The organism is Nocardioides astragali (genome assembly GCF_024436375.1).
Taxonomy (GTDB): Bacteria; Actinomycetota; Actinomycetes; order Propionibacteriales; family Nocardioidaceae; genus Nocardioides; species Nocardioides astragali.
The window spans coordinates 335,395-450,737 of the sequence record NZ_JAFMZM010000005.1 but is presented as its reverse complement, the minus strand read 5'-3'; the positions used below and the strand labels follow the sequence as shown (position 1 = coordinate 450,737).

The 115,343-nt window shown below is 68.4% G+C and carries 89 protein-coding genes and 3 pseudogenes (1 of these 92 running past the window's edge); 34 read left to right on the top strand and 58 right to left on the bottom strand.

The features are described 5' to 3' along the window. Positions 1 to 25: 25 nt before the first annotated feature. Positions 26 to 1,332: pseudogene (locus J3P44_RS19140) on the bottom strand (ISL3 family transposase). 162 nt (positions 1,333 to 1,494) lie between these two features. On the opposite strand from J3P44_RS19140, the gene J3P44_RS19135 reads away from it, so the two are divergent. Continuing rightward, complete coding sequence (locus tag J3P44_RS19135; protein WP_015882578.1) at positions 1,495 to 2,001, top strand: DinB family protein; 507 nt, start codon at positions 1,495 to 1,497, stop codon at positions 1,999 to 2,001. A 49-nt stretch (positions 2,002 to 2,050) separates the two neighbouring features. Here J3P44_RS19135 and J3P44_RS19130 read toward each other — a convergent pair. Further along, a pseudogene (locus J3P44_RS19130) lies at positions 2,051 to 2,252 on the bottom strand (ISL3 family transposase); the annotation flags it as partial. A 322-nt stretch (positions 2,253 to 2,574) separates the two neighbouring features. Here J3P44_RS19130 and J3P44_RS19125 point away from each other — a divergent pair. The 5 genes from J3P44_RS19125 (at position 2,575) to J3P44_RS19105 (ending at position 8,095) form a co-directional block, all read left to right on the top strand. Beyond that, positions 2,575 to 4,425 carry a glycoside hydrolase family 15 protein gene (locus J3P44_RS19125; protein ID WP_255892061.1) on the top strand — a complete coding sequence of 617 codons (1,851 nt, stop codon included), beginning with the start codon at positions 2,575 to 2,577 and terminating at the stop codon, positions 4,423 to 4,425. A gap of 395 nt (positions 4,426 to 4,820) precedes the next feature. Next, positions 4,821 to 6,251, top strand: a complete 1,431-nt coding sequence (locus J3P44_RS19120; protein ID WP_255892059.1) for a dihydrolipoyl dehydrogenase family protein — start codon at positions 4,821 to 4,823, stop codon at positions 6,249 to 6,251. Next, complete coding sequence (locus tag J3P44_RS19115) at positions 6,251 to 7,327, top strand: MBL fold metallo-hydrolase (protein ID WP_255892057.1); 1,077 nt, start codon at positions 6,251 to 6,253, stop codon at positions 7,325 to 7,327. The genes J3P44_RS19120 and J3P44_RS19115 overlap by 1 nt, the downstream gene beginning before the upstream one ends. A 5-nt stretch (positions 7,328 to 7,332) precedes the next feature. Next, on the top strand, positions 7,333 to 7,647 hold the full coding sequence (locus J3P44_RS19110) for a hypothetical protein (protein ID WP_255892056.1): 315 nt from the start codon (positions 7,333 to 7,335) through the stop codon (positions 7,645 to 7,647). Positions 7,648 to 7,807: 160 nt separating this feature from the next. Further along, the gene (locus J3P44_RS19105; protein WP_255892055.1) at positions 7,808 to 8,095 is read left to right on the top strand and encodes a hypothetical protein; all 288 of its coding nucleotides are present in this window, start codon (positions 7,808 to 7,810) and stop codon (positions 8,093 to 8,095) included. Between the two features lie 744 nt (positions 8,096 to 8,839). Here the strand turns inward: J3P44_RS19105 and J3P44_RS19100 are convergent. Further along, positions 8,840 to 9,973 carry a M48 family metalloprotease gene (locus J3P44_RS19100; protein WP_255892054.1) on the bottom strand — a complete coding sequence of 378 codons (1,134 nt, stop codon included), beginning with the start codon at positions 9,971 to 9,973 and terminating at the stop codon, positions 8,840 to 8,842. A gap of 219 nt (positions 9,974 to 10,192) precedes the next feature. Between J3P44_RS19100 and J3P44_RS19095 the strand changes: the two genes are divergently transcribed. Both J3P44_RS19095 and J3P44_RS19090 read left to right on the top strand, forming a co-directional pair. Further along, positions 10,193 to 10,558, top strand: coding sequence for a hypothetical protein (locus tag J3P44_RS19095; RefSeq protein ID WP_255892053.1), 366 nt, complete (start codon positions 10,193 to 10,195; stop codon positions 10,556 to 10,558). Position 10,559: 1 nt separating this feature from the next. Next, the gene (locus J3P44_RS19090) at positions 10,560 to 12,119 is read left to right on the top strand and encodes a hypothetical protein (protein ID WP_255892052.1); all 1,560 of its coding nucleotides are present in this window, start codon (positions 10,560 to 10,562) and stop codon (positions 12,117 to 12,119) included. Positions 12,120 to 12,244: 125 nt separating this feature from the next. Here J3P44_RS19090 and J3P44_RS19085 read toward each other — a convergent pair whose 3' ends face one another. The 4 genes from J3P44_RS19085 to J3P44_RS19070 form a co-directional block, all read right to left on the bottom strand. Beyond that, positions 12,245 to 12,610 (bottom strand): DUF8462 domain-containing protein, encoded by a 366-nt coding sequence (locus tag J3P44_RS19085; protein ID WP_255892051.1) that lies wholly within the window; start codon positions 12,608 to 12,610, stop codon positions 12,245 to 12,247. After that, positions 12,607 to 13,053, bottom strand: a complete 447-nt coding sequence (locus J3P44_RS19080) for a hypothetical protein (protein WP_255892050.1) — start codon at positions 13,051 to 13,053, stop codon at positions 12,607 to 12,609. The genes J3P44_RS19085 and J3P44_RS19080 overlap by 4 nt, the downstream gene beginning before the upstream one ends. Then, positions 13,050 to 13,370 (bottom strand): ATP-binding protein, encoded by a 321-nt coding sequence (locus tag J3P44_RS19075; RefSeq protein WP_255892049.1) that lies wholly within the window; start codon positions 13,368 to 13,370, stop codon positions 13,050 to 13,052. The genes J3P44_RS19080 and J3P44_RS19075 overlap by 4 nt, the downstream gene beginning before the upstream one ends. 64 nt (positions 13,371 to 13,434) lie before the next feature. Then, a complete protein-coding gene (locus J3P44_RS19070; RefSeq protein ID WP_255892048.1) occupies positions 13,435 to 13,776 on the bottom strand; it encodes a hypothetical protein in 342 nt (113 codons plus the stop codon). Positions 13,777 to 14,008: 232 nt separating this feature from the next. Here J3P44_RS19070 and J3P44_RS19065 point away from each other — a divergent pair, with 232 nt between their 5' ends. Further along, on the top strand, positions 14,009 to 14,431 hold the full coding sequence (locus J3P44_RS19065; RefSeq protein ID WP_255892047.1) for a hypothetical protein: 423 nt from the start codon (positions 14,009 to 14,011) through the stop codon (positions 14,429 to 14,431). 40 nt (positions 14,432 to 14,471) lie between these two features. Here the strand turns inward: J3P44_RS19065 and J3P44_RS19060 are convergent, their stop codons facing one another. The 7 genes from J3P44_RS19060 to J3P44_RS19030 all read right to left on the bottom strand — a co-directional run bounded on the left by J3P44_RS19060 (position 14,472) and on the right by J3P44_RS19030 (position 18,848). Beyond that, positions 14,472 to 14,732, bottom strand: a complete 261-nt coding sequence (locus tag J3P44_RS19060) for a hypothetical protein (RefSeq protein ID WP_255892046.1) — start codon at positions 14,730 to 14,732, stop codon at positions 14,472 to 14,474. A 278-nt stretch (positions 14,733 to 15,010) separates the two neighbouring features. Continuing rightward, on the bottom strand, positions 15,011 to 15,652 hold the full coding sequence (locus J3P44_RS19055; RefSeq protein ID WP_255892045.1) for a thermonuclease family protein: 642 nt from the start codon (positions 15,650 to 15,652) through the stop codon (positions 15,011 to 15,013). A 451-nt stretch (positions 15,653 to 16,103) separates the two neighbouring features. Next, positions 16,104 to 16,259, bottom strand: a complete 156-nt coding sequence (locus J3P44_RS19050; protein WP_255892044.1) for a hypothetical protein — start codon at positions 16,257 to 16,259, stop codon at positions 16,104 to 16,106. 13 nt (positions 16,260 to 16,272) lie between these two features. Further along, complete coding sequence (locus tag J3P44_RS19045; RefSeq protein WP_255892043.1) at positions 16,273 to 17,307, bottom strand: DUF4192 domain-containing protein; 1,035 nt, start codon at positions 17,305 to 17,307, stop codon at positions 16,273 to 16,275. 14 nt (positions 17,308 to 17,321) lie between these two features. Beyond that, positions 17,322 to 17,711: a single-stranded DNA-binding protein gene (locus tag J3P44_RS19040; RefSeq protein WP_255892042.1), complete on the bottom strand. Its 390-nt coding sequence runs from the start codon at positions 17,709 to 17,711 to the stop codon at positions 17,322 to 17,324. A gap of 239 nt (positions 17,712 to 17,950) precedes the next feature. Further along, positions 17,951 to 18,406, bottom strand: coding sequence for a hypothetical protein (locus J3P44_RS19035; protein ID WP_255892041.1), 456 nt, complete (start codon positions 18,404 to 18,406; stop codon positions 17,951 to 17,953). Positions 18,407 to 18,533: 127 nt separating this feature from the next. Further along, on the bottom strand, positions 18,534 to 18,848 hold the full coding sequence (locus J3P44_RS19030; RefSeq protein WP_255892040.1) for a hypothetical protein: 315 nt from the start codon (positions 18,846 to 18,848) through the stop codon (positions 18,534 to 18,536). A 309-nt stretch (positions 18,849 to 19,157) separates the two neighbouring features. Here J3P44_RS19030 and mobF point away from each other — a divergent pair, with 309 nt between their 5' ends. Continuing rightward, on the top strand, positions 19,158 to 25,073 hold the full coding sequence (mobF, locus tag J3P44_RS19025) for a MobF family relaxase (protein WP_255892039.1): 5,916 nt from the start codon (positions 19,158 to 19,160) through the stop codon (positions 25,071 to 25,073). 1,719 nt (positions 25,074 to 26,792) lie between these two features. Here the strand turns inward: mobF and J3P44_RS19020 are convergent. From J3P44_RS19020 to J3P44_RS19010, 3 genes and pseudogenes are all read right to left on the bottom strand, one after another. Beyond that, a pseudogene (locus J3P44_RS19020) lies at positions 26,793 to 28,051 on the bottom strand (acetate/propionate family kinase). Positions 28,052 to 28,280: 229 nt separating this feature from the next. Next, a complete protein-coding gene (locus J3P44_RS19015) occupies positions 28,281 to 28,865 on the bottom strand; it encodes a DUF5709 domain-containing protein (RefSeq protein ID WP_255892038.1) in 585 nt (194 codons plus the stop codon). Positions 28,866 to 29,008: 143 nt separating this feature from the next. Next, a complete protein-coding gene (locus tag J3P44_RS19010) occupies positions 29,009 to 29,356 on the bottom strand; it encodes a UBP-type zinc finger domain-containing protein (protein WP_255892037.1) in 348 nt (115 codons plus the stop codon). A gap of 274 nt (positions 29,357 to 29,630) precedes the next feature. Between J3P44_RS19010 and J3P44_RS19005 the strand changes: the two genes are divergently transcribed. The 11 genes from J3P44_RS19005 (at position 29,631) to J3P44_RS18955 (ending at position 39,684) form a co-directional block, all read left to right on the top strand. Beyond that, positions 29,631 to 30,356 (top strand): alpha/beta fold hydrolase, encoded by a 726-nt coding sequence (locus tag J3P44_RS19005; RefSeq protein ID WP_255892036.1) that lies wholly within the window; start codon positions 29,631 to 29,633, stop codon positions 30,354 to 30,356. Positions 30,357 to 30,475: 119 nt separating this feature from the next. Next, complete coding sequence (gene nhaA / locus J3P44_RS19000; RefSeq protein ID WP_255892035.1) at positions 30,476 to 32,377, top strand: Na+/H+ antiporter NhaA; 1,902 nt, start codon at positions 30,476 to 30,478, stop codon at positions 32,375 to 32,377. Between the two features lie 145 nt (positions 32,378 to 32,522). Then, on the top strand, positions 32,523 to 33,701 hold the full coding sequence (locus J3P44_RS18995) for a CE1758 family FMN-dependent luciferase-like monooxygenase (RefSeq protein ID WP_255892034.1): 1,179 nt from the start codon (positions 32,523 to 32,525) through the stop codon (positions 33,699 to 33,701). Next, on the top strand, positions 33,698 to 34,708 hold the full coding sequence (locus J3P44_RS18990; protein WP_255892033.1) for a helix-turn-helix transcriptional regulator: 1,011 nt from the start codon (positions 33,698 to 33,700) through the stop codon (positions 34,706 to 34,708). The genes J3P44_RS18995 and J3P44_RS18990 overlap by 4 nt, the downstream gene beginning before the upstream one ends. After that, a complete protein-coding gene (locus tag J3P44_RS18985) occupies positions 34,705 to 34,980 on the top strand; it encodes a DUF2630 family protein (RefSeq protein ID WP_255892032.1) in 276 nt (91 codons plus the stop codon). Before J3P44_RS18990 ends, J3P44_RS18985 begins: the two co-directional genes overlap by 4 nt. 122 nt (positions 34,981 to 35,102) lie before the next feature. Next, on the top strand, positions 35,103 to 35,702 hold the full coding sequence (locus J3P44_RS18980) for a molybdopterin-dependent oxidoreductase (protein ID WP_255892031.1): 600 nt from the start codon (positions 35,103 to 35,105) through the stop codon (positions 35,700 to 35,702). Continuing rightward, complete coding sequence (locus J3P44_RS18975; protein WP_255892030.1) at positions 35,672 to 36,418, top strand: FAD-binding oxidoreductase; 747 nt, start codon at positions 35,672 to 35,674, stop codon at positions 36,416 to 36,418. The genes J3P44_RS18980 and J3P44_RS18975 overlap by 31 nt, the downstream gene beginning before the upstream one ends. Next, on the top strand, positions 36,415 to 36,708 hold the full coding sequence (locus tag J3P44_RS18970; protein ID WP_255892029.1) for a DUF6510 family protein: 294 nt from the start codon (positions 36,415 to 36,417) through the stop codon (positions 36,706 to 36,708). Before J3P44_RS18975 ends, J3P44_RS18970 begins: the two co-directional genes overlap by 4 nt. After that, positions 36,705 to 36,992: a GNAT family N-acetyltransferase gene (locus tag J3P44_RS18965; protein WP_255892028.1), complete on the top strand. Its 288-nt coding sequence runs from the start codon at positions 36,705 to 36,707 to the stop codon at positions 36,990 to 36,992. The genes J3P44_RS18970 and J3P44_RS18965 overlap by 4 nt, the downstream gene beginning before the upstream one ends. A gap of 104 nt (positions 36,993 to 37,096) precedes the next feature. Further along, positions 37,097 to 38,770 carry an FAD-dependent oxidoreductase gene (locus J3P44_RS18960; protein WP_255892027.1) on the top strand — a complete coding sequence of 558 codons (1,674 nt, stop codon included), beginning with the start codon at positions 37,097 to 37,099 and terminating at the stop codon, positions 38,768 to 38,770. A 53-nt stretch (positions 38,771 to 38,823) separates the two neighbouring features. Then, positions 38,824 to 39,684, top strand: coding sequence for an alpha/beta fold hydrolase (locus J3P44_RS18955; RefSeq protein WP_255892026.1), 861 nt, complete (start codon positions 38,824 to 38,826; stop codon positions 39,682 to 39,684). 308 nt (positions 39,685 to 39,992) lie between these two features. Here J3P44_RS18955 and J3P44_RS18950 read toward each other — a convergent pair whose 3' ends face one another. The 3 genes from J3P44_RS18950 to J3P44_RS18940 all read right to left on the bottom strand — a co-directional run bounded on the left by J3P44_RS18950 (position 39,993) and on the right by J3P44_RS18940 (position 42,293). Continuing rightward, on the bottom strand, positions 39,993 to 40,601 hold the full coding sequence (locus J3P44_RS18950) for a sulfite oxidase-like oxidoreductase (protein WP_255892025.1): 609 nt from the start codon (positions 40,599 to 40,601) through the stop codon (positions 39,993 to 39,995). Positions 40,602 to 40,677: 76 nt separating this feature from the next. Next, a complete protein-coding gene (locus tag J3P44_RS18945) occupies positions 40,678 to 41,346 on the bottom strand; it encodes a sigma-70 family RNA polymerase sigma factor (protein ID WP_255892024.1) in 669 nt (222 codons plus the stop codon). Then, a complete protein-coding gene (locus J3P44_RS18940) occupies positions 41,343 to 42,293 on the bottom strand; it encodes an alpha/beta fold hydrolase (protein ID WP_255892023.1) in 951 nt (316 codons plus the stop codon). Before J3P44_RS18940 ends, J3P44_RS18945 begins: the two co-directional genes overlap by 4 nt. A gap of 274 nt (positions 42,294 to 42,567) precedes the next feature. Here J3P44_RS18940 and wrbA point away from each other — a divergent pair, with 274 nt between their 5' ends. From wrbA to J3P44_RS18920, 4 genes are all read left to right on the top strand, one after another. Further along, positions 42,568 to 43,170 carry an NAD(P)H:quinone oxidoreductase gene (gene wrbA / locus J3P44_RS18935; protein WP_255892022.1) on the top strand — a complete coding sequence of 201 codons (603 nt, stop codon included), beginning with the start codon at positions 42,568 to 42,570 and terminating at the stop codon, positions 43,168 to 43,170. Between the two features lie 723 nt (positions 43,171 to 43,893). Beyond that, positions 43,894 to 46,749: an ATP-binding protein gene (locus tag J3P44_RS18930; protein WP_255892021.1), complete on the top strand. Its 2,856-nt coding sequence runs from the start codon at positions 43,894 to 43,896 to the stop codon at positions 46,747 to 46,749. A 344-nt stretch (positions 46,750 to 47,093) separates the two neighbouring features. Next, the gene (locus tag J3P44_RS18925) at positions 47,094 to 49,847 is read left to right on the top strand and encodes an ATP-binding protein (protein ID WP_255892020.1); all 2,754 of its coding nucleotides are present in this window, start codon (positions 47,094 to 47,096) and stop codon (positions 49,845 to 49,847) included. A 5-nt stretch (positions 49,848 to 49,852) separates the two neighbouring features. Continuing rightward, positions 49,853 to 52,627 (top strand): ATP-binding protein, encoded by a 2,775-nt coding sequence (locus tag J3P44_RS18920; RefSeq protein WP_255892019.1) that lies wholly within the window; start codon positions 49,853 to 49,855, stop codon positions 52,625 to 52,627. Positions 52,628 to 52,648: 21 nt separating this feature from the next. On the opposite strand, the gene J3P44_RS18915 is transcribed toward J3P44_RS18920, so the two are convergent. From J3P44_RS18915 to msrA, 4 genes are all read right to left on the bottom strand, one after another. After that, positions 52,649 to 52,981, bottom strand: a complete 333-nt coding sequence (locus J3P44_RS18915) for a hypothetical protein (protein WP_255892018.1) — start codon at positions 52,979 to 52,981, stop codon at positions 52,649 to 52,651. Positions 52,982 to 53,023: 42 nt separating this feature from the next. Next, positions 53,024 to 54,550 carry an amidase gene (locus tag J3P44_RS18910; RefSeq protein ID WP_255892017.1) on the bottom strand — a complete coding sequence of 509 codons (1,527 nt, stop codon included), beginning with the start codon at positions 54,548 to 54,550 and terminating at the stop codon, positions 53,024 to 53,026. 163 nt (positions 54,551 to 54,713) lie between these two features. Beyond that, entirely contained in the window at positions 54,714 to 57,167 is a 2,454-nt protein-coding gene (locus J3P44_RS18905; protein ID WP_255892016.1) for a phosphoketolase family protein, read from the bottom strand. Positions 57,168 to 57,255: 88 nt separating this feature from the next. Beyond that, entirely contained in the window at positions 57,256 to 57,771 is a 516-nt protein-coding gene (msrA, locus tag J3P44_RS18900) for a peptide-methionine (S)-S-oxide reductase MsrA (protein ID WP_255892015.1), read from the bottom strand. A 300-nt stretch (positions 57,772 to 58,071) separates the two neighbouring features. On the opposite strand from msrA, the gene J3P44_RS18895 reads away from it, so the two are divergent. Next, the gene (locus J3P44_RS18895) at positions 58,072 to 58,617 is read left to right on the top strand and encodes a carboxymuconolactone decarboxylase family protein (RefSeq protein ID WP_255892014.1); all 546 of its coding nucleotides are present in this window, start codon (positions 58,072 to 58,074) and stop codon (positions 58,615 to 58,617) included. A 526-nt stretch (positions 58,618 to 59,143) separates the two neighbouring features. Here J3P44_RS18895 and argS read toward each other — a convergent pair. Then, positions 59,144 to 60,871, bottom strand: a complete 1,728-nt coding sequence (gene argS, locus J3P44_RS18890; RefSeq protein ID WP_255892013.1) for an arginine--tRNA ligase — start codon at positions 60,869 to 60,871, stop codon at positions 59,144 to 59,146. Between the two features lie 411 nt (positions 60,872 to 61,282). Continuing rightward, a complete protein-coding gene (locus J3P44_RS18885) occupies positions 61,283 to 62,299 on the bottom strand; it encodes a magnesium and cobalt transport protein CorA (protein WP_255892012.1) in 1,017 nt (338 codons plus the stop codon). Positions 62,300 to 62,486: 187 nt separating this feature from the next. On the opposite strand from J3P44_RS18885, the gene J3P44_RS18880 reads away from it, so the two are divergent. Genes J3P44_RS18880 through J3P44_RS25825 form a run of 3 tightly spaced genes read left to right on the top strand, consistent with a single transcriptional unit; the run spans position 62,487 to position 65,158 of the window. Further along, the gene (locus tag J3P44_RS18880) at positions 62,487 to 63,029 is read left to right on the top strand and encodes a gluconokinase (protein ID WP_255892011.1); all 543 of its coding nucleotides are present in this window, start codon (positions 62,487 to 62,489) and stop codon (positions 63,027 to 63,029) included. Next, a complete protein-coding gene (locus J3P44_RS18875) occupies positions 63,026 to 64,507 on the top strand; it encodes a GntP family permease (RefSeq protein ID WP_255892010.1) in 1,482 nt (493 codons plus the stop codon). The genes J3P44_RS18880 and J3P44_RS18875 overlap by 4 nt, the downstream gene beginning before the upstream one ends. A 15-nt stretch (positions 64,508 to 64,522) precedes the next feature. Then, positions 64,523 to 65,158, top strand: a complete 636-nt coding sequence (locus tag J3P44_RS25825; protein ID WP_372496651.1) for a cupin domain-containing protein — start codon at positions 64,523 to 64,525, stop codon at positions 65,156 to 65,158. Between the two features lie 170 nt (positions 65,159 to 65,328). Here the strand turns inward: J3P44_RS25825 and J3P44_RS18870 are convergent, their stop codons facing one another. The 3 genes from J3P44_RS18870 to J3P44_RS18860 all read right to left on the bottom strand — a co-directional run bounded on the left by J3P44_RS18870 (position 65,329) and on the right by J3P44_RS18860 (position 67,401). Beyond that, positions 65,329 to 65,712 (bottom strand): cupin domain-containing protein, encoded by a 384-nt coding sequence (locus J3P44_RS18870; protein ID WP_255892009.1) that lies wholly within the window; start codon positions 65,710 to 65,712, stop codon positions 65,329 to 65,331. 20 nt (positions 65,713 to 65,732) lie between these two features. Next, positions 65,733 to 66,554 (bottom strand): alpha/beta fold hydrolase, encoded by an 822-nt coding sequence (locus J3P44_RS18865; protein WP_255892008.1) that lies wholly within the window; start codon positions 66,552 to 66,554, stop codon positions 65,733 to 65,735. Between the two features lie 118 nt (positions 66,555 to 66,672). Beyond that, entirely contained in the window at positions 66,673 to 67,401 is a 729-nt protein-coding gene (locus J3P44_RS18860) for an alpha/beta fold hydrolase (protein WP_255892007.1), read from the bottom strand. A gap of 312 nt (positions 67,402 to 67,713) precedes the next feature. On the opposite strand from J3P44_RS18860, the gene J3P44_RS18855 reads away from it, so the two are divergent. Next, a complete protein-coding gene (locus J3P44_RS18855; RefSeq protein ID WP_255892006.1) occupies positions 67,714 to 69,288 on the top strand; it encodes an MFS transporter in 1,575 nt (524 codons plus the stop codon). Between the two features lie 77 nt (positions 69,289 to 69,365). Continuing rightward, complete coding sequence (locus J3P44_RS18850) at positions 69,366 to 70,286, top strand: DUF5996 family protein (RefSeq protein ID WP_255892005.1); 921 nt, start codon at positions 69,366 to 69,368, stop codon at positions 70,284 to 70,286. 136 nt (positions 70,287 to 70,422) lie between these two features. Here J3P44_RS18850 and J3P44_RS18845 read toward each other — a convergent pair whose 3' ends face one another. After that, positions 70,423 to 71,619 carry a TerC family protein gene (locus J3P44_RS18845; RefSeq protein ID WP_255892004.1) on the bottom strand — a complete coding sequence of 399 codons (1,197 nt, stop codon included), beginning with the start codon at positions 71,617 to 71,619 and terminating at the stop codon, positions 70,423 to 70,425. A 1,430-nt stretch (positions 71,620 to 73,049) separates the two neighbouring features. Here J3P44_RS18845 and J3P44_RS18840 point away from each other — a divergent pair. Further along, entirely contained in the window at positions 73,050 to 74,402 is a 1,353-nt protein-coding gene (locus J3P44_RS18840) for a TRM11 family methyltransferase (RefSeq protein WP_255892003.1), read from the top strand. Here the strand turns inward: J3P44_RS18840 and J3P44_RS18835 are convergent. The 5 genes from J3P44_RS18835 to J3P44_RS18815 form a co-directional block, all read right to left on the bottom strand. Continuing rightward, positions 74,399 to 76,252: a hypothetical protein gene (locus J3P44_RS18835; RefSeq protein ID WP_255892002.1), complete on the bottom strand. Its 1,854-nt coding sequence runs from the start codon at positions 76,250 to 76,252 to the stop codon at positions 74,399 to 74,401. The two genes, J3P44_RS18840 and J3P44_RS18835, sit on opposite strands and share 4 nt — an antisense overlap. After that, positions 76,249 to 78,738, bottom strand: a complete 2,490-nt coding sequence (locus J3P44_RS18830) for an ATP-binding protein (RefSeq protein WP_255892001.1) — start codon at positions 78,736 to 78,738, stop codon at positions 76,249 to 76,251. Before J3P44_RS18830 ends, J3P44_RS18835 begins: the two co-directional genes overlap by 4 nt. Positions 78,739 to 78,823: 85 nt before the next feature. After that, positions 78,824 to 82,138 carry a DUF499 family protein gene (locus tag J3P44_RS18825; RefSeq protein ID WP_255892000.1) on the bottom strand — a complete coding sequence of 1,105 codons (3,315 nt, stop codon included), beginning with the start codon at positions 82,136 to 82,138 and terminating at the stop codon, positions 78,824 to 78,826. 34 nt (positions 82,139 to 82,172) lie between these two features. Then, positions 82,173 to 84,932 (bottom strand): DUF1156 domain-containing protein, encoded by a 2,760-nt coding sequence (locus J3P44_RS18820; RefSeq protein WP_255891999.1) that lies wholly within the window; start codon positions 84,930 to 84,932, stop codon positions 82,173 to 82,175. 137 nt (positions 84,933 to 85,069) lie between these two features. Further along, positions 85,070 to 88,480, bottom strand: a complete 3,411-nt coding sequence (locus J3P44_RS18815) for a DUF8742 domain-containing protein (protein WP_255891998.1) — start codon at positions 88,478 to 88,480, stop codon at positions 85,070 to 85,072. 95 nt (positions 88,481 to 88,575) lie between these two features. On the opposite strand from J3P44_RS18815, the gene J3P44_RS18810 reads away from it, so the two are divergent. Next, positions 88,576 to 91,218 (top strand): DEAD/DEAH box helicase, encoded by a 2,643-nt coding sequence (locus tag J3P44_RS18810; RefSeq protein ID WP_255891997.1) that lies wholly within the window; start codon positions 88,576 to 88,578, stop codon positions 91,216 to 91,218. Between the two features lie 15 nt (positions 91,219 to 91,233). Here the strand turns inward: J3P44_RS18810 and J3P44_RS18805 are convergent, their stop codons facing one another. From J3P44_RS18805 to J3P44_RS18730, 16 genes are all read right to left on the bottom strand, one after another. Further along, complete coding sequence (locus J3P44_RS18805; protein WP_255891996.1) at positions 91,234 to 91,554, bottom strand: hypothetical protein; 321 nt, start codon at positions 91,552 to 91,554, stop codon at positions 91,234 to 91,236. Between the two features lie 134 nt (positions 91,555 to 91,688). Then, positions 91,689 to 91,901: a hypothetical protein gene (locus J3P44_RS18800; protein WP_255891995.1), complete on the bottom strand. Its 213-nt coding sequence runs from the start codon at positions 91,899 to 91,901 to the stop codon at positions 91,689 to 91,691. Between the two features lie 145 nt (positions 91,902 to 92,046). Further along, positions 92,047 to 92,250, bottom strand: a complete 204-nt coding sequence (locus J3P44_RS18795; protein ID WP_255891994.1) for a hypothetical protein — start codon at positions 92,248 to 92,250, stop codon at positions 92,047 to 92,049. Between the two features lie 168 nt (positions 92,251 to 92,418). Next, positions 92,419 to 93,117 (bottom strand): hypothetical protein, encoded by a 699-nt coding sequence (locus J3P44_RS18790; protein ID WP_255891993.1) that lies wholly within the window; start codon positions 93,115 to 93,117, stop codon positions 92,419 to 92,421. Beyond that, complete coding sequence (locus J3P44_RS18785) at positions 93,114 to 94,592, bottom strand: type IV secretory system conjugative DNA transfer family protein (protein ID WP_255891992.1); 1,479 nt, start codon at positions 94,590 to 94,592, stop codon at positions 93,114 to 93,116. Before J3P44_RS18785 ends, J3P44_RS18790 begins: the two co-directional genes overlap by 4 nt. Beyond that, positions 94,589 to 95,191 (bottom strand): hypothetical protein, encoded by a 603-nt coding sequence (locus J3P44_RS18780; RefSeq protein WP_255891991.1) that lies wholly within the window; start codon positions 95,189 to 95,191, stop codon positions 94,589 to 94,591. The genes J3P44_RS18785 and J3P44_RS18780 overlap by 4 nt, the downstream gene beginning before the upstream one ends. A 76-nt stretch (positions 95,192 to 95,267) precedes the next feature. After that, entirely contained in the window at positions 95,268 to 98,411 is a 3,144-nt protein-coding gene (locus J3P44_RS18775; protein ID WP_255891990.1) for a VldE C-terminal domain-containing protein, read from the bottom strand. Positions 98,412 to 98,432: 21 nt separating this feature from the next. Next, entirely contained in the window at positions 98,433 to 99,980 is a 1,548-nt protein-coding gene (locus J3P44_RS18770; RefSeq protein ID WP_255891989.1) for a putative type IV secretion/conjugal transfer ATPase, read from the bottom strand. After that, positions 99,980 to 101,485 carry an SCO6880 family protein gene (locus tag J3P44_RS18765; protein WP_255891988.1) on the bottom strand — a complete coding sequence of 502 codons (1,506 nt, stop codon included), beginning with the start codon at positions 101,483 to 101,485 and terminating at the stop codon, positions 99,980 to 99,982. The genes J3P44_RS18770 and J3P44_RS18765 overlap by 1 nt, the downstream gene beginning before the upstream one ends. Positions 101,486 to 101,549: 64 nt before the next feature. Next, positions 101,550 to 103,607: a type IV secretion system protein gene (locus tag J3P44_RS25615; protein ID WP_308212279.1), complete on the bottom strand. Its 2,058-nt coding sequence runs from the start codon at positions 103,605 to 103,607 to the stop codon at positions 101,550 to 101,552. Further along, positions 103,604 to 104,401 carry a hypothetical protein gene (locus tag J3P44_RS18755; RefSeq protein WP_255891987.1) on the bottom strand — a complete coding sequence of 266 codons (798 nt, stop codon included), beginning with the start codon at positions 104,399 to 104,401 and terminating at the stop codon, positions 103,604 to 103,606. The genes J3P44_RS25615 and J3P44_RS18755 overlap by 4 nt, the downstream gene beginning before the upstream one ends. 1 nt (position 104,402) lies before the next feature. Further along, entirely contained in the window at positions 104,403 to 105,278 is an 876-nt protein-coding gene (locus J3P44_RS18750; protein WP_255891986.1) for a hypothetical protein, read from the bottom strand. After that, positions 105,278 to 105,571: a hypothetical protein gene (locus tag J3P44_RS18745; protein ID WP_255891985.1), complete on the bottom strand. Its 294-nt coding sequence runs from the start codon at positions 105,569 to 105,571 to the stop codon at positions 105,278 to 105,280. The genes J3P44_RS18750 and J3P44_RS18745 overlap by 1 nt, the downstream gene beginning before the upstream one ends. 38 nt (positions 105,572 to 105,609) lie before the next feature. Next, positions 105,610 to 106,458, bottom strand: coding sequence for a hypothetical protein (locus J3P44_RS18740; protein WP_255891984.1), 849 nt, complete (start codon positions 106,456 to 106,458; stop codon positions 105,610 to 105,612). Continuing rightward, complete coding sequence (locus J3P44_RS18735) at positions 106,455 to 106,676, bottom strand: hypothetical protein (RefSeq protein WP_255891983.1); 222 nt, start codon at positions 106,674 to 106,676, stop codon at positions 106,455 to 106,457. Before J3P44_RS18735 ends, J3P44_RS18740 begins: the two co-directional genes overlap by 4 nt. Before the next feature lie 61 nt (positions 106,677 to 106,737). Next, positions 106,738 to 107,688 carry a hypothetical protein gene (locus J3P44_RS18730; RefSeq protein ID WP_255891982.1) on the bottom strand — a complete coding sequence of 317 codons (951 nt, stop codon included), beginning with the start codon at positions 107,686 to 107,688 and terminating at the stop codon, positions 106,738 to 106,740. A 351-nt stretch (positions 107,689 to 108,039) separates the two neighbouring features. Between J3P44_RS18730 and J3P44_RS18725 the strand changes: the two genes are divergently transcribed. Further along, positions 108,040 to 108,933: a hypothetical protein gene (locus J3P44_RS18725; RefSeq protein ID WP_255891981.1), complete on the top strand. Its 894-nt coding sequence runs from the start codon at positions 108,040 to 108,042 to the stop codon at positions 108,931 to 108,933. On the opposite strand, the gene J3P44_RS18720 is transcribed toward J3P44_RS18725, so the two are convergent. The 7 genes from J3P44_RS18720 to J3P44_RS18690 form a co-directional block, all read right to left on the bottom strand. Beyond that, positions 108,908 to 109,492: a hypothetical protein gene (locus tag J3P44_RS18720; protein WP_255891980.1), complete on the bottom strand. Its 585-nt coding sequence runs from the start codon at positions 109,490 to 109,492 to the stop codon at positions 108,908 to 108,910. The genes J3P44_RS18725 and J3P44_RS18720 overlap by 26 nt on opposite strands. A gap of 217 nt (positions 109,493 to 109,709) precedes the next feature. Next, a complete protein-coding gene (locus J3P44_RS18715; protein WP_255891979.1) occupies positions 109,710 to 110,192 on the bottom strand; it encodes a hypothetical protein in 483 nt (160 codons plus the stop codon). A gap of 410 nt (positions 110,193 to 110,602) precedes the next feature. After that, a complete protein-coding gene (locus tag J3P44_RS18710; RefSeq protein WP_255891978.1) occupies positions 110,603 to 111,163 on the bottom strand; it encodes an IseA DL-endopeptidase inhibitor family protein in 561 nt (186 codons plus the stop codon). Further along, entirely contained in the window at positions 111,160 to 111,435 is a 276-nt protein-coding gene (locus J3P44_RS18705) for a hypothetical protein (protein WP_255891977.1), read from the bottom strand. Before J3P44_RS18705 ends, J3P44_RS18710 begins: the two co-directional genes overlap by 4 nt. A gap of 22 nt (positions 111,436 to 111,457) precedes the next feature. After that, entirely contained in the window at positions 111,458 to 114,718 is a 3,261-nt protein-coding gene (locus J3P44_RS18700) for a LysM peptidoglycan-binding domain-containing protein (RefSeq protein ID WP_255891976.1), read from the bottom strand. Further along, complete coding sequence (locus tag J3P44_RS18695; RefSeq protein WP_255891975.1) at positions 114,715 to 115,146, bottom strand: TadE/TadG family type IV pilus assembly protein; 432 nt, start codon at positions 115,144 to 115,146, stop codon at positions 114,715 to 114,717. Before J3P44_RS18695 ends, J3P44_RS18700 begins: the two co-directional genes overlap by 4 nt. Next, positions 115,146 to 115,343, bottom strand: partial view of a TadE/TadG family type IV pilus assembly protein gene (locus J3P44_RS18690; RefSeq protein ID WP_255891974.1) — the final stretch only. It continues 261 nt past the right edge of the window; the window shows 198 of its 459 coding nt (coding positions 262-459); its start codon lies beyond the right edge, outside the window; the stop codon is at positions 115,146 to 115,148. Before J3P44_RS18690 ends, J3P44_RS18695 begins: the two co-directional genes overlap by 1 nt.

Below are 115,343 nucleotides of genomic sequence, written 5' to 3'. Positions count from 1 at the left end.
GATCGTCGGTAGTCAAACCGGCTCTTCACAATCGAGGGTGTAGTTGGGGTCGGAAGCCGCCTGTCTCGAGTAGTGATCTGGCGATGTAGTTCGTCAGGTTGCGGAAGCCGAGGGCGGAGCCGCGGAGGTGTTCGAGGCGGCCGTTGATCGCTTCGGTGGGGCCGTTGGATGTGCCGGGCCGGTCGAAGTACGCGAGCACGTCGGCGGCGCGCTTGGTCAGGGTGCGGCCGAGCGTGATGATCTCGCTGAACGGGCTGGGGACGCCTCGGCTGATCGACTCGATCAACTGCCTCATCAGCTCGCGGCCCCGGGTTCGGTCGGGCTCACGGTAGGCGGCGATCATCCGCTGGTAGATGCCCCAGGTGGCTTCGACCTCGACGTGGGCGTCGGCCGCGAACAGCTCCGTCACCCGGTGCTGCTGGGTCTCGGTGAGCAGGTCGGCGCCGGTGTGCAGGGTGCGTCGCGCGGCATACAGTGGATCGCCGGTGCGGCCTCGGTGCCCGTGGGTGGCTTGCTGGACCCGGCGCCGGCACTGATCCAGGGCGTCGCCTACCAGACGGACGACGTGGAAGGGGTCCAGCACCGGCACAGCCTCGGGTAGCTCTTCGGTGGTGGCGGTCTTGAACCCGGTGAACCCGTCCATCGCGACGACCTCGATATTGTCGCGCCAGGACTTGTCCCGTTCGGCGAGCCAGGCCTTGAACGCCTGTTTGGAGCGGCCGGCGACCATGTCCAGAAGCCGCGCCGGCCCGGTGCCGTCGCGGATCGGCGTCAGGTCGATGATCACGGTCACGTACTTGTCGCCACGCCGGGTGTGCCGCCAGAGGTGCTCGTCCACGCCGATGACCTGCACGTCGTCGAAGCGGTGCGGATCGTCGATCAGGACCCGGCGGCCCTCGGCCAGGACCGCGTCGTTGGCGGTGTTCCACGAGACCCCCAGAGCGTCGGCGACGCGGGCGACACTCAGGTGTTGGCACACCAGGGCTTCCAGCGCCCACCACAGGCCACGTCGCGACAGCGTCGCCCGCGGCTCGGCGGCCCGCGACGTGTCCTGGCGCCACACGTGACCGCACCCGGTGCACCGGTATCGGCGGAGGCTGACCTCCAACACCGTGGGCCGCCACCCGAACGGCTCGTGCGCCAACCGCCGGACCACCGTGTCCCTGGCCGCGCCCTGGCATCCGCAGCGACGACACCATCTGTCGGGCTCGACAACCCGGCACCGGAGAATCGCCCGATCGGGCTCCACCGCTGCCCGAGCACTTCGAGCCCGAGATCATCAAGACGAGCGAACGTGGTCAGGTCAGGGCGGGCGAAGGTAGCGTCAGACACGTCGAGGTCTTCCAGATGGACGGCATAGTCACCTCCATCCTCGGGAGACCTCGACCCCTACCCGGCCACCGACGCGCCGACCGGACTACACCCTCAACTGCGACTGCGAAGAGCCCAAATAGCCCCCGGTGCGAGGGTCGGCCCGCGTGCTACGTTCCGGCCATGACTAGACCCAGTGAGATCCTCGGCAGCGTGGTCGCCGCCAGCGAGCGCGAGCAGCTCGAGACGTTCCTGGATTACCTGCGCGACGCCGTCGTGCGCAAGGCCCGCGGGGTGTCGGAGGAGGACGCCCGGCGCAGCCCGGTGCCGACCGGCACCAACCTCGGCGGCCTGATCAAACACCTGCGGTGGGTGGAACTGGGCGGGTTCGCCGAGCAGATCGGGCAGATCCCCGCCGCGGAGCTGCCCACGCCGCCGTGGACCGACGCAGACCCGGAGGCCGACCTGCGGCTGGAGCCGAACGAGAAGCTCGACGACGTCATCGGCGCCTACCAGGCGGAGTGCGACCGCTCCCGCGAGATCGCCGCCCAGCACAGCCTCGACTACGCACCGCGGGGCAGGGAGCTGACGTTGCGGTGGGTGTACCTGCACGTGATCCTGGAGACCGGCCGGCACGCGGGCCACGCGGACATCCTGCGCGAGATGATCGACGGCAGCGTCGGCGACTGACGGCTCGCGGCGCGTCGTCGGTCCGTGTTCCGGTCGTCGGAGGCGGCGTTACACCGGTATCGGCGGAGGCTGACCTCCAACACCGTGGGCCGCCACCCGAACGGCTCGTGCGCCAACCGCCGGACCACCGTGTCCCTGGCCGCGCCCTGGCATCCGCAGCGACGACACCATCTGTCGGGCTCGACAACCCGGCACAGGAGAATCGCCCGATCGGGCTCCAACCGCTGCCCGAGCACTTCGAGCCCGAGATCATAGCCACCTCCATCCTCGGGAGACCTCGACCCCTACCCGGCCACCGACGCGCCGACCGGACTACACCCTCAACTGCGAAGAGCCGTCAAACCGGCACCCGCTTTCAGGCCTCGCGACCCACCGGACTTCTCGTAGCGGGCGCCCTCCCGAGCTTTTCTTCGGCCGTCCTGGCAGTGCCAGTGCCGTTCGACCGCGAGACGTCGGCGGATGACCCAGAACTCCCTTTGACCCGGGGGTCCACCAGGGAGATTCCGGACGCGACCACGCCCTCCACCGACGACGCTTGAGCTTGGCCATGAACCCAGCGAGAGAGCACCTGCCATGCCACGTCACATCGAGGACTACGCCCTGATCGGCGACCTACGTACGGCGGCGTTGGTCGGGCTGGATGGCGCGATTGAATGGCTCAGCCTTCCCCGCTTCGACTCTCCCGCCGTCTACGCGTCGCTCCTCGGAGAGGCCCAGCACGGCCAGTGGCGCCTTGCCCCCGCGGGCCAAGGGATCTGCAGCCGACGCCGGTACCAGACCAACACGCTCCTGCTTGAGACGGAGTGGACCACGGCTGATGGTGTCGTAAGGATCACCGACTTCATGGTCCCCGGCTCCTCCACACCTATGGTGGTCCGGATCGTGGATGGGCTGGTCGGCACCGTAGAGATGCGAACCCACATCGCACCGCGGATGGGCTACGGCAAGGACGCTCCTACGCTGAGCAGCACTCTCGGCTGTCTGGTCGCTACGGCCGGCAGCGACGAACTGTGGCTCACGAGCGATGTTCCTCTGAATGCAACCAACGCTGCCTGGACGGGCACTTTCACCGTCTCCGCGGCGGACCGAGTCTCCTTCACACTCGTCTACAACACGTCAGGCGAGCCCAGCCAGACGAATCCCGACGCTGAAGCCGCGATGATCAACACGGCGACCTTCTGGACCGAGTGGGTCGGCCGTTCGACCTATGCCGGTCGCTGGGAGACAGAGGTCAATGCGTCCCTCATCCTTCTCAAGGCCCTCACCTACTCGCCCACCGGCAGCATCCTCGCGGCCGCCACCACGTCACTGCCCGAGCTGGTCGGGGGGACCCGCAACTGGGACTACCGCTACTCCTGGCTGCGCGACGCCACCTTCACCCTCAAGGCGTTCCTTTCCACCGGCCACCTCGAGGAAGCCGAAGCATGGCGCGACTGGTTGGTGCACACCGTAATGGACGACCCATCTGCCATGCAGATCATGTATTCAGTCGACGGCGCCGGACACCTCCCCGAGCAGACCCTGGACTGGCTACCCGGACATGCCGACTCCACACCAGTTCGTGTCGGGAACGCCGCCGCTACTCAGCAGCAGAATGACGTCTGGGGTGAGGTTCTCGACATCCTGTCGACAGCCCGAGACGCCGGCGTACCGGATGCTCCGGAGCAAGCGAAGCTGGAAGCGGCCCTGCTCTCCCACATTGAGAGCCACTGGCGCGAAACCGACCACGGACTCTGGGAGGTCCGCGGACCCCGGCGACACTTCGCGCACTCCAAGCTCCTTGCCTGGGTCGGTGTCGACCGGGCCGTGAAACACCTCGAGCAGCAGCAGCCCGATCAGGAGAACCTGGGGCGGTTGAAGGCGCTGCGTCAGACCATCGCGCAAGAGATCTCCGACCGGGCATACCACCCGGGACGGCGTGCGTTCACTCAGTCCTACGGCTCCCGGCGCCTCGATGCCGCCGTGCTCCTGATGCCGCACTACGGCTTCCTCCCCTGGGACGACCCCCGGATGATGGCCACCGTTGACGCGATCCAAAGTGATCTGACACTTCACGGGCTCGTACTGCGATATGCCGTGACCGACGGGGGGCACAACGTTGACGGGCTCCCCGGCAGTGAAGGCGCCTTCCTGGCTGCGTCGTTCTGGCTGGCGGACGCTCTGCAGGGTCAAGGCCGTACCGAGGAGGCCACCGAGCTCTTCAAACGCCTGCTTTCATTGCGCAATGACGTAGGCCTGCTGAGCGAGGAGTACGACCCCTCGACGGCACGTCATCTCGGCAACACCCCCCAGGCATTCAGCCACGCCAGCTTGGTCATCACTGCGCTCAGCCTCAGCAAGGCGGGGGCCTCCGCGACGAGCTCCGCAACCTCCCGCGGCGGGATCCCCGAGCCGACGGTCGAATCACGTGCTGAAGTGGCCTAGTCTCCCCCACCCCAGGCACCGCACCTCGCCCGGTCCGGCTACCCCGCGACGGTCGACCGTGCGTACGCCGACCCGCGCGCCATGTACCTCACGGCACACACCTCTGGTCCAAGACGCCCCGCTACGACGGATATGAACACATTACGGTCCGGTCAGCACAGCGGACGCGTGCCACACGGCCAGCCCCGGCTATGCCATTCGATCACGGCCTCCCGGGGGCGGACCCGGGAGCTCCCGGGCGCGAACTCGCCCTCAGTTTTCGCAGACTGAGCCGGCAGCTCAAAGGCGTGGCCCCGTGGCCGTAGCGGTTTGCTGACGGCGCCCCGCTCCCGGAGCGTGACGCTCACAACGCTCGACCGCCGATGAACCCACTTTCGGCCCCAGGAGAGGACACCATGGCAAAGAAGGCATCGGCACGAGACCTGGGGCGCGACCACGTCAGCGGTCCCCACAGGGACTTCGACGCCATCGTGATTGGCGCTGGATCCCCCGGAGAACACTGCGCCGCAGCCATCGCCAGCGGAGGGCTTCGCGTGGCCATCGTCGAGCGAGAACTGATGGGCGGCGAGTGCTCATATTGGGCCTGCATACCCACCAAAACTCTTCTCCGCACCGGTGAGGCGCTCTCTGCGGCACGCCAGGTGCCAGGTGCCCGTGAAGCGGTCACTGGCTCCATCGACGCAGCCGCGGCCCTCGCCTATCGCGACTTCATGGTGTCGGACTACTCCGACGCGGGGCAGGAGTCATGGGCACTCAGCGCTGGACTAACAGTCCAGCGTGGAGAGGGACGGCTGACTGGACCGAACACTGTCTCGGTCGGCGGGACCACCTACACAGCCGACCACATCGTGATCGCCACCGGGTCTGCCGCCGCCATTCCCCCCGTCCCCGGGCTGGCTGCCCTGCCCGGCCTGATGACCAACCGTGAGGTCACCGCTCTCAAAGAAGTACCCGACCGGCTGCTCGTCCTGGGCGGGGGGCCAGTCGGTGTCGAGATGGCGCAGGCCTTCATTCGATTGGGGTCCTCCGTGGTACTCATCGAGAGAAGCCACCGAGTGTTGCCCGGCGAGCCAGGGCCCCTCGGCGAAGCGATCGGTCAAGCTCTGAGCGCCGACGGCGTGGAGCTCAAGCTCGGCCAGCCGGCCACCCATGCTCGGATGGCGGACGACGAGTACATCCTGGACTTCCCGGACGGCTCCCAGGTGACCGGTGACAGGCTCCTGGTCGCGGCCGGACGCCGCCCTCGCACCGCGGGCATCGGCCTCGAGTCGGTCGGCATCAAACCGAGCCCTCGCGGGATCCAAGTCGACGATCGACTGGCCGCTGGCCCCGGCTTGTGGGCCGTCGGCGACGTGACCGGGATCTGGCAGCTCACCCATGTCGGCAAGTACCAGGGCCGAGTCGTGGCCGACAACATCCTCGGCCACACCAGGTACGCCCACTACAAGGCCGTGCCACGCGTCATCTTCACCGACCCCCAAGCGGCAGCCGTCGGCGACGGCGAAGGAGCGTTCGAGGTCACGATCTCCTTGGCGGGAGTCGCCCGCACCGCGACTTACGCCCAGGACTATGCCGCCGGCGCGGGCTTCCTCACCCTCGTGTCGGACGGCGCCTGCCTGACCGGTGCCTACGCCGTCGGGCCCGAGGCCGGCGAGTGGCTGCAACAAGCGACCTTGGCCATCCATGCCCGCATCCCCATCGTGGTGCTGATCGACGTGATCCAGCCATTCCCCACGTTCTCCGAAGCATTCCTGCTGGCCATTCGGGACCTGGCCGCGCAGGTCCGCCAGGAACATGCCGCACCAGCGGCGTCGACCGTTGCCTGATGGCTGGGCCGCACCGCCCGACCCCCGATGCAATTACCAAGTCAACAAGAACACCAACAATTGGAGGACTCATGTCAACCACCACAACGCGAGAGCCGGGCACGACCGCCGAAGCCCGCTTCTCGCTTGATGCGGAGCACCACCGGTCTCGTCCCACCGCGCCGGTTCCCGAGAATGCGAAAGGCCCCGAGGTACCAGAGGAGGGATACGTACTCGACGAGATTGCTGACGGCATCTTCTGGATCGGCGACGGGAGCTACCAAACCATGTTCGTCGTCACCGACGAAGGCGTCATCGCCGTCGACGCTCCTCCGACCCTCGGACACAACATCCTGCGCGCCATCGACCGCGTGACGAACAAGCCGATCACACACGTCGTGTACAGCCACCACCACTCCGACCACTGCGGCGCGATGTCCATCTACCCCGAGCAGGCAGTCCGTTACGCCCAACGCGCCACCGCGCAGCGACTTGAGCTGCTGGCCGACCCGCACCGCCCACTGGCGACGAACGTGTTCGACGACGACGCAACCATCGACGCCGGAGACCACACCCTGCGCCTGTCCTACCCCGGTCCCAACCACAGCGAGGGCAACAGCTTCATCCACGCCCCCAACCAGAGAGTGCTGATGTTGGTCGATGTCATCTTTCCCGGCTGGGTGCCGTTCTCCAACCTCGCCCTGTCCGCCTTCGTGCCCGGGTACATCCAGGTTCACGAGCAGGCGCTGGCCTACGACTTCGACCACCTTGTCAGCGGCCACGTGACCCGAACCGGCACCCCGGAAGACGTTCGCGTGCAGCTCGAGTACATGACCGACCTCCGGACGACCGCTGAGGCAGCGCTGTCCAGCGTTGACCTTGCCAGCACGATGGCACCCGTCGACACCGACAACGCCTGGGCGGTCTTCCGTGCGTACCTCGACGCTGTCGCCGCGCAAACTGCCGACGAGATCGTCCCCCGTTGGAAGGACCGCCTCGGCGGAGCCGACGTCTTCACTCTTCCGAACGCTTGGGCAATGGCGGAGTCACTGCGCCTTGACCTCAACTCCCTCGGGCCTTTCGCCACGAAGCACTAGTCACCATGAAGGTCTTTCTCGTTGTGATCGTCGTAGGACTGCTGATAGTGGTCGTCGATCTGCTCGTCGGGATCGCGCACATCGTCACGGCGCCAGACGGCGGTAGTAGCGGCATCGTCGCGGCACATCGGGAGCTGCTCGCCCCGTTGATCGAGCCGCGACTCCCGGCCTCTGCCCACCGTGCGCTCGAGGCGCGCGCGATCGCGGCCGCCGGCATCACGTGCATGCAGGCCGCGACTGAGGAATGGGTGCGCCTACGAGGGCGTGCCGACATCGCCGAGCTGTACGACATTGCCGTACGAGCCGCTCGTCGTCCCTGAGAGCGGCAGGTCCGAGCTGCGCGGGATGGGGAACGTGGTCTTCTCTTGACAAAGGAACGAGATCGTTCCTCGCCATCCGGTTGCGTCCCGTTAGCGGACGTCACCCACAAGCAGGCACAGGGTCTTTCGCGCTGTCCGACGGTCCATGCACACTGGCTCGATGACCAGGCGCATCACACAGACCTTCCACGGCTGGGGGCAGCGCGACGTCGTAGTGACGCTCGCCGAGGACCAGGAGCACGCCGGTGAGCACAGCGGCCTCCTCCGCGCCTGGGCCGTCGACGATGAGACCGGCGACTGGTGGGCCATGTGCAACTACTACGTCGGCCCCGGCATGCAGATGCTCGGCTGGGTCCATCAGGACCACCTGCGCCCCGTGGTCGAACTCACCGACGGCGACGGTCTCGTGGCTGCGAACGTCGTTGCACTCCCTCAGCGCGACGCTTGACGCGCTTCCGCGTCTGAGGCTCAGTCGTTCCAGCATGACGACGGGGCTCGCCGTCATGGATCGCGAGTCGTCAGGCCCGCTACGGTAGCGCCCGCCGCTCCCCGCCGACCCGTGGTGCGCCCATCCCCCGTCGGCGTGCCTCCCCCTGTCGACGGGGAGCGGTCCGACTTGCGGCCGTCGCCAGACACGACAGCAAGTCGGGAGGCGAGCGCGCCCGTGCTCGAAGTTGTTGAATTCACGCGGGTTCACGCCAATGGCCCGACCAACTGCGCCTGGGGTGGGTCCTCGCTCAAGTCAAGGACATGCTTCGACGTCTCTGCCGTGCCGGTTGGCGTCGGATTCGCGCTCGCGGCCGGACGGCGATCGCCCCTTACACGGGGTGCGACGCGCTTTCAGCAGCGGGGTAGGTCGTTCCAGGTGAAGACGCGGTTTCTACTTGTGTCGGAGGCGCGTGAGGTGAGGGTGACGCGAGTTTGGTGGTTTGCCCAGGTCGGGTCGCTGCTGCTGGTCTTCGAGATGTTGCGGGTGACGCCGGGGTTGATCCACCCAGTCTTGGAGTAGGGGAGGTGCCACTCGCTCCAGTTTCCGCTGAAGTCGATGGCGCGCTGCTTGACGGTGGCCTTGACGACGTCGTTGTCGCGGGTGTTTCTGATGGCCCATCTGGTTTCGATGAACCCGGAGCTGGACTTGGCGCGGCAGGCCAGGATCTGTCCGCCGTCGTGCGACAGCAGTCGTTGTAGGCCGCTAGCCCGGCCCCCTTGGGCGCTGGCGGCCGCTGGCTTGAATGGCGCCAGAGCGGTAGTTGCAAGCACTGTGGCGAGTGCTGTGCACGTGAGGACGGGTGTGATGCGCAACGTGTTCTCCCCGAGATGGAGGGCCTAATCTGTCCGGTGCGTTCGACCCTGCCCCAGGAGCTCCCTGGGCAAACACCCTGTCGACCTGGGAGACGGCCGCGACTGCCTGCGCACCGCTCCACATGCGCCTTCGAAGAGGACCGGTAGAACGCGAAAATGCCCAGCGGTGCACGAGGTGCAGCTGCGGCCGTTGGGGCTGCACGGCGGTCTCCAGGCGCTGCATCCGCTCGAGGGTCATCGGGTGCCCGTATCGCCGCAGCAGACCTGCCAGCACGGGACCGAAGCCGAGCGAGACCACGAACTGGTCGGCCTCGGCCTCCGCGTGGAGCTCGATCCGCCGGCCGGCCGCCGGCACCAGATAGGTCAGCGCGATGACCGCGGCCCCGAGCAGACCGGCCCAGGCCCGGTCCTCGGCGACCGACTGCACCACGCAGATCACCCCCACGGCGCCGCGCAGCGTCCAGGCCAACCGCATGAACGGAAGCCAGGCGAAGGCCCGGCCGACGCCGCGGAACGTCGCGACCATCAGCCGCCACGGCGTCGTCGCCGCGAGCAGTGCGAGCTCCAGACGCGGCCGGATCGCTTGCCGCCGGCCGACCGCGTGAGCCAGCGCGGCGGCCGCCTCCGCGCCGGTCACACCGCCGCGGTACGTCGCCTCGACCAGCCCAGGGCTGACCACCACGGTGCGCCGGCCGATCGCCGTCGCCACCGGGGTGCTCGGTCGCTGGGTCCGGCGCACGAACAGCGCGCCGACGTCGAGACCGCGGCTGCCCAGCTCGGCCAACACCGGCGCCATCACCCGGAAATCGGCTTCCGTCGCCGGCCGCGACCTGGTCAACGCCGCGATCGCAGGCTCCTGCAGCTGCCCCAGCGCCAGCGCGACCAGCACGCCGCCAGCAGCCATGAACGCCACCAGGCCCAACGCCGGCGGGAGCAGAGCACACACCACCACGGTGAGGACGAAGCTCACCAGCAGTGCCGGCGCCAGCGTCACGGCTCTCAGCACGGTGATAGGGAACCTCATCTCGCGACCCTCCTCCATCTTGCAGCACTAGTGCGGATCTCTTGACTTTGATCGCGGTGATCGTCCGGCAACCGCCGAACGACATAGGCGAACGAGACCAGTTTGTGCCCAGGTGCCGACAGCACCCTGAGTTATCCACAGCCCGCCGCTCGGCGCAGCGGGCCGCAGCCGGGACGTGGGTTACTGGGCCAGACCGACCTCCGACTGAAAGGAACACCCGTGGACACCCTCCACGCTGACGGCACCTGGGACCGACTCGGCTCGATCGCGCAGCTGCTGCACCAGGCCGCTGCCCAGGTGTGGAGCGACGCCGACGAGGCCGCCCCCGACTCCCCGCTCCACGACCTCGGGCTGGGTGTCTACCTCGCGCACTCCCAGGCCAGCGCCCTGCTGCCCGACGACTACGAGCTGCCCGACGTCGAACCGCTCCCCGACCTCGAGGAGCGCACGCCCCTGCAGCTGCTCACCGCGGCCGAGGAGCTGACCCGCCCGCTACCGCTGCACCAGCCGGACCTCGTCCACGGCTCGCAGCTGGTCGTCGACCTGTGCGACCTCATCCGGGAAGCGGGCGGCCTTGGCTACTGAAATGGGTACTGACCTGCGCCTCGCGTACGCCGACATCGACGAGGAGCTCTTCGACGCCGACCAGATCCCGATGACCTCGCGCGACGTACGCAGCGTCGGCGAGATGCTCTTCGACGTCGACTATCTGGCTCGCCAGCTGCTCATGGACGTCGGAGGCGACGACGCCGGCACGCTGCTGCGGAGTTGGCCGACGATGGTCGCGGCCGCCAAGGATCTGTGGGCCTCGTTGCCCGGGCGTCGACCTGGCGTCGACGAGCGCGATCGGCCGATCACCAGCCTCTCCGCGCACGCCGCGACCATCGAGGCCAGCCTGACCGGCCGGACGGCCTGGCCAGGTCAGGGACCGACCGACCCCCGCGTCGACCAGATGACCCAGACACTGCTCGAGGCCGCAGCCCTGGTGCGCCGCTACGGCTCCCAGGTCCCCCACGAGCAGCCCGACGCCCACCGCGACCTCGAGGCGGCCCGGACCAGGATCATGCACGGGCTCTATCTGACCGCCCACGCCGTCAACGTGGCCCTGCACGACAACGGACGCGATCGCGTCAACGACGTCCGCGGGTCAGGTCGCCGCGTCCAGCTCGCCCAGCACCACTCCCCCTACGCAGTCGCGCCGACCGGGGTCTGGGTCGACCGCATGTCCGGGTGCGAGAACACCGCACGCGGCTACCTGACCGACCGGTTCGCCCAAGCCCTCGCCGGCGAGGCGATCCGGCCCGTTGACGATCCCGGCCGTCTCGCCCAGGCGCTGGCCACCTGGGACATCCAGTCCCACCGCGCCCTCGCCCACCACATCGAGCCGGCCAACGTCCTGCTCATCACCCGCACCCAGGGACTCATCGCCGGCGCGAGCATTGTGCTCGTCGATGCGGCCGCCACCGCCGGCATCCTCGTGCCCTCGGACCGCCTGGTGCCCGCAATCGCCGAAGCAGGCCGCGCCTGGGGCAACCTGGCCAGCCGCTGGGGCGACCTCGCTCCGTCAGGTGCCCGCCTCGAGGACCCACTGGCCCGCGCGGCCGCGGAGGTCCGCGCCGCGTACCGCCAGATCACCCACGCCACCACCACGCTGGCGACACCGCAGGTCATCGCCACCCGGCCAGGACTCCCCCAGGCCACCATGGCCACGCTCCGCGCGATCGAGGCTGGGTCCGAGCTCGCGCACGTCGTAGCCGAGAAGGCAGACGCACCCAACCTCGTCGGTCCAGCCCGCGCCCTATCCCGCCGAGCACACAACGACGTCGAGGCCGGGCTGGCCACCCCACCGACCGAGGGCGACGTCGTCTGGGTCTCTCCAGCCGACATTCTCGCCAAACGCCTGGTGCCGCTCCCCCAACCCGTTGCCGAGGCGCTGCGCTCCGCGGGCGACGCCACAACCGAGGCCTGCAGCACAGCATCCGCCATCGCCACGATCCACTCGCCGGGAGGCACCGTCGAAAGTGGGGCAGTCTCCGGATCCGCGGGATGGCAGGCGAGAGGGAAGGGGATCGTTCAGGCTCGGTCCCACACAAATGAGCCCAGGCCAGCGACGAGCAGCGCTCCACCGCGGCGGCACGCGCGCTGATCAGGAACTTCCTCGACAATCCATCCGCTGTGGTTCTCGGGCGGGCTTGGAAGTTGCCCTCATCTGCTGTTCCAGACGGCTTGGCGCGGATCAGGTGGCCGGTGGAAGCCGCAGGTCGTCGGGCCTCAGTGGCTGCTCGCCGCATGCTCGCGCAGGTAGTCGCGCAGGCCCGGGAGGGTGAAGTCGACCAGTCCGTGGCCGCGCGGCTCGATCACCTCCGCGGCGATCAGTCGCAGCCGGTACTGGCTGGCGTAGGTGGCGTCGACGCCGAGGCGGGAGGCGATGTCGCCCATGCGGCTCGGGCCGTCGTCGTGGGCCATGGCGGCGAGGAAGGAGCGGTCGACGGCGGAAAGGTCGGCCAGAGCGCTGGCGTGGACGAGCTGCCCGACCTTGCGGCGCGCCTGGTCGACGCCGCGGCGAGCTTGGTCGACGTCGATGGTCGCGGCGGTGCTGTCGGCCCGCCAGGCGTGCTGTCCGACGAGCTGGATCATGAAAGGGGTAGCCGCCGGTTCCGGCCACGGCGACCTGCAGGGCCAGGAGTGATGTCTCGGCCGGCATCACGGACGGGCACGGCGATCGCCGCGGCGACGTCCTCGGGCCGGACCGTGCGGAGGTGGCGCTGGTCGGCGCGGCGCAGGAACGTCGAAACCTCATCGGAGAGCAGGTCGTCGACAGCGGAGGGCAGGCCGGCCCCGACGAACGCGACGTTGCGGCACTCGCGGAAGGCATGCTGGATCGTGGTTCCGAGCTCGCGTAGATCGTTCAGGCCATTGCGGTGGACCTCGTCGACGGTGATGAGGACACCACCGCCGCCTCGCTCGGCCAAGAGGTCGGTCAGCAAGTTCAACTGGGACCGCAGCCCCGGGCGGGGAGTATGGCGCTCGGAGACCTCGCGGTCGGCGCCGAACCCGCCCGGGAGCGAGACGCCGGTCACGCGCGACTCGGTCTGGAGAGGATCGACTTCACTAGCAGGCGCGGCAGGTGCTCATGGGTGATCCGGTCGATGAGGTTCGGCGTCGCGGTCTCGGAGATCACCAGCCAGCCTTCCGCGCCGGCCACGTCCTCGTAGGCGTTGAGCATGACCGTCTTCCCTGTGCCGCGCAGCCCCGTGACCAACGTGGCGCGCTCAGGCGATCCGGGGCCTCCCCGAAGCCCCTCGCGGAAGTCGTCCAGGTCGGTATCGCGGCCGACCAGCAGAGGCGGACTGGTCCCGACGTCGAGGTGAAGGGGTTCACACCAGACACGTATCAACCTCTTTGAACGCTTTGAATATCGCCCGAGCTTTAGCGTCCTTTAAACCCTTTAGTCTTGCCCGTCAGCGCGGGATGCCCGTGCCGGGTGCGTTGGGATTGCCGCCCGCCAACGGCGACCGGGTCGAGAGCCGGCGACGCGCCGCGTCGTCGGGGCTCTCGGCCGACGGCTCAAGCTCATCGACGTCGAGGCTCGCGGGCTGCGCCGGCTGGGCGCTCTGGCTGAGGGAGTCGGCCAGGTCCTCGATGTCGGCTTCCAGCACCTGTTCGAGGAGATCGGCGATGCTCGTGGCAGAGCCGTCGCACTCGGCCACCAGTGCCTCGACCAGCTGATCGAGGGCGGCGTTGCCGCGGGCGGTGAAGGTGACAACTCCGGGGATCGGGTTCTCGGCTGGACAATGGCTCATGGGTCCACCTCGCTTTCCTGGTCACCTAGGTACGCACGAGGCCCCTGAGCGATCAACCATGACGACTGAATCGCGCCCAAGCCTCAACGCGATGTCGCCGAACGAACCCTTGACGCCCGCAGGCGACCAGTCTGCCGTCGTGATGCGCGGCGCGACGCGACGCTCGTGTTCGGGATCGGCGGGCTGGCTCTGGTCGCAGTCAGGATCCCGCTCCGGAGCTAGCCTTCTGACCATGTCCGAGTGGGTGACGCAGCGAGAGGCCGCCGGACTGCTCGGGGTACACGTCAGCTTGGTGCCGAAGATCGTGCGTCGGGGTGACCTCATGCCGAGGCGGGCGCGGCCGAGCTTGTCGCGAGACCAGGTACTGCAGCTGCGAGAGCAGCGGGCGCAGGCAGAACACGAGCGGGAGCGACGCCGGGCCAGCAGGTCTGAGCCGCGCTTCGGTCCACTGCCGCCGGACGACGACTACGAGTGGCTACCGGCGCCCGCCGCAGCGGCGGTCCTGGGGTGCTCGGTGGTGGCCCTGCGGGCGCGTGCCGTGCGTGGGCGGCTGCCGTCGACACTGGCGGGAGGACGGCGATGGTTCCGGCTCGACCACCTCGAGCTCGCGGTCCGTGCCGAGGTCGCGAAGCAGCGTCGCCAGATCTCGCCTTGAGACGCCCAGGACGAGCTCATGCCGCTTGGCCCCTGGGGAATCACTCCTCGTCGTCCGGTTTGGCCTCCGCCACCATTCGCGGTCGCGCTCCTCGAGCACTTCCTGCTAGCAGGCGCCAGTTCTCGTCGTCGTTGTACTCCGGCCGCGGCTGGCTCTCGCGTCCATCGTGCGCCTGCTCGTGATCGGGCGACACCTGGCGGAGCAGCCCTAGCGCCCGCAGCACCGGGAGGACCACCAGAGCGACGTCGTACCAGTGACGCAGGGCGTAGCGACGCCTGTCATCAGCGAGGACAGGTCTCACCGCAAGATCGACCGCGAACGCGGCCCATACCGTCCAGGACAGGAGGGTCAGGGTGTCCCGCAGGTCTGATTCGAGGGTGGGATCGACGACCGGCCAGGCGTAGGCCACGACGAACGCGGAGGCGAGCAGGACGAGCGGGATCTCGGAGTGCTTCTCCCAACGTTCAACACGAGTGACGTCGGCGAGTCTTTCATCGCCTGCCGGTCACGGTGCCCCATTGACGCAGCAGGCCCCGACTCGTTCGTGCCGAGTCGGGGCCTGCTTGTGGACGTTGAGGACTACCAGCAGCTTGCCCACAGGCCGCGGACGTTGCTGCGCGCGCTGGCGATCGCACGCACGTAGTCGCGGTCCCGGTTGACCGGCTTGCCGCCGAAGACGTAACGCTTGGTGTACCCGTTCCACGCCTGCCGGTAAGACAGATCGTTGTAGCCACCTTGGCGCTTCACGTAGCGCAGGAGTCGGCCGTACCGGTCCTTGGCGGCTTGGCTGGGGTCGGACACGAGGTGCACGGTCGACCGGACAGGGGCGAGCTTGCCGAGGTTGTCAGTGGCCTCGTCCGAGCCACAACGGCCGCGCTCAGGGGTGTTGATGCCGAGCATGCGTACGGACACGACGCCGCCGGTGCGGAGACGGACCTTCAGGGTGTCGCCGTCGACAATCTGCGTCACGTTGCCGGTCTCGCGGTAGACCTTCGGCGGAGGCGGGGTGGTCACCGGGTTCTGGGTGTTGGTGCCGCGACCGATGCACGGGCACGGGTTGGACTCGCAGGCGATTCCGTCGCCTTCACTATCAAGCCCGTGCGGGTCACTCTGGGGGCCGCCGTTGGCGAGGAAGAAGTTCTGGGCAGCCGCTTGGCTCGGGAAGTCCCCGCAGTCGCGGTCAACGACGGCCGTGGCCGGTGACTGCGCGAAGCTGGTCAAGCCCAGAGCGATAATGATGAGCGCGAGTGCTCGGATAAGTCTGTTGTGCACGTTTCCCCCACTGCTGGTCGGTCCTGCGGACTGTTGTCAACAGCACCCTGACACCAGCGGACGGTGGTTGTACGTGGTTCGGCAGAGTTCACCTCAGCGGGTGTGGCGCGTTTGGCTGAGTTCATCAGCCGTGAGGAAGTCGCTGAACTTGCCCGATTCGACGATCAACGCTCCTCGCCGAGGAGTGCGATAGCTGCGCCGTTGAGAAGCGAGAATCGATCCTCCTCCGACAGAGCCTCGGTCGTCCCCCGCTGCCCGAGGTATGCCGTCACCAGTTCGCGGACTCGTGCCTCGTCAAAGCGACGTCCCCAGGTGCTTTTCCAGATCCTCAAGCAGCTCGATGGTCCGAGCGTCGATCCATCGGCCGAGCTCTCCATCAGCGTCCTCGAAGTCGCGCGCGCTACTCATTCGTACCCCACAGAAGGGCGAGGTCGGGGTTGTGGACGACGTCGATGCGCCTACTGGGGTCGTACGCGGCGGGTGCCGGCACGACCAGGCGGCGCAGCTGTCGTTCCTTCGCACTCTGCCGCGTTGCGGTGTTGTCCTGCTCGTCCATCCGGGTGTCCTCCTCAGCGGCCGGGAGCCGGCCGGTCGGTGGTGGGCTGGGTCCGCGCGACGTCCCGCTGCGTGTGGTGGCCAGGCGGCTTCGGCACGAACGACTCGTCAAGCTCACTTGCGACCTCGCGCATCTGCGCCTGCTGGCGCTCCCACTCCCTGGGGTGCAGGCCGTTCTGCAAGGCCGAGGCGACGATGGCGGCCATGGAGTAGGGCTGGTCGACGGGCACTTGGTCGAGCGCGCACCAGGCTCTGGCGCCGTCGCCGTGCAGCCAGCTGGCGAAGCCGAGCATGGAGGCCGGCGCCGCGCGGACCTCGTCCGGACCGCGGCGGGTGAGGTCGGTCCAGATGGCCATGTGGGAGGTGGAGTTCTCCCGACTCATGTCATCCCAGAGCGCGTCCCGGGTGTTGATCGTCTCCAAGGCCACAAGCATCCGCGCACCGTCGACGTCGGAGAGTCGGTGGCCGTTGGCGTGGAACTGCTCGAGCCGGTCCAGCCCCCACGCTCTCTCCGCAGCGGGCGTGCTGGCCGCGGCCGCAGCCCGAGCCGCGGGGAGCAACTGGTCGATGGGCTCGCGGTCGCCGACCATCGAGGCGGCCAGGGACTCGCGGTTGGCGGCAGGCTGGGCGGCGCCGGTGAGCACGGTCGCAGCCGCGATCCGCTCAGCGGTCGACGGGGTCTGCAGCCCGGTCTGGCCGGTGTTGAACTCACGCCAGCGCTCGCCGTCGGACCACAGCCTGATGTGGGTGGTGATGCCGACGTCCTGGAGCCGGTTCGATAGGTGCTGACTGGCCAACTCGGCGCTACGGCGGTCCTCGGTGATGCAGACGATGGCCAGCCGGGCACCGGGCCAGGCGTGGCGGCCGTACGGGCCGCTGAGTGCGTCCCAAACCTCCTCGCGATCGGCTGCGGTCCGGGGCAGGTCGACGCGAGTGACCGGCAGCCCGGGTCGGAAGGGCGCCAGGACGATCGACTCCTCGGGCTTGAAGCCGAGGACGTGTGGCACCGCGGCGAGCAGCTCGTCCGGGGATTGAACGACGAGATTCATCGGAGCGAACCTCCTCAGCCGGCCGGGGCCGCGTGCGGGGCGCGGTCGATGCGCGCGGACACGTACCCGAGCGAGAGGTCGACCTCGCCGAAGCGGTTGTCGACGACCACGACGTCCTTGGTGCGCTTCTCGCCGGTCTCCTTGTCCGGCCAGCTCTCGGTGCGCTCGAGGCCGTGGACGAAGAGCGGGTCACCGGATCCGCAGCTGTCGTGTACGTGGGTAGCGGCCGAGCCGAAGATCTTGACGTTGTGGGCGGTGGGCTCGTCGCTGCCCCACTCCCCCTGGTCGTTCTGGATCCGGCGGTTGACCAGGATGCGGCAGGTGACGACCGGCTTGTTCTCCCGGGTGTGGTGCAGCTCCGGTGCCTCGGCCAGGTTGCCGGCGAAGGTGACGGTGGTGGACATGGCTTCCTCCTAGGTGACTGCGAGACGTTGATCGATCCCGCAGTCACCTAGGTGTCATCCAGGCCCGACAGCGATCACATCGGCCGAAGTCGTTTGCACCGCTCGAGCTCGGCTGGCGGGGCGGGAGATCACCCAGGCACGCAGACGCGCCACGGCCGGCTCTCGCGTTACCGGATCGGGGCGCTGGTAAGCACGCTCGGACGAGGTGCCGACACAACTGCCGGCGTCGTCCTCGCCGGCTACCGGGCACGCCGACGCCGCGGCGGTCGGTTACTGAGCTTCTGCGGGGGCGGCGGCAGATCGCGACCCAGCCGCCAGCGGGCCTCCTCGGCCGCGGCGATCACTGCCTCCTGGGCGAACGCCGAGCGGGCGAGCATCCGGCCGAGCTCCTGACGGTCGGCCACGAGCGCGTCTTCGACCGCCTCAATGGTCGACGCGGGCAGGTCGTGCTTCTTGTTGAAACTCTTGCGGGTCACGCTGACCAGGGCGGGATGCTTCTCACCCGCGGCCGCGAGTTCGGACCGCCGTTGCGGTGAGCGCCGGGCGTGGAGCTCGAGCGCCTGGGCGAGCCAGCCGACGAACGAGCCGGGTGAGTCGGCGTCGGTGTCCAGGTCTGCGATGTAGGCCGATCGTGCGAGGTCCCACACGCCGGGTTTCCAGTAGATCCCGACCGGGATCGTGGTCTGGCTCGTCACCTGATCACCCCCTGTTCTCGTCCGCCAGGCGTCATCCAGCCGACGCACCGGCACCCGCTCCTCCACGCCCAGCACGCGCGACCGCCGCAGCGTCGCCCGCCTTCGCGCCGTCACGCTCGCCGCCCTACTAGAGGCCGTCGTCGCCCTGTGGCTCACTGGCCAGCCGCCGCAGCCGCGTCGCCTCACGCACGGTGATCGTCTCGCCGCACCACTCGACGGCCTCGCCCAGGGACAGGCCCTCACGCTCGGTCAACTCCCGCAGCGCCTCACCGGCTCGCTTCTCGGTCTCGGCCACCGCCGCATCGCGCTCACCGATCGCGACCATGACCCGCTCGGCCAGGCCGATGACCCGACGCTCCCGCTCCTCGCGCTCGCGCCGCCGCCTCTCGGCCATCTCCCGCGCTGCACGCCTCGCCTGCTGCTTGATCGTCTGCTGACTCATCCGGTCCTCACTCGTGTTCGACGGACTCTGACAGTCACCTACGACATTGCCCCGACCCCGAGCGATCACCGAACCGCAGAAACCTTCAAACCCGCTCCCAGCTGATCCAGCGCAGCGCGTCCAGCCGCCCGATCTAAGCCCGACGCCCCGGCGGTCACCCCCGCCCCTCAGCGTCCCCCCAGATTCCCGCGACCGACGAAGTGCCACACACCTCTTGCATTCTCGGTTCGCCGAATAGAAAGAACAGAACAGAAATCCGCCCGAAAGTGATCGCCTGCCGCGCGCGTGCGCACGTAGGTGACCGTGACGATGAGCCTCCACAAGCTGACGGCGGGGTCCGGGTACGACTACCTGACCCGCCAGGTCGCAGCGATGGACGCCACCGACAAGGGCCACACCGGGCTGGCGAGCTACTACACTGAGAAGGGCGAGACCCCCGGCGTGTGGGTCGGCTCGGGCATGGAGGGCATCGAGGGACTCGCTGCCGACGACATCGTCACCGCCGACCACATGCAGAGCCTGTTCGGCTCCGGGCACCACCCGCTAGCCACCCAGCGGACCAAGGAGCTGGACCTGCGGATCGGCCGCGACAAGGCCGAGCGGCCCACCGAAGCGGACTACAAGACCGCGGTCCGGCTCGGCACCCCGTACAAGGTCTACGACAACGACATCAGCCCGTTCCGGATCGAGGTCGCCAAGCGATTCAGTGAATGGAATGAGGCCGCTGGTCACCCCGGCGACTACCCCGTCCCCGCCGCAGAGCGCGCCAGAATCCGCACCGGGGTGGGCCGTGAGTTCTTCCGCGCCGAGCACGGCCGCGAGCCCGCCGACGCCCGCGAGCTCGCCGCGACGATCGCCAAGCACTCCCGCCCCAAGACCAACGCCGTCGCCGGCTACGACCTGACCTTCTCCCCGGTCAAGAGCGTCTCGGTGCTGTGGGCGATCTCCGACCCGAAGACCGCCGCGGCGATCGAGCGGGCCCACCATGCGGCGGTCAAGGACGCGCTGGACTTCATCGAGTCCAAGGCACTGTTCACCCGCCGGGGCACCAACGGCGTCCGCCAGGTCGACGTCCGCGGCCTGGTCGCCACGGCGTTCACCCACCGCGACTCCCGCGCCGGAGACCCCGACTTGCATACGCACGTCGCCGTCGCCAACAAGGTCCAGACCCTCGACGGCAAGTGGCTGGCCATCGACGGCCGGCCGCTGCACAAGGCGGTCGTCTCGGCCTCGGAGACCTACAACACCGCGCTCGAGCGGCACCTGATCGACGCCCTCGGCGTCCGGTTCGAGGAGCGCTCGAACGAGGACGCCCGCAAGCGGCCGGTGCGCGAGATCGTCGGCGTCGACCCCGAGCTGAACCGCCGGTTCTCCAAGCGCCGGATCAACGTCGAGGACCGCCGCAAGGTCCTCGCCGCGGCGTTCCAGGCCACCCACGGGCGGCCCCCGACCCCGGTGGAGACCATCCAGCTGTCCCAGCAGGCGACGCTAGAGACCCGCGAAGCCAAGCACAAGCCCCGCTCGCTGGCCGAGCAGCGCGAGGCCTGGAACCGCGAGGCCGTCGAGGTGCTCGGCACCCCGCAGCGGGTCAAGCAGATGGTGCACGGCGCCCTCAACCCGAAGGGGGCGGCCCGCTCCCTGGCCGACTCGGCCTGGTTCGCCAAGACCACCGACCGCATCGTGGCCACGATGGAAGGCAGCCGGAGCACGTGGCAGTACTGGCACGTCTACGCCGAGGCCCAGCGGCAGGTCCGGGCCGCCAACATGCCCACCAACCAGGTCTCCCAGGTGGTCGACCTGCTGGTCAGCGAGGTCCTCGACGGCCACTCGGTGAACATGGCCCGCCCCTGGGACACCATCAGCGAGCCGGTCCAGCTGCGCCGCGCAGACGGGTCCTCGGTCTACACCCAGGCCGGGGCCGACCTGTACACCTCGAGCAAGGTCCTAGCCGCCGAACAGCGCCTGGTCGAGGCCGCCGGCCGCCATGACGGGTACGCCGTCGAGGCGTCCTCGGTCGACCTGGCGCTCCTTGAGTCGACCGCCAACGGCATCACCCTCAACGCCGGACAGGCCACGCTCGTGCGGGAGATGGCCACCTCCGGCGCCCGACTCCAGCTGGCGATCGCCCCCGCCGGATCGGGCAAGACCACCGCGATGCGAGCCCTGGCCAGCGCGTGGAGTGACGGCGGCGGCACCATCATCGGCCTCGCTCCCTCGGCGGCGGCCGCGGACGCCCTCCGCACATCAATGGGCTCCCAGATCGACACCCAGACCGACACCCTGGCCAAGCTCACGCACTCCCTCGATCAGGCCCGGCAGACCGGTACCGCGATGCCGGACTGGGTTGCCGGCATCGACTCCTCAACGCTCGTCGTGATCGACGAGGCGGGCATGGCCGACACCCTCTCCCTGGACGCCGCGGTCTCCTACATCCTCGAGCGCGGCGGCAGCGCCCGCCTGATCGGTGACGACCAGCAGCTCTCCGCGATCGGCGCCGGCGGCGTGCTGCGCGACATCCGAGCCACCCACGGCGCGCTCCAGCTGACCGAGCTCGTCCGGTTCAAGGATCCCGCCGAGGGCGCAGCATCGCTGGCCCTGCGCGAGGGCAAGAGCGAGGCGCTCGGCTTCTACCTCGACCGCGACCGGGTCCACGTCGGCGACCTGGCGACCATGACCGAGGAGGTCTTCGCCGCCTGGCAGGCCGACCGCGCCGCCGGCCTGGACTCGATCATGCTCGCCCCGACCCGCGACCTGGTCAGCGAGCTGAACCAGCAGGCCCGCGCTCACCGTCTGGACGGGATCGACCCGGCCGACGTCGCCAGCAGTGGCCCGGTGCGGCGGCTCGCCGACGGCAACGAGGCGTCGATCGGCGAGCTGATCATCACCCGCGAGAACGACCGCCGGCTGCGTACCTCGGCCACCGACTGGGTGAAGAACGGCGACCGCTGGACCGTCCTGGAGATCCACGACGGCGGCGACCTGACCGTCCAGCACACCCAGCACGGCCGCACCGTGCGACTGCCGAGCGACTATGTCGCCAAGGCCACCGAGCTCGGCTACGCGTGCACCGTGCACACCGCCCAGGGCGTCACCGCCGACACGATGCACGGCCTGGCCACCGGCACCGAGTCGCGCCAGCAGCTCTACGCGATGATGACCCGCGGCGCGCACGCCAACCACGTCTACCTCGAGGTCGTCGGCGACGGCGACCCGCACTCGGTAATCCACCCGACCCTGGTCCGGCCGCTCACCCCCACCGACATCCTCGAACAGGTGCTGGCCCGCGACGACGCGCAGCGGTCCGCGACCAGCCTGATCCGCGAGCAGGCCGACCCGGCTACCCGGCTCGGCGAGGCCTCCCAGCGCTACCTCGACAGCCTCTACGTCGCAGCCGAGGACCTGCTGCGCCACGAAACCACGACCGGCGTCGACGGCACCACGGTCAACATGGTCGACGCGCTGGACACCGCCGTCGAGACACTGGCTCCCGGGCTGTCCGATGAGGCCGCCTGGCCCACCCTGCGCGCCCACCTGCTGCTGCTCGGCGCGGCCGGCGAGAACCCCGTCGAAGCGCTCCGGGCCGCCGCCGGTGACCGCGAGCTGGAGAGCGCACGCGACCGGGCCGCGGTCCTCGACTGGCGCCTCGACGCCTCCGGGCAGCGCAACGCGGGCGCCGGCCCGCTCCCGTGGATGCCCGGGATTCCGGCACGTCTGGCCGAGGACCCGCACTGGCGCGCCTACCTCTCCAAGCGGGCGCACCTGGTCGAGCAGCTCGCCGAGCAGGTCCACACCCGCGCCGTAGAACAGGCCGCGCTGCCGGTGTGGGCACAGAACGGCATCCGCCCCGAGGCCGCCACGGTGGCCGACGTCGAGGTCTGGCGCGCAGCCATGCAGGTTCCCGTCGACGACCGGCGACCGACCGGCGCACCGCAGCTGCAGAAGGCGTCGGCGACGTGGCAGCGGCGCCTCAACCGGGCCGTCACCGGAGACCACACCCCGGCACTCAAGGAATGGCGTCAGCTGCTCTACTCGCTCGCCGCGCAGGTCCGCGACGACGAGTTCACCCCGCTCCTGGCCGAGCGGCTGGCCGCGATGTCGCGTGCCGGCGTCACGGCCCACGAGCTGCTGCGCACCGCCGCCGCACCCGATCACCCGGCCGGCCCGCTGCCCGACGAGCACGCCACGGCCGCGCTCTGGTGGCGCATGGCCCGCCACCTCACACCCGCGGTCGCCGCCCAGATCGGCGACGGCTCCCACGGCGAGAGCGTCACCACCGACTGGGCGCCGCGGCTCGCGGACCTGTTCGGTCCCGAGCGGGCCGCGAGCATCCAGGCCAGCACCTGGTGGCCGGCGCTGGTCTCCAACGTCGACCACGGCCTACAGCGTGGATGGCAGGTCGAGGCCCTGCTGGGCGCCGGACGGGCGCTTCCGAGCGACGGCTGGGAGGGCGTCGACGAGTGCCAGGCACTGGTCTGGCGGACCTCGATCGCGCTGGAGACCGCCCCCGACGAGCACGCGCACGAGTACCACTTCGAGGAGCCGCCCGCGGACCTGTGGGAGGGCATCGAGCCCGATCAGGCGATGTTCGTCGATCAGTCCCACGACATCCCGTGGCCGCTTGTTGAGGACCCCGGCACGGACCTCGAGCCCCCCGTCGACATGGTCGACGAGCACCAGGTCGACGCGCTCGAGGAGGACCTGGTCGACGTCAACGAGGACCAGTACATCGAGAGCGACCTCACGCTTTCCGCCTACATCCGCGACCTCGGCGGCACCCGGCTGGAGCCCACCGACGCCAACATCCGGCTCATGTACCAGCGCGCCGACGAGTGGCACTCCTCCCCCGTCACGCGTGAGCGCATGGTCGAAATCAACGAGCTCACGCAGACCTTCTTCGAGTCCCGGTTCACCGACTCGTGGGGCCGCGACTACCTCACCGGCCGGTTCGGCGTCGACCTCGCCGGCGACGAGCGGTTCCGCCCCGGTCAGGCTCCGGCAGGCTGGACCAACCTGGTCGACCACCTCCGCGGCCGCGGCATCAGCGACCCCGAGATGCTCGCCACCGGAGTCGCTGTGGAGGCAAGCACCGGCCGCCTCATCGACCGGTTCCGCGACCGCGTGATGTTCCCGGTGATCCACCAGGGCGAGGTGCTCGGCTTCGTCGGCCGCCGCCCCGACCTCACCGACGACGACAAGGCCGGACCGAAGTACCTCAACACCGCCGACACCCCGCTGTTCCACAAGGGCGCGCAGCTGTTCGGCGTCGTCGACGAACTGCTCGCCGAGGGCGCCGTCCCGGTGATCGTCGAGGGCCCGATGGACGCGGTCGCCGTCACGATTGCCAGCGCCGGCCTCTACCTGGGCGTGGCCCCGCTCGGCACGTCCCTGACCGATGAGCAGGCCACGCAACTGGCTGCCGTCGGCCGCGACCCGATCGTGGCCACCGACGCCGACCTGGCGGGGCAAGTCGCGGCCGAGCGCGACTTCTGGATGCTCACCCCGCACGGCCTGGACCCCGGCTACGCCCGGTTCCCCGCCGGACTCGACCCCGCCGACCTGCTCGCTCAGCTCAGCCCGGCCGCGCTCACCGCCGCAGTGGCCAGCGGCCAGCCCGCCTTCCGGTCCCTGGGCGACCAGCTCCTCACCGAGCGGCTCGACAACCTCGGCGCCGAGCAGGCACGGGCGGCCGCCATGCGCGTCATCTCGGCCCGTCCCAGCCGGGCCTGGGAGCCGGGCGTCAACCAGGTGCGGGCACGGCTGCAACTCTCCCAGCTGCAGGCCGGCCGGGACCTGCGCGACGCGGTCAAGACGTGGGACGCCGACCCGCGGAAGGCGGCCCTGGCCGAGCTGCACAAGAGCAGCGAGGTCCGAGCCCGACTAGCGGCCGCGGCCGACAAGACGCCCGCCGAGCGGTGGGAGCCGCTGGCCCGCGAGCTCGACCCGCGCCTGCTCGAGCAGGGCGACTGGCCGGCCACCGCAGCGATGCTGCAGCAGGCCCACGAGCACGGTCACGACGTCGGCGCCGCGACCCGCGCGATCGTCGCCGAGAAGCCCCTGGGCGACAGCCCCGCACGCGACCTGCGTTACCGGATCGTCTCCCGTCTGGAGATTCCGATCGACACCGGCGAGGGCACCGCGGAGCCGACCACGTCGCAGGGAGCAGCGCGCGACCGGCAGGACGTCAACCGCCCCCGGCCGCCGCGGCGCGGCACTCCGCGACGCTGACTGGCCGGACTCCCCGGCCTCGGTCAGTAGCCTTGCGCGCCCACTTCCCGGCCGATCAACGTGCCATGTCTGCCACGAAGCGACATCCTTGGCCTTACGACGCTCATACTCACGACGGGCGGATGACCCAGCGGCACCACCAACTTCTGGCGTCCCCGAGGTGAGCGCACTCGCCCACTCCGTCTGAACAATCGAGGCAGCGAACAGCTTTGGTGCGCGGCTTCGTAGATGGCATCACTCCGCGCGGTCAGTTCCAGCCCGCATACCCGAAACGTTCATTATCTTCGCCGGCCTGATCGCGTTGGCCCGATTCGCCAGTCGCGACGTCCTCGCCGGCCACTCGCTCCGCTATCAACCGCACGACGACCTGGGCTACCGCTACTCCCCCGTGATCGGACGACCGGCTGACAGCGGGGCCAACCGGTGGACACCGGACTGAAGACGAGCGGGGCGTTCGATGAAGAGTCTGGCGGAAGCCCGCCCGAGAAGGCCCGAGCCGTCGGCTCGCCAGACCTGACCGGCGCGGTCATCGCGATCCACATCGGGTGAATGAACGCGGACGCCTGACACCGGCGCGCAGGATCCGCTCAGCCGCCGCCAAGACACTCGATCGGGGTCGGTCGTCGTGGGTGCAAAAACCTGGAGCTGCAGCACGACATCGGCAGGGATGACGTTGCTCTTGGAACCCGCAGCGATGCTGCCGACGGTGCGCACCACCGAGTCTGCGGGTGCCACCTCGCGAGCCGCGATCGTCTGGAGTCTCACGAGATGATCGCCGCGTGCACCAACGGGTCGATCGCGGCGTGAGCATCGAGCGGTGCGCGCCACGCCCGTGGACGGTGGTCCGCATGCTGGCGGCGGACTTCGGACTGCCGCGCTTGCTGAAGCGAACCCGTCCCGGGCCAGTTCGAGCAGTACTACGACATCTAAGTCGGGGGTCTCGCTGACCTGCGACTAGGTGCCTGAAACGGCGTCTGACCTGCGAAAACGTCTTTCAACGTCTTCCAGCGTCAGGCGTCGTTTTCCGTTGTTGTGCGTACCCAGTGCACCCCACGCCGCAGGGTCTGGGGAGTGCGCATCCGACGTGTTGCGTCATCGGGAAGACGTACGTGACGCTGAGCGTAGTGCGATCCTTTGCGGGCGCCTGCGCTCATCAGGCCGAACGAGCCCGTGACCTGCGGTGTTGGCGTTCTGGACGCGCGCGGGCATCGGCGTCCAGTTGCGGGTGATTGCGAATCAAAGCGAGCCCAATCCGAGCCCTCCCTCCGACGGGCGCCTACGGTCGCAAACGTTCGCAGCGCGCGCACGAGGCTGCCCACCCTGCTAGGAGCCAGTTCGAGCTGACTTGAGCCATCTGATTGGGGGTTTCAGCCTCGGTCAGGAGTCGCCACAGATGGACCTGCCGAAACGTCTATCGTCGTCTTCCCTCGTCAGCCGCCGCCTTTCGTTGGTCCGCGGCCCCACTGCGCCCCAGGGATGGAAAGCCTCTCGCTGCGGCTCACGGAGTCGGTACTTGGGGATCGCGGCTACTGGGAACCAGGTGCCAATCGAGCCGCAGAAGGAGCAGTGAGGGCTCTGGGAACGCGAAGCGTCGATTGGTCAGACGTTGGCCTCGTTTCCGACACCTTGCGACCCTCGGAGGCGGATTGAACCGGAACCCTCTGGACACCAACTGTTGACAAGCCCCAACGGCGAGTCGTGCCCAGCCGCTGCGGCCGTTCAGACGGTGCCGTGTACGACAGCGAGTGCTTGGCGAGCGATTTCCCACTCCTCGTCCGTCGGCACTACGAGGACGGCCACGTCCGAGCCGTCCGCCGAGACCGCTCGGGCCTCCCGGGACGGGACCTCGTTGCGGGCGGCGTCGAGGACGATCCCGAGCCGCTCTAGGCCGCCCAGCGCCGCTGCCCTCAGCTCCGCGCTGTTCTGTCCGACACCGCCGGTGAGGACAACCGCGTGCAGCTCACCGAGCGCGGCGTAGTAGGCGCCGACGTACTTGCGCACGCGGTACGCGTAGACGTCGAACGCCAGAGCGGCGGATCGGTCGCCAGCGGCGCGCCGTTGCTCCAGCTCGCGGAAGTCGTTCACCCCGGAGAGACCGAGCAGTCCGGATTCGCGATAGAGCGCCCGGTCGATCTCGTCCAGGGACAGACCGAGCTGGCGGTGCAGGTAGCCGTGGATCGCCGGGTCGAGGTCACCGGATCGGGTGCCCATCACCAGCCCCTCGAGCGGGGTCATTCCCATCGACGTGTCGACGGACCGCCCACCGCGGATCGCGGCCGCCGACGCACCGTTGCCGAGGTGCAGCACCACGAGGTTGGTGTCCCCGACCGGTCGGCCCAGCAGCTCCGCAGCGCGTCGCGAGACGAAGGCGTACGACGTACCGTGGAAGCCGTAGCGCCGGATGTGGTGCTCCTCGCGCCACCTCGCAGGCACGGCGTAGGTGTAGGCGTGCTCGGGCATCGTCTGGTGGAACGCCGTGTCGAACACCGCGACCTGCGGCACCTCGGGGAAAGCCGCAGCGCGACCCGCAACCCCTCCAGGTTGGCGGGGTTGTGCAGCGGAGCGAGCGGGACGAGGCCTTCGACCGCATCGAGCAGGCGGTCGTCTACCAGCACAGGTTCGGCGAAGAGGTCGCCGCCGTGTACGACCCGGTGACCGACCGCCGCCAGGGTGTCGCGGTCGATCGGCGGGCCGCGGCGGTCGAAGGCGCCGAGGGCTGAGCGCAGCGCGTCCTCGAAGTCCGTGACGCGACGCTCGTCGGAGTGGTCCTGGCCGTCGACCGTGTGTGTGAGCCTCCCGCTGGTCTCGCCGATCCGCTCCACCGACCCGGACGCCTCAGCGACGCCAGTGACGCCGTCCAGAAGGCGGTACTTCAGCGACGACGACCCCGCGTTGAGGACCAGCACCCGCTCATTCACGTCAGCGCCTGCGCTTGGGCCATCACGGATGGCGATGGAGACCTTCCTGACGTTGACCATGTTGTCCTTGACAGCGACTGTGGCCTCCTGAGTGGTTCGTCCGGCGTCCCGCAGCTGGATGTAGGCGGCGTACCAGTCCCACGAGTTGTGCTGCGGAGCGATCTTCTCGAACGCTTGGCGCTCAACAGACGCTTCGTGCAGTCCGGCGAGCGACGACGGATCCATGCGAACCTCCCGGACTCGGGTGAGCGAAGTAGCAGCCGACGGGATCACAGGCGGCGCAGAGCGCTCACTCGAGGTCGTCGTCGATGATGTGCATCGCTGCTTCCTCGGCGCTCGCGCCTGCCCCGTCGATGCCGATGTCGAAGGCGACGACGTCCTTGTCCTCGTCCGGCCTGAGGCCTTCGTCGTAGGACGTGAGCCGTCCGGCTCGGAGCGCTCCGACCTGCCGGCCCCAGTACGGTTCCTGTCCGGCGGGGGCGCCGAACGGGTCGGTGTCCCACTCGTGCAGCACGGAGCGCTCGGCGATCGCTTCCCCGAGCCCTGGGTTGAACGCCGCCAGGTCGCCGGCGCGCTGCCCGCCAACCTGCATGCCTCGCAGGCCGGGAGTGGCTGCGCGCCATGCGTACGGGTCGGGTTCGAACTCCTCTTGGGCCAAGCGTTGCGCGAGCCTCTCCCCCAGCTCGGCTTCGTACGCGGTGTTCCCGAAACCTTGGCCACTGGACCAGCGATCTGGCGGGGAGTACCCCTCGTCGAGCGGTTCGCGCAACCCGCGGTCGTCGGAGAGGCTGTCACCGTAGGCCTGCGGCTGGTCCTCATCGTCGACGCTGTACCCGTGGTACAGCTCCGGACCCTCACCTGAGATCTCACTCATCGTCGTCTCCTTTGTCGTCACGACACTCAGAGCCGCAGGAGCGGCGTCCACCCCGGTCTGGGGTTCGCTCAGAGTTTCGGTGGCAGCCGCGGTCATCTGCATCGGTCATTCGACCGCCTCCGCCGTCCTCTCGAGAGGCCGTGTCAGTTCAGGTGCACCTGCCAGTCGCGAGGGACGCGGTCGGCGGGACCGGGCACCGGCTGCTCTACGGGCCGGGAGTGCGGCGGCGGAAGCGACGGTCCGGTGAAGACCCGGCTGGTGTCGTAGTCGTAGAACCAGTCCTCGCCGGGCTCGAAACTCTGGATCGTCCGGTGCCCGGTGGAGTCGGCGTGCGCCGTCGCGTGCTGATTGGGGGACGAGTCGCAGCACCCGATGTGCCCGCAGGTGACGCAGCGGCGCAGGTGCAGCCACCACCCCAGAGGGTTCCTGAGGTCGCAGTCGACGCAGCCGGTTCCGCTGGGCGGTGGCGCGCCTTGCCATGTGTCGGTCATCTGGTCCTCCTCGGCTCGACCTGGCGCATCACCCTTCATGCAACGACTAGGTCGGGACATCACCTGAAGGCGCGACTTCTCGCGATCAGGAACCAGCCGGCTGCGCTGGGATGCGTGAGCAGCAGCGGACGCGGCGGCTGGGTGCGATGCAGTCAATCTGCTGTGTTCAGGTGATGCGAGACACCCGTCGAAAGCCTTGGCTGGGCTGACCATCGCGAGCGTGTGCTGTCCCGGCAGCACCGCCCTCGTCGAGTCCCTACGAGAAGGACCACCCATGAAACCCACCGTCATCCTCGTCCACGGCGCGTTCGCCGAGTCCTCGAGCTGGAACGACGTCATCGACTTCCTGACCGCCGAGGGGCTGTCCACCATCGCGATGGCGAACCCGCTGCGCGGCATCGCCGCGGACGCCGCCGCCCTGTCCGACCTCGTCCGGTCCGTCGACGGGCCCGTGGTCCTGGTCGGGCACTCCTACGGCGGAGCGGTGATCACCAACATCGATCCGGGTGCCGGGGACGTGCTCGGCCTGGTGTTCGTGGCCGGGTACGCGTTGGAGGCGGGAGAGTCGTGCGCCGAGGCCACCAACCACTCCCCCGGCGGGAGCCTCGCCGAAACCCTGCAGCCGGTGGACCTGAGCGGCGGAGGCCGCGACCTGTACATCGCGCAGGAGAAGTACCACCAGCAGTTCTGCGCCGACCTGTCCGCAGACGTGGCCTCCCAGCTGGCGGTCACCCAGCGTCCCATCGTCGAGTCGGCGCTCGGCGAACCGGCCGGCGACACTCCGCTGTGGAAGACCGTCCCGAGCTGGTTCATCTACGGAGACGAGGACCGCAACATCCCGGCTGGCTCGCAGGCGTTCATGGCCTCCCGCGCGGAAGCACGCAGCACCGTGGTCATCTCGGGCGCCTCCCACGTCGTCGGCATGAGCCACCCCGCCCACACCGCTGAGGTGATCCTCGAGAGCGCCCACGCAGCCGAACACGCTGACCAGCCCGCCTAGCGCAGCAGCGCGCGCCGCCGAAGGGCGCGCAGGGGCGGCGCCGACGAGGACCCTGCGCAGGATCCGAACCTCAGGCCTCAGACCTCAGAGCTCGAACGCGGGAGGTGAGGAGACACCAGATGCCACCAGAGCGAGGATCCCCCGACGCCGGTGCGCGAATCCCCGGCGACTGGACGCGGCAGTCGCGTGCTCGCGCGAAGGACATGATGAACCAGGTGTCGGCGCCGGCCCGGGCCTACGTCCGCACCGAGTCGGCGAGCTCGCTGCTCCTGCTGATCTCCGCCGTGGCTGCGCTGCTGATCGCGAACTCCAGCTGGTCGGCGGCCTACGAACAGTGGTGGCACACCGACCTGGCCGTGGCCGTAGGGGACGCGACCCTGTCCATGGACCTGCGGCACTGGGTCAACGACGGCCTGATGGTGCTGTTCTTCTTCAGCATCGGCCTCGAGGTGCGCCGTGAGGCGTCGGTCGGTGAATTGCGGCGTCCCGGGCACGCCGGGCTTCCCCTGCTCGCCGGCATCGGCGGCGTGGTCGTCCCGGTCCTGATCTACCTGATCGTCAACCCCAGCGGAGACGCCGCACGCGGGTGGGGTGTCGTGGTGGGCACGGACACGGCGTTCATGCTTGGCGCTCTTGCGATCGTCGGGCCCACCTGGGCGACCCAGCTGCGTTTGTTCCTGCTCGCACTCACCGTCGTGGATGATCTGGTCGCCGTCGCCGTCATCGCGATCGTCTACAGCCACGACATCGACCCCGCCATGTTGTCGGTGGCAGCGATCGCGCTCGCGATGATGGCCCTCCTCGCCTACCACGGCACGTGGCGAGCCGGACCCTACGTCGGGTTGTTGCTGGTGGCGTGGGTTGCCACCGTGCTGGGCGGCGTGCACGCGTCGCTCACCGGAATGGTGGCAGGACTCCTCATCGCCGCGCGTGCACCCGATCCGCGCCTGGTCGAGGACGCACTGGAGCGGTACCGGTCGTTTCGACAGTCGCCGCTGCCACGCGCCGGGCGTCGTGCTCAGCTCGGGGTGCGGCGAGCCGTGTCCACGAACGAGCGGCTCCAGACCGCGCTGCACCCGTGGACCAGCTTCGTGATCGTCCCGATCTTCGCGTTCGCCAACGCGGGCGTCGACCTGCGCGACGGCGTCCTGACCGCCGCCCTGACCTCCCCGCTGACCTGGGGAGTGATCGCCGGGCTCGTGATCGGGAAGCTCGTCGGCATCGGCGGAGCGGTCGCGCTAGGCCTGAGACTCCGCCTCGGTGTCCTTCCCCAAGGGGTGCGCGTCGACCACATCCTCGGTGGCGCGGCGCTGTCCGGCATCGGGTTCACCGTGTCGCTGCTCATCGTCGGCCTGGCGTTCGACGACGCCGGCTCCCGGGCTGACGCGACCGTCGGCGTGCTGATCGCCGCCGTGCTGTCCACGGCCTTGGGCCGCTGTGTCTTCGCCGCCACCCGCCGCCGCCGCGGCATCGACTCGGCCGATCTTCCCCGACACCTGGACGAGCCGGTCGACCCCAGCGTCGACCACATCCGAGGCAACATCGACGCCCCGCTGACGCTGGTGGAGTACGGCGACTTCGAGTGCCCGTTCTGCGCCCGCGCCACCGGAGTCACCCGCGAGCTGCTGACCCGCTTCGGCGACGACCTGCGCTACGTGTTCCGACACCTCCCGCTCACGGAGATCCACTCGCACGCCGCACTGGCTGCCCGCGCCGCCGAGGCCGCCAGCCGCCAGGACGCGTTCTGGTCGATGCACGACCTGCTCTTCGCCCATCACGACGACCTCACCCTCGAGGTCGTGGCGAGCCTGGCCGCCGACCTCGACCTCGACGTCACCGCCTTCCTCGACGACCTTGACAGTCCCGACGTCGAAGAGCGCGTGGCACGCGACATCGCCAGCGCCGAAGCCAGCGGCGCCCGCGGCACCCCGACCTTCTTCGTCAACGGCCAGCGCGTCATCGGCGCCCACGACACGCAGACGCTGACTGCGCTGCTGACCTCTCACCAGAGCGTCGGCTGAACGGCACGTCACCGACTCGATGCAGTCGGTTGGCCGATGCTCCCGACCTGCCCCACAGGCGAGTCTCGAAGCACCCCGATCGGCCGGTGACCCCGCCTCGGCCGGTCGGGGCCACCACCCGCCACTGAGCGAGAAGAGGGACACCATGGAGTTCGGAGTGTTCACCGTCGGAGACGTCACACCCGACCCGACGACCGACCGGCTCCCCACCGAAGGGGAACGCATCGCCGCCATCGTCGCGATCGCGGAGAAGACTGAGGAAGTCGGCATGGACGTGTTCGCCACCGGCGAGCACCACAACCCGCCGTTCGTGCCCTCGTCACCGACCACGCTGCTCGGCTACATCGCCGCACGCACCCAGCGGCTCCGACTGTCGACCTCGACCACGCTGATCACCACGAACGACCCGGTCAAGCTGGCCGAGGACTACGCGATGCTGCAGCACCTCAGCGGTGGACGCGTCGACATCGTGCTGGGTCGCGGGAACACCGCCGAGGTGTACCCGTGGTTCGGCCAGGAGATCTCCAACAGCTGGAACCTGACGGTCGAGAACTACGCCCTGCTGCGCCGACTCTGGGACGAGGACGTCGTCGACTGGGAAGGCCAGTTCCGCCCACCGCTGCGGCAGTTCACCGCCACACCGCGGCCGCTGAACGACGAGCCGCCGTTCGTGTGGCACGGCGCCATCCGCAACCCCGACGTCGCCCGCCTCGCCGGCCTCTACGGCGACGGGTTCTTCGCCAACCACATCTTCTGGCCCGCCCGCCACACCCGGCAGATGGTCTCGCTGTACCGTCGAGCATTCGAGTCCGGCGGGCACGGCACCGCCGACCAAGCCATCGTCGGACTCGGAGGGCAGGTGTTCGTGCGCCCCCGCAGCCAAGACGCCGTCGCCGAGTTCCGGCCCTACTTCGACCACGCTCCCGTCTACGGGCACGGACCCAGTTTGGAGGAGTTCACCGAGCAGACGCCGCTGACCGTCGGCAGCCCCCAGGAGATCATCGACCGCACCCTGGGGTTCCGCGAGTACGTCGGCGACTACCAGCGCCAGCTGTTCCTCATCGACCACGCCGGCCTCCCCCTGGCCACCGTGCTCGAACAGCTCGAGCTCCTCGGCGAGCACGTGATCCCCGTCCTGCGGCGCGAGTTCGACGCCCTGCGGCCCGCCCACGTCCCCGACGCCGCACCGCCGCGGGGCGCGGCACCGCCGACCGAGCCGGCCGCGGGCATCGGCACCGACGCAGGCACCGACGCGGGCGCCGACGCGGGCGCCGAGACTGGCAAGGACACCGACGCTCAGCCGGCCGCGGCGGTGGGCACGTGAGCGCCACGGCCCGCCACTTGTACGCGGTGACGGCACCGGACGGCCCCAAGACGCGCAGCTGTGGGGTACGAGACATCGACTGGCAGCTCAAGGCTCTCCGCGACACGATCGAGCAGCGACACCGGCCCACCGTGCCCCTCAGGTCGGTGGAGACCCGCGCTTCGGGCCAACAGACCCCACTTGAGGCCCTGATCGACTGGGCGACCAGCGCCGGCGCCGCGGTGGCTCGCATCCACCGCGCCGACACGGAGACGTCCGTGACCGCGTTCGCGTCGGTGCTCTCGACCGGCCGCGCGCCCGTCATCTCCCCCGGATCGGTACGTCTGCTGCACGCGCTGCACGGCCGACGCGCCGCCCAGCTCCGCTTCCTCGAAGGACTGCTGCGACGCCACGCCCGCCATCGGGCCATCCTGATCGTCATCGACGACCGCACCAGCCTCGACCCGGACGCCGACTGGCTCGTGCAGCAGCTCGTCGGACTACTGCACGACGACGCGGTGACCTGGGTCCACCCCGCCCGTCTCCAGCCATCACCCGAGGCTCCCATCGCCCGCCGTGCCGCGAGCACCCGGCGTCCCTCTCGACCGCCCGCGCCCAGGAACGAACTGACGCCGGTCGGACTCCTACCGTTCGCCCCGGTGCGTCCGCCCCTGACCGGCACCGCAGGCCCGGCACAGCCACCCCGGTCAACTCCTCAGCACACCAGCCCGCGGCGCGACACCCCACACCCGCGCCATCCCCGACGCCCGCGGTTCGGATGGCTCGCTCTCACCGACACCGAGGTCCGCGTCGTGCGCCTGGTCGTGCAAGGCCACACCAACCGCGCCACCGCGGCTGCGCTGTTCGTGTCGGTGAACACCATCTCCACTCACCTGCGTTCCATCTACAACAAGCTCGACGTGAACTCACGGGTCCAGCTCACCCGCGTCGCGTTGCGTCACCTCTCCGAGGACGACCAGACGCTGACGGCCCTGCCCCAACGGATCGACGAGGGAGCACCCAGATGAACCCGGACCAGGAGAAGGCCCTCCTCGCACAGGTCGCCGTCCTCGTCGCCCGCGAGCGCGACCTGCGCGCCCACCTCGCGAGCCCCGGCGACACCGACAGGATCAACGAACGCGCCGCCTTGCACCAGCTCGAGGAAGAGCTGGACCAGTGCTGGGACCTGCTGCGTCAGCGCCGCGCGCTGAGCGCCGTGCACCTGGACCCAGACGAGGCGCACGTGCGCCCGGTCGCGCAGGTCGAGAACTACCTGCCTCATCCCGGAGCAGTGCAGTGACCTCCCGCCGTGCCGCAGGCCCGACCCAACACCGGCCACCCCGACGAACGGACAGCTGACTGACGCACACCACGACGCACCCCGTCACCCACACCAGCCGACGCAGGAGAGGAACGCGACCCATGACCATCACCGAAGGCTTCGTCGGCAAGGCCTCGCCCCAAGGCGTTGACCTCCCACCCGGCCAACACCTGGCACGCGGATTCCCGGTACTCAGCGCCGGACCCACCCCGCTGATCTCCACCAGCGCCTGGGAGTGCACCGTCACCACCACCACCGGCCACAAGCACGTCTTCGACTGGACACGCCTGCACCAGCTGCCGGCCGAGGACATCACCGTTGACATCCACTGCGTGACACGCTGGTCCAAGCTCGGCACCCGCTGGCGCGGCGTACCCGTCGAAGCGCTCCTCGCCGACATCGACGACCCGACAGCAGCCCACGTGATGGCCAGCAGCTACGGCGGCTACCGCACGAACATCCCGCTCGCGGACCTCCTCGGCGGCCGGGCCTGGCTCGTGTTCGAGTACGACGGCCAGGCGCTGTCCCCCGAGCACGGCGGGCCGGTGCGACTCCTCGTGCCGCACCTGTACCTGTGGAAGAGCGCCAAGTGGATCACCGGCCTCACGCTGATGGCAACCGACCAACCGGGCTTCTGGGAGTCGCTCGGCTACCACCGATACGGCGACCCGTGGCTAGAGCAGCGGCACTCCCGCGACTGACGTGGCTGCCCGCCACGATCAGTGACGTCCGGCGCGAATCCGCGACGGCCACGACGCTGCGGCTCGACGTCGACGACTGGCCCGGCCACGTACCCGGGCAGCACGTCGACCTGCGGCTCACCGCCCCCGACGGCTACTCCGCCGTGCGCCCTTACTCGCTGGCCTCGGCCGGCGGATCGGGAACAGTCGAGATCACCGTCGACACCACCCCGGGCGGCGAGGTGTCCACCTACCTCACCCAAGGCGCACGCCCCGGCCACCACCTCGAGATCCGCGGGCCACTGGGCAAGTGGTTCGTCTGGGACACCTCCGACACCGAGCCGGTCCAGCTCATCGGCGGGGGCAGCGGGATCGTGCCGCTCATGAGCATGTTGCGCACCCACGACGCCCAGCAGCATCCAGCGCAGATGCGGTTGCTGTACTCGCTGCCCAGCGCCGTTCACATGCTGTACCGCCCAGAGCTCGCCTCCCTTCACGCAGAAGGAACGGTGACCTTCCTGTACACCCGCCAACCCACCGCCGCCTCGACACGACCTCCGGGACGGATCACCGCAGACGACCTGCGCCAGCACGCCATCAACCCGGACCTCAAACCGTCCGCCTTCGTGTGTGGACCCACCGGGTTCGTCGAGACGGTCCTCACCCTCCTGGTCGGTTTCGGCTACGACCCCGAACGCATCCGCGCCGAACGGTACGGAGAAGGGAGCTCCACATGAACATCCCACGCGAGCAACGCCAACAACCCGGGTGGCACGTCGACGGCAACGGCCTCGCCGGCGCCATGTCCGACATCTTCGGGCGTGACATCACCGACGCCATGGGCGTGTGCAACTTCTGCGGCAACCGCGCCGCGGTGGCCGAGGTGCCCGCCTACAACGCCGGCCCCGGCGTCGTGCTGCGCTGCGCGGAGTGCGACACCATCTTGATGCGGTGGGCCACCACCCCCATCTCCACCTGGCTGGAGATGCCCGGGCTGCGGAGCCTCGAGATCGCGATGCAGCCATGAGCACCCGCATCGAGGACGTCGCCGACCGCAACCGCCTCGAGCTCTACGAAGACGACACCCGCGTGGGGGAACTGCACTACCAGCGCGCCCGCGACATCCTCGTCCTCGAACACACGGAGGTCGACCCCGACCAGCAAGGCAAGGGATACGCCGGGCAGCTCGTCCAAGCCGCGCTGAACCAGGCCAAAGGCGAACACCGCCGCGTCATCGTCGTGTGCCCCTACGCCAAGGCATGGCTGAAACGCCATCCCGACTACGCCGACCTCGACTACACCCACGCCTGAGTTCCGGGAGTCCCGGATTTGAGGCGAGAGCCCTCGCACTGCAGCGCCATCAAGGACCACCGCCTTCACCTTGAACACCGCCCGACCACCGAAAGGGGCAGCCCGTGAGACCCGCACACGAAGCCGGCGCGCAGCTCGACGACACCGATCTGGTGCGCCTGCGCGCCTACGGCACGTCCCATGAGGTGGCAGCCGGTGACATCCTGTTCGCCCCCGGCGAGCCGAACGAGAATTTCGTCGTCATCGAGACGGCCGCCGTCGACGTCGAACGACCCGGCACCCCGGACGCCCCCGCCGCGCTGTTGAGCACCCACGGGCCCGGACAGTTCCTTGGCGAGCTCAACCTCCTCACCGGACAGACGCCTTACCTCACCGCACGCGTCAGCCAGGCCGGGGCCGTCACCTTGATCGACAAGGAGGCGTTCGCGCGCCTGATGCGCGAGGACGCCCGCCTCTCCGATCGCATCCTGCGGATGTTCGTGGCTCGCCGTGCCTACCTGCGCAGCGGGGAAGGTGCGCGCAGCGTCGAGATCCTCGGCAGCCGCTGGTGCAGCGAGTCGAGCGCACTGCGGACCTGGGCCGCCCGCCAGCAGGTGCCGCACCTGTGGCTCGACGTCGACACCACAAAGGGCGCCGCCTTGGCCTCCGCCGTCCAGGCCGGGTCGCTCGACCTGCCGGTGGCGATCGCCTTGGGGCGCATCGAACGTAACGCCACCCCGACCTCACTGGCCGCGATGCTGGGCCTGCAAGCAGACCATCACGACGACACCGTGCGTGACGTGGTCATCATCGGAGGCGGCCCGGCCGGACTCGCTGCTGCCTTGTGCAGCGCGTCGGAAGGACTCGACACCCTGCTCTTGGAGGGCAAGAGCATCGGTGGCCAGGCCGCCGCTAGCGCTCGGATTGAGAACTACGTCGGCTTCCCCTCCGGCATCGCCGGCGGTGAGCTCACCAGCCGGGCCCTCGTCCAAGCCCACAAGTTCGGGGCGCAGGTCTCGAACCCGTGCGCGGTCACCGGGTTGAGTTCCGTGGACGGCGACCTGAGCGTCGAGCTGGAGAGCGGGTCGCGGGTGCTGACCCGCTGCGTCGTCATCGCCAGCGGCGCGCACTACAACACCCTGCCGCTTGACGACTGGACCCAGTACGAGAACACCAGCATCTTCTACGCGGCCACCGAGCTCGAGGCCCGCGCGTGCGCCGGAGGGCCCGTCGTCATCGTGGGCGGAGCGAACTCCGCCGGCCAGGCGGCCATCTTCCTCGCAGAAGCCGGCAGCAGCGTGACGCTGGTGCTGCGCGGAACCGATCTCGAGGCGCGCATGTCGCGCTACCTGGCTGGCCGGGTGCGCGCTCACCCCGACATCACTCTCAGCACCGCGACGAGCGTCACCGCACTCCACGGCAGCCGGTCCTTGGAGGCCGTCGACGTCCAGGACGCCTCAGGCACCGTGACGATGCTGCCGTGCGTGGGCCTGTTCTGCTTCATCGGCGCCTCACCCATCACGGACTACCTGGGCGAAGCCGCCCGCGACGCGCACGGGTTCGTGCGCACCGACCGCGACCTGCAGCCCCACGACCTGGGTGTGATGTGGCAGCTCATGGGTCGAGAGCCCCTGCCCTACGAGACCAGCATTCCGGGCGTGCTGGCCGTCGGGGACGTCCGCGCCGGATCGGTCAAGCGAGTCGCTGCGGCCGTCGGCGAAGGATCCGCTGCCGTCGCGTCGGTGCATCGCCTCCTCGCGTCCTCGGGTCACGCGCTCAGGCGACCCCAACCCGCCTGAGACTCCCTTTTCCCGTCGCGCGTCGCGTCGCATCAAGATTACGAGGACCACACATGCCGGTACCCAACGTCACCTACCACCATCTCGACCTGAGCGCGGCTCGAGTGTTCTACCGCGAATCCGTACCAGCTAGCGAGCGAGGCGCGACGGTGCTGCTCCTGCACGGTTTCCCGTCCGCCTCCCACCAGTTCCGCCGGCTCATCGACGCGCTGGGCGACCGGCATCGCATGATCGCCCTCGACTACCCGGGGTTCGGCCACACCGAGGTCAGGCCTGACTTCGAGTTCTCCTTCGACCGGCTCGCCGACATCGTCGAGGAGTTCTGCACCGCTCTCCACCTGGACCGCTTCGTCGCCTACCTGTTCGACTTCGGCGGTCCCGTGGGGATGCGGGTCGCGGAACGGCACCCCGACTGGTTCGCCGGCCTGATCGTGCAGAACGGGAACTTGTACGACGAGGGCCTGCCGCCCGAGACGCGCGAGTTCATCATGCTGGACCGGCGGGACCCGGCATCCGAGCCGGCGGTCCGTCAGCTCATGACTCTCCAAGGCACCCGGCACCAGTACGAAACCGGCGCCCACGAGGACCTCATTTCTCCCGATGGGTGGACGCTGGACCAGCACTTCCTCGATCTGCCTGGGCGTCTCGACGCCCAGCTGGACCTGGCCTTCGACTATCCGAGCAACGTTGCCCGGTACCCGGTGTGGCAGGAATGGCTGCGCCGCCACCATCCCCCGACTCTGGTGCTGTGGGGTGTCGAGGACCCGTTCTTTCCCGCAGATGGTGCGAGAGCGTTCACCAAGGACCTCCCGCAGGCACAGGTTCGGCTCTTCGACGGCGGGCACTTCCTCCTAGAGGACCACCTGCCCCAGGTCGCTCCCCTGATCGACGACTTCTTGAACACGGCCTGGTGAGAGCCGGACACCTCTCGCGCATCCGACGGTGACCGAGGCGCCGGTCGGTGCGACGCGCCCGGCGCCTTGATGAAGGTCCCTGCACTCTTCAAGCCAACCGCGAGTCGTCTTCGCGACGTCGCCTGGCTCTACTGCTGGCCCGGGGGCTACGGCTGTCACAGCTCGCTCCTGTGGAGCGTCGCTGCAGGGGTGGGCGGTGTGCGGACGCGGATCTGCGTCCTCGCAGCCTCAGCGGACCTGCGACGCTCGAGCGCCGCGCCGGCCCGCTCAGGCGCACGCCTGCTTGGGGTGGCCGGCGGCCTGGGACCTCACGAGGAGTGGTAGCGCTGCTCCTGCCACGGGTCACCGCGATCGTGGTACCCGCGCTCCTCCCAGAAACCCCGCTTGTCCTCGTCAAGGAGCTCCAATCGGTTCACCCACTTCGCGGACTTCCAGAAGTACAGGTGCGGGACCAGCAGCCGAGCCGGTCCTCCGTGCTGGGGAGCCAACGGCTTGCCGTCGAACTCCCAGACAACCCATGCCTTGCCGTCCGTCACGTCGGCCAGCGGCATGTTCGTGCTGTACCCGGTGCTCGAGTGAGCCAGCAGGAACGCAGCGCCGGAGGTCGGCTTCGCAGCGGCCAGCAGCGTGTCCACGCTGACTCCGGCGAACCTGGTGTCGAACTTCGACCACGTCGTCACACAGTGGATGTCACCTGCGTACTCAGAGCCGGGCAGCTCGTGGATCTCCGACCACGACCAGGTCACCGGCGACTCGACGGAGCCGTCGACCGTCATCGACCAGGCGTCCAGGTCGACCGCCGGTGTCACCTCGACGGCCAGGACCGGCCAGCTGCTGCCCGTGTCGTACTGGCCGGGAGGAAGCTTCTTCGCCGTGTCTCGACGGCGGCCAGCGAAGCCGGCAGTGAACTGAGACATGTTGGAACTCCTCATCAGTGCGGTGGTGGTGCGGGGCATCCGGGCCGGCCCTGTGTCGTGCGCGGCGCATGCGTCCTCACGCGACGTGGTCGGCGTGGTGTGACGACAGCTGTGCCTGCAGGCGGGCGTGAGCGCGGCACAGACGGCTGGCGACGGTGCCCCGCGCGACCCCTGTCATCGCGGCGATCTCTCGGTGGCTCAGTCCAGCCACGTCGGCCAGCAGGACGGTGTCGAGCATGGCTGGTGTCAGCGACCGCAGCGCCGCCTCGAGGTCGGGGTCCAGGTGACGAGCCAGCACGAGCTCATCGGGGCGTGGCCGCGAGCAAGTCGGCTCCGCTGCCGCATAGAACCTGTGCGGTTGCCGCAGGCGGTTTCTGCGCACCTGGTCGCGGAACAGGTTCATGGTGATTCGGTACAGCCAACCCTCCATGGACCCCCTGTCAGGGTCGAAGCGCGGCAGCGACCGGAGCACGCGCACGAAGACGTCCTGGGACAGGTCCTCGGCGGCGTGCACGTCACCGGTGAGGCGATAGGCCTGCCGAGGCACCAAGTCAGCGTGCAGGCGTATCGCCTTGGCCAGCAGGTCGGCATCGATCCGATCATCGGTCCCAGCTGTTGTCGGCGGCCGTGGGATCTGCATGTTGTCGGGCGCCGATCGGCTCGCGGGTCGGTCGGATGCGAGGTGGAGCAAAGTGCCTTGCTCTGCTGCGCTGTTCGGCGCGCTCGTGTGGTCGTGGTGGGTCATGGGGACCTCACCTCGTCCCGGTCGGCGTTGAAGGCTTCTGCGCCGTGCGCAGCGGCATGGCGGGCGATCGCCCGGACCTCCATCACCGCGCCGGCGAACACGTCGGGTGCCTCCTGCGGGAGGTTGTGCCCGGCACCGGGCACTTGAAGGTGGACCCGCGGACCGGTGAAGTGGGCGGCACCTGCCTTCCCGTCGGTGGCGGGGAAGTTGCCGTCTCGGGTGCCGTCCAATGTGACTGCAGGGACGGTGATGGGTGGCAGCGTGTCGAGCCGCGCTTGGATGTCGGCGTAGTCGGGGTGGCCTGGCGCCAGGCCGAGCCGGTGGCGGTATGAGTGCAGGACCACGTCGACGTAGTCCTCGTTGTAGAACGCGGCGACCGCCCGGTCCAGCATCTCGTCGTCGAACTGCCAGGCTGGTGAGTTCTTCGCCCAGATCACTTCCGCGACTCCGCGACGATCGGCGGCCAGGCCGGCAGCACCGCGGTCCGTGGCGAAGTACCAGAAGTACCAGAACCCGGCCTCCAGCCGCGGCGGAAGCGGTTTCTGTGCGGCGGCTAGGTCTTGGATGAGGTAGCCGTTCACGGACACCAGGCCGGCGCATCGTTGCGGCCACAACGCGGCTGCGATGCACGCGGCTCGACCGCCCCAGTCGAAGCCTGCGAGCACTGCCCGGTCGATCTCGAGGGCGTCCAGGAGCTCAAGCACGTCGGCACCGAGCGCTGCCTGCTCACCCGAGACGGCGGCCGTGCTGCCGCGTGACTGGGTGGGCCCGTGACCGCGCAGGTAGGGAGTGATGACGCGCAGGCCGCTGTGGACCAGTCGCGGGATCACGTCCACGTAGGAGTGCACGTCGTAGGGGAACCCGTGCAGCAGCAGGACCACCTCGCCATCCGGTGGGCCTTCTTCGACGTAGCCGACGGTCAGGGTGCGGGTGTCGATGGTGCGCACCGGTCCGAGACGAGGAAGCAGTGAGGGATTCCCGCTCTGAGCGGTGGCGTTGCCCATGGTGGCTGTCCTTCGACGCGAGGAGTTCTTGCGTCGAGTCTCGCCGCGGACGTCGTCGATGAGCGTCGGTCAATCGACTGCATACGCCGAGCTCCCGCACCCGTTGGTCGCGGCTACCCGGTGGGGGAAGTCAGATGACCGATGAAGGCAAGCGCGGTGGTCCTCAATGATCGGAGGGTCCCGTTCCGAACCTTCCGCTACGACCCGCGAGGTGCCCATGTCCGTCAAGATGGCAGTCGTCTACTACTCCGCAACCGGAGCCGTCCACGCAATGGCCAACGCCGTCGCCGAAGGCGCCGAGAAGGCGGGGGCGGAGGTCCGCGTCCGGCGCGCCCCCGAGCTCGCCGGGGAGGACGCGATCGACTCGAACCCGGCATGGCGCACCTTCGTGGACGCCACCAAGTTCTCCGTGCTCGAGGCGACCATGGATGACCTCGCGTGGGCCGACTGCTACGCGTTCGGCACCCCCACGCGATTCGGCCTCCCGGCAGCCCAGCTCAAGCAACTGCTTGACCGCACCGGGGGCCTGTGGCAGCAGGGCGCCTTCGTCGGCAAGCCGGTCACGTCGTTCACGTCGTCGATGAACACCCACGGAGGTCAGGAGTCGACGATCCTGGCGCTCAACAACGTGTTCTACCACTGGGGGTCCCTCATCGTTGCTCCCGGCTACACCGACCCGCTGCTGTTCGCTGCCGGCGGCAACCCGTACGGCACGAGCTCCACCAGCAACGACGGCCCGCCCTCCGATGCCACCTTGGAGGCCGCCCGCTATCAGGGCCAGCTGGTGGTCGACGTGACCCGGCGCCTCGGCAACGGCTAACGCGCCCAGGAATGCCGGCGCGGCAGGAGCCCTGTGCCCGGCGCCGCTCCCGCGCGTCCGTTGGAACGCAGCGTTCCAAGGGACGGGCTGCAATGCGCGACGGCGGCAGAGGTGACGGTCGTGGCAGCGTTACCGCCCATGAGCGCCCTGGCTGGAGTACGAGCAGTCGCGCGGGGGCGGCGACCCCAGGATGAGCCCGTGGTGCTCTTCCAGCGTGGCGACTCGCCGGTGACCTTCGACTACACCGTCGCACAGCTGCACTGCCTCGACCATGAGCGCCCACGTGTCCACTAGGTCAGCTGACCGTGCGCCCTTCAGAGCGGATGGCTCGCAACGCCGTCGAGTACAAGGCGCTGACCCCGCTGACCCCTCCGCTGGCCGACACCTTGCGTGGCCGTGGCAGGTCTGTCCCTTCGACCCGCCGTGGATGATGGACCTGTGAGCGGTGTGGCGTACCGGCCGTCAACCGGCCGCGATGCTCGCCTTCATCACCGCCGCAGCACGCTGACGCGCCCCGCGCGACGGACGACATGAACGGGCCGCCAATCCGGCACGATGAGTGCTTACAGGCAGAAGTGCAATGAGGCCTAGACGCACCAAAGGATGCCGTGACACCGTTGGAGATCAGTGTGACCCAACCGTGGCTCCACTGGAACGATGTCGTCCTCCCCCTGAAGGCACAGGTCGGGCGTCATCAAGCAACCGCTAGGACCAATCCGCCGCATGCTTCGGGCCGCGGCCCCCGAGAACATCTCGTTGGATGACGGGCGGGGAGAGCTGAGCATGGGCAGAGACGACGTCGGCCTTCCGGCCTCGCAGGGTTTGATCGGTCGCGACCGAGAGATTCGTCAGGTCACCGAGTTCCTGCGCGGCACCGGATCTCCGGCCGTCCCTTTGGGCACGACCATGGTCATCGAAGGTGACCCCGGTGTGGGGAAGACGGCCTTGTCGCGCGCCGTATCGGACCTGGAGCGGGCACACGGGGCGACGGTCCTGTCCGGTGGAGGAGTCCAGTCGGAGGTAGACATCGGTTACGCCAGCCTGACGCAGCTGCTCGGTCCCGTCGTCGACTACGTGGATGCCCTTCCCGCCGCACACCGCGACAGCCTCCACGCCGCCTTGGGGTATGGCGAGCTGGGACAAGGCCTTTTCCCCCAGGTTGCCGAGGCACTAGCGGCCCTGCTCGCGGAGCTGGGACGCAGGACACCGGTCGTCGTGGTGATCGACGACTTGCAGTGGGTGGACTCCGCAAGCGCGGACGTTCTCGGTCGTACCGCACGGTCGCTGCGTGGCTCGAACGTAAGGTTCCTCGTGCTCGAGCGGACTGGCGTCCATACCCTGTTCGACGCGTCCGGGTATCCGCGCCTGCGTGTGGAGCCGCTTGCCGAGGCTGACGCCAAGGCGCTGCTGACGGCACGCTTCCCCCAAACGGACAGCCAGGTGCTGGAGCGCGTTCTGGTGGAGTCGGCAGGCAACCCGTTGGCCCTGCTCGAACTGCCCACCGCACTCGACGTGCGCCAACGCGCCTCCGGTGGACAGCTGCCGGCCCATCTGCCGCTAACCCAACGCCTGCAGAACCTGTATGGGGGGCGTGTTCGCCAGCTGTCCCCCACGACACGTCAGCTCCTGCTTGTCCTGGCATTGAGTGAGTCGCGCCTTCCGATCTCCGACGATTCGAGCCTGGAATGGCTGGACCCCCTACTACCGGCAGAGCGGGCTGGGCTCGTCGAGCTGGATCGGCAAGAACGCAACATCTCGTTCCGTCACCCACTCGTGCGAACCACAGTCATCGATCTCTCGACCGCCGTCGACCGCCGAGATGCCCACCTGAGCCTTGCCGCCGGATATGGCGAAGACGATGAGCGCCGTGCCTGGCACTTGGCCGCGGCGACGGTGACGCCGGACGAGACCGTGGCGACGTTGTTGGAGGCCGCCGCAAGCAAGGCCCTTCACCGGGGGGACGCGACCGGCGCGATCCGCACGTTGGTTCGCGCTGCTGAACTGAGCCCCCACCCGACCGAACGGGCACGCCGCCTGGCCAAGGCCGCCTACCAAGGCGCCGACCGGGGCCTCGACATGGACGGCGCGTCCCGCCTGCTGGAGGAGGCCGCCCTGGCCGACCCGAGTGGCGCACGGACACTGGCGGCCGCCGTCGCAACGGCGTATTTGCTGTTGAACAACGCTGGCGACACCACGACAGCACACCGCGTCCTTGTCGCGGCCCTGCAGCAGCTCGACACCACCTCAGCGGATCCAGACATGGTCGCCGAAGCGGTCCACACCCTCTGCGAAGTGTGCCTGTACGCGGCACGGCCGAGCCTGTGGCCCGCTTACCATGAGGCAACAGCGCTGGTGGACCTGTCGGCCTACCCGGTGCTGGCACTGTGGGACCAGTTGATGGTCGACCCAGCCCGGCGTGCGCATGCACACCTGCACGACATCGACGAAGCCCTCGCAAGCCTGGAGCACGAGGGCGACCCCGTGCGCGTCGAGCGCGTCGGCACCGCGGGTGTGTTCGTCGACCGGATCTACTCCGCACATAACGCGCTGATGCGGCTCGTTCGTGACGCACGCGCCGGAAAGTCGGTCGGCCCTGGGACCATCGCTTTGATGGCGTTGGCCGTGGAGGGTTTCAGGCGTGGCGAATGGACCCGCGCGAGTGAGCTGGCCGACGAGGGGGTTCGGCTGGTGACTGAGCATGAGTTCGGCCTTCTCCTGTGGCCCCTGAAGCTGACCCAGGGCTGGCTGACAGCAGTTACCGGGCAGACCGCCGAGCTGCGCGACATCCTGGACCAGATGCACAACTACGCAACTCCCCGTCAAGTTGACGTCGTGCTCCTCTACGCCCACCACGCGGCCGGCCTGGGCGCTCTCAGCGAAGGGGACTTCGAGCGGGCGTTCCGCGAACTCAGCGCCGTCACCGCGCCAGGTGAGTTGCGCAGCCACGACGGCTGGAACCTCGGCGCGTCGATGGACCTGGTCGAGGCAGCCGTGCACTCAGGACATCTGGAGGAGGCGGCGGCTCACGTGGCGGCGATGCACGACGCCCGCCTTGCGGAGCTGTCAAGCCGCCTCGAACTGCTGGTCGCCGGATCGGCCGCGATGGCCGCAGCCCCCTTCGACCGACAGCTCTACGAGCGCGCGTTGCAGACCAAGGATGCTGACCAGTGGCCCTTCGACCTGGCCCGGATCCACCTCTGCTACGGCCAGACGCTGCGTCGGGAACGGGAAGCCGCGGCTGCCCGCCCCCACCTGCGGACCGCGCTCGACATATTCGAACGGCTCGGCGCACGACCCTGGGCGGAGCGAGCCAACCAGGAACTGCAAGCCACCAGCGAGGCCAAGCAGGGCGCAGCCACACAGGTCGGGCCAGCCGTGCTCACTCCCCAGGAGGACCACGTCGCTTCGCTCGCCGCCCAGGGCCTGACCAACCAGCAGATCGGCGAACGCCTCCTCATCTCACCCCGCACGGTCGGAGCCCACCTGGCCAGCGCCTACCGCAAGCTCGCTGTCACCAGCCGAGGAGGCCTTCACATCGCGTTGCAGCAGGCCCGACGACAGGACGAGAACGAAGGGTGACCCCCATGACCAGCGCTAGCGCTCCTCGTCTTGTAGCTGCGACTCGCGGCCCCCACGTGCAGTTGAAGGCGCCTAGGAAGTTGCAACTCAACCCGTAGTTGCAACCGCTCGTGGACCACGGGCGGTCCGAGTGGCAGGCTTCCATCTAGCACCGTCCATTCGCAGTCGGGCGACGCTGTGACGGGTCTCCGCGGTGGGGCTGCTCGGGCGTCGAGGCACAACCGCGCACGAATAGTCGCCGCGGGCCTGAAGGCCGCAGAGCCCGCGCTGGCCATCATCTCGAACGACGCCGAGGGGAGAGCGAGATGGACGGAGCTCAACCCGAGACTGTCCCGTTGGGGACTTTGGTCGGGCGCGACCGAGAGATCAGCCAGGTCACCGAGTTCCTGCGCGGCACCGCAGCGTTTGATGACCCCATGGGCACGACCATGGTCATCGAAGGTGACCCCGGTGTGGGGAAGACGGCCTTGTCGCGCGCCGTATCGGACCTGGAGCGGGCACACGAGGCGACGGTCCTGTCCGGTGGAGGAGTCCAGTCGGAGGCGGACATCGGTTACGCCAGCCTGACGCAGCTGCTCGGTCCCGTCGTCGACCACGTGGATGCCCTTCCCGCCGCACACCGCGACAGCCTCCACGCCGCCTTGGGGTATGGCGAGCTGGGACAAGGCCTTTTCCCCCAGGTTGCCGAGGCACTAGCGGCCCTACTCACCGACCTGGGACGCAGGACACCGGTCGTCGTGGTGATCGACGACTTGCAGTGGGTGGACTCCGCAAGCGCGGACGTTCTCGGTCGTACCGCACGGTCGCTGCCTGGCTCGAACGTAAGGTTCCTCGTGCTCCAGCGGACTGGCGTCCATACCCTGTTCGACGCGTCCGGGTATCCGCGCCTGCGTGTGGAGCCGCTTGCCGAGGCTGACGCCAAGGCGCTGCTGACGGCACGCTTCCCCCAAACGGACAGCCAGGTGCTGGAGCGCGTTCTGGTGGAGTCGGCAGGCAACCCGTTGGCCCTGCTCGAACTGCCCACCGCACTCGACCTGCGGGGACGCAGCTCCGGGGAGCAACTACCGGCCCACCTGCCGCTGACCGGGCGCCTGCAGGCGCTCTATGGGGGCCGCGTTCGCCAGTTGACCCCAGCGACTCGTCAGCGCTTGCTTGTCCTGGCGCTGGGCGAGTCCGAGCTTCCCGTCTCCGACGCAACCCTTGACTGGTTGGACCCCCTTCTACCGGCGGAACGCGCCGGGCTCGTCGAGCTCGGGCAACGGCCCGGACAGGTCTCGTTCCGACACCCCCTCGTGCGAAGCACCGTCATCGACCTGTCGACCGCCGTCGACCGCCGTGACGCACACCTGGCGCTGGCCTCGCGGTACGCCGAAGAGGACGAGCGCCGTGCCTGGCACTTGGCCGCGGCGACGGTGACGCCGGACGAGACCGTGGCGACGTTGTTGGAGGCCGCCGCAAGCAAGGCCCTTCACCGGGGGGACGCGACCGGCGCGATCCGCACGTTGGTGCGTGCCGCCGAGCTGAGCCCCCACCCGACCGAACGGGCACGCCGCCTGGCCAAGGCCGCCTACCAAGGCGCCGACCGGGGCCTCGACATGGACGGCGCGTCCCGCCTGCTGGAGGAGGCCGCCCTGGCCGACCCGAGTGGCGCACGGACACTGGCGGCCGCCGTCGCAACGGCGTATTTGCTGTTGAACAACGCTGGCGACACCACGACAGCACACCGCGTCCTTGTCGCGGCCCTGCAGCAGCTCGACACCACCTCAGCGGATCCAGACATGGTCGCCGAGGCGATCCACACCCTCTGCGAAGTGTGCCTGTACGCGGCACGGCCGAGCCTGTGGCCCGCTTACCATGAGGCAACAGCGCTGGTGGACCTGTCGGCCTACCCGGTGCTGGCACTGTGGGACCAGTTGATGGTCGACCCAGCCCGGCGTGCGCATGCACACCTGCACGACATCGACGAAGCCCTCGCAAGCCTGGAGCACGAGGGCGACCCCGTGCGCGTCGAGCGGGTCGCGACCGCGGGTGTGTTCGTCGACCGGATCTACTCCGCACATGAACCACTGATGCGACTGATCCGTGACGCACGCCGTGGGAAATCGGTCGGTCCGGGAACTCTGGCTCTGATGCTGCTGGCCGTGGAGAGCTTCAAGCGGGGCGAGTGGACCCGCACGCGTGAACTGTCCGACGAGGGCGTCCAGATGGTGACCGACCACGACTTCGGCCTGCTCATCTGGCCCCTGAAGCTGACCCAAGGCTGGCTGGCAGCATGCACGGGACAGACCGCCAAGCTGCGCGACCTTCTCGACCAGATGCACAACTACGCCACTCCCCGCCAAGTCGACACCGTGCTCCTCTACGCCCACTACGCGGCCGGCCTCGAGGCCCTTGGGCGGGGCGAGTTCGAACGGGCCTTTCAAGAGCTGTGTGGCGTCACCGCGCCCGGTGAGTTGCGCAGCCACGACGGCTGGGCCATGGCGGTGTCGATGGACCTGGTCGAGGCAGCCGTGCACTCAGGGCATCTGGAGGAGGCGGCGGCTCACGTGGCGGCGATGCACGACGCCCGCCTTGCGGAGCTGTCAAGCCGCCTCGAACTGCTGGTCGCCGGATCGGCCGCGATGGCTGCAGCCCCCTTCGACCGACAGCTCTACGAGCGCGCGTTGCAGACCAAGGATGCTGACCAGTGGCCCTTCGACCTGGCCCGGATCCACCTCTGCTACGGCCAGACGCTGCGTCGGGAACGGGAAGCCGCGGCTGCCCGCCCCCACCTGCGGACCGCGCTCGACATATTCGAACGGCTCGGCGCACGACCCTGGGCGGAGCGAGCCAACCAGGAACTGCAAGCCACCAGCGAGGCCAAGCAGGGCGCAGCCACACAGGTCGGGCCAGCCGTGCTCACTCCCCAGGAGGACCACGTCGCTTCGCTCGCCGCCCAGGGCCTGACCAACCAGCAGATCGGCGAACGCCTCCTCATCTCACCCCGCACGGTCGGAGCCCACCTGGCCAGCGCCTACCGCAAGCTCGCTGTCACCAGCCGAGGAGGCCTTCACATCGCGTTGCAGCAGGCCCGACGACAGGACGAGAACGAAGGGTGACCCCCATGACCAGCGCTAGCGGCGCGACCCCACTTGTCGGCCGGGACACGAGCCTTGCAGTGATTGCTACGTTCCTCGAGGAGGTCGCCACTTCGGGGGCGCACCTGGTCGTCTCCGGCGACCCGGGAATCGGGAAGACGTCATTGCTGCAGGCCTCGCGGGACAGGGCCACGACGGCCGGCATCAGGGTCTTCGCAGCAGACGCAGCCCAGTTCGATACCCGGAGCAGCTTCGGAGCATTGCGTGAACTTCTCGAGCCGTTGTGGGGCTACGTGGCGCACCTCGATGCGGTGCACGGCGGGACGCTCGAGACCGGTCTGGCCGGTGCTCTCGGACCGCCGCTGCGGCGCGGCGCGCTCGGGCATGCGGTCCTGGCCCTGTTGCGCCAGGTCGCCGCCGACGGCCCCGTCCTCCTGGTGCTGGATGACGCTCAATGGGTTGATCCGGACACGTGTGACGTCGTTGCCTTCGTCGCTCGGCGCCTGGTTGGCCTGCGCGCAGGTCTCCTGAGCGCGACACGTTTCGGCTCGGGCAGTCCCCTGGAGGACGAATCCCTCCGCCACCACCGCCTCGCTCCCCTCGGCGAGGAGGAGTCAGCCATCCTCCTGGACTCAGCGTTCCCGCGGTTGCCGGCCCAGGTCCGCGAGCGTGTACTGCTCGAGGCAGACGGCAACCCGTTGGCGCTGCTTGAACTGCCACACGTCCTCGACACGTCGTCGATAGGAAGGTCGCCGGCCAAGGAGCCGTCCGCGCCGGCAGTGCTGCGCCTGTTCGGACCCCGCATCCGCGCACTTCCTGATCGGACGCGTGAGTTCCTGCTTCTGCATGCCTTGGAGGGCAGCGGCGACTTGGGCTTGTTGGCCAAGGGTGCCGAGGAGCCGCTTGGCCTGAGCGCGCCGGCCGAGAACGCCGGTCTGGTGCTCGTGGACGAAGCCGCCGGACGTCTTCGGTTTCGCCACCCGCTGGTTACCACCACGGTGGTGGAGCTGGCCACCGAGGAGGAGCGCCTACGAGCTCACGCCCGCATCGCCCAGGCGCTGCAGCGTTCTCCCGAGCGTCGTGCTTGGCACCTGGCTGCCGCCACGTCGGAACCGGATGAGACCGTGGCGACGGAGTTGGAGCTGCAGTTCAGGGACTCGTCCGCACGTGGCGACGTCGCGGGCGGCCTCCGCCTGTTGCAGCGTGCAGCGGAGCTCAGCCCCGAGCCCTCCGAACGAGCCCGCCGACAAGTGATGGGGGCGTTCATCGAGGCTGACGTGACCGGTGACCTGCGCTCGGCCGCGCGTACGCTGTTGGACGCCGACGACGTCGCTTCCACCGGAACGCAGTCCCTGCCAGCCACCTTGGCCGCGACGTACGTGCTTCTCAACTCCGAGTGCGAAGTCGACACGGCGCACCGCCTCTTGCGCGAAGCCATCAACCGACACCCCGGTCGAGACGACCCCACGGACGGTGTGCTTGAGCATGCTCTGCACAGCCTGCTGATGATGAGCTGGTTCGGCGGACGCCCCGCGCAATGGAGCCCTTTCCTCGAAGCAGTCGAGCGGCTCGGCCCAGGGTGCCCACCGCTCGTCGACCTCGTGCACCGAGCGTTCGGTGACGCGTCTCACCAAGGTGCCAGCGCACTGCCGTTGCTGACTGAGGTGCTGCGTCACGTCGACGCCGAACGGGACCCGCTGCGCATCACTCGCATCGCCTTGGCATGTGTGTACACCGACCGGATGGGAGAGTGTCGCCAGGCATTGAGACGTGTCGTGGACAGTGGATACGACGGCGGGGCGGTGGCCTTGTCGATCAACGCGCTGGTTTCTAGTTGCGTCGACGACTGGCTCACCGGGCAGTGGGACGAGGCGCTGGAGCTTGTGGCCGAAGGCGTCCGTCTGTGCGAGCAACACGGGTACCGGCGCTACTCAGTCATTCTCGCCGGATACATCGACCAGTTGGTGCGCGTGGCCCGCGGTGATCAGGAGGGCGGGCTACGCGCGGCCGAGGAGATGGCCGAGTGGGCCGAGGAACGCGGTGCCGGCCTGACGCGCTCGTTCGCCGAGCACCTCTTCACGCTGCGGTCCATCAGCTTGGGCGACTACGAGACAGCGTATGGACACGTCACGAGGATCGCCCCCGCCGGCGAGCTCGCTGCGTATAACCCGCACGCGCTGTGGGTGCTGTTCGACTTGGTCGAAAGCGCTATGGCCACCGGGCGGGCCGGGGCGGCTCGACAGCATGTGGCGGCGATGCGCGAACACCGCATCGACCGGATCTCGCCCCGCCTGAGGATGGTCGCCGACGGGTGTGCCGCCCTGGCGTCGACCGGCGAGGAGGCTAGTAACCTCTTCGAGCGCGCGTTGGCGACGCCCGATGGTCGACGCTGGCCCTTCGACCGTGCCCGCATTCAACTCGCGTACGGGGAGCACCTGCACCGGTGCAACGATCCCGCCGCGCGCGCATGGTTGACCGAGGCCACCACCACGTTCGGCCGACTCGGAGCACGGCCGTGGGAGGCACGCGCAGCCAAGGTGCTACGTGCCTCCGGCACCAGCGTGTCCCCTCGCGTCGTCACCTCGCAAAGCGGGGCGGACGTCCTCAGCCCCCGGGAGAGGGAAATCGCCGACCTCGCGGCCCAGGGGCTCTCGAACCGTGAGATCGGTGAGCGGCTCTACCTCTCGCACCGCTCGGTCGGTGCGGCGCTGTACCGCATGTTTCCCAAGCTGGGCATCACGACACGTGCGGCGCTGGCGGCCGCGCTGGAACGTCTCGACCAGCCGGACGCGGATGGCTAGCCCGCGTGCGATTGCCGCTCGTCACTCGCCGGTGCGGTACCGGCCCACGAACGGGACGCTGTCGCGGCCGAGGAACCTCAGCCCGACGATCCGTCCGTCCTCGACGAGCCAGCGCAGGTCGTACTCGGCCGTGTAGTGCGGCGGCCAGAACGACGCGAACCGGCCGGTCTCATCGACCGTCCACTCCCCCGCGCTGACGCGGCCGTCTTCGACGTAGGTCGTCATCCCGTCGCTGCTGAACACTTGGGTCGCCCCGTCCTCGTACACCAGCGATCCGGCCGTCAACGCGCGCCGGACGAGGAACGGCGCAATCCGCTCCCGGTCGACGGCTGCTATGCCCTCGAAGTCGTCCACCACGACGCCTCCCTTCGCTGCCCGCTGCGAGCGCGCACGACCTCAGACCTCGAGGCTGCGGGTCTGGCACGCCTCGTAGGTGTGCTGCCACGGGCGCAGTCTCTCGAAGGCGGCGCTGGCGGCGAGCACGGAGACGTCGTCGTTGCGGCGCCCGATGATCTGCATGCCGACCGGGAGCCCGTCCGAGAGCCCGGCGGGCACGGACGCGGCGGGGTGGCCGGTGAAGTTCACGAAGTACGTCAGGCACCAGCCGATGAGCGGGTCGACCGTCTCGCCGTTGATCGAGCTCGGCCCCACGGTGTTGCCGTCGGTGGCGTTGTCGACCGGGGGGCACGCGAGGGTCGGGGTGATCAGCAGGTCGTAGTTGTTCAGGACGCTCTGGAACCCGCGGTAGACCTCGGTGCGCACGGCCTGGTCGCGGAAGAAGTCGAGTCCCGACATGCGCTGCGTGACCTCGACCCAGTGCAGGTACTCGGGCGGGAAGTCGGCGCGGTGGTCACCGAGCAGGTCCGTGCCTGCGGCGGCCATGGCGTCGAGGGCCTGCAGGTTGAGCAGCATGTAGAGCCGGGACCACACGTCGCTCAGCTCCTGCTGTGAGCGGGTGATGCCGAGGTTGACCTCCTCGACGTGTGCGCCGGCCTCCTCGAACGCCATCACGGCCTTGGCGACGACGTCGCCGACCTTGGGATCGACGGGGAACACGTCGAGGTTCGGGCTGTAGGCGATCCGCATGCCTTGCACGGAGCGTCGGGTGGCGGCGGTGAAGTCGGGGGCCCGCTCGGTGAGGCTGAACGGGTCGCGGGAGTCGTAGCCGGCGAGGACGTTGAGGGCCAGGGCCGCGTCCTCGACGGTGCGGGTGATCGGGCCTTCGAAGAGGAACGGTGAGTCTGCGTTGCCGAAGGCGTTGGGGTTGGCGAGGAACGGAACCCGGCCGAAAGACGCCTTGTAGCCGTACACACCACACCAGGCCGCCGGGATGCGGATGGACCCGCCGGCGTCGGTGCCCTCGGCGATGGGCAGCAGCCCGTCGGCGACGGAGGCAGCGCTGCCTCCTGAGGATCCTCCGGTGTTCTTCGACAGGTCGAACGGGTTGCGGCTGGCGCCGAACAGGTAGTTGTCGCACGTACCGCGAAAACCCATCAGCGAGCTGTTGGTCTTGCCCAGCAACACGGCGCCGCCGCGGGTCTCCATGCGTTCGCAGAACCCGCACTGGGCGTCGACGACGTTGTGCTCGAGGGCCCGGATCCCGCCGAGGCTGGAGGGCCATCCGGGCTTGAAGTCGAAGAGGTCCTTCAGCGCCGACGGCACCCCGTGCAGGGGCCCCAGGGTGTCGCCGTTCATCACGGCCTGCTCGGCGTCCTTGGCGCGGGCACGCGCATCGTCGAAGCCGAGGTACACGAACGCGTTGAGGCTGGGGTTCCGCGTCTCGATCCGGTCGATCGCTGCTTCGATGACCTCGACCGGCGACAGGTCGCGCCGGCGGATCTGTGTGGCGAGGTCAGCCGCGGTGGTGTACGCGAGGTCGTCGGACGACGTGCTGGCTGCGGGCATTGTCTGGGTGCCGCTCATCGGGGGTCTCCTGTCGGTGAGTCGATCGGTCGCGTGGCCAGGGGGCGTGGGCCCGCATCGCGCCTCGCGGTGAGCTGTGTGGCGGGCGGGGGCTGTCGCCTCGAGCACGGGGTCGGTCGTGGACGAGTCCAGCGTCTCGCCATCGGGCAGCGGAAGGCATCGGTCATCCGACTGCCCCGTGCTCATGGTCATGGTCGTGCTCATGGTCGTGCTTATGCTCATGCTCGTGGTCGTGGCCGTGGTCGGTCAGGGACCAGTCCCGTACCTCGGGCATGTCTTGGAGGTGCTCGACGACGTACACCTCGTGGGCGGCAAGGCGTTCCTGGCACCAGGTCTTGAGCGCGCTTGCGCCTGAGGGGGTGCGGCGGGCGCGGTCGAGGGCGTCGATGACCAGGTGGTAGCGCGACGCGTGGTTGCGGACCACCATATCGAACGGCGTGGTGGTGGTGCCTTCCTCGATGAACCCGCGTACCCGGAACCGGTCCGCGGCTGGGCGGCCGTGGACCAGCTGGTGCACGGCGCCGGGGTAGCCGTGGAAGGCGAACACGACGTCGACGTGGTCGGTGAACAGCTCCTTGAACGCCGTGTCGTCCATCCCGTGCGGGTGATCGCCCGGCCGTAGCAGCGACATCAGGTCGACGACGTTGACGACGCGGGTGCGCAGCTGCGGCATCCGTTCGCGCAAGATGTGCGCGGCGGCGATGGTCTCCATCGTCACGACGTCGCCGGCACACGCGAGCACGATGTCGGGGTCGACGGTGCCGTCGTCGGTGCCGGCCCACTCCCACACGCCCGCGCCGCGGGCGCAGTGCGCATCAGCCTGGGCGGCGGTGAGGTACTGCAGCTGCGGCTGCTTGTCGATGACCAGCAGGTTCACATACGACGTGGACCGCAGGCAGTGGTCGGCGACCGACAGCAGGCAGTTGGCGTCAGGGGGGAGGTAGACCCGCGCGACGGTCCCGCGTGCGTTGAGGACGTTCTGGATGAGGCCGGGGCCTTGGTGGCTGAACCCGTTGTGGTCGTTGCGCCACGCGGTCGAGGTCAACAAGATGTTCAGGCTCGGGATCCGGGCCCGCCATGGGAGGTGCTCGGCCTCTTGGAGCCACTTGGCGTGCTGGATGGTCTGCGAGGCGCTCACCATTGCGAACGCCTCGTAGGTGGCGAACATGCCGTGCCGGCCGGTGAGCGTGTAGCCCTCGAGCCAGCCGTGGCAGCTGTGCTCGGAGAGCACCTCCATCACCCGGCCGTCGCGTGACACCTTGTCGTCGGCGGCGGTGGTCGGCTCGGCGAACGCCCGGTCGGAGGCCTCGAGGACCGCACCGAGACGGTTGCTGGTGGTCTCGTCCGGGGAGGACAGCCGGAACGTGTGCGGGTTGCGCCGGTAGGTCTCCCGCAGCAGCTCGCCGAGCTGGCGGGTCGATTCGTGCCGCACGGTGGCGGGGGCGGGGACGTCCACCGCGTGGTCGCGGTGATCTGGGAGGTCCAGGGGTTGCGTCAAGAGCCCGCCGTTGGCGTGCGGGGTCGCGCTCATCCGCAAGGCACCGGTCGGGGTGACGCGGCGCACGAGGTCGACCGGACTCCCGTCGGCGTCGAACAGCTCCTCGGGGCCGTAGGAGCGCAGCCACTCCTCCAGCAGCCGCAGGTGCTCGGGGTTTTCGCGCACCCCTGACAGCGGTACCTGATGTGCTCGGTGGGTGCCGCGCACCTGGACACCGTCGACGACGTCGGGGCCGGTCCAGCCCTTGGGGGTGCGGAGCACGATCAGCGGCCACCGGGGTCGGGTGCCGTCCCAGTCGCCGCTGCGCGCCGATTCCTGGATGGTGCGGATGCGTCCCCACGCCTGGGCGAGCGCGGCGGCGAAGCGGTAGTGCATGCCGGGGACGTCTTCGCCCTCGACCTCGAGGACCTCGTACCCGTGGCCTTCGAGCAGCGAGCGCACCTCGGCCGGGTCCTTGCGCGCCAGGACCGTCGGGCCGGCGATCTTGGCGCCGTTGAGATGCAGGACAGGCAGCACGGCGCCGTCGCGGACCGGGTTGAGGAACGAGATGCCCTTCCATGATCCTTCGAGCGGCCCGGTCTCGGCTTCGCCGTCCCCCACGATCGCCAGGGCGAGGAGGTCGGGGTTGTCCATCACGGCGCCGAACGCGTGCACCAGGACGTAGCCGAGCTCCCCGCCTTCATGGATCGAGCCGGGAGTGGTCACCGACACGTGGCTGGGGATGCCGCCCGGGGCGGAGAACTGCCGGAACAGCCGGCGCATCCCCTCAGTGTCCAGCGTGACGTCGGGGTAGACCTCCGTGTACGTGCCTTCGAGGTAGCCCGCGGCGACCAGGGCCGGGCCACCGTGGCCCGGCCCGGTCAGGTACAGCACCTCCTGGCCGGTCTCGCGGATCAGTCGCGACGTGTGGGCGTAGATGAACGACAACGCAGGGCTGGTGCCCCAGTGGCCCAGCAGCCGCGGCTTGATGTGCTCGACGGCCAGCGGTTCGTTCAGCAGCGGGTTGGCCATCAGGTAGATCTGACCGACGGTGAGGTAGTTGTTCGCCCGCCACCACGCGTCGAGCGCGGCGACCTCGTCCTCGGCGGGGGCGGCCAACCGGCCGACCAGATCGTCCACTTCAGCGCGCCTCAGCATGGGCTCGTCCCTCATCTGGTCGACCACGGGGTGCGATGCGGTGCGTGTGGGTGGGCCGCTCGGGCGCGGCTCACGCTTGCCGGCTCGACTCGGGGAGCTTCCATCCCTCGCGAACGAAGTGGCAGGTGTAGCCGTACGGGTTCTTCTGCAGGTAGTCCTGGTGCTCGATCTCCGCGAGCCAGAACTCGCTGGCCGGTGTCACCTCGGTGACCACCTTCCCCGGCCACAGCCCCGACGCGTCGACGTCGGCGATCGTGCGCTCGGCTTCTTGGCGCTGCTCCTCGTTGGTGTAGAAGATCGCCGACCGGTAGCTGGTGCCGACATCGTTGCCCTGCCGGTTCTTGGTCGTCGGGTCGTGGACCTGGAAGAAGAACTCCAGCAGGTCGCGAAACGACGTCTGCACCGGGTCGAAGAGGATCTCGATGGCCTCCGCGTGCCCGTCATGGTTGCGGTACGTGGCGTTCGGCACCGTTCCGCCGGTGTAGCCGACACGCGTGGACACGACACCTGGGCGCTTGCGGATCAGCTCCTCCATGCCCCAGAAGCATCCGCCAGCCAGGACTGCAGTCTCGAGCGACTCGTTCATGAGCTCTCCGATCGTCGTCTCAGTAGGGCCCCACCGCGGGCGAGGCGCCGCAACGGCATCTGCCGCCGCCCTTGGAGTGTTTCGCCGGTTGACGTCCAACGGCATCGGCTGAACGACTGCGCCGACCTGTCGGCGCGGGCGTGCGTCGGGCGGCGTGCAACGACGCTTCCGCCCGCCCTGGTGCGCGGATGCGCGCCCGCGTGCAGTGTCTTGACCGATGCCGGGGACGGCGCAAGCGAGGAAGGCTGGCCGCGACGCCATCGGGACTCGGCCCGATCCCCGCGACGACCGGAGGCCCACATGGAACAAGATCCGCCGCAGATCCCCGAGGTGTCGGAGCCCGCCGCCTCTCCCCCGCGCACAACTCCGGGCGCAACCCGGTACCGCCTGCGCCGCGTCGACACCGCCGGCAATGACGCTCTGACGCATCTGGGTCGCCACGGCGCTGACACCTTCGGCTACACGGCAGTCCTGACGGTGGAGCCGCGACTCGCGCAGCTGCTGCGGCTGCGCGTGGCCCAGATCAACCACTGTGCCTACTGCCTCGAGCTGCATCACGCCGCGGCGCGTGCGGCCGGCATAGCCGATCCGGTGATCGACACGCTGAGCGCCTGGTGGGAGACGGACTTCCACGACCCTGCGACAAGGGCCGCGCTGGCGTACACCGAGGCGCTCACCTTGCTCGCCGATCCGCAGGTGTCTCGCAGTTTTGAGGCGCGGCACCGCGACCTGGCCGCCCACTTCGACGAGTCGGCCATCCTTGAGATCGTCGGCGTGGTCGTCAACATGAACGTGTGGACCCGCCTCAAGCTCGCGGAAGGCGCTGCCCCCGGCTTCATCGAATGAGCGGCCCACCCCTGCTCAACCGCTGCCGGCAGGAACCGTAATCCGCGAACTGACCGACAACATCGTGGCTCCTGCGTGCTGCCGAGACGTGGTCCTGGCTCCCGGCTGCGACGGTGGGGCTTGCTCGGCGGTCCGGTCCCTAGATGGCGACCGTGGAGCACGGGCCTAAGGTCGGCACGCACCGGCACGTCTCCGAACAGGGGAGGAAGGTGTGCAGCGCGTGGCCGCAGTAGGGACAGGGACGGTCGTGGGACAAGTGCGTCGTCCTGCTCGTCTGCTCGGTAACCCACATGGCCGTGTCTCCTGTCTCCTTGCCGGCGAACGTTGTCCGGTACCACGAACCTAGGTCCGATGTGCGACCCGGATCATCGGTCAGCCGACGGTCCTTCGTCTCCACTTGCGACGTGGCGACCGTTCATCCGCACACGTCGACACCCGGGCCACCCTCGTCGCGCAAGATGCCCCAGGACTGCACGAACAGTGGTCCGCTTCTCCCGGTCACGTGCACCGACGTCGCTGTGCGGGGTCACATGGTCGCGGGGGCTTCGATCCCGAGCAGGTGCAGTCCGCGGACGAGAACGTCGCGGGTGAGTCCTGTCAACGCCAACCGGGACGCGTGAACGTGCGGGGCGGCTTTGAGGATGGGGCACTGTTCGTAGAACACCGAGTAGGTCTGGGCCAGGTCGAACAGGTAGGTGCACAGACGGTGCGGTTCGAGCGCACGACCCACCTCGGCGATGACGTCGCCGAACTCCAACAAGGACATCGCCAGTGCGCGTTCTTCGGTCTGGGTGATCGCGATGGAGTCGAGGTCCATCGCGGTGTCGTCAGCCTTGCGGAAGATGGATCGGGTGCGTGCGACCGCGTACTGAAGGTAGCGGCTCGTGTTGCCGTTGAGCGCGACCATGCGATCGAGGTCGAAGACGTACTCGCTGTCGTGGGCCACGGAGAGGTCCGCGTACTTCACCGCCCCGACGCCGACCCTAGGGGCCAACCTCGCGCGCTCTGCCGCGGACATTCCCGGGCGATCGGCGGCGATCGTGGCGTCGGCGGTGGCGACGGCCTCGTCCAGCAGCGCCATCAGCCGCAGTGGTGCCCCCGAACGGGTCTTGAGGATCTTGCGATCTGGGCCGAGGACGTTGCCGATCTTGACGTGCACGGGCTGAGCGTCGTCCGGCAGCCACCCCGCCTTGCGGGCCGTCGCCCACACCATCTCGAGGTGCAACGACTGGGGTGCCCCGACGACGTAGAGGATGCGGTCTGCGGACAGGTTCCGGACACGGTGGCGCACTGTGGCGAGGTCCGTCGTGGCGTAGCCGTACCCGCCGTCCGACTTGCGGATGATGAGCGGCAGCGGCTTGCCTTCCCGACCGGTGAAGCCGTCGAGGAAGACGCAGAGTGCGCCGTCGCTGATCGTGGCGATCCCCGCGTCGATCAGCTCGGCGGTGACCCGGGGAAGGTCGTCGTTGTAGGAGGACTCGCCAGCCAGGTCGGCGTCGCTGAGGCTGACTCCGAGTCGCGAGTAGATGGCGTTGAAGTACTGCTTCGACAAGTCCAGCAGCTCCTTCCACAGCCGCAGCGTCTCGGGGTCGCCGCTTTGCAGGGCGACGACGCGCGTGCGGGCACGCGCTGCGAACTCCGGGTCAGCATCGAACTTCCGGCGAGCCGCCTGGTAGAAGGCGTTCGGGTCCGTCTCGACGAGCAGCGCATCGTCGGAGCCCTCGCCGACGTCGAGGAGATGCTCGATCAGCAACCCGAAGGGCGTCCCCCAGTCGCCGATGTGGTTCTGCCGGATCACCGTGTGCCCCAGGTGTTCGAGCAGGCGTGCCAGCGCGTCGCCCACGACCGTGGTGCGGAGGTGTCCGACGTGCATCTCCTTCGCCACGTTGGGTGCTGAGTAGTCGATGACGATGCGCTCTGGTGTCGGCTGCGGTACGCCGTGGCGTGGATCCGAGACTAGGACGCGCGTCGCGGAGCTCAGCCACGCCTGACTGAGCGTCAGGTTGATAAAGCCCGGTCCGCTGATCTCGACTCGGTCGCACACGTCGTCAACGTCGAGTGCGGCGACGATGCGTTCGGCCACGTCGCGAGGTGGCATGCCGAGGCGCTTGGCCAGTGGCAGGGCGGCGTTGGACTGGAGGTCCGCGAACTGGCTCGGGCGCAGCACAGGGTCCGCGTCTCGGTGCTCGGTGCCGAAGGCGTGCTCGATCGCGGTGGACACCAGCGGCGCCAGCGTGGCCTGGGCGGACGGCATGACGAGACGCTACTCGCGCTCTTCGGACACAGGTGGGTGACCAGGGCGCCGGCGGACGCGGCGCAGACCACCGGCAGGGGCTCGTGTCGGTCGACAACCCGCACGGGAAGCACGAAGGCACCACCCCGGTGGCAGGAGCTGGGGCCGCGGCGATGCGTCCTGGTGCTGAGCGCCCGCGCGCGGCTCGGGATGAAACCAGTCCGGACACCCGTGGTCGTCGCGCGTCACTTCGACGACCTCCGCAGAGCTTCGGCCAACCGTTTCGCCAGGTCGGACTCACGGGTGGCGGCGAGCTGGGCGCGGAGTTCCTCGTGGGTCTTCATGCCGTCACCCGCTCACCGGAGCTCAGGAGGCAGCGCCCAGCCTCGGGTGCCTGTGGCCCTGGCATGTCTGCTGCGCCGCGGTGTCCGGTCATAGCCAGTTGCGCCGCCTGAACAGCAGGTACAGCGACGCGGAGGCCACCGCCATGGCGGTGATGGCTGCGGGATACGCGACTCTCCACCCCAGCTCGGGCATGTGGGCGAAGTTCATCCCGTAGATGGACCCGATCAGCGTCGGTGCGAACAAGATGGCCGCCCAGGACGAGATCCGCTTGACCTCCTCGTTCTGCACCAGGCTGGCGGCGGTGAGCTGTCGGGCTTCCTCGTTCTGTCGCTGGGCCACGAGGGTGGCGTTGACGGTGAGGATGTCTTGCAAGATGGCGCGGAACGCGTCGATGCGGTCGACCACGTGGATGACGTGGTCCTCCACGTTGCGCAGGCAGTGCTGGAGCTCCTGGTCCATGCCTGACGCCGCGTAGTCGGCTCGCAGATCGGACAGGACGGCGAGGAGTGGGTGCGTGGCGCGCTGGAAGTCCGTCACGTCTCGCAGTGCCTCGTAGATGCGCTGCGAGGCTTCGGCCTGACCTGCGAAGACCTGGTCTTCGATGGCGTCGATGCGGGCTTCCAGCTGATCGGCGACCGGTCCGTACTCGTCGACCACCTGGTCCAAGATGGCGTAGAGGACGGCCTCGGGACCCAGGCTCAGCATCGCCGGCGATTTCTCCATCCCGCGCCGTACACGCTGGAGGTCGGGTCCGGCCTGCTGGCGGACCGTGGTGACGAAGTTGTGTCCGATGAAGACGTGCAGCTCGGCGAACTCGACCCGGTGGCGCGACTCGACGTGGCGGGCGCAGCGCAGCACGAGGAACACGATGTCTGCGTAGCGTTCCAGCTTGGGTCGCTGGTGTGCGTCCATCGCGTCCTCGACGGCCAGCGCATGGATGCCGAATTCGGATGCCACCGCCATGATCTCGTTCTCGTCAGGGTCGAGGAGGTCGATCCACGCCATCGCTGCTGGTTGTCGCAGCAGCTCCCACGTGGCATTGAGGGACTCGGGTGCGGCATGCCGGCGGCCCTGTCGATACACGACGTTGCTCACGACGCTCATCGCCCACCACACCCGCAGGCAATGCCGGTGCCAGCTCGCGCAGCGATCGAGGTGCCCATGCTGCGAGCGTGCCCGGTTCGCGAGCGCACGAGCATCGGTCATCCGACCAGACATGGCACGCCACCATGTCACGCGATGCAGTCGATCAACCGACGCGCGAACGCGTACGGCGCGGTCAGCATGAACCATGGCCTTGACCAGCTCAGCACCTGTTCAGCAGATCGTGATGATGGGAGTCGCCGGCGTCGGCAAGACGACGATCGCCGAACGCGTCTCCGCCCTCACCGGGTGGGTCTTCGCTGAAGGTGACCGCTTCCATCCCGCTGCCAACATCGCCAAGATGAGCTCGGGCCAAGCCCTCACCGACGAGGACCGGTGGCCGTGGCTGCGCAGCATCGGCGACTACATGTCCGCCGAGATCGCAGCCGGCCGGTCCGGAATCGTCACCTGCTCCGCGCTGCGGCGGGTCTATCGCGACCTGCTGCGCGAAGACCGGCCTCAAGTGCGGTTCTGTCACCTGGCCGGCGAAGAGCCCATGGTCGCGGAACGGATTGCCCAGCGCACCGGGCACTTCCTTCCCCCGTCGCTGCTCCGCAGCCAGTACGAAACCCTCGAGCCGCTCGAGGACGAGGAGCCCGGAGTCACCGTCTGCGTCGACGGCGACCCCGACGCCGTGCTGGCCCACGTCCTCGACGCACTCGACCTTCACCAGATGACAGGAACACGATGAACCCCCAGACCTTGCTCCTCGCCGAGAGCGCACTGACCGACGCCAGCAACGCCCAACTCATCATCGCCGCGCTGCTCGGCATCGCGACCGTGGTGGTCCTGATCGTCTGGGCGAAGATGCACCCGTTCATCTCCCTCATCCTCGGCGCCGCCGTCATGGGAGGCGTGGCCGGGGTCGCCCCCCTCGACATCGTGGCCAGCTTCACTCTCGGGTTCGGGGCGACGGTCGGAGCGGTCGGCCTGCTGATCGCCCTCGGCGCAATGATCGGTGCCATCTTGGCCGACTCCGGGGGCAGCGACACGATCGTCGACACCATCATCGGTCGCGTCGGCGCGACCGGGCTGCCGTGGGCGATGGCCGCCATCGCCGCCATCTTGGGCCTCCCACTGTTCTTCGAGGTCGGCGTCGTGCTGCTCGTCCCGGTGGTCCTGCTCGTCGCGGTGAAACTCGACGTGCCCCTCATGCGCGTCGGCATCCCGGCGTTGGCCGGACTGTCCATCCTCCACGCCCTCGTTCCCCCACACCCCGGACCGCTGGTCGCCATCGACAACCTCGGCGCCGACTTGGGGCTCACTCTGCTCCTCGGGCTCGTGGTGGCGATCCCCACCCTGATCGTGTGCGGACCGCTGCTCGCTCGCGCCATCGAGGTGTGGGTCCCGGCGCGAGCCTCCGCGCTGGCCGGGGCCGTCGCCGTGCCGTCGGGGCAATCCCCCGCACCGGCGGCGGCCACCGCGCCCAATTCCGGTGCGTCCGGGCAGTGGAGCGACGACGTGATGGAGCCACCGCCGCCGTCCGGTGCGAGCTCACGACGACCCAGCTTCCTGGCCGCGGTGTTGTGTGTGACCTTGCCGGTGGTCCTGATGCTGGCTCGCGCTATCGCCGAGCTGACGATCGAAAACGAGGACAGCACTGTGCTGAAGACGTTGGTCTTCATCGGCACTCCGTCCGTGGCGCTGCTGGCTGCGGTGCTGGTCTCGATGTGGTTCCTCGGGTTCCGTACCGGGATGGACCGCAAGCACGTCGAGAAGTCGCTGGGCTCCGGCCTTCCGGCCATCGCGTCGATCCTGCTCATCGTCGCGGCCGGCGGCGGGTTCAAGACCGTGCTCGTCGACGCCGGTGTCGGTAACGTCATCGGGGATTGGGCCGAAGGCTCCGGCATCTCGGTGCTGCTGCTCGGCTGGCTGGTCGCGGTCGGGGTTCGACTGGCGACTGGTTCGGCGACCGTCGCAACCATCACGGCCAGCGGCATCGTCAGTGGCGCCGCGGCCACGCTCGGCGCGCCTGAGCTCGCGCTGCTCGTCCTGGCCATCGGGTGCGGCTCCGTGTTCTTCAGCCACGTGAACGACGCCGGCTTCTGGCTCGTCAAGGAGTACTTCGGCCTGACCGTCGGCCAGACAATCAAGTCGTGGTCGGTGATGGAGACGGCCATTTCGGTCGTAGGCTTGGTCGTAGTGCTCCTCTTGAACCTCGTCATCTAACAGGCGCCCCCAGACATGCGGCCGCTCACCAGGCGGCACACCAGACCTTCCGGGCACGCGCCGATGACCGGACCAGCGTCGCGCTGGACGCCTCGGGAGTGGACGTGTCCGCCATTGCAGAGGCTCGCAAACAGCCTTGTCACAACGACTGCGCAGTGCGAGTCTCGAGCGCATGGTGCTGCAGCCATGACGACCTTCGACCCTCTCGTCGTCGGCCCTCCCGTCGACCGGTCGCGACCGTGGCGCGTGGTCGCGGACGGCAGCCGGAGCAACGGCATGGCGCTCGGGGACGGGCGCATCGCGCCTGGAGCACCGGGCCCGGGACGTCACGTCCATACGCACGAGGACGAGGGCATCTACGTCGTTGCCGGTGTCCTGACGGTCGAGGTTGGCGACGAGCGTCACGAGGTCGGACCCGAGAGCTTCATCTGGCTACCGCGCGAGGTCCCCCACGTCTTCGCCAACCTCGGTCACGAGGAGGTCTGGACGCTAGGCCTGATCAGCTCGCCCGGACTCACCGGCATGTTCCAAGCAGGCCGAGTACTTCGCCTCCCTCCAAGGCCCTCCGGACCCTGCGGTGCTGCTGGACATCAGCCTGCGTTACGGAGTCCGTCCGGTGGAGGGACCACCTCTGCGCTGACCGCGTGTTGAGCTTGCCTGGCCCTCGCGAGAGCGCCCGCGCCGGCCGCCGCGATGCGCAGGTGAGCGCGGTGCTGCGGCGGTGCGCGACCTCGGAGGACTGAGCGGCCAACCTACCCGGCGTTGAGGCGGCGCTGGCTCAGCGGCTGCTGTCCACACGACACCGTGTGGGCAGCAGCCGCTCAGCGCGCCTTGGCCGGGGCCGGATGGAGCGTCGCAACGGGTTCGCCCGTTCGCACCAAGTAGGTCGACAACATGACCCCGACATGGTCGCCCACGTCGCGGGCGTTGTGCGCGACGTCGGGAGGAACGGTGAAGCCGTCACCGGCCGCCAGGGCGAGAGGCGGGTCGTCTCCGACGATCATCTCGACGTGGCCGGCGATGATGTAGCCGACCTCCTCGCCGGGATGGGTGTGCCACCCGGACTCGGTTTGGGATGGGATCTGGGTGAGGACCTGGACGATGTCGCGCCCAGGGATGGACGACGGGAGGCGCTGGACTTCGGTGCGCTGCAGACGGCCGGTGAGGCCGTCTCGATGCGCCATGCGGCTGGCCGGTGCGGTCATGACGACACTTCCCTCCCGGCTCACTCCTTGATGAAGGTGAGCAGGTCGTTGGTGAACTCCTGCTCGAAGTCGCCGTGCAGGCCGTGCGGAGCGCCGGGGTAGACCTTCAACGTTCCTTGGGTGAGCGCCTCGGCGGTCTTGGTGGCGGACGCCGCGATGGGCACGATCTGGTCGTCGTCGCCGTGGGCGACCAGGACGGGGATGTCGATCTTGGCGAGATCGTCGGTGAAGTCGGTCTCGGAGAACGCCTGGATGCAGTCGAAGGCTGCCTTGACGCCGACCTGCATGGACCACAGCCAGAACGAGCGGCGAAGTCCCTCCGAGACGTCGGCGCCGTCGCGGTTTGCGCCGTAGAAGGGCACGGACAGGTCGGCGTAGAACTGCGACCGGTCGTCGGCGACGCCGGCGCGAAGGCTGTCGAACGCGTCGATCGGTGTGCCTTCGGGGTTCGCGTCGGTGCGCAGCATCAGCGGCGGGATCGCGCCCAGCAGGACGGCCTTGGCGACCCGGTCGGTGCCGTGACGGCCCAGGTAGCGGGTCACCTCTCCCCCGCCGGTGGAGTGCCCGACGAGGACCGCGTCGCGCAGGTCCAGCTGCTCGATGACTTCCGCGAGGTCGTCGGCGTACTGGTCCATGTGATGGCCGTCCCAGGTCTGTGTGGACCGGCCGTGACCGCGGCGGTCGTGAGCCACCGCCCGGTAGCCGGCATCTGCGACCGCTTTGGCCTGGTTGTCCCAGGCGTCCGCGTTCAAGGGCCACCCGTGGCTGAACACGACGGGGCGCCCGGTGCCCCAGTCCTTGTAGAAGATCTCGGTGCCGTCTGCGGTGGTGATGGTGGGCATGTGTGACTCCTGGTGCGGTAAGCGGGGCGGTGGTTCGAGAACTGGGACGAGCGTGGTTGTGGGGGTGGCGCCCCGGCGGAACCGACGAGATAAGGAAAGGGGCGTCGGTGGGTGCGCGTCAGTCGTGACCGGCGTCGACCAGGTCGGTGGACTTGGACGCCTCGAGGATCATCTCGGCGGTGCGGTGCGGGTGAGCCATGCCGACCACATGGGAGGCACCGGTGATGGCCATGGTGAAGCGCGACTCCGCGCGTTCGGCCATGAAGGCGTGGGCGCGAGCCGGGATGTTGCGGTCCTCGTCGCCGTAGATGAACCAGCTGGGGATGTCCTTCCACAGCGGATCCGGGCCCGACGGGTCGTTGAGGGCCGCTTCGGTGCACGGGCGTTGCGTCACGGCCAGGAGCTCGGCCTCCCGGCGAGGCAGATCGGCGCAGAACTGGTCATGGAACTTGTCCTGCGCGATGTACATGTCGCGGCTGTGCTGGCCGTGGTCGACGAACTGCAGGGTGGGTCCAAGGGTGCTGCCGGGCTCCATGCTCGACAGGTCGGCGCAGGACTCGCCGGCGTCAGGAGCAAACCCGGCGACGTAGACCAGCGCCCGGATGTCCGCGGCGCTGCGCTCCACGTTGGTGATCACGGCACCGCCGTAGGAGTGACCGACCAGGATGACGGGCCGCGCGATGGCGCGCACGACGTCGGTGACCGCCGCCGCGTCCTGCACGACACCGCGCAACGGGTTGGCCACCGCGACTACCGGGTGCCCGTGACTGAGCAGCGCGTCGATGACACGGTTCCAGCTCGACGACTCCGCGAACGCTTCGTGAACCAAGACGACGGTGGGCTTCATGGCAGGTCCTCTCGCAAGAAGGGCTCGGCCAGAGCCGCACAGGGGCGCGTACCGGGCTCTGGCCGAGCGGGTCACTGGGCCCAGTCCACCCCGAGCGGGTCGTCGCTACATCACCTGAACACAGCAGATCCACCGGCAACGGTCAACCAGCACCGAACGAGGTCACGCGCCACAACTGGACGCCGCGCGCTCCGGCACCGCTCCACCCGGCGTGCGTCGGTCTCTCGTTGTGCCCTGCATTCAGGTGATGCGGGTGAGCAAGGCGGTGCGGTGCCCTGTCCCGGGAAGCACTCCTGGGAGAGAGGACGGGCCATGTCCAGCACCGGTGGACTTGACGACAGCGCCGCCCCGCCGAGGGTGCCACAAGCCCGCACTGACGCCGCTGACGCTGCTCGACCTCCCGAGGCGGAGGTGCGTCTGGAGTCGGTGCGAGGCCGCTGGGTGAGGATCGCCGCCGGCACCGCCGGAGCGATGCCGATCCTCGACCTGACGGCCGTGAACGTGGTGCTGCCGGCCATCGGGACCGACACCGGAGCGTCGCTGGCCCAACTGCAGTGGGTGGTGAACGCGTACACGCTGCCGCTCGCTGCGTTGTTGCTGTGCGGGGGCGCTCTCGCCGACCGGTGGGGACGACGGCGAGTGATGGTGTGGGGCGCCGCGCTGTTCGCCGTCGGCACCGCCCTGTGCGCCATGGCCCCCGGATTGGAGCTGCTGATCGCCGCTCGAGTTGTCCAAGGACTCGGGGCAGCCCTCCTGGTCCCAGCGACGTTGGCAGTAGTCCAGGTCAGCTTCCCTCCCGACCAAAGGTCCCGCGCAATCGGCTTGTGGGCCGGACTGACCGGGATCGCCGGAGCGGTAGGGCCGCTGCTCGCGGGGATCCTCGTGGACGCCGCGAGCTGGCGGTGGGTGTTCTGCGTGAACGTGCCGCTCGCCGTGGTCGCCATCGTCGCAGCGCTGCGAGCGGTCCCCGAGACGCGCGCGGACACTCCCAAGGCCCGCTTCGACTCCGGAGGCACGGTGCTCGCCGCCGCTGCGCTGCTAGGGCTGAGCTATGCCCTGGTCGCTGCCCCCTCCGGTGTCGACACGACCGTGGTCGCCGCGCTGGTGGTCGCGGTCGCCGCAGCCGTCGGGTTCGTCGTCAACGAACGCTCGATCGCTCACCCGATGGTGCCGCCCGAGCTGGCAGGCACCCGCGTCTTCGCCGCCGTGACGACCGTGACGTTCGCGGTCTACGCCGGAGTCGGTGGCTGCTTGTTCCTCGTCGTCATCGGGTTGCAGTTGGTCGCCGGCTACGCGCCGTGGGAAGCCGGTCTTGCGACAGCGCCACTGAGCCTGGTCTTGCTGTCCTTCTCCGCGCGGTCCACCCGATGGGCTCAACGCGTCGGACCACGCCGCACGGTGGCCATCGGCAGCGTGACCGCTGCCGCCGGCATGGCTGGCCTGACCACCATCTCCGCGGACAGCTCCTACATGTACGCGGTACTGCCCGGGATCAGTGCGGTCGGCGCTGGCATGGCCATGACGCTCGCACCGATTGCCGTCGCGGTGTTCGCGGCCGCACCCGACGCTCATGTCGGCATCGCCAGCGGCATCAACAACGCCGTAGCGCGTGTCGGGAACCTGGCCATCGTGGCGGCGTTGCCGCTGCTCGCAGGGTTCGGGAGCCGGGGCCTGACAGACGCCGAGGCATTCGGTGCCGGTCTCGCGCAAGGGTTGTGGTGGTGCGCAGGCCTGCTGGTGTGCGCTGGCGTCGCGGCGCTCTGGCTGCCCGGTCGCCGCCACGTGGAGCAGATGCACCGCACCGGAATGCTCGCGGCGCACCGCAGCTGTCCCCTCGACTGTCCCCCCGCGATGGCCCTCGAGGGCAAGGACGCCGCCCTCGTCTAGGAAGGGGACAGCGGTGTCCCCGGGTGCAGTCATGTGGCCGATGCCGGGTCGCGTGCGCGTTGATGAGACTGGACGACGTGTCCCTCGTTGAACAGCGCACCGTTGCCTGGCCCGACCTAGCGAACGCCGACGGGCGCGGCACCATGCGCAGCCTTCACATGTGGACGCAGATCGTCGGCAAGATCCGGATGTCCACCGGCTCAGCGCTCAACCACTGGTGGCACGTCCCGCTGTACGTGTCGGCGCGGGGGCTGACCACCTCGTTGATACAGCACCCCGTGCTGCCGTTCGAGCTCACCTTCGACTTCCGTGCCCAGCAGCTTCTCGTCGAGACCGTGACCGGCGAACAAGCCGACGTCGACTTGTATCCGCGATCGGTGGCCGACTTCTACGCCGAGCTCATGCACACCCTGACACGCCTCGGGATTGAGGTGCGGATCATCCCCAGGCCCGTGGAGGTGCAGGTGGCGATCCCGTTCCCGGACGACACCGCGCCCGGCGAGTACGACGCGGCGTACGCGGTCGACCTGTGGACCGCTTTCGTTCACACCCACCGGGCCTTGCATGACGTCTCAGCTGGGTTCAAGGGGAAGAACAGCCCGGTTCACTTCTTCTGGGGCTCGTTCGACCTCGCGCAAACCAGGTTCTCTGGGCGCCCGGCGCCCGCCCATCCCGGAGGCGTCCCGAACTGCCCGGACTGGGTGATGCGGGAGGCGTACAGCCACCAGCTCAGCAGCTGCGGCTACTGGCCCGGCGGCGACGATGGCGGCGTGTTCTACGCCTACGCCTACCCCGAGCCTCCCGGCTTCGACCGGGCGACCGTCGCCGGTGGGCACTACGACCCTCGCCTCTCTGAGTTCGTGCTGCCCTACGAGTCCGTGCGCAGCGCACCAGACCCGCACCGGATGCTGGTGGAATTCTTCACCGACGCCGCTTCCGCGGCGGCCACGCTCGGTGAGTGGGATCGCGTCATGCAGCCCTCCCCCGCCACGACCTGACCGTCACCGCGGCGCGATGTCCGGACGGCCGGCACATGCGTCCGTGTGCCATACCGCAAGCGCGACGGGGCACGTGGTGCGCGTGCTCGCAGTGCTTCGAGGGGCGTGCGCTGCGCGGTGGGTGCGCTGCGACGCGCTATGGCCGCGACACCGTGTCCGAGAGGACGGCATGCAACTCGTCACTGGCTCGGTCCAGGGCACGAGCACCGCTCGGCGTGCTCCGCACGATGCCCGCTTGAGCGCGGATCTGTTCGAGGAGTCGTTCTCGTTCGGCCGGGTCCTTGGTGTACGCGGGGTCCAGGTAGGCGCGGACTTGGCGTTCGGCTGTGGCGAGCGCTCCCAACGAGCGCGCCCGCCGGCTGGTCAGCGACGCGACCACCGTCACGGTCAGGATGCCGAGGATGACCAGCAGTGACGTCCCGGTACCGACCTCGTGGACCGGCACGGGTTGACCGTCGTTGATGAAGGGCACGGTGTTCTCGTGCAGGGCGTGCAGCATCAGCTTGATGCCGATGAACCCGAGGATGGCCGCCAACCCGTACGCGAGGTACGCCAGACGCTCCAGCAGGCCGTCGAGGAGGAAGTAGAGCTGTCGCAGTCCGAGCAGGGAGAAGGCGGTGGCGGTGAAGACGATGTAGACGTTCTGGGTCAGCCCGAAGATCGCCGGGATGGAGTCGAGCGCGAACAGCAGGTCGGTGGCGCCGATGGCCACCAGCACCGCGAGCAGCGGGGTGACCTGCCACCTGCCCAAGCGCCGGGTGACGAGTCGCTCTCCGTCGTACTCGGCCATGTCGGGCAGCAGACGACGCGCCCAGCGCGCGGTCCGGGGTGTGTGCGTCGCCGCGTCTGGCCTGCTACTGCTTGTCTTGGCCGGAGGGCGCAGTGACTTGCCTGCGGTCAACAACAGAGCGAGCCCGAAGACGTAGAACGTCCATGAGAACCTCTCGATGAGCGCGACGCCGAGGAAGATGAAGCCCGTCCGAACGACGAGCGCCAGGACCACGCCGTAGAGCAGCACCTTCTGCTGGTGCTCGCGAGGTACACGGAACGCGGCGACGATGACGAGGAAGACGAACAGGTTGTCCACCGACAGCGCCTTCTCGGTCACGTACCCGGCGTAGAACGCAGCGGCGGACGCGGGGCCGGCGTAGGCCAGGACCGCCAGCCCAAACACCAAGGCGATCCCCACGTAGCCCGCCGACCAGATCGCTGACTCGCGCAGCGTCGGGCAATGCGGCCGGCGCACGTGCAGACCGAGGTCGACTGCCACCATGACGGTCAGCAAGAGCACGGTCAGCAGCCACACGCTCGCCGGTACACCCGTCGAATCCATTCTGCCTCCTTGCCGCCGCCGCGCGGGTGGACTGATCCATAGCACTCCTGCGTCACCCACCGCACTGGCGTTCAGACAATTTGGCCGCCACGATGCGACTTGAACGCTGCAAGAGCCGCGCATGCTCACCCTCGTCACCAAAGACTGGGCTCAGTCAGCGCATGGCCAGTTCACTGCGAAAGGGAGGGTGATGTCCTGACGTGAATATGTGAGATCCACGACCGACGACACTGTCAGGCGCCAGGTGGTCGACCCCTCCAGCCGGGCCGAGCCGCCGTAATTCCTTAACGACGGCAGCGAGGTCGAGCCTCGGCACGACGTAGCCAATCATGGTCGACACAATTTCGGCGAGAGACTCGCCTCCACGATCAACGATGACCTGTCGGTCAAGCCCAAGCCGCATTCCTGGAAGGATCTGCGTCACCGTTGCCCGATACCCGGATCGCGAAACGCTATCGATCGCCGACAGATGGTCTCCAACACGCCGGGCGGTACGGGGTCCGAGCAGCATCACAAAAGCTGGCCTTGCGCCAATGGCGAGCCCAAGGTGCGCCAAAAGGCGGGTTCGCAGAGGTCAGCGACTTCGCACCGAATCACGTTCCCGCAGGTCAAGGCCGGTTCTCTCCAGCAGGGCCACGCAACGCAGATGGCTGGTCATCGGGAACGGGTGTCGGACGCTGAGCACGAACGCAATCCTTTGCGGTCGACTGAGTTCTTGAGGCGCAACCGGTCTTTGACCTGCGCCGATGCCGGTCTCGTGGATAGCTGGCCTAGGACCCGTGTTGCGCGCGTTTGCGAATCAAAGCAAGCCCTTATCGAGGTCTGGCGCAGAGGTGTAGGAGCAGCTTGGACAGCCATCCAGCTGGGGCATTCCGCCGCGACTGCACTCCCCCAGGAGGCTGGATAGCGGCCCCTGGGTAGAGCGCCCGCTCCGCGGCCTCAAAGCGAGCCATAAGGGCCTCAAAGTGAGCCTTAAGGCCAGACTTCGGCTCTCGACCTGCTCCGCGGGAATCGCATTACCGCAGGTCAGGACCGGTTCCGGTGAGCAAAGCGACGCATTCGACGTGATGCGTCATCGGAAACAAGTTCATGGCCTGTGCGTAAGTGCGATCCGTTGCGATCGACTGCGCTCAGCAGACGAAATGCGCCCTGGCCTGCGCCGATACTGCTTGTTGAGCCTGAGCGCTTCGGTGCACGGTTGCGGGCCTCTGCGAATCAAAGAGAGCCCAATCCGAGCCCTCGTGTCGTCGGGCACCGACATCCGCGGACGCTTCAGGCTCGACCTGCTCCGAGTGGAGGTCGAGGCGCTGGTTCGGGTAACACGCCAAGGCCGGAGCGTAGGGACCACGCCCGGCGCGCCTGCGGCTGATGGCGCACATCGGAGGTAGTCGAGTAGATAGACTCCGACCGATCTAGTCGAGAGGGACCGTATGTCGTCTGTCGCCCGGGCAGCGACCCCCACCGCCGCCGAAACTCTCGAACGACTCATTCGCGAGCGCGAAACTGGGTGCCCGGGTTACTGGGACTTCGCCGACTCGCCGCGCCGCGGCGGGGGCCATGCCTTCTTCCAGTACCCGGCCATGATGGTTCCTGAGCTCCAGGGCGCCCTCCTCGATGACCTTCTCACCGCCGATCCATCGGTGAGGAGGGTCTACGACCCGTTCATGGGATCAGGAACCGTGCTGCTCGAGTCGATCTACCGAGGCCTGGACTTTCACGGTGTCGACATCAATCCGATGGCGGTGCTCCTCAGCCACGTCAAGGCGGCTCCCCCAAGTGCTGCGGACGCATTGGCCGCCGTTACCAGGGTCGTGGCGGCTGCCCGCCAGAGCTCGATCGTTGAAGAGCATGCCTTCATCGGCGTGGAGAAGTGGTTTCAACCGATCGTTCGCGGAGAGCTGTCCAAGTTGCGCGCCGCCATCCAGGCGGATGGCGACCTAGAGATGCGGCGGTTCCTCTGGGTATGCATGGCCGAAACGGTTCGCTTGGTGTCGAACTCCCGCACCTCGACCGTCAAACTCCACAGCTACTCTGCAACCGATCTCTCGAATCGCCGTCCCCAAGCCATTAACATGTTCGAGTCGATCGGGAAGACCAACTCGACCCGGGCCGGCGAGCATTGGACAAGGATTGCGCGAGCGCAGCCAGATTCGACGCGATCTTCTGCGCCTGTCGTGAACATTCAGCGCGCATCGATCCTGAGCGAGATTATCGGCCCAGGTAGCGCGGACGCGATCATGTCGTCTCCCCCATATGGCGACAACGGGACGACTGTTACGTACGGTCAGCACAGTTATCTCCCGCTTCAGTGGATCCCCCGCAACGACCTTGTTGGTTCATTTGACGAGACACTGCTTGAGTCAACGGCGCGCATCGACTCGTTGAGTTTGGGAGGCTCGAAGATTGGTGCGCTCAAGGACCGGGCTGAGATCGAAGAGAAGTCCTCGGCTCTGGCTGACTTCTTGCCGTTGATCGACAATCGGCCCGACCTCCTGAAGAAGGTAGTTGCGTTTTCGCGGGACTACGAGGCTGCTCTTGGCCGCGCGACGTCTCCGCTCAGGGTCAGTGGCTTCAGTTTCTGGACTCTCGGCGAGCGCCGAGTAGGCAAGCAGGCTGTCCCGCTGGTCCGAATCACTAAGGACTTTCTTGCACTACACGGCCATGACTCGATCCTGGTGATCGACCGGATCCTGCCCCAGAAGCGCAAGCGCATGGCTGCGACCAATCACAGCGGTGCCACGATGAGCAAGGAGCACATCCTTGTGACCGTCAAGGCTCGCTAGGTAACCGTCTCCCGTACCAACCCAAGTTCAAACGCCGGCCTACTTCGATACTGAGCCGCCATGTCGGCCGTCCGCATCGCGATTTCGGACCGGAGCCGGCCGACCCTGGCTAGGCCATAAGTGACGGTTTTCGCCTGTGAGTCGATCTGAACTGAGACGCCAGACTTGGGGTCCGTCGAGCCCGCAGTGAGGTCGGCGGCAACCGAGGCCAGGATCTTGTCTCGGCTCGACACCTTCTTCAACTGTCCTTCATAGCTGGCGTAGGTGTCGATCGCCTTCTTAGCCTGCTTCTGGAGCGCCACCAGCCGTGCAAGCCAGGACGCCGCCATCGGACGCGACTCGACGTAGTCCAGTGCGATCACACTGCGCCCGTCCTCATTAAAGACTGTGGCATCGAGAACGCACACTGGGACCATCAGGTCATAGCCCGCACGCAGGTCGATAGCCCATCGCTGGTCGCTTCCGGCCTCAAGGTAGCCGATTTCGTGACGGCTCCCGCCCGTTCCGCCATCCGCGGCGTGCAAGATCCTGGACAAAGTCACGGTTCTGATCTCCGGCGTCCGAAGTCCCTTCGATCGCACCGACAGGTCGCATGCCTGACCGAGAAGGATGAAGGTCTTGGCCTCGCCGCCTGGAGGCGGCTGCATCCGGAATATGTCGCCGATCTCCACAGGCAGGCCGAGCCGATTCACATGCTCGTCTGCCTCGAACGTGTCTGCCCGCAAGAGAGCACGGATCTGAGCAGCATCGCTTTCGGCATTGCGGAACGCGCCGACCGAGGCGCCCCGGAGTGCTGGCAAGCTCTCAGAAGCGAACGAGTCATCTCGGAGCGATACAGCAAGCGTGCCGGAGTGGGCGTGGTGAGCGAGCCGCAACGGATGGTCGAGTTCAAAACTTCCCTCCTCCTGCGCTACCGCGATCGCTTCGACGACCGCGTAGTCGCTCAGTTCAGAGAACGCCGAAGCAGCCGCCTGTGCCGCGGCATCGAGAGCTTCCCCAACCAGCTTCCGATAGGCACCCAACTCGCGCACGAGCAACAATGCACGGAGACCGGCTGGGAGGAGCTGCAACGAGCTGGTACGAAACTTGCCGATGGCGATGAGCCGATCAGCGTGCGCAGGAAATCTCTGTCTCAACGAATGCGTCAGGTCACGTTCGGATGCTTCGTCGTTCGCGTGGCGGGTCAGGAGCCCAGCCCACACATTGACCGACACCTCCCCGACAAGCTCGCCGAGCAACTCCTCGCCCTTGTCATCAGCGCCCGGCTGCTCTCGAGTAAACGTGCGGTCGAACAACACCAGGTACTTGCGGCCGTCATGGAGCAGGTCGCGCCACCCCGCCGTCCAATCCGTCATGGACATGGGAACGAACTCGGCGATGCCGTCGAACACCGTCGCGAGAGCCGTCTGCGCCCTCAGGTCATCGGCGATCTGCTCGCTAGCAACGTGCTCTGCAAGGTCCTGCTGCATCGTTCGTGCCGTCTCCAACAGTCGCGATTGGAGTCCAGCGCTAAACCCTGACCAGGACTCCCTCACGAAATCAGCGATGGCTGCTGGGTCATCCTCATCGACCTCGGCAGCACCTGCCCCGCTGTCGTCCGACCGGAGCAGCTCAACGACAGATGCCTGCAAAGGCATCGAGGCAGCCAACGGCTCAGTTACATCCTCCGCATTGCCCTCGCCTGCCGAAAAGTGGATGTCATCGACCCAGATGACGGCCTCCACTCCCAGTGCCGAAATGAGCTTCTCGATGCGGTTGCGAGCCTCGTCGGTCGAAGGATCGAGACCGTCAATCGGAGTCTGGGCCTCGGCGTCTTCGAGCGGCCGCGCAGCCGAGGGAACGTCAGTCATCGGCCGGCCGTCCGGGGCTCGGGATCAACAAGAAGTGTCCGGAGATCGACATCGAAACGGTCACGCAGACCCGCATGGTTCCGGTGGTCGGCCAGCTCAACCGTCCCTCCCTCGGAATCGAGCAACTGCGAGACGACGAACAGGCCGAGCCCCCGCCCGACCGCGGCCGGCTTGGTCGTCACGAACGGATCGAATAGGGAGTCCTCGACACTCATCGGAACGCCCGGACCATTGTCCTGCACCTGAACAAATGGGGAGTCGACCGTGATCGTGATTTCGCCCCGATCACTTCGCTTGCTGTCGACCTCCCGGCTGACCCAGTACTCGCTATTCCGGACGAGATTGTCGATGATTTGCATGAACTTGCCCTCGTTGATGCGGATCATGAAGTCCTGGCGAATGTCTGCAACGAGAGTGATCTTGCGTGATTCGAGTCGAGGATGATGAAACTCAACGGCGCTCGCGACAAGGTCGGAGACTTTGTGCAAACCACGGGTTTCGCGACGAAATCGCAGCGAGGGGTTGAGGCGCGACACTTGCCGGGCGAGTTCAGCAGAGGAGGCGCGGACGTGCTCGGCGTATCCGATCGAGCGCACGTCCACCGGTTCCTGGCCGCGGAGATAGTCCAGGATCTGGTGACTTCGACCGCGGAGCCGATCCGCGATGTGATCGACCTCGTGAGCGAGAATCTCGGCGCTCAAACCGAGTGCAACGGACTCCCAGGCGTCGGATACACGCTCGTCCGCGAGCGAGATCTTCTCGTGGAGCAGTTCGGCCGCCCCTTGAAGGTCGCGAATCATGTCCAGAACACCATCGACCTCGACGAGTGCGCTGCTCAACTTTGTCTGGGCTGCCCTGATCTCGCTACTGGCGCGGGTGACCGCCGCCTGAAGTTCAGGGTCGACCCACAACGCCTCACCTGCGCCTGCCGCGGACGTGTCCAGTCCGTCCACGATCGCATCGAGTTCCTTGAGCGTCGCTTTGGCCTCCTCAGCGCGGCCCTTAGCGCCGGCTGCCTGCGCTGCGCGGTCCGATATGTGGTCGCTGATCTCGAGCGGCGTCGCCGTAGACGGAAGCGCTGTTGGGGTGAGCTGCTCCCTGGCGTAGGTCACCCAGTTGCGGCGGACCAACTCTTGGGTTTCCCGAGCGAACTTCACCACTTGCTGCATGAGGTCGTAGAAGCCCCGCCAAGCAGGTGTGTCCCTGAACGCCTCTCGGCTGGATGTCTCCTCCAACGCGACGTTGTCACGTGCCGATAGGTTCACGTATCCGGCGGAGTTGAGCGGGCGGAGCCCGTAGTAGGAGGCCGCCGTCGTCTGCTGCCGAGACAGGCCGAGCCAATCGTCGTCGAGTCGGATTCCGAAGCCGTCCCTAAAGACCCGGATTCCAGACATTCCCTTTGCGAAGCTCCTCAGCTCGCTCATCGTATCGAGAGCGGAGTCTTCGGACCGATCGAAGGTGAACGAGCTGATCTCCCCCGAGAACGGCCCAGGATCGCCGACCTCGTGGCGGGAGTCCGCTGCGTCCGCAAGGTCGATGGTGCGGCTGAACCGAAGGAAGTACTTGTCGTCGCCGAGCTCAGCACCCAGGGACTTAGCCTTCGCGGCCTTCTCCCGGAGCAGCCACGTGGCGAACGCAAAGCCGTTATCGGGAACGACCAAGCGACGGTAGGTCGCAGCTTGGTCCGCCGATTGGCCACGAAGCGACACAATCTGGGTTGCGGATTCGATCTCCAACTGGCCGTTTGCATATGCAAACCGCAGGATGGTCGGCGCAGCATCAAGCAAGCGCCGCGCCTCACGCCTGGTGTCGACGTCCACGCCGTTGATCTTGATGAAAACACGGAGGCCGGCCGCGTTGTCGTACGGCGAGAGGATGCTCGCAAGTTGCTTCTGGAGATCGAGCTCGCCCTTGCCCTCCCAGTAGTCAAGGCTGTTCAGTCCCAGCACCCGGATTTCGGTGCCGGGCTTGACGTCACCATCGGCGTAGGGCTGGGTCTCAACAGGGATGGCGACCGTGCTCAGACTGTCGGCATCAAGGAACTTCGACCAGTCGATGGAGACTTTGTACGTCGTCGGAGCCACGTCGGACACGGGCACTGTCTCGAGCTGAACGATCGAGCCAAGGCGTTGAACGCCAAGACGACCGAGCCCCTTGTCCCCAAGTGGCGTGCGGCCCAGACGAGTCGTACGACCTTCGGCCTTGAACTTTCGTTTGCCGCTGTTCGAGACAGTGAGCCAGCCGCGTCTAATCACATCGAGATCCATGCCGTGGCCGTCATCGCGAACACTGAGTCGTCCCCTTACGGCTCCCGCGGCGCCGGCCTCCCCGTCCTCGAGTTCTTGGCCGGTCTCGCGATCAAACCAATGCTCGGTGTCGATCTCGACACGGACCGTCTGCGCGTCTGCGTCATAGGAGTTCTTCACGAGCTCGACGAGAGCCTGGGCGTCGTCTGTGATGAGGTCCTCGCCCAGCTTGAAAAGCACGGAGGGGTGGACCTCAAAGAACTCGTCGCTCGAACTCACTGCACGGCCGATCTCGACATGGGCCGCGAGCCCACCGCGTGTGACATCAGCTCTCCTCGAAACCCGACTGGTCGAACTTGAGCGTGCGGGCGTTCTCGGAGACGGTCCGAACGCGACTCTCGTTGAAGCCCTCAGAGTCCGTCGCTTCGATCTCAATCCGCACCGTCACGTTGGTTTTCTCGCCAGACCGCAGATGCGCGAGAACCTCGTCTGCGACGTTCTTGAACTCTAGAGCGATCTTGTCGGAGTTGAGTGTCTTGACCCCGTAGAAACGAGTCGGCCAAACGATGTCGACCTTCGGTCCCGGCTGCGGGGTGGGCGACGGTCCCGGAACGGGCTCCGGGTCAGGTCCAGGAGCCGGGGCCGGGCCGGGCTCATCCGAACGCTGCTTCTGCGCGACGTCGGGACGGACGAGAAGGAGCGAGTCGGCCGGGACCGGGGCGCTCTCCTTGTCCTCCGGAGTCCAGAGGCCGATGTAGCGCCCGGCCGCCTCGTCGTAGCCAGCCGCGAGCGCGAAGGCGTCCGTCTGCCAGATCATCGGCAGATCGAGGATGCCCGTGTTGAGAACGGAGCGGTCGCGCAGGCGCGGCATGTACGGGTATTGCGAGTACAGGCCCCACAGCGACCCGAGTGAGACGTGGCCGTCCTTCCAGATCTGCGGGACCTTGCCGATCGCAAGACGAATCGTCGCCGCGGCCTGCCGCGTCGAAAGGTCCCCGTCGTTGCCGAGACGCCGCGAGACGCGGTCGGCCAAGGCGTCGGACTGCCCCTCGACCTTGGTCTCGTTGATGAGGAATGGAGCGCCCGGGTCAGGCTGTGCAGGAACCAAGGCCCACGTGAAGCTCTGGAGCAGACGCGCAGTGACCGTCTGGTCAGCCTGAGCCTTCCGCTGGGACGCCTGGTTCCTCTGGTTCTGAGTCAGGTCGAGGTCGGCCTCATTGGCGAGCACGTGCGTCCAACCGAGGTAGTCCCGGGTCGCGCTATTGAGCTCCTCGAGGCGCGCCTCGTCCGCTGCGAGGTAGACAAGCGCGTTGCGGTGAGTTCGGTTCGAGCTGCCGCGATGCTCAGTCGCCTTCTGTGCAAACTCCTTGGCCGCCGAATCCGCTCCACGCTTGTGCGCAACCTTCGGGTGGAGGATAACGAGGCGGGCCTCGTCGGTGTCTGGGATGTCCGCGTTCGACTCTGGGCAGACGTGGACACCGGCGAAGTCGCCCCGTTTGCGGCCCTGATCCTGCAGCCGTCGGACGATCTCGGCCCAGACGTCTTCCTTGTGGAGGCGCTCGGCCTGGTCCTTGGCGGTGCGAGTGATGTTGGGCTGGACGTCATACCAGTACTTGCCCGAGCCCGAGTAGAAGTACGTCGCACGGTCGCCGAGCTGCATCAGCGCGGAATGGAAGTTGCCCGGGACGTCACCGGGGATGGCGGTTCCGAGGAACACCCGCTGGGTGCCGATGCCCTTGTGCACCGATCCCGGCGCGATCGTTGGCGCAGCACCGAAGAACACAGTGCGTGCGAGGCGTTTGGTCAGTGCCCGCTGGCCGAAGAGCGGCTTCTCCTTGTCGATGCGCGCCGGCTCGGAGTTCGAGCCGTCGACATCGGCGTCGATGATCGCCTTCCACGAGTCCTGGAGGTACTGCGTGAGCTCGGAGTTGACGTTCGATGTCGCGAGCGGGATTGACCCGGGCATGATCATCGGCGACTGGTCCTCGCCGGTCCAGAGCGCGTGGATGACGGTGCTCATCAGGCGTAGGACGCCGCGGGTCCGTTGGAAGCGCTCGAGCGACGACCACTCCTCGTAGAGGGTGTCGAAGAGCTCCGGGTGGATCGGGTACGTCCTCTTGATCCGATCCTCGTACGCGCCGTCTCGGGCTTCGCGAGGGAAGTCGTCAGAGAACTTCCGATACATCTCGACGTACGCCCGGGCGGTCGCGCCGATGGCGGCGAGAGCGGCCGCGTCGGGCTGCTTGAAGAGCCGCTGCTTGACGATGTGATACGCCTCGTCAGACGACGCGGGACGCCACTGGTCAGCGACGCGGCGGACGACGTTCTGAAGGCGCTTGAGCGCTTCGAGACCATTCTGGCCGCCGACCTCCTCAGCGTTGCCGACGGCGATCTTGTCGTTCGCGTCTCCAGTCTCCGATGCCGGGATCGAGATCGCGAGCAGGACACCTTTGGTGCCCTTGGCAGCCTCGGTGAGCGACTGGGCGAAGGTGAACTGGTCGTCGAACGTGCCTCCCGCCAGATCGTCACGACCAACGAGCGAACGGGCGTAGGCGACCCACTCGTCGATGAGGATGACGGCGGGCGCGTACTTCGCGAGCAGCTCGTGGAGAGCGTCGCCCGGGTGCGTCCGGTCTCGATCGGACTTCGCCACGACCGCGTAGGCCTCGGGACCACCGAGCTGCCATGCGAGCTCGCCCCAGATGGTGTTGACCTGGGTGCCGTCGTCCTTGGTCACGCCGGACGGACTGAAGTGGTTGCCGACGATGGCCACCCGGTTGACCTTGCTGGCCGAGTAGCCGTTGGCCGTCAGGAGTTCCTGGGTCTCCTGGGGGAAGTTGCCGACAGGAAGGCCCGCGGCGACATGCCACAGCGACAGCATCGAGTGGGTCTTTCCGCCACCGAAGTTGGTCTGCAGGTTGATGACCGGCGAGGCGTTGTCGTCACCCGCGAGGCGGCGGACAGCTCGGCCGATGAGGTCGCGCAGACCCTCGGTCAGGTAGGTACGGCGGAAGAACTCGACCGGGTCGGCGTAATCAGCGTCGACCTCGCCGCCCGTCGCCACCTTGTATAGGTCTGCCGCGAACTCTGAGGCGTGGAAGTTGCCGGTGGCGACGTCGTCATGGGGCTGGAGAACCTCGCGCCACGGGCGCAGGCCAGCTGCCTCGGGGTTGTCTACGGCTGCCTTGAGAACCTTTTTGTCGTCCTTGTCGGCTGTCACCCGGCGGAGGTTTAGCCGAATGCCACGAACCTCATCCGCTTCCTTGGCGGCACCAATCAGCTTGAGAAGCCGTTCACCGGTGTCGAGGGCGCGGTAGGCGTCGTCGTCAGTGAAGGTCTTGTTGTGCGCCCACTCATTACGCACCTCGCGAAGCTCGCTGGCAAACGTCTCCCCCGCGCGCCCGATTGCCTGGTTGAAGGGGTACCAGCCCGGCTTGAACCCGGCGGTGATGTTGCCTTCGGTCAGAATCCTGAACTGCACCTGCGGGTCGAGTGCATCGTACGACTTCGTCGACGGGGCTCCGTTCTTGCTGTCCTTGGCCTGAACAAGCTTCGTCCAGACGGCTCCGAGTGAGGGGTCTCCCTGGCCAACGACGGTCGCGATGAAGTCATCGAGCGCCGGGGCCAGGACCTGGAACATGCGGTCGATGCGGTCGCGGTTGCTCAGTGCCATGTCAGTTGTCTTCCTCATCGAAGGAGAACGCCACTTGCTCGGCGGTGGTTGGCCTCTTCCTGGTGCGTGCGACTTCCAGAATCTCCGGCCAGCTCGTGACCATGTTGTTGAAGCTGAGCGCGTCCCTGGTCCAGCCGTTGCCTTCGGCAATGCGGAACAGTAGGTGCGCCAACTCCTTGACCAGGTCGGCGTCGACAGCGCCATCCGGTCGGGTCAAGGCAGCTTGAAGGAAGTCGCCGGCAGGCCCAATGCCATCCCGCTCCAGCACCTTGACCAGGTGGTGGAGGGCTTCCCAGTTGCTCGTATGCGTGTCCTTCAAGATGTCGTAGCTCCACGACAGGTCAGACGGCTTGATCAGCTGGACGTTTCCTGCGCGGCTGGTAAGGATCTCATCGCGGTCCATGTTGTCCACGCTCGTGTTACGGGCGCGAGCCAAGCTGTCCGCGTCTCCGAACTTTCCGATTCCATACCCATGCTGTCGGTACCACGCGATAGCGAACCGCGACGTCGCATCGAAGTCCCCTTCCTGCTCGTTCAACACCTGGTCGAGGATCTCGTTGATTCGAAACAGCGCGGCACGGACACCCATGGGTCGCCCATCGGCTTCCAGGACGGACCCGTACCTGCTGAAAACAGCCATGCCGGGGCCAATGGCTGCTTGTGGCAGGTCGACCGGGGCGATCTGGCCTTGCTGAAGCCTCCGGAGTGCCTCAGGTAGCTCGGCCTTAAGTTTCTCGATGAAGCCGCGCCGATCTGTGGTCGGGGCGTCGGATGGACGTGGGCGAAGGGACAGAACGATTGATGAGGCGAGTGCGTTCTTCTTATTGCCGATCAGCCGAACGCTCGATTCGGTGCGCATGGGCCACGTCGAGGTGATCTCCCACCCGGATCCGATCATGCCCTCAAGTAGCGTCTCCCATCCGGTGGACGCCTGGCCTGTCTCGTCAGCGTCACTCTGCTTGAACGCGTAGTACACGGTGATCGGCCAGTCGCTGGAAGCCGACAGACGAGCATTCGCAAACACCTGCTGGAAGCCGGACTCGAAAAATTCCTGCGCGCCTACCTTGCTGCCGTGACGGTAGGGGTTTGCAACCAATTCCTCGGCCTTTGGAACTAGAACGGTTCCGAACAACTCGGGATAGATGGAACGCAACATCTTTCGCTGCCATACGTAGAAGAAATCTGACAGATCGGAGTAGCCAATATTGTCGTAATAGGGCGGGTCCGTAGACATCGCGCCTACGACAGCATCGGTGGCCGCGTCAGCCTGCCGAACCACGCCCGGTCTGGTCGCCGGGAGCCAGTCAACGACCTTTGCAACCCAGTTAAGCTGCCCTGAATAGCCGCCTGACGACTCCGAGAAGGGCATCACCTCGGCATAATCCCAAGACATTGGAATTGCCTGGCGACCAAAGACGTTTCGAAGCTTTTCGCCAGTGTTGTGCCAACTGCAGATGGAGGACCAGTAGTCGGCGCACCGCGAAACCGAGAGTGCGAGATACGTGGCAATGGCAGCGGCATAGGCCGGGGAGCCACCATCAGCCTCAACCCGCAGCTTGGCCGCCTCGACCAACTCACTGAAGGTGCATAGCGCGGTCAGCTGCCGCGGCGTAAAGAGGTCGGAAAACTCGGTGAACCCGTAGGTGGGCGCCTTGAGATCCCTCGGGTAGTAGCCCAGGGTTCCGGCGACCGAGTCGACCGGCGCGGTGACCTCAGCCGCCTGTTCGTGGGCCGAGGTGGGTGAAACGTAGTGCCGACGCCGATTGCCCTCTGCAACGGTCGCCATCAGCTGGCTCCTCAGCCGTTTTGCCCGGCCCTCCTCACGAATATAGGCGAGCGACGCCCCTGTCCCACATGAGATGCAGGTTGCCCCCGTTCTTCCTACCGTGCCTTCATCTGCCTCCGCTGGGCCGCCGGCACGGCCCTGAACGACCTCGAACGCGACACGCAACCCGGACGGATTATCAGCAGATCCCATGATTCGGGGCACAACGTAGGCTTCCTTGCCCCGTTTCTTGCTCAGCCACCACGATTTCACCAGCGGCAAGTCGATCGCGCAGGCGGGGTTCGGGCATCGGACGGTGCGTGCCCAGATCCACGCGATAACCGTCGCCTCCGAGCCATCGGCCAGCACGGCCTTCGGGTAATGCTTTCCGATTTGCTCCTCGGCCCGAGCGCGCACCCAGGTGCCATACGCACGCACGTCCGCCGCGAGGCCCTCGGCGCCCTTCCAGCTACGAATCTGCGAGTCCGCAAGCCCTGGGAACACTGGAGCCTGGTCTCGGAACTTCGGTGGGATTTCGATCATTGCCTTGTTGATCAGCACGGCAACTGGGTTGAGGTCGGACGCCTGGGCCTCAAGTCCAAGCCGCTGGGCCTCCAGGGGGATCGTGCCCCCTCCAGCGAACGGGTCGACGATCGGCGGCGGACTACCACCAGTCGACTTTAGAATCTCCTGGCGCGCTTCACCCAGCAGCTTCTCGTCGCGGGCGTTCTCCCAGATCACGAGCCGCTCGATGAGCTCGTGGAGCCGCTCCCGCTCCTTCCGCTGGAGCTCCTCCGTGGGAAATTCCTCCGGCCGGGCGCTCGGGTCATCGACCAGTTGGGCAAAGATGACAGCGCGCGCGGCGGCCTGCGGGCGGCGCGCCCACCAAAGGTGCAGGGTCGATGGGTGGCCATGTCGGATGGCCTTCTCCCGCGCGGACTCGCGGTTGATCGCCTCTAGCGGCAGAGCTACCTCGATCAGCTTGCGCTTGTGCACTAGTTCCTCGACCCTCCGTGCCCGAGATGACGGGCGAACCTCGCCGCTGGTGCGGCGCGTGATGATGCGTTCAGCAACTTACCGTCGAGGCCCGACAGACTTGCACGGAACGCAAGTGAACGGTGGGACTCGCAGCCTCAGAAGGGCTGCGAGCCCTTCGTCCAGGTCTTTGCCCAGTCGCCGCGGATCCCCGTGGCCTCGAAGTCGCCTAGGTCAGTGGTCGCGAAGGGGTCGGCGAGGTAGCGCACCTCGTCGTACTGGGCCCCCCGCGGATCGACCCTCACCAAGGCGAGGCGGTAGCGCGGAACCGCGTTCTTGCCGGTCATGACCTCGTTGTGGGTGACGAAGAAGTCCTTGGCGCCCTCGATGCGTGCCTTGACCTCGATCCGGTAGGTGTCGCCGTTGGCGTCGGTCGAAAGGATGTCGAAGCCGGGATTGTTGAACGCCTGCTCGACAGGCTTCCGACCGAGCTCGCGCTCGCGGGCCATCACCAGGTCGACGCCGCGGCGTTCGACCTCCTTGGTCTCCTTGGCGTGGATGGGTGCTGCAGGCGGGATCTCGCCCTCGAGCATGCCAATCGGCAGCACCAAGGCTGCGGTCACGATGTGCGGCGGCTTGGTCGACATGAGTTGCTGCTGGTCGAGCAGAGTGAGGCGCTTGCGGAGGCGTACGTCGAGCTCGACGGCCTTGCGGTTGAGGCTGTCGGAGGACTCCTTGGGCTTCTCGCCCTTCTGCTCCTTCTCCGACGCGATCGCGGCGTCCAGCAGGAGACGCTCGCTCTCTGAGCTGAGGCGCTTCGTCACAAGGTCGCGTGCCTTCTCGAGCTCCGCGAGCCGTCGTGGCTGGACCTCCACGAGGTACTCAGGGAGTTGATTGGCGATGATCCAGCTCATCGCCTTGTCCTCGGCGTCGCCGAGCCAGGCCAAGCCGCGGGCGGCGTCGACGGCCGGACCGGCGGGTGCTGCTACGCAGTCGAGGTACGGCGCCGGGCCAGCCGGGCTGACGGTGCCGAAGTGGTCGACGTACGCGTAGCCAAATCGTCGCGCGACCGAATCTCCGGTGGCGTCGGCGACCTCCTCGACGACTCCGACCAGCAACTGGGGCTCCTCAAGGGTCGACGAGACGAGGACCGTGCCTTGGTTGAGTGCACCGCCGAAGTTGCGGATCGCCTCTCCCATGACCGCGTCGTGGAGCGGGTGACCGGGTGCGAGGAGGTCCGCGCGACTCAGATCGCCTGGCTGGACGTGGGCCAGATCAAAGGTGACCCGGTCGTACTTGGTAGCAATCGGTCCCTTGCCGGCGGAGCGGATGTGCTGCGGAACATTAGGGATCTCGTAACGTCCCTGCTCTCGCTTCACGATGCGACCGCCCAGCTTGGTGAACGCGGCCTTGAACGCGAGCTCGATGTAGTGCGGCTGGAGCCGGCGGGCCCTCGCCTCATCCATGGCGGCACGCAGTGCGTGAAGGTCCGCATCTGCGAGGTGCTCCGAGGCGAGGGCACGCTCATCGAGCAGGTCCTTGAGTCCGTCCCCAACGGAGGCGTCGATGACCTCATGCATCTTCGCCTTCACGTCCTCGCGCTCGCCGTACTGGATCGCCTCCAACAACAGGTTGCGCAGCGGAACGTCGGTAAAGGCCTCGCCGAGGACATCGAAGACCTTGCCGCCGAAGGTCTCGCGCATCTGGTCGAGCTTCTCCAGCAGCCGAGTGAAGACCTCGCCCTCGCGGGTGTTGGAAGCGACAAGGTTCCAGAGACGGCAGACCTCCTCCTGCCCAATGCGGTGGACGCGGCCGAAGCGCTGCTCGATGCGGTTGGGATTCCACGGGAGGTCGTAGTTGACCATCAGGTGTGCGGCCTGGAGGTTGAGTCCTTCGCCGGCGGCGTCGGTGGCCAGCAGGATCTGGCAGTCGCGGTTCTTGGTGAACTCCTCGGTGATCTGGCGGCGCTCAGCGCGGCGAACGCCGCCGTGGATCGCACGGACGGCGTCAGGTTTGCCGATGAGGGAGCCGATCTTGCCCTGGAGGTAGTCGAGCGTGTCGCGGTGCTCGGTGAAGATGATGAACTTCCTCGGCCACCCGTTCTTGTCGGTGACGAGCGCGTTGTCTTGAAGGATGTTCGAAAGCTCAGTCCACTTGCGGTCGGTGCCGGCTTCACGGACGAGTCGCGCGGTCTTGATCAGGTCTGCGAGCTCGAGAAGTTCAGCGTTGAGTTCCTCGACCGTCTGCGCCGCGGTCGCGGCGTCGAGGAGCTCTTCCTCGACGGCCTCGATCTCTTCGGCGTTGAACTCGTCGTCGTCGATCTCGCTCAGATCGAGGTCCGGCTCGGTGTCGCGGTAGGTGCCATTCTGGATCTCAAGTTTTTTGCGCTCCAACCGTTCGGAGCGTCGTACGAGGCTCTTGTAGATCGCCTCGGGGCTGGACGCGAGCCGCCGCTGGAGGACGGTGAGTGCGAAGCCGACGGTGTTCTTGCGCTTGCCGCCGATCCGTTCGGCGCGGTTCATACCCTCGCGGACGTAGTGGGTCACGTCCTCGTAGAGGTTGTATTCAAGCGCCGTCAGCTCGTACGGGACGGTCTCTGCAATCCGCTCGGGGAACAGCTTCTTGCCCTCAAAGGTCAGGAGGTCTTCCTTGACCATGCGGCGCATGATGCCGCTGACGTCGGCGCTCTTTTTCTGCTTACCCTCGAATCGGTCCCGATCGAGGAGGGTCAGGAAGAGCTGGAAGTCCGCCTCCTTGCCCGAGTGAGGAGTTGCGGTCATCAGGAGCAAGTGGCGCGTGATCTGGCCGAGCATCTCTCCGAGCAGGAATCGCTTGGTCTTGCGCAGCTCGCCGCCGAAGTAATGCGCGCCCATCCGGTGGGCCTCATCGACGATGATCAGATCCCACTCGGTCTCCCTGAGCTGCGCCTGAAGTTGCTCGTTGCGCGAGAGCTGGTCCATCCGGGCGATCAGCAGCGGGTTGGTCTCGAAGACGTTGAAGTTCGCCTGGGCGTCGATGAGCTGATTGGTCAGCAGGTCGAACCGGAGCCCGAACTTGAAGAAGAGCTCGTCCTGCCACTGGTCGACCAGGCCGCCCGGGGCGATGATCAGGCACTGCTTGACGTCGTCGCGGAGCAGCAGCTCCTTGATGTAGAGGCCAGCCATGATGGTCTTGCCAGCACCGGGATCGTCGGCAAGCAGGAACCGGAGCGGAGTGCGCGGCAGCAGTTCGCCGTACACCGCTCGGATCTGGTGCGGGAGCGGCTGAACGTCACTGGTGGCCACTGCCAGCATCGGGTCGAACAGACCGGCGAGCGAGATTCGCTGGGCCTCGGCGACAAGCTTGAAGTCGCTGGCGGTGGCGTTGAAGGTGCGGCTGCCGCTCTGGGCCACCGCGAGTTTGTGCTCATCCTTACGGAAGACGACCTGCTGGCCGAGGCCACCGGAGGGGTTCTTGTAGGTCAGCTCGAGCGCGTCCGTGCCGTGCCACTGCGCAGCGATCACGGTGATGACCTCGGCGGGGATGAGTCCGTCGATCCGCAGACCGGGCTTCAGTTCTTCAAGCTGCACGATGACCTCCTGGTTGACAGCCCACGAACGCTACCCGGACCTACCGACAGTTTCCCGAACTCACCGTATTCGTCGGATCCTGTTACTAACCTTCCATGCGTCGGGTCGAGTCAGCAGGGGTCATGGAGCGAGAAAAGCGTCAGCACCTCAAGGGTGTAGCCAACGAGGTGGCTGGGTGGCGCAAGCGTGCCACGGCCCTCGTCAAGGAGCGGCAGACAGTTCACGCCACGGCGGAGGCCTCCGTCGGCGCGCTACTCGATCGGTCAGTCCCGCTGGTGATGGGTGGGGCGGCGCTCTGGCACGTCCTACAACTGACGCCGTCCGATGGCGAGCATGTCACTGCCCTGGCGCGCGGCACAGCGATGCCCGCGATGCCTCCGCTGGTTCAGCGGGGCATCGACCAGCTGACTGCTGACGCGGAGCGGGCGCTCGCCGACGTGAAACCGCTCTTCGGCGCGCGACGGATGTTCTCCGCCAAGAGTCGCCAGGACACCGCCGCAGAGGCCGCCACGTACCTCGTGAACCTGCGCGACTGGGTCACAACATCCGGCCTGCTCGGAGAGTTCGAACGCATCGAGGCCTGGGACAAGAAGTCGATCGCGAAGCTCGGGGTGTCAGCGATCCTCGACGATTCCGTGGGCTTTCCAGGGCGACAAGCGGGTACAGGGCTCCTTGCGCGACACGACCTTGACTCGGCAGTGGAGGCGGTCACTGCGATTGATCATGCCCTGCAGCGAGAGGGCGAGCTCCGTGCGGCCGTTACCTCCGCGGGCGACGCGGTGCGGAAGACAGAGGCACTTCGGCTCGTGGCAGAGATGCCGGTCGATCGGCTCAAGGACGCGACGAACGGCCAGATCCGGATCAGTGCCCTGACCGGCGCGGGGATCCGCAACATTCAGCAGGTCCTCGACCAGGGGCCTCGGATCCTGTCCCTCCCTGGGGTTGGGCAGACCACGGGAAACCGGATGCTCGGCGCGGCCCGGACAATTTGGCAGACCACCGTCGATGAGATGCCCGTGCGGATCGACATCAAGAACCGGTCCGCGTCCGCGACAGATCTTCTGAAGGCCATGCGGGCGTGGGACGCAGCGCGAACAATCAAGAGCGCGACCGCGGACCTCGCCGCGGCCGACTCGCTGCGACTGCTCCTGAAGTCACTGGAGCGCAAGACATCTCACGTCGTCGTTGCACCCGCGACGAGATCCGTTGCGGACCTGCGTCAGGCGCTTGTTGACGTTGGGCGTCGTGCGGCAATCCTTGGCGGCGGGGGAAGCGCGGCTGGCGATCCGTGGGATGACTTCGTCGCACGCCCGGCCGACTACTACGCGATGCTCTCCGAACTCGGATTCTTGTCCGACGACGAGGAGAAGATCCAGGGTGACCTGCCGGCCGAGATCCTGGAAGCAATCCGCGATCTCAAGCTGGAAACGACCCACCTCAAGGCGTCGCTGCGCGGGTACCAGTCCTTCGGCGCGCGCTTCGCGGTTGTACAGCGCAAGGTGATCATCGGTGACGAGATGGGTCTCGGAAAGACGGTGGAGTCGCTCGCCGTACTCACCCATCTCCGAGCCAAAGGCTCCCATCACTTCCTTGTCGTCTGCCCTGCCGCGGTCGTGACCAACTGGGTGCGCGAGGTCAGTGGAAAGTCCGACCTGCGAGCTCATCGGCTTCATGGCCCTGGCCGCGACGGCTCGCTCACCGCTTGGATCCGCAATGGCGGCGTGGCCGTGACGACGTACGACAGCCTGGGGTGGCTCGAGGGGCAGATCCCCGAACGAGCGTGGCCTGCCTGCGTGGTCTTCGATGAGGCTCACTACATCAAGAATCCAGACGCCCAACGCACGCGCCGTTCGTGGAACCTCATCCGAACGATCGACCGGGTCATCCTGTTGACCGGCACTCCGTTGGAGAACCGGATCGAGGAGTTCCGCAACCTCGTTGGCTACATCCGACCCGACCTCACAATCAGCGCCACGGAGTTCGCGCCGCGGCAGTTCCGCAAACAGGTCGCACCGGCGTACCTCCGGCGAAACCAAGAGGACGTCCTTACCGAGCTTCCGGAACTCGTCGAGGTCGACGAATGGATGCCCTTGTCCCGCGCGGACGAGCAGCACTACCGGGCTGCGGTGATGGAGGCGAACTTCATGGCCATGCGCCAGGCGGCGCTCCGCGCAGGCTCCAACTCCCAGAAGATGCAGCGGCTCCTGGACATCGTCGAGGAGGCTGAGGACAACGAGCGCCGGGTCCTTGTGTTCTCGCATTTCCGGGGCGCGCTGGATGACATCGCGTCAGTCCTGCCCGGCAAGGTCTTCGGCCCGTTGACCGGCTCGGTCCCGGCGGCCAAGCGCCAGCAGATGGTCGATGAGTTTTCGCGGGCAGGGCACGGCGCTGTCCTGGTCGCGCAGATCGTGGCCGGAGGGGTCGGCCTGAACATCCAGGCTGCCTCGGTCGTCGTGATCTGCGAGCCGCAACTCAAGCCGACTACCGAATGGCAGGCGATCGCTCGCTCCCGGCGCATGGGCCAGTTGGAATCGGTGCAGGTCCACCGCCTCCTCTCCGAGGAAGGCGTCGACCGGCGAATCACTGAGATCCTCGCGCGGAAGAGCGAACTCTTCGCGGAGTTCGCACGCGTCTCCGAGACGGCTGACAGCGCCCCAGAAGCCTTCGATATCTCCGACGCGGAGGTCGCGCGGGAGATCGTTGCGTCGGAGCGGGAGCGGCTGCTCAGTCAACCGTGATCCCACGCGTCCTCGTCACAGGCGGTCGATCCAAGTGTCCTCGTCGCGGGACTCCCAATGTGACGTCGAACTATCGGCACCACGTGACGCCTCACCCAGGCGGTTGAGCACACGGATCGCCTCGTCGTGCGTCAGGTCACGGAGGCTCCGCACCGCTCGACCTGCGGCCCCTTCCACCGCATGCTGCCGGTCCTCCATCACGGTCAGCCCACGGGCATCCAGCGCCTTCCGCAGCAGGTCTACCTGCCAATCCGCGATCGGCGCCGGCGCGCTCACCTGAGTCGGCGGAACGGCAGGCTCGTCGTCGTCACCGAACAGCGAGAGATCGTCAGACACGGGGCCGATCCTACGAAGCCGGCTGCGGGACCCGCGACGCGCGACCTACGGATTGGCGCGCAACGCCGACGATGCTGCGGAGAATGACACCTACGGCGAGCCATCCCACCTTGAGCGCGTCCAAGCGAGGACGATCACGACCCCGAGCCGCACGGCAAGAGGAATAGAGCAAGCACCATGAAGATTCGACTCGGGTTGATCTCCTGGGCGACCGGCATACTACGGGGACGCCAGCCCTCCGACCATGCGACCAGGACCTCGGCCAACACCGCGATCACCAGGACGGCGCCACCCAGGTAGGCGATCGCCACGACGATCAGGAGGGCGTAGGCCGCGGGGTCGGGCATGGCTCTAGGCCTCGACGGCCGCTGCGGCCAGATCGCTCGGAATCGCTCAGAATCGCTCTGACACAACCACCAGCGCCACCGGCCGGTTCCTGGTCTCTCGCCGGCGTTCTGAGGCCGATTCGCGCACTGGGCGTAGGCGTCGGCGTCATCTCCACGCGGTGGGAGCGAGTCCCACATCGTGCGCCGGCGTCGTCGACGCGACAGCACGGTCCTCGGCCGCGCGGCCGCGGGAGGCTGTCGCCCGCTCCTCGAGGTCCTCGCGGTCCTCGCTCGGCTCCACTATCTGGCGGTGTTCCTCGGCGCTGGGGACGCCGTAACGGCGCTCGACCATCGCCTCGACCTGCGCCACGGCGTTCCACACGTATTCGCCGGAGCCGTGGGAGTAGCAGGCGTTGAGGTGCTCGCGCGTGGCCGAGCTCCTTCTTGCTCGAGCGTGGGTGCTCGCCGAGGGCCTTGAGAGCGCGCTGCGCGCGACCGATGGCCTCCGAACGCTCCTTCGTCTGCATCGTTGCCCCTGTCATTCCCGCGGTCCCTTCTCAGTTCGGGTGCGCGGCTGCGCACCGAGCGGGTCGTCCTTGATCTCGCCGGTGTCCAGGTCGACCTCGACGAGGCGCGGTCGACCGACCGGCTCGGGCTGCTCATGGGCCCGTCGGTTGGCGGGCAGCGCGTCGACGTCGTGGCCGAAGGCGTTCTCCCGCCGCTGGGTGCTGGCCTCGCCCAGGTGCTCGTTGTGTCGCGGCTTGGCCGGCCAGTTCTTGTGCTCGTCGTCGCAGTGGGCCCGCAGCCTGTTCCGCATGCGGTCGGTGAAGGCGGGCAGGCAGTAGCGGTGCCACTCCTCGAGCGCGTCGCTGGTCATCGCGAGCCCGGCGCGGCGGCGCTGGTCGGCCAGCACCGCGATCTCGTGGACCAGGTGCGGGTGGAGTGGCCAGCAGCTGGGGATGAGCCTGGAGACGTCCCAGGTGTACTCGCGGTTGAGCCAGATCACGACGTCCTCGAACCACTCCCACAGCTGGTGCCGCAGCTCGGGGTCCAGGCACGCGGCCGGCTCCCAGGGCCGCGGCAGCAGGGCGTGGTTGCCCAGAGCCTTCTTCTGCTCCTCGGTGCCGTTGATGGCGATGTGGAGCTCGCGGTAGGCCAGCCGGACGTGCTCGCCGGGCACGGGGAACGGGAACACCATCGGGCTGGGTGCGGCCCGTCGGGCCTGTTCGGTCGTCACAGCTCACTCCTGGTCGGTTCGGTCTCGTCGTCGACGAAGCCGAGGCGGCGCGCCTCGACGAGGGCGGCGGTCGCCCGGGCCTCGGGGGTGATGACCATGCGGCGGTGGTTGGTGAGCCGTGCGCGCAGCGCGCGCTGGTCGGCCAGGAGCCGCTCGCCGGCCTTGCCCTCCACGCAGCGGTGCAGCTTGGCGATGATCGGCTTGCCGTTCTCGGCGATCACCAGGGCCCGCCGCTCGGGGAGCTGGCGGACCTCCTCGGGCCGCATGATGGGGATGTCGTCGCCGGAGAAGTTGCGGCTGCCGCCGTTGAACCCGCCGGTGGAGTGGGTGACGCGGCCGATGCGGACGGTTCCGAGCAGGTCGGAGATCTCCTGGTTGAACGCGACGTCCTTGGACCCGCCGAACATCACCAGGGTGTTCGTGAGGCCGAGCAGCGCCCGGGCCTCGTGCTCGCCGAAGATGCTGGTCAGCTGGGGACGGGTCTGGGCGGCCCAGATGAACGACAGGCCCAGGGCGCGCTCGTTGGCCATCCGGGTGCGCAGGGTCGGCAGCGGTGCGGTCGAGGGCAGCTCGTCGAGAACCGAGACCAGCGGCGGGCATAGCCGGCCGCCCCACGGTGAGCTATTGGCCAGCAGCAGCCCGGTGTCCAAGACGTGCTCGGCCACCGCGGTCATCAGCGGGCTGGCCGAGGCGTAGGGGTCTTCGCGGCCCAGGAGGTAGATGGTGCCGCGGCGACGGATCACGTCGGCCAGGTCGGTGGCCGGGTGCCCGTGGCTGGGCACGCAGCGGCGGCGGATGTCGGCCTGGAAGAACAGGGACACCGCCTGCTGCACCGTGGTGATCGTGTTGCCGGCGGTGCGGTCGTCGCCGTTGAGCGCCCCGTGCAGCAGGCCGTGCCAGAACGGCTCGGCGTGCGGGTGGCGTCGCAGGATCTCCATCGGCTGTGTGGCCGCGGTCGGGTTCGCGACCCACTGCAGGACATCCTCGAGGGTCTTCCCGGTCAGGGCCGCGGCGTGGAAGTAGCCCTGCAGCACCTTCGCCGATTCCGCGGCGTAGAACCGGGCGGCATCGTCTCCGGTGCCGCCGGTGATCGCACCCTTGACGGTGCCGGCGGTGAAGGCCTTGGCTCGCCGCTCGGCGACCTTGGGATCGACGCAGCCGGCGATCGGGTCCCAGATCAGCTCGTCGACGACGCCCTCGGCCAGCCCGAACGGGTCGAGGACCACGCACGGACGGTCGTCGCGGGAGCGTTCGGTGAGGCTGAGCAGCAGGTCCTCGACCTTCGTCAGGGTGACCAGGGCAGCGCCCGGGGCACTGAGCAGCGCCGGGGTGAGCAGGTCGAGGGTCTTGCCGGAGCCCTGCGGGCCGATCACCCCGGCGGTGCGGTCCCACGGCACCCACAGCTCGCCGCCACGCGGCTCGTGCGCGTCCCCGATGCGCCAGCCCACGTCCCACGGGTTGAACCTCAGCTTCATCGCTTCTCCTTCGTCCGGCGGCCGTTCAGGAGCCACGGGCTGAGCCCGTGGCCGAGCTGCGGCCCGGTCTGTTCGGTGAGGTCGCTGGCGGTGCGCTGAACGGGTGCCGCCGTGGCGGTGGCGTGCTTGCCGCAGAGGTCGGGGCGGACGATGCCGGCGACCTTGCGCAGCCGAATGACGCCCAGGATCTTTTCGGCCTCTGCGGCGGTGGCCATGCCGCGCATGCGTCCCGGGCCCCAGCGCTGGTGGGCCCAGGCACCGACCCAGATGGTGGCGCTCAGCAGCGCGACCTCGGTAATCGCGAGACTGACCCACACCAGGCCGCGGCCAGCCAGACTGTCCGGTGTCGGTGTGGGCAGGCCCGCGTCGGCGTGCCCGCTGAGCACGCCGGGGAGGCTGGTCCAGAAGGCGGTGCCGATCGGTGAGGGGAACGCGCCGGCGTTGGCGTCGGGCCAGGTCCAGCCGGCGCTGGCGAGCAGGTTCGCGACGGAGCGGCCGAGCTGGATGCCGATGACGATGACGAACAGGGTCGCCAGGGCCACTGCTACAGGGATCTCCCAGGTCCAGGGGTAGGGGTCGCGTCGTCGCTCCCGCTGCATTGGATTCCGCCTCCTGGAGTCGTGGGTGGTCGAAGTTCTGGTTGGTCACCTATGTGTCGGGAGGGCCCGGCAGCGATCACACAGACCGGCTCGGGTTCGAGGCGTTTCCAGCCAGCCAGGTCGAGGGGTCGACGTTGTCGGGTCCGTAGATGGAGCCGTTCTCGAGGTGGACCTCGAAGTGGAGGTGGCACCCGGAGCCGTTTCCCTCGTTGCCGACCTGGCCGATCCGCTCGCCGGCAGCGACGGTCTGGCCGCGGCTGACGGTGACGCTCTGCATGTGCGCGTACCAGGTGGTCAGAGAGCCGGCGCCGGTGGTGACCTTGACCAGCTGCGGGCCGGCCCAGCTCTGGCTGGTGTCGATCTCGATGGTGCCGGCGTGGGCGGCGTAGACGGTCGTGCCGCACGGGGCGGAGAAGTCGGTTCCGCTGTGCCAGTTGGTCCAGTAGTGGCCGGTGTCGTGCCAGTTGAGCTTGTCGGTGCTGATGTACTCCGCCGGCACCGGGTAGACCACCTCGTCGCAGGACGCGCCCTCGAGGCCGACCGGGGAGGCCTGGGCGTCGGGGAGGACGTTGATGTGCGGGTGGTCGAGGTGGTTCGCGGTGGCCGAGCCTCGGTCCTCCATCGGCCGCCAGCCCTCGTCGGCTCGCGCGGCCGACCAGATGCGCTGGTACCAGATGATGTAGTCGATGCCGAGCTCGCTGGCGTGGGCCTGGGCGTACGCCACGAGCGCGTCCCCCTGGGCCTTGCCGGCGGGAGTCAGCGGGACCATGAAGTCGGCCGCCAGTCCGGCGGGGTGACCGTGGGGGTCGGTGGCGCTCTCGCGGTAGCCGCCGACGGTCTTGATGTCGAACATCGGGCCGAGGATGTTGACCAGCTGCGTCAGCTGCGGCTTGACCGGGCCGAGGTTGTAGTTGGTCTCGGTCGCGACCGCGCAGCCCGCGCTGCTGCCGGCGGTGGTGGCGGCCACCAGCGGGTGGTCAGCGATCTTGTTGGCCTGGGTGCTGTTGTCGACCTCGGCGCTGGCCCAGGTGAGGTTGGCGCCGTAGATGTGGTCGATCGGCGCGTCCTTCTGGGGCTTCTTGCAGGGCTCGGCCGATCCGCCGAAGGCGTTGCTCAGTTCAGGGGTCAGCGCGCAGTGTGAGGAGTTGTTGCCGTCCTTGCCGTCGTTGAAGTCGCCCAGGATCACCGCCGGGGTGCCGGTGCCGGCGAGCTCGGTCATGGTGGCCAGCTGGCGGCGCAGCGCCGCCTTGCGGTGCCCGGCGGCGTTCCCTTGCGTGTTGGCGGGGTTGTGGATGCTCCAGACCCAGATGACCTGCCCGGCGTTGACGCTGTCGGCCGCACCTGTCAGCTGGACGACCGGCATCCCGACGTCCTTGCCGTTGAAGTACGGGATCTGGACGAGGCGTGAGTCGGTCATCTCCCAGCTGCCGCGGTCCCAGATCACCTTGTTCTGGGTGTTGCCGGTGGCCGGGTACATGCCCCACTTGGCCGAGTAGCGGTCAACTAGGGCCTTGGCCTGGGGGCCGTGGACCTCCTGGAGGCCGGCGATGGTGACGCCGGCGTTCTCGATCGCGCTGAGTGCCCCGGGCAGCCGCTTGTCCCAGGTGGCGTACCCGGCTTTCTCGTTGCCGCCGCCCGCCTGGTTGTCGGTGTGGCCGGCGCCCAGGATGTTCAAGGTCCCGACGGTGATCGGGTTGACGGTGTCCTCGCAGTTGTTCGCGTTCGAGACCGCGCCGTCGACGTCTGGCAGGTCGGGTAGGTCGCCTCCGAGGAGGTCGGTGGTGTCGCCGGCGACGTCCTCCCACTGGGCGTAGGCGTCGGTCAAGCCGGAGCGCTGCCCGGCCTGGGCCGCCTGCGTCAGCGGCATGTCCTGCCAGCCGGGGATGTCGAGCAGTCCGGGGTTGCCGGTGTGCTGGGCCTGGCCGAAGAAGGCGCGCGCGGCGAGCACCGGGTTGGTGACCTCAGCACGGCTCCCCCAGCCGGTCGAGGGACGCTGCTGGAACAGGCCACCGGAGTCGCGGTCGCCGCCGGCGAGGTTGACCAGCTTGGACTCCTGGATCGCGGTGGCGATCGCGATCTGCAGCCCGTAGCGGGGAACCTGGAGGTCGCGGGCGACCTGGGCGATGGTGATCGCGTTGCGGGCCTGTTCGGTGGTCAGGGTTGGGTCGCTGGAGGCGAACCGCAGTCGCATCAGCTGGGAGAGCACCTCGCCGGACGGGGGCTCGGCCGCCGTCCTCGTGGTGTGGGCGGCGGTCACCACACCTTCGCTGGTGGCCGCGGTCGTGGGGGTGCTCTCGGGGCCGGCGCCGTTCATGGCGATGCGGGCGGCGATCCAGTGGTGGTCGGAGACCATGGTCCCGTCCCAGCCGCCCTCGAGCTGCACGCCCTGGTGCTGGGGGAAGAAGATGAAGTCGACCGAGTGGTTGTGCCAGCCGTAGCCGGCGGCCTTCATCTTGGCGGCCGCCGTCCACGGGAGGTCGGTGTGGGAGGCGTGGGTGTTCATGTCGCCGCCGATGAGCACCGGGCCGTGGGTGGCCAGGGAGTTCCGCAGCTGCAGCAGGATGTCCATGCCGGCGCCGTACTGCTGGGGCCGGGTCAGCGGCGGGTTGCTGTGCTGGCGGGGGTATTTGTGCGGGTTGATCATGTGGTGGGTGGAGATCACCGACACCACAGCGCCGTCGGCGCGCTCGAGGATCACCCACGTGGCGAACCGGTCCCAAGTCACCGGCTCGCCCTTGTAGAAGCCCTGGTCGTTTTCCACGATCGTGACCCGGCCGCCGTTAGCCTTGGACCAGGTGTCGCGCTTCCAGAGCACGACGTTGCCCATCGAGTTGTTGTCGCCGGTGTGGTCCTCGACCCGGAACGCGTCGTAGCCGGGGGCGGCGGCCTCGATCTGCGCCAGGCTCCAGCCGCTGGCCTCGTTGAGGGTGACGAAGTCGGGGTTCGTCGACAGCACCTGGGGCATGGAGGCCCGGAAGCCGTCGAGGCCGGAGCGGCGCGGGATGTTGGCCTGCGCCATGGTGATGTTGCCCTTGACCGGGCCGCCCGCGGGGCCGTCGATGACGCCGAGGTCGCCGAGCTCGGTGGGTGCGGTCTCGCTGGTTTGGGTGCGGCATTCGGCGGCCGCGGTCGTGGTCATGACCACCATCAGGGTGACGACGAACGGCAGGGCCATGAAGACGATCAGGACCGGCAGTCCGGCGAGGAGGAGCTTCTTCACGACAGGTCAGTCCCGGGCGCCTCAGCCGGCGGCCTCGATGGCCTCGTTGGTGTAGTAGAGCTTCTTCTCCAGCGGGTGGAGCACCGTCTGGACCTTGTAGGTGGAGTCTCCGACGCACCACAGCGCTCGGCCCTTGTCCTGCATCGCCCACCCGGAGACGAGGTCCTGGGCGATCGGGCCGAAGCCGAGCATCGAGTCGAGCTCGCGCGCGACGCGCGGCTTCTGGCCGCCGAGGATCTTGATGTCGGCCAGCTCGAGGAGGTCCTTGGCGATCATCGCGGCCTGGGAGTCGGCGTCGCCTACCGAGAGCAGGTCGGAGGGCTTGTGAAGGTTGGCGAACTGGATGTCGCCGCCCTTGCCGGCCATGCCGCGCGAGAGCCGCAGGTCGGCGTCGAAGCTCATCACCGCGGAGACGCCGAGGCGCATCTGCTTCCAGACCTCGTCGCGCACGACGATGCGCAGGTCGCCGGGCTCGGCGATCTCGCGCAGCCCGCGGCCCCAGGAGTTCATGCACAGCAGCGCGATGCCCACGGCCTCGTCGCCGAGTCCATCGAGCCGGGAGAGGCTGAACGACTGGATCGGGGCCCGCCAGTCGACCTCGATGTTGGTGAAGTCGTCGAAGAGGCCGGCCAGGGTGCCGGTGACCAGCTCGCCGAGCGCGTTGCGCAGCAGCCGGGTCTGGTCGAGGAACTGGCGGGTGTTCCCGTACTCGCACGCCCGGACGAGCTCCTCGGTGGGGTTGCGCAGCAGGTCCCAAAGCTGCGGGATGGTGGTCTCGGTGAGGATCGAGTTGCCGGCGGCGTAGCCGGTGAGGATCGCCAAGGCGTTGCGGACGACGTCGCTCTCGTCGGGTCCGAACGGCACTCGGCGCTGGTCGTCGAGCTTCATGCTGCCGACCAGGCCGCGGATCAGGACCAGCCAGCGCTTGAAGATGATCGTCGTGCGCCGTTGGGCTTCCTCGGCCGAGAGCTTCTCCCAGTCGTGGCCGAGCGGGCCCATGGCCAGCGGGTTGATTCGTGACCAGAAGCCGGGGGCGATGACGAACGGTTCGACGCCGAGCGCGCGGCACAGTGACTCGTACTCGTCCTTGGGGTCACCCAGGACCAGGGTGCGGTAGCCGAAGGGCATCATCCGGGTGCAGAACGCCTTGGTGGTGCCGGACTTGCCGGTGCCCGGCTTGGCGAACTGGAAGATGTTCGGGTTGGTCGCCGACACGTCGTCGCGCAGCACCCAGCCGAAGGGGTCGCAGTAGAACGAGCCGCCGGAGAGCTGGTCGACGCCCATCTGTGCCCCGGTCGGCGGCAGGGCCGGCGCGGACACGAACGGCCAGAACACCGGTGCTTGGTCACTCGTCATCCGCCAGGCCTGCGCCGGGGCGGTGGCGGGCGCCCAGCCGCGCCCGCGGCGGGCTGCACCGCGGCGCGGGGCGTACTTGAAGATCCGGGGCTCCTTGGCCTCCGGAGCGAGCGGGGGGATCGTGGGCAGGTCGTGGCCGAAGTCGGACAACAAGGCCGCCATGTCCCTGCCTCGATCGGCGCCGCCGCGGTTCCGGCGGGTCGTGGTGGGCATCAGGCGTCTCCGCTCCGGGTCAGGCTCATCCCGACGGGGAGGGTCGAGGCGGCGAAACCGACGTCCTGGGCCAGGTCGAGCCGCAGCGGCGCAAACCCGGCGCGGCGGATCGAGGCGTCCAGGCGACGGCCGAACTCGGTGATCCGCAGCGTCTTGGGAACCGTGACCGTGCACACGGCGTAGGGCCGGACCAGCGCGTTTCCGTGGGCCAGCTTGGCGTCCAGGCCGCGGGCCTTGTGGGCCTCGTCGCGCTGCTTGGCACGGGTCTTGCGGCCGAGCTTCTCGTTCATTCCCTCAGCCAGGTCTGCGGCCCACTCGGCGTTGCCGGACTGCCGGTCGGCCTTGGACTGGGACACGACCGGGAAGGCGACGACGAACGAGCGCCGCTCACCGGACTCGGTCGGGGTGAGGATCGGCGCCAGGGCGCCCATCGCCGCGCCGCGGGTCGGGAGCTTGATGGTGGAACTGATCGAGTTCCACGCGTCGTGGCTGTAGTGCCGCACCGTCGCATCCGCGCCCGAGGGCCCGGCCAGCGCCCAAGGTACGTCGGCGTTCACGCTCGGGTCCTTCTCCCGCATGGCGAGGGCCTCGACGATGCCGGCGCGATCGCCTGGGGCGAACCCGGTCCGGGACGCCAGGGCGAGCTCCGGCGAGGTGAGCCAGCGGACCGACGTCATCCCCATCGGGCCCCGCAGCTGGGCCTCGATCTCGGCCATCAGCAGGTAGAGCTCGCGGCAGCGGCCCTCGAAGCCACCGCCGGACTCCTTGGCCGACCGGGCGATCCGGGTCTCCGGGACGACGATTGTCACGAACTGCTCGGTGCGCACCGACGCCTGCGTGAGGCCCACCGCGAGGTCGCTGTTGACGACCTCGGACAGCTGGGGGGCGTTGTCGCGGCGGTGCTTGTTGACCCACAGGTCGCGCTCGGCGCCGTCCTCGGGGACGGTGCGGACCATGAACAGGATCTCGTCGACCTTCTCGGTGCGGCCGGCGACGTCGAGCAGCCCGGCCAGCGCCTCGCCGTAACGGCTGCGCTCCTCGGTGTCCTTCATGCCGATGCCGGGGTGGACGATCGAGGCGGTGACTGCCCACGTCTTCGTGGCGTCATCGTGGATCACTCCGACCCGCTGCAGCTGCGAGCCGTGCGGCGGGCCGTCGTGGATCTTGATGCCCTGCAGCACCCCGGGAAGGTCGGGGGTGTCGAGGTCCTCGGCGCGGCCCTCGGTGGCCTTGGCACGGAACGAGGTCCAGCCGAGCAGCCCGCCGACGGCGTACATCGTCGAGGCGAACACCCAGCCCGTGGCCGAGCGGCCCCGCACCGGGATCACGGTGATGGCCAGCATGAACAGCCAGACCAGGGCGAACAGGAACGCAGAGAACCACGCTCCGCGGCTGATCGCCCAGAACGCCGGCAGGCTGGCCAGCGCCAGGAACATCAGCTGGCCTCCGGAGAGGCCGAAGAACCAGCCGATGCGGTCGCGCTGGTAGTCGGCGTAGATGGTCATCGTCGGTTTCCTTTCGGGTCACTGCATGTCGATCGGGCTGGGGGCAGGTCGTGCGGCGCATCGGCTACACCGCCACCGGGGGGATCGCGCCGCCAGCTGCACCGGCACCTCCGGCCGCTCCCCCGCCGCCACCTGCGGCCGGGGTCTTGGGCGCTGCTCCGGCGCCACCGCCGCCCTGTCCGCCAGAGCCGCCGCCCTGCCCGCCCGAGCCGCCACCCGAGCCACCGCCGGGTCCGCCGCCGGTGGGCAGCGTCGGCGGGGTGGGCGGAGCAGGTGGGGCAGGCGGAGTCGGCAACGGCGAGTCGTCGTCCCCGCTGTTCTGCGAGCCGGGGTGCGTGCCGCCGCGCTGGTCGCCCGACTGGCCGCCAGACTGGCCGGACTGGCGGCCACCCATGTTGCTGAAATCGGGTCCGTAGGTGCTCTGCCCGACGCCGGCCTGGTTGGTCTCGTCCGACATCAGGGACGTGGCCTTCGCTCCGGCGCTGCTGACCATCCCGAGCCCGGCAGCGAACGCCTGTCCGACCGGGCCGAAGCTGCCGAGGACGCCCTGGGTGGACTTGTTGAACCGATCGCCGGTCGAGGCCTCGGCGCTCTGCTCACCCGACGAGCGACCGTTGCCGTCGGTGGTCGACGCGGCCGACGAGCCGCCACCGGCACCGCCGCCGCCGCTCAGCAGCCCCTGGAGACCGCCCTGGAGGACCATGCCCTGCCGGAACGACGCGCCGCTGGGGGTGCCGGGGTCGACGAAGGCCAGAAGCTTGAACAGCGCCAGCGGCGCGACGACGCTGATCAGGATCGTCATGACCGCCGGCAGGGCCGTGCCGAACGCCTTGGCGGTGCCGTCTGCGAGGTGGGCAGCGACGCCGTTGGCGAACTGCACGCCGATGCCCAGCACCATCACCATCAGCACCGGAGTGAACGCCGCGGCGTGGAACCAGCGCAGCGACTTCCAGAACCAGGAGCGGGTGAAGTCGGAGACCAGCCCGGCCGCGGCGAGCGGGCCGGTTGCGACCAGGACCAGCAGCGAGGCCGCCCGGGCGAGGTAGACCAGGACGTGCCCGATCGCGGCCAGCCACAAGAAGATGCCGAGAAAGGCCAGCGCGGTGGCCACGCCGGCCTCGGTGATGTCGTCGACGCCGAGGCCGCCCAGGGGATCCCAGTCGGGCCAGGTCTGCACCTTGAGCAGCGACTTCATCAGCGCTTTCGTGATGGCGCCGCAGGCCGCGACGATCATGACGCAGTAGCCGAACCAACAGGCGCAGACCAGGACGAACTGGCCGGCGCCGATGAACGCCCGCGCGAGGCCCTTGCCCTCGCGTTTGAAGGCCGCGGCGCCGAGCTGGATCATCGCCAAGATGACCACCAGGGCGAGCGCGAGCCAGAGCGTGAAGGCGTAGACGTCCTTGCCGGGTCCGTCGTCGCTCAGGTCGGGGGTCAAGAACAGCTCCGTGAACGTGAGCACGATGCGCAGGACGAACAGGCCGGAGCTCCAGACCGCGAGCATGGCTGCGGTCCAGGCATCGGCCGCCGCCTTGGCGATGACGTCGCCGATGTTCTCGAATGGGTTGGGAATGTCACCGAGGCCGGGGATGCCGACGCCGAAGAGGTCGGCGGGGGTGGGAAGACCGGGGATGCCGGGCACCCCCGGGACGCCAGGGAGTCCGATCCCCGGGAGCCCGGCGTCGCAGATCGCGTCGAGCAGCCCACACCCACCGACTCCCGGCACCACTCCCCCGACTCCCTTGGCGCAGTCGGTGAGGCTGGGGTTTTCGAGGCACTCCTGGACGCCCTCGACCTGGTTCTCGATCTCGTCCTTGACGCCACCGGCCGCGTCTTTGCCGCAGTCGACCGGGTCCTCCGCGCACTCGAGGGCATCGCCGCCGAGGTCGCACAGTTCGTCGGGACCAAGGCAGCCCATCTTGAGGGTGCGGGCCGGCAGCTGGCTGGTGGTCTCGACCGTGGCGACCTGCGCTGTGCTGGCTGCCGTGCTGGTCGCCGGCTCAGCCGCGGCTGCTGGCGGCTGGATGGTCGTGGCGGCTCCGAGAAGCGTGGTGAGGACCAGGACCGCCAGGGCGCCGATGCCCAGCCTGGTGACCCGGTGGAAGAGGTCGGCGGTGCTCACTGGGGTGCTCCGTTGATCGGGATCCAGCCGGCCTGCTTGTACTCCGGAGTGCCCGGCGCGACCGCCTTTGGCTGTCCGGTGGAGACCAGGTGCTCGATGTCTGGGGTGCTGCCCTGGACCAGGCGCCAGTCGCCCACGCCGTCGACCTCGAGCCATCGCATGAGCTGGGTGCCGGCGTAGAGGCCGTCGCTGACCTTGCCATTGGCGGTGGTGAGGGTGACGTAGCTGAGCAGGTTCACCGCGTAGTAGACGGTGTCGAGCTCCTCGAGGGTGTAGGCGATCGGCGTTACGGCGTACGACGCGGGCGGGGGGACGTCCCCCTCCTTCGGGACGCCGGCCTGCTGGCGGCGCAGCGCGACAGCATCGCGGGCGCGCTGCTCGAAGACGGCCTTGTCCTCGGGGTTGGCGTACAGGCCGGCGACGGCGGCGGCCTGGTCGTAGTCGAAACCGACCTGCGCCTTGGCGACCTCGACCTGCAGCGCGACCGCGCCCAGGTCGGTCTGGGGGAACCGGGTCGGGTAGCCGTCGACCTGATCGGCGCCGGTTGGGATCACGACGCCGTCTGCGGGTGCGGTCTCCGGGGCGACATGGTCGACCGAGACGTTCTGCCCCTGCTGCCCGGTCTGGCTCGAGGAGTCCCCGGATGTCTTGTCGGTTCGGCTGTTGTCATCGGTCCGGCCGCGCGCTCCGAGCCAGACGGCGGTCGCCACGAGGACGGCGATCGCCACCAGGACCCCCACGCGCAGCAGGGTCGTGCGGGACTCCCCCATCGAGTCGTTGATCCGGTTGCTCATCTCAGTGCTCCCCTTCCGTGTCGCCGGGGTGGGCGGGTTCGGTGGTGTGGTCGGTGGACCAGGTGCGCCAGCCGGCCGCGTGTGCCAGCTGGGTGCCGGGCCAGGTCGCGGGTGCGGGTGAAGGCGGGGCGCCGGGGGCGACCATCCAGCGGCCGCCGACCCACTGCATGCGCTCGCAGTGCGCGAAGGCGATCTCTCCTTCGGACTTGTAGGTGGCGCTGACCTTCATCAGCACGCAGACCGTCGCCCAGTCGGAACCGTCGGTGCCCTTGACCAGCGCGGCGGCCGGCTCCAGGGTCACCGAGGCGCTGGGGTCCTTGACTTCGCCCATCCCGGTGCTGGAGAGGAACGCACGGACGCTGGCGGTGATCCACCAGTCCTCGGTGCGGACCCCACCGGGCAGCGCCCAGGCGTTGTAGACCTCCTCGGCGGTGCTCAGGCTCATCGACTGCAGCACCGCGAGGTCGATCTGGGCGAGCTGGCCGATCGCGCCCTCCGGGGTGTGCGGGAACCCGGTCATCACGAACGCGGGTCCGTTGATTCCGGTCCCGGTGGGGATCTTGATCTCCGGCGCCTTGGCACTGGTGGTCTCGGCCGGGAAGGCGGCGCTCTCGGGCACGGTCAGCATCGGCTCGGCCGCGATCTCATCGCGATGCGCGGCACCGCGGGCCACCGTCGAGCGGTCGGTCTCGCCGGTGGCCACGCCGGTGTTCGCGCTGGCCTCGTCACCGATGCCGGCGATCGCCAAGTAGACCGCGTACGCGAGGCCGCCGAGCAGGAGCACAGCCACGGCGACGGCGGCGGCAAGGATGCCGAGCAGCCGGCGCCGGCTCCACTCGCTGGTGCCTTCTGCCTTCTTCGTGGCTGCGCGCCGCATCAGATGCAGCCCTTGCCGAGGATCCCGTTGAGCATCCCGGGCAGCACCAGGTAGGCGATCGCGCAGGCGAACACGACCACCACCGAGATGACGCCGACCTTGGAGGCGTGCGGCAGGGAGAACACTCGGCCGGCGATGATGGCACCGATCGCGATGATGATGCCGAGACCGAACAGGACGATGACGCCCCACAGCACGTAGCTGGTGATCTCGTTGGTGGGGCCGACAGCACCCGGGGGCGCCTTCGGACAGACAGCCATCACGGTGGTTGCGGTTGCGGTCACGACGTCCATGGGTGGACTTCCCTTCTGGGTTGCTGACCCCGGGCGGGTCAGGCGCTTTCGCTGGTGTCGGTGGGCAGATGTGCGGGCTCGAGCAGCTGACGTGCTGCCGAGATCAGGGGGGCCGGGACGGGTCGGGAGTCCAGGCCGTTGACCGCGAGCTCGCGGTCCTCGGGGATCTCCACGCACCGGTCCGCGTCCAGGGCGCGGCGTGCGGCGGGGCCGCCGGCGTGCTCGAGGCCGCGCGGCCACTTCTTGCGGCGGGGCCCGCGGACGGCCAGCGCGATCTGCTCGGGCTGCCAGTAGCCGGCCAGCAGGTCCATGGCGACTCCGGCGCGACGCATCCCGGGGACGGTGGCGGTGGTGACCAGGACGATCTGGTCGGCGGCGCGGACGGCTTCAGCCAGCCAGCAGTCGGTGGCCAGCAGTTGGCCGGCCTCCCAGCCGATGTCGAGGATGGTCAGCTGGGTCTCGTTCTGTGCCTCGGTGGGCAGGGGGACCTCGTCGACGCCGACGAGGACCTCGCTGGCGCGCTCGAGTAGGACGTGGTCGCGCTTGCCCTGACGCCAGTCGGTCGGGTGCAGGCCGAGCTCGGCGGTGCTCGCCGCGGCGAGTCCGGAGGCGGTGACCGAGCAGCACTCGATGACTCGGACCGGGGCGGCTGCGGCGAGGCCGGTGGCCAGGGCGACGGTGCTCGCGCCGACCGAGCCTGCGGACCCGATCACGGCGATGGTGTGCTCGCCGTCGGCCGGTGACCAGTTGTCCTCGGCGGCGGTGCCGCGGCCGCGGGGGCCCTTGCCGGCGCCGGGGCCGGTGCGGAACTCGCCAGCGTTCAGTGCGTGCCAGGCTCGCTTGAGCTCGTCGACACCGACCGGACGGCTCGGGGTCTGGGTGCTCACTGGGCCTCCCCGAGGGTGGTGCCGTGGCGGAACTCGAGCGCGGCGCGGACCTCGGCCGGGGTCAGGGTCGCCAGCTGCGCCTTCGCGGCCTGGACTTCGTGCAGCTGGGCGACGCAGCCGGTCAGCTGCTCGATCGCCTCGATCTCGCGGCCGGCGATCGCGAACAGCTCAGCGATCTGCTCCGGCGTACGGGCCTCGCCGTCGTGGGTGTTTGTCATGGGTTTCACCACCTCCAGTCGCCTATGTGTGGCGGGGTGGCGCGAGCGATCACGTCCGGGCCTATTCGTCATGGCCGAACTTCCTCGGGGCGGCTGCGGCGAGGGCGCGCATGGTGCGCGAGCCGTGGCGACGGACGGTTGCCTCAGAGACCCCGATGCGGGGCGCGACGCGGCTGGACACCTCGTTGCTGAGCAGGCCGCCGTACCCGCGCGCCAGCCTGCGGGTCTCGACTCGGTCGGCCTCCTCGACCAGGCACAGCAGCAGGTACCGGTCCGCGGGGCTGATGACCTTGTGGTCGCAGGCCCACGCGAGCAGCTCCAGGAGCTCCTCGGTGGCCGACGGCTCCTCCTGCTCGGGTCCGGCGTCGGCGAGGATCTCGCGATGGAACAGCGGGCCGGCGACCCGCTCGGTCGGCATCTCGGCCGAGTAGCCGGCACCGCCGTCGGCGCTCGTCAGGTCGCCGGCCGAGAAGGACTCGACGAGGGTGGTGTTGGCCCAGGTGCGGTCGGCGCGGGAGACGTAGAAGAAGTCGCCGACCTCGCGGAGGACGCCGACGCGCGTGTTGATCAAGATGTTGGCCGCGACCTTGCGGGTCCGGCGCCACTTGAACGTGCGGACCTCGATCCACAGCTGCGAGGCCACCAGCTCGTCGACCCGCTCGACCGCTGACCAGGTGCCGGCCAAGACCGGCTGGCTGTCGCGGAAGACCTCGCGTGGCGGGAGGGTGCTCAGCCAGCCCGCGAGCCGGCAGGCGCCGGGCAGCAGGCACTTGGCCAGAGCGGCCGCAGCGGCGATGTCGTCGCCGCCGTCGGGGGCCGCCAGCATGGCCAGCGCGAGGAGGACCTGGTCGGAGGTTTCATGGTCCACCGTCGGTAGCCAGGAGCGGAGGTCGTCGAAGTTGTCGACCACACCGAGGCGCGGATCGGCGGCCACCCAGGCCGGCCACTTCTGGCGGGCCTGGTCGAGCAGTTCGCTGTTGTCGTCGAGGCCGAGCTGGTCGCCCACACTCATCGCACTCGCTCCTTTCGTCCGTGGCTGAGCACGGCAGAAAGATCGCGAGCGGGCGTCCCCGCATCCGTCCCCCCAAACCCCTGATTTCGAGGGGGGACGCCCGCTCGACGGGGATACGGCCGTTGCGTTTGCGCAGGTCAGGGCCGGGGGGACGCCCCCGTCCTCCCGAAAGATGAAAAGTTCCCGGCCGACCCTTGCGCGGCCCTCTGGTCGAGATGCAGCGAACTTTTCCGAGCGGCGAATGCCGACCTTTCCACACTGGACTGGTAGACATTCATGACCAGCGGGGGGGTGGGCATCAAGGCCCTGTCAGACTGGCGGGGTGGTTGCCGATGATCAGGGAGGCCGTCGGTGAAGGCGTCCGACCTCGAGCGAGAACAGGTCCTTGACTACTTCGCGGCTCAGATGGCCGACGACCCGGTGATGCACTTGGAGAAGGTCGCCGTCGAGCGGGTCGGCTCGGTGCTGCACGACATCTGGGACGTGCACTGCAGGGGCAGCCGCTGGTGGGCGATCAGCAACTCGCTCAACTACTACTCGCAGGACGACTTCAAGAGCCGCGACGTCGCGCTCACGTTTCACGTCGGGCTCATGGTTCGCATCGCCAGCCGGGAGGAAGTCCCGATCACCGAGGAGGCTGCGGGACTACTTCCGCGAGCGTGGCGCCTCTGGGAGCAGGCGGTCGAGTCCCTCGACGGCGCCCGCGAGGCCGAGGACTTCCAGGCGGTCGGGGTGCGACTGCGAGAGGCGATGGTCACCTACGCCGGCGAAGTTGCCGACGACTCGCTCATACCCGAAGGCGGCTACGCCCCCAAGGCAGCTGACGTCGTGGCCTGGACCAACCTGCTGATCGCTGATCAAGCCGAGGGTCCTTCCAGCAAGCAGCTGCGCTCGTACAGCACCAAGCTGATACGTGAGACGTGGGACTACGTCAACTGGCTGACCCACGCCAAGAACGCGATCGCCTACGACGCACACATCGGAGTCGCGGTGGTGAGCCACTTCCTATCGGTGATCACCGCCATATCCGTGCGGGCGGCGACCGGCGCGAGGAGCCGGTGTGAGACCTGCGGCTCTTACCGAATGGTCGCCGGTGCCTGCATCCGCTGTGGATGGGACGACCCGGACTACGTGGCGCCAGCCTCTCGGGAGCTGACCGAGGAGGAGCTTGCCGCCCGACTGGAGGAGCCGTGCGTCCCCAGCTCCGACATTTCCACGTTCATGTCACCAGACGACCCCCGCTAGCCGAGGGGTGCCGCCGCGGGTATCCCCCGCCGAACAGAGCCAACTGATGACGCTGATCCTCGGTCAGGAGTAGAGCAGGATTCGTTGCGGCCGGGTAGATCTCCGCGGCCAGCCACTGCGCCACGCGGACACCGGATGCGACTCCGACCTTTACTCCACGGGCGTGCTGCTCGGCCAGTAGCCGCTGGGAGTCGAACAGGTAGACGGCATCGATCCTCCACGCCCTCGTGGTCCGCGCATCCTTCGCGGTCGCCTTCGGACCGGTCAGAACCAGGTAGTAGTCGAGCTCCGTCGCCTCGGTCATGTCCAGGATGCCCTCACGCTTGAGGTACCACTTGACGTTCACGCTCTTCCCCGTCAGCGGTCCCGAACGGAACCGTCCGTCGATGGCCTTGGCGACCGCGCTCGGCTCGAGCTCGATGTCGAAGATGCGCGACGCGATCCACTCCCCAGCGTGACCGGCGGTCATAGGCCGGTTGATCAGCCGTCCGATGCGTTCGTCGACGAGGTTGCGCTCGCGTAGCAGTACCGCGAGCTCGGCCAGATCGGTCTCCTCCATGACTCCAGCGTGCCACCGCCCACCGTCGCGGTGTTGCCACGCCGAAGCCCCAGGTGACCCGAGACGCCTGGGGCTTTCCCCTTCGCAACATGGCCCGCGCAGCCGGATGCTCGCACCGGCCGGGCTCGACCCGAGGCCGTTAGAACGAGAACAGGTCCCCGTCCTGCTCCGAGGACGGGGACCTGTCTCCTGTGGTCGCTGAGTGACTACCGACCGCTCACTGGGTCAGCACCTGGGCCTCACCGATGCGGATAGGAAGCGCGTCGGTGGTCAGGTCGAACTCGATGGTTCCGGACTGCCCGCCGCCGGTCCACTCGACGGCCCAGTGGCTCGTGGCGGTGACCTGGTAGGCCCCATCGGGCTGGTCCGTCGACATCTTCTCGTAGCGGTGCCCACACGTCGGCGAGTCCTGCTTGCCGTAGTGGTCGGCGTAAGGGGTGCCCTTGCCTGTGCAGGTCACCGTGGTCCCGCCGCCCATGTCCCAGACGATGTTGGAGACGCTGGCGGTGGCACTGACCGACACCGACCCCTCGCTGGCCGATGCAGTGATCGGGCCGAACGTGTCGTCCGTCGGGCTGTCGACCCACATCCACACCGGCAGCCCGACAAGGCCAACCCGGTTCGGACCCGATTCGGGGACGATGCCGATCTGGATGGGATCCAGGTCCATCGAGGCGATCGCGCGCTGAGCGAGGACCACAGGGTCGATGGTGACTTCGCCGTTCTGGATCCAGACGGGATCCCACGAGGATCCCGGAGGCGGCCAATAGCAGATGTGCCACGCACCGTCCTGGTTCGTCTGACCGGGCGGCGGCGAAGCGCCCTCGCCGCCCGGGTCCCAGACATCGCCGACCCAGCATTGGTGGCTGCTGCTCCACACCGAACCGCCTGGGCCAGTGCAGGGGATCTCGGTGCCGGACGAGGTCGAGCACGTCGACGAGCCTCCGTCGTCGTCTCCGTCATTGCCTCCGTCGTCGCCGTCGTCCTCGTCCTCGCAGTGGACTTCTCCCGTAACTGGGTCCGCCACGCAGTCGGCGCTCGCTGCTGAGGCGGTGACCATCACGATTACGAGCGACCCCGCCAAGGCCACGATGAAGGCCAATAGTTTCCTCAGCATGGCTCGTCCCACAGGAGGTCGGAGTCAGAGACCTTCCACGCACCCTTGTCCTTGACCAGGGTGTACTCGACCGGCGCAGGGTTCCGTAGCGGGTCGCCGTTGGGGTTGGTGAAATCTGGCTGACGGACAGCCCCGTCGTTCTTCCATGTCACGTTCGAGCGGTCCTCGCAATCGATGATCAGGATCGAGGCCCCGCGGTTCCGTGGTTCCGCGAGTGTGTGCCCGTACTGACCGGTGACCGTGACGTTCTCGTTCATCATGCTGGCGACGACGTGCTGCAGCTGCAGGAACTCGTCCCCCGTGGCGACGGGGTTGAGGGTCTTGAAGTTGATGTCGCGCTTTCGGTACGCCAGGTCGCGCGCGTCGAGGTACTTCGTCAGCTGGGCTGCCGCCTTCTCCTCCGGTGTCTTCGGGGTTGGCGTGTTGGTGGGTGTCGGCGAGGGGGTCTGGCTCGGGGTGTCCTGGACCTTGGGCTCGTCGTCGCCGCCGCAGCCCGTGAGAGTCAGGGCGAGGGCGAGGGCCACTCCCCCGAGTGCGGAGTGGTGCTTCCTCATGTGGTGTCTCCTCCTGTGGTGGGCGGCGCCATGACTGACCGGTGGCTGACGTCGTTGGCAATGTGCTCGAGGTGTTCTTCGGCTGCGTCGACGAGTTCGGCCAGCGAGTCGTTGTCGGCGGGGTCGATCCCGAACTTCTTGTCGGCGTTGTAGAGCGTGCGGATGGTGTCCCGCACGAACACGGCTCGCGCGACGCGGCGGGCGTCGAGGTCGGGGCGGTCGCCGCCGGCCGCGGCGTATCGGCCGGTGAGTTCCTGGTCGAACGTTGTCATGTGCTGGTGCTCCCTTCCCGAGTCAGCTCGCGAGCCAGCCGTGTGTACGGATGATGGTCTTCGTGCGCTCCGACAATTCCATGGGTGCGTCGCCGTCGTCGGACCGGTTGCAGATCTCCTCGCGCAGGATCCGGTCGGCCTGGAGCTGGTCGCCCTCGGCCTTCATGACGTGGGCCAGGCACAGTCGGGTGCTCTCGCCGTCGGGGTCGGCGCGGTTGGCGACGTAGGCGGCGGAGCGGGCCTTGTTCAGGTCGCCGGCCGTGAGGGCATCGGTGACGACGATGAGGGCGACGTCGGCGATCCACCCGCCCGCCATGAGGTCGACGCGGTCAGGCTCGTTGGCGAGCCATGCCCACCCTTCCTCGCGCAGCCGGCTGAAGGGCTGGGCCTCCCCGACGAGCTCGAGCGCAGTGCAGAGGTCGGCGACGCCCTCGGCGCCGCCTCGACTCTGCCCGCGCTTGCGGAGGCGGATAAAGAGGTCCAGGTCGACGAGCAGGCCGTCGTCGACCTGGTAGACGTTTACCCCGGTGAGCTTGGCGGCCGGTGCCTTGTCCGCGTAGGGCAGGTGGTCCTCGCCGGTGCGGGAGTTAGGACCGAGCCAGTCTCGGACGATGTTGGTGTAGTCGCGCACCTTGCCGTCGGAGATGGAGAAGGCCTCGCGGATCTGCTCGCGGGTGGCGCCGTGCTTGCGGTGCAGGGCGAGGAACGCCAGGAGCTCGGTGAAGTAGGGCTTGCGCTTGGCGAGTGCCTTGCCGTGGGTGCGTGCGGTGACCGGGCCGAGCAGGGTGAGGCGCGGGCGGTCGCAGTTGGGCGAGAACCAGTCGGCGATGTCCTGGTCGAGGGTGGGGTCCTTCTCCTCGACCTCGGCGCGGACGTGGGCGGGCACCTTCGGCGCCAGGGCCTCGAGGTCCTCCTGCACGATCGCGCTCTCGCGGATGTACTCCTCGTCGGTGCCCTCGAGCAGGGAGGACAGCGGCTCGTCGACGGCTCCCTCGGGGGTGTTGCGGGGCAGGGTGTACTCGCGACGCAGGGCTCCGGAGGAGTCGGTGTAGGCCTCCCAGCCGTCGTTGGCGGTCTCGTCCACGGGCGTGTCGACGTACTCCGGGGTCTCGCTCTGGGCGTAGACCAGGGCGCAGCCGCGGGCCTCGTCGCTGGTGAGGCCGACAGCGATGAGGTTGAGGCCGGCGTGCTCGAGGACGACGCGACCGGTGTTGGTCATGTGCAGCACCGCGCCGGGGGCGTTCGGGCGTTCGCCGGCAACGACGATGGAGGTCGCGGACTGTCCGACGTGATCGTTGACCAGCTGCAGCAGCTGCTCGAGGTCGTCGGGGTCTCCGGCTCCGGCGTCGAGGAGCAGCATCCTGGCGGGCCAGGTGTCGTCGTCGACGCTGCCGGTGCGGGCCGTGGACACATCGGTGTCGTGTCGCTTCGCTCGGTCGACAGTGGTGACCGCGGCGGCGAGGATCTCCGCGGTCGCGGGCGTCCCGGCCGCACCGGTCGGGTAGTAGGTGATCCGCTCGTCCATGGCGACGGTCTCCTCGGCCACGCCGATGCAGTCGACCTGGACGCGGCGGGACCACGGGTTGACGGCCAGCTGAGCAGCGAGGTGGCGGGCGAAGTCGCGGCCATAGGTGGGGTCGCCGCTGATGGTCAGCGTGGAGAGTTCCTCGCAGTTCAGCAGCCAGGTCTCGCCGGTGTCGTTCATGCCGATGGTGGCCAGCAGCGGGTAGGGCGGCTCGACGTTGTCGGTGTCGGGGCCGAGGTCCTCCACCGCGGTGTCCGTGCTGACGTGCCAGTGGGTCTGGTCGGGGCTGCCCACCCAGGGAGCTGGGACGGCGGCTGGGGCGCTGAGGTGCAGCGTCAGCTTGCCCTTCGCGAGCTCGACGGCCGCCAGCGGCGGCATCGTGGTGCCCTGGGCTCCGACCGCGGCCGCGAGGCGCCGCAGGGCCTCGTCGGCGAACTCCACGGTGGCGGCCGCGGTGGCACCGGTCGCGCTCAGGGTCATCTCCACCGGTGCCAGCTCGGGCGGCGGGGCGGCGATCGCTCGACCGGGCGGCCGGTTCCGGTAGGCGGAGCGCCGACGGGACCGCAGCGCCATCAGCAGGGCCCCGGATAGCAGCACGCCCCCGCCGGTGAGACCGGCGAGGACCCAGGGCGCCTCGAGGATCGAGTCGTCGGCTTCGTCGACCTGGTCGACGTCGGCGGCGGGCGCCGTCGGCTCCTCGGCCTGCGGGACCTCGGGCGCGGCGGTCTCCGGGGCCTCGGTCTCGGGGACCGGCGGAGTCTCCTCGGCCGGCGGGTCGACCGGCTGCTGCTCGTCCTTGGGCTCGGCGGGGGGCTCGGGCTTGTCCTCGCGAGGCTGCGGCTGCTGGTGCCGGTCGTCGTGACCGGCAGGCGTCTGGGCTCCGGGGATGTTGAGCTTCCAGCCGACGTCGATCACGTCGGGGTCGGCGAGACGGGCCCCGCCGGGCTGGGTGATGCCGGTGGAGGCCTTGTAGATCTCCGGCCACCGGTCGGCGTCGCCGAGCTCGTCGTGGGCGATGTCGCTGAGTGTGTCGTTGGGTTGGACGGTGTAGGAGTGCGCCGGCGCTCCGCCGTCCGGGGCTGGCAGCTTGAGCACCCAGCCGGGCTCGAGGAAGCTGGGCCGGGAGCCGAGGAGGTTGCGGTTGAGCTCGGCGATCTCCTTGTAGCGCGCGCCGTCACCGAATTGGTCCTCAGCGATCGACCACAGGCTCTCCCCCGGCTTGACCGAGTGATCGACCGTCGCGCGCTCCTGCTTCGCCTCGACCTTCCCGCCGTGCTGGGCGGGCGTCTGGTCGACGGTCCCGGCCTGGACATGGCCCACCGCCGCCGGCGCGGACGCGGCGGCCGGGCCGGCGTTGGCGGTCTGAGCGGTGATCGGCGCTGCGATGAACAGCAGGGCAGCGAGTCCGATCAGTCCGTGGGCCGCGGCCTGCGGGCGCCCCAGTCCCGGCAGGTTGGGCGCCTCGACCCTGCGGAGCCGGGCGATGGTCTCCACCACCAGGCTGAGGGTCATGAAGGCCCACGCGGCCCAGCCGATCACCTTGAACATGCCCAGGATCAGGGTGCCGTCGTCGGGTGCGAGGAGTGCGTCCTTGACGTTCTCCCAGCTCGGCGACTGGTCGGGGATCGGGTTGGCTCCGGTCGCGAGGAAGAGGGCCGGCAGGCCGATGATGATGCCGAGGACGGCGACCGTGGCGAGGAGCCCGGTCAGCCGCTGGCCGGCAGTGGGACCGGCGGGCGTGCTCTGCGCAGTAATCACTGTTCGGTGCCTCCTTGGGCGCGGATGAGCCGTGCAGACGCCTCCCCGGTGACTTTCATCGAGTCCAGCCCGATGATCCCGAGGAACTTGCTGTCGTAGGTGTCGGTGGTGCGCACGATCAGGGTGTCGCCGTTGACGACGGTGACGGTGCCCTCCACGCCGGCGGCGTTGAGGTAGCCCTGCGCGGCGGACTTGGCGGCGTTGAGGTCGACGCGGAGCTCGTCGCCGCGGATGGCGGTCGAGCCCACCTCCTGGGCGCCGGTGCGGGCGGCCTGGGCCGCGGCACTGCGGGCCTGCTGCTGGGCGTGCACCTTGCCGCCGACGTCGACGGTCATCCCGACCAGGATGATCATCACCAGTGACGCGGTGGCGAACCAGACGCTGATGGCGCCGCGCTCGTCGCGCTGCCGTCGGATCCGGTGCCTCATCATCGGCGCTCCCGGTAGGCGTCGACGGGGCTGCTCGCGGTTGCGGTGATCGTGCGGGTGCCGGGTGCGCCGGGGATGCTCAGGTCCGACAGGTTGACCGTGCAGGTCACCGTGACGTTCACCTGGGCGGTGTTCCCGATCGGTGCGTTGAACGCCGCAGCGTTGACCGTGACGTTCGTGCTGGTGCAGTTCACGTC

Coding starts and splice junctions, on each gene's coding strand:
- J3P44_RS19135 (WP_015882578.1), top strand. CDS start 1,495: ATGACTAGACCCAGTGAGATCCTCGGCAGCGTGGTCGCCGCCAGCGAG.
- J3P44_RS19125 (WP_255892061.1), top strand. CDS start 2,575: ATGCCACGTCACATCGAGGACTACGCCCTGATCGGCGACCTACGTACG.
- J3P44_RS19120 (WP_255892059.1), top strand. CDS start 4,821: ATGGCAAAGAAGGCATCGGCACGAGACCTGGGGCGCGACCACGTCAGC.
- J3P44_RS19115 (WP_255892057.1), top strand. CDS start 6,251: ATGGCTGGGCCGCACCGCCCGACCCCCGATGCAATTACCAAGTCAACA.
- J3P44_RS19110 (WP_255892056.1), top strand. CDS start 7,333: ATGAAGGTCTTTCTCGTTGTGATCGTCGTAGGACTGCTGATAGTGGTC.
- J3P44_RS19105 (WP_255892055.1), top strand. CDS start 7,808: ATGACCAGGCGCATCACACAGACCTTCCACGGCTGGGGGCAGCGCGAC.
- J3P44_RS19100 (WP_255892054.1), bottom strand. CDS start 9,973: ATGAGGTTCCCTATCACCGTGCTGAGAGCCGTGACGCTGGCGCCGGCA.
- J3P44_RS19090 (WP_255892052.1), top strand. CDS start 10,560: ATGGGTACTGACCTGCGCCTCGCGTACGCCGACATCGACGAGGAGCTC.
- J3P44_RS19085 (WP_255892051.1), bottom strand. CDS start 12,610: ATGATCCAGCTCGTCGGACAGCACGCCTGGCGGGCCGACAGCACCGCC.
- J3P44_RS19070 (WP_255892048.1), bottom strand. CDS start 13,776: ATGAGCCATTGTCCAGCCGAGAACCCGATCCCCGGAGTTGTCACCTTC.
- J3P44_RS19065 (WP_255892047.1), top strand. CDS start 14,009: ATGTCCGAGTGGGTGACGCAGCGAGAGGCCGCCGGACTGCTCGGGGTA.
- J3P44_RS19050 (WP_255892044.1), bottom strand. CDS start 16,259: ATGGACGAGCAGGACAACACCGCAACGCGGCAGAGTGCGAAGGAACGA.
- J3P44_RS19045 (WP_255892043.1), bottom strand. CDS start 17,307: ATGAATCTCGTCGTTCAATCCCCGGACGAGCTGCTCGCCGCGGTGCCA.
- J3P44_RS19040 (WP_255892042.1), bottom strand. CDS start 17,711: ATGTCCACCACCGTCACCTTCGCCGGCAACCTGGCCGAGGCACCGGAG.
- J3P44_RS19030 (WP_255892040.1), bottom strand. CDS start 18,848: ATGAGTCAGCAGACGATCAAGCAGCAGGCGAGGCGTGCAGCGCGGGAG.
- mobF (WP_255892039.1), top strand. CDS start 19,158: ATGAGCCTCCACAAGCTGACGGCGGGGTCCGGGTACGACTACCTGACC.
- J3P44_RS19015 (WP_255892038.1), bottom strand. CDS start 28,865: ATGAGTGAGATCTCAGGTGAGGGTCCGGAGCTGTACCACGGGTACAGC.
- J3P44_RS19010 (WP_255892037.1), bottom strand. CDS start 29,356: ATGACCGACACATGGCAAGGCGCGCCACCGCCCAGCGGAACCGGCTGC.
- J3P44_RS19005 (WP_255892036.1), top strand. CDS start 29,631: ATGAAACCCACCGTCATCCTCGTCCACGGCGCGTTCGCCGAGTCCTCG.
- nhaA (WP_255892035.1), top strand. CDS start 30,476: ATGCCACCAGAGCGAGGATCCCCCGACGCCGGTGCGCGAATCCCCGGC.
- J3P44_RS18995 (WP_255892034.1), top strand. CDS start 32,523: ATGGAGTTCGGAGTGTTCACCGTCGGAGACGTCACACCCGACCCGACG.
- J3P44_RS18985 (WP_255892032.1), top strand. CDS start 34,705: ATGAACCCGGACCAGGAGAAGGCCCTCCTCGCACAGGTCGCCGTCCTC.
- J3P44_RS18980 (WP_255892031.1), top strand. CDS start 35,103: ATGACCATCACCGAAGGCTTCGTCGGCAAGGCCTCGCCCCAAGGCGTT.
- J3P44_RS18970 (WP_255892029.1), top strand. CDS start 36,415: ATGAACATCCCACGCGAGCAACGCCAACAACCCGGGTGGCACGTCGAC.
- J3P44_RS18965 (WP_255892028.1), top strand. CDS start 36,705: ATGAGCACCCGCATCGAGGACGTCGCCGACCGCAACCGCCTCGAGCTC.
- J3P44_RS18955 (WP_255892026.1), top strand. CDS start 38,824: ATGCCGGTACCCAACGTCACCTACCACCATCTCGACCTGAGCGCGGCT.
- J3P44_RS18950 (WP_255892025.1), bottom strand. CDS start 40,601: ATGTCTCAGTTCACTGCCGGCTTCGCTGGCCGCCGTCGAGACACGGCG.
- J3P44_RS18945 (WP_255892024.1), bottom strand. CDS start 41,346: ATGACCCACCACGACCACACGAGCGCGCCGAACAGCGCAGCAGAGCAA.
- wrbA (WP_255892022.1), top strand. CDS start 42,568: ATGTCCGTCAAGATGGCAGTCGTCTACTACTCCGCAACCGGAGCCGTC.
- J3P44_RS18930 (WP_255892021.1), top strand. CDS start 43,894: ATGCTTCGGGCCGCGGCCCCCGAGAACATCTCGTTGGATGACGGGCGG.
- J3P44_RS18920 (WP_255892019.1), top strand. CDS start 49,853: ATGACCAGCGCTAGCGGCGCGACCCCACTTGTCGGCCGGGACACGAGC.
- J3P44_RS18910 (WP_255892017.1), bottom strand. CDS start 54,550: ATGAGCGGCACCCAGACAATGCCCGCAGCCAGCACGTCGTCCGACGAC.
- msrA (WP_255892015.1), bottom strand. CDS start 57,771: ATGAACGAGTCGCTCGAGACTGCAGTCCTGGCTGGCGGATGCTTCTGG.
- J3P44_RS18895 (WP_255892014.1), top strand. CDS start 58,072: ATGGAACAAGATCCGCCGCAGATCCCCGAGGTGTCGGAGCCCGCCGCC.
- argS (WP_255892013.1), bottom strand. CDS start 60,871: ATGCCGTCCGCCCAGGCCACGCTGGCGCCGCTGGTGTCCACCGCGATC.
- J3P44_RS18885 (WP_255892012.1), bottom strand. CDS start 62,299: ATGAGCGTCGTGAGCAACGTCGTGTATCGACAGGGCCGCCGGCATGCC.
- J3P44_RS18880 (WP_255892011.1), top strand. CDS start 62,487: ATGGCCTTGACCAGCTCAGCACCTGTTCAGCAGATCGTGATGATGGGA.
- J3P44_RS18875 (WP_255892010.1), top strand. CDS start 63,026: ATGAACCCCCAGACCTTGCTCCTCGCCGAGAGCGCACTGACCGACGCC.
- J3P44_RS25825 (WP_372496651.1), top strand. CDS start 64,523: ATGCGGCCGCTCACCAGGCGGCACACCAGACCTTCCGGGCACGCGCCG.
- J3P44_RS18870 (WP_255892009.1), bottom strand. CDS start 65,712: ATGACCGCACCGGCCAGCCGCATGGCGCATCGAGACGGCCTCACCGGC.
- J3P44_RS18865 (WP_255892008.1), bottom strand. CDS start 66,554: ATGCCCACCATCACCACCGCAGACGGCACCGAGATCTTCTACAAGGAC.
- J3P44_RS18860 (WP_255892007.1), bottom strand. CDS start 67,401: ATGAAGCCCACCGTCGTCTTGGTTCACGAAGCGTTCGCGGAGTCGTCG.
- J3P44_RS18855 (WP_255892006.1), top strand. CDS start 67,714: ATGTCCAGCACCGGTGGACTTGACGACAGCGCCGCCCCGCCGAGGGTG.
- J3P44_RS18845 (WP_255892004.1), bottom strand. CDS start 71,619: ATGGATTCGACGGGTGTACCGGCGAGCGTGTGGCTGCTGACCGTGCTC.
- J3P44_RS18840 (WP_255892003.1), top strand. CDS start 73,050: ATGTCGTCTGTCGCCCGGGCAGCGACCCCCACCGCCGCCGAAACTCTC.
- J3P44_RS18835 (WP_255892002.1), bottom strand. CDS start 76,252: ATGACTGACGTTCCCTCGGCTGCGCGGCCGCTCGAAGACGCCGAGGCC.
- J3P44_RS18825 (WP_255892000.1), bottom strand. CDS start 82,138: ATGTTCCAGGTCCTGGCCCCGGCGCTCGATGACTTCATCGCGACCGTC.
- J3P44_RS18810 (WP_255891997.1), top strand. CDS start 88,576: ATGCGTCGGGTCGAGTCAGCAGGGGTCATGGAGCGAGAAAAGCGTCAG.
- J3P44_RS18800 (WP_255891995.1), bottom strand. CDS start 91,901: ATGCCCGACCCCGCGGCCTACGCCCTCCTGATCGTCGTGGCGATCGCC.
- J3P44_RS18785 (WP_255891992.1), bottom strand. CDS start 94,592: ATGAAGCTGAGGTTCAACCCGTGGGACGTGGGCTGGCGCATCGGGGAC.
- J3P44_RS18780 (WP_255891991.1), bottom strand. CDS start 95,191: ATGCAGCGGGAGCGACGACGCGACCCCTACCCCTGGACCTGGGAGATC.
- J3P44_RS18770 (WP_255891989.1), bottom strand. CDS start 99,980: ATGCCCACCACGACCCGCCGGAACCGCGGCGGCGCCGATCGAGGCAGG.
- J3P44_RS18765 (WP_255891988.1), bottom strand. CDS start 101,485: ATGACCATCTACGCCGACTACCAGCGCGACCGCATCGGCTGGTTCTTC.
- J3P44_RS18755 (WP_255891987.1), bottom strand. CDS start 104,401: ATGAGCAACCGGATCAACGACTCGATGGGGGAGTCCCGCACGACCCTG.
- J3P44_RS18750 (WP_255891986.1), bottom strand. CDS start 105,278: ATGCGGCGCGCAGCCACGAAGAAGGCAGAAGGCACCAGCGAGTGGAGC.
- J3P44_RS18745 (WP_255891985.1), bottom strand. CDS start 105,571: ATGGACGTCGTGACCGCAACCGCAACCACCGTGATGGCTGTCTGTCCG.
- J3P44_RS18735 (WP_255891983.1), bottom strand. CDS start 106,676: ATGACAAACACCCACGACGGCGAGGCCCGTACGCCGGAGCAGATCGCT.
- J3P44_RS18730 (WP_255891982.1), bottom strand. CDS start 107,688: ATGAGTGTGGGCGACCAGCTCGGCCTCGACGACAACAGCGAACTGCTC.
- J3P44_RS18720 (WP_255891980.1), bottom strand. CDS start 109,492: ATGGAGGAGACCGATCTGGCCGAGCTCGCGGTACTGCTACGCGAGCGC.
- J3P44_RS18710 (WP_255891978.1), bottom strand. CDS start 111,163: ATGAGGAAGCACCACTCCGCACTCGGGGGAGTGGCCCTCGCCCTCGCC.
- J3P44_RS18705 (WP_255891977.1), bottom strand. CDS start 111,435: ATGACAACGTTCGACCAGGAACTCACCGGCCGATACGCCGCGGCCGGC.
- J3P44_RS18695 (WP_255891975.1), bottom strand. CDS start 115,146: ATGAGGCACCGGATCCGACGGCAGCGCGACGAGCGCGGCGCCATCAGC.